A 114,915-nucleotide genomic window follows, 5' to 3' on the forward strand; every position below is an offset into this window, starting at 1 on the left:
CCTGTTTCCTTCCCTGTTCTGTCAAAGGTGAATCGACTGGCTGGCCATCAGCACTTGCATGGCGTACAAGATAAATGGTTTTCAAAATATCCACTCCTCTGATCAGTCATTTCGATAGGGAACTGAAATCTCCATAAAATCTTCTGAAATGGCGGTATTGGAGAAGACTGTTTTTGCCTCAGCCTCAAGTACGTTCCAGTCATTGCGGTCATATCTTGAGCTGATATGGGTAAGACACAATCTCTCCACGCCTGCATTTGAAGCTGTTTCTGCTGCCTGGAGGGTCGTCGAATGATAATATTCAAATGCCAGCTCCCCTTCATTTGCTGAGAAAGTGGCCTCATGGATCAGCAGGTCTGCTCCTTCGGCAAGCAACCTGGCATTGTCACAAACCCTCGTATCTCCAAGGATCGTTACTATTCTTCCTCTTTGCGGCGGACCGACAAATTCAGCCGGGTCGAGAATGATGCCGTCTTCAAGAGTGACTTTTTCGCCGTTTTTGATTCTCCGATAATCAGGACCTGGTTTTACTCCTGCTGCCTGAAGCTTGTCGGCGAGCAATGTCCCAGGACGATCCTTCTCTATAACTCTATACCCATATGAGGGGATTCCATGCTCTAAAGCCCTCGCTTCAACAGCGAACTGTTCGTCCTCAAAGACCGTCCCTTCTTCGATTTCAATGATTTCAATCGGATATTTCAGGTATGATTTGCTGATTTTCAATGAGACCTCGATGTACTCCTTGATCCCTGCTGGCCCGTACACCGTTACAAGCGAATCTCCTCCCTGGAAGGAACGGCTGGAAAGAAGCCCAGGAAGTCCGTAGATGTGGTCTCCGTGTAAATGAGTGATAAAAATTTTTTCGATCCTCCGCGGTTTGATGCTTGTATGTAAAATTTGATGCTGGGTTGCTTCTCCACAATCAAACAGCCAAATGGATCCCCGTTCCTCCAGCAGCTTCAATGCAATCGAGGTAACATTTCTAAGCTTGGCTGGCACCCCCGCACCCGTTCCTAGAAAAAATACATCCATATTCAATACATCCTCTCTCAAAAAAACGCCTGCATCAGTACAGGCTAGTTCTTTCTTCTTCTGCATCTATCATAAGGGATAGAGAGCCTGTTCGCCAAACTCCGAACCAGGAAAGCATAGTTCCAGTCAATTGGAAGAAAACTAATTATGGTTCAAACAGTTGCTTATTGTTCCTTAAACCGATAAAATTTTGTATTTGTAAAGTGTTTTTTCTACATATGAATTAAATTCACATAAAGAGAGGTTCTATATTGTGGCAATCACCGAAAAACCAACAGCACTAATCATGATCTTCGGGGCTACGGGAGACCTGGCGAACCGTAAATTATTTCCTTCCCTCTATAATCTGTTTGAAAAAGGACAGCTTGACAAATTCGCGGTCATTGGTGTCGGCAGACGCTCTCTTTCAAATGAAGAATTCCAGTTGAAGGTCCAGCAATCAGTAAAGAAAAATGGGGAATCAGAAGCAAACACCGCTGATTTCATTTCAAAATTTTTCTACCATTCCCATGATGTTGCTGACTCCAGTTCCTATGTTTCACTAAGAAAGCTGGCGGAAGACCTGGACAGCCACTATGGACTTAATGGCAATCGCTTATTCTATCTGGCGATGGCACCAGAATTCTTCGGCACAATCGCCGACCACTTAAAGAAAGATAAGCTTACGGATGTATCCGGGTTCAAACGGCTGGTCATTGAAAAACCATTCGGTCACGATCTTGAATCCGCCAAGGTTCTGAACAAGCAAATCCGGACTGCTTTTTCCGAGGATGAGATTTACCGTATCGACCACTATCTCGGAAAAGAGATGGTCCAGAACATCGAAGTCATCCGTTTTGCGAATGCGATGTTCGAACCGCTATGGAATAACCGGTACATCTCGAACATCCAGGTAACATCAAGTGAAACTCTCGGAGTGGAAGAGCGCGGACGCTATTATGAGAAGAGTGGTGCCCTGCGGGATATGGTCCAAAACCATATGCTCCAAATGGTTTCACTGCTTGCCATGGAACCGCCAATCAAATTGACGACGGATGAAATCCGTTCGGAAAAAGTAAGAGTGTTCCGTGCCCTGCGACCGATTGAAGGCGATGAAGTCAATGAATACTTTGTCAGGGGCCAATACGATAAAGGCAACATGGACGGCACAGAAGTACCGGCATACCGCCACGAAGAGATGGTCGACCCTGATTCGAATACTGAAACGTTCGTCGCCGGCAAGCTGATGATTGATAACTTCCGCTGGGCTGGAGTACCCTTTTACATCCGTACAGGCAAGAGGATGAAAGCAAAGTCTACGAAAATCGTGATTCAATTTAAAGATATCCCAATGGATTTGTACTATCGGCCGGAGAAAACCGTCAACCCGAACCTATTGGTCATCCATATCCAGCCTGAGGAAGGAATCACCCTTCACCTGAACGCCAAGAAATCAGGACAGGGTACCGATGCAACTCCGGTAAAACTGAACTATGCCAACAAAGGTATTGATGGAATAAACACGCCTGAAGCTTATGAAAAGCTCTTATTCGATTCCTTGCGCGGCGATGCGACGAACTTCACTCACTGGGATGAGGTCGCCCTGTCATGGAGCTTCGTGGACAATATTTCAGCTGTATGGGAAAACACGAAAGAACCAAGCTTCCCTAACTACACATCTGGCTCAATGGGCCCTGATGCCGCAGACAAGCTGCTTGAGAAAGATGGCTTTTTCTGGTGGCCAATCACCGAGATTGATGTAGAAAAATGCTAAAGCAAAATGCTTAAGCGCCTTGGTTAGTCTCCACAGGCACGAACCTCCAGGAGGCAGTTCCTCAGCCACCACAGCCGGGCGGCTTATGGTCCGGGGGCTAGGCACTGAAGCTGGATAACAAAAAATCCCGTCCTGAACAGGTGTTCAGACGGGATTTTTTTGGCTCAGCCTCCAAAGAAGAAATCAAGGATATTTGATCCTGCTGAGGCTTCTTTATTATAGAACTCCGAATAGCCGCATTTCCTGCAAAACACAACCGTGAATTGATTGTTCTGGATATCAAACATCTTCGATAATCCCGTACCTGTCATCGCAACATCTTTTTGGCCTGCATCTGTACTCCCACACTTCATACAGCCTTTTCCATTCATCTCTGCCCATCTCCCTTTTGAAAATTATAAGTAATATACGGCCTTGGTAATAAATGGTTTCATTTTCCACCATATTCGTTGCCGTATAAAAAATTCTCCTTGAGGACAACTTATGATTGTTCTATTTTCATAACCGAGGTGGGCATCATGGAATGGTTCGGCCATGGCAACAAGGGTATTGAATTCACTATTTTTTCTGGAAGCCACATAGGCATCCTGACAATCTTTCTTTTGATCAATGCTGTGCTCTTCCTTTTCAGAAAGAAATGGAGAGAGAACCAGTGGAGAAGTGCCGAAATTGGAGTGTGCCTTTCGCTGATCATGATAGAGGTCTTGAATCATGTTTGGATGTATAAGCACGGAGTCTGGAAATTAGGCCGTTCTATGCCTTTGGAGCTGTGTAATATCGGTGTTCTCCTGACCATCGCTCTGCTGGTGACAAGGAAAAAAGTTCTCTATGAATTGTTATTTTTCATTGCGATTCTCGGAGCGACGCAAGCCATTGTAACACCAGCTTTAACGTACGACTTCCCCCATTTCCGCTTTTTTCATTTTTTCTATGCCCATATGATGATTGTATGGGTAACCCTTTATTTCACATGGATAAAAGGCTATTACCCTACGTTCCAATCCGTATTAAAGGCAGTTACATTTATCAATCTGCTCCTGCCTGTCATCCTGGTTATTAACAAAAGAGCAGACGGGAACTACTGGTTCCTGCGCCACAAGCCGCAGAGCCCAAGCTTCATGGATTTACTGGGTCCCTATCCATGGTATATTTTTTCATTGGAAAGTTTACTCATCTTATTCAGCCTGATTGCCTGGCGCCTGCTGCGCAACCGGGACGGGAACCGGAAGGAATCTTCCTTCAATGAGACATAAGAGAAAATGCATAGGCAGACGAAAGGGGTTCAGTTGTTTGATGGCTGAATCCTTTTTTTATTGCAGACTAAAAAGAACAGCGAACACAAGGTTCGCTGTTCGTATATTATTCCATCCACTCAGTGTGGAAGATTCCCTCTTTATCGATACGCTGATAGGTGTGGGCTCCGAAATAATCGCGCTGGGCCTGGATCAGGTTGGCCGGCAGTGTTTCGGTTCTGTAGCTGTCGAAGTAAGACAGGGCAGCTGAGTAGCTTGGTACCGGGATTCCGTTCATGACGGCTGCCGAAATCACTTCACGCAAGGATTGCTGGTAGTTGTCGGCAATATCCTTGAAATAAGGATCGAGCAGCAGGTTTTTCAGTTCCGGATTTCGGTCGTATGCTTCTTTGATTTTCTGCAGGAACTGGGCTCTGATGATGCAGCCTCCGCGGAAAATCATCGCGATTTCTCCATAGTTCAGATCCCAATTGTATTCATCCGATGCAGCTCTCATTTGCGCAAAGCCCTGCGCGTATGAGCAAATTTTGCTCAAGTAAAGTGCTTTTCTGATGGATTCAATGAATGCCTTGCGGTCTCCGTCAAAAGGCTTCACTTCAGGTCCGCTCAGAACCTTGCTCGCTTCTGCACGCTCCGGCTTCATCGCGGAGATAAATCGGGCAAATACGGATTCAGTGATAATAGGAAGCGGTACTCCCAAATCCAGCGCGCTCTGGCTTGTCCATTTGCCAGTACCCTTTTGTCCGGCAGTATCAAGAATGACATCCACAAGCGGTTTTCCTGTCTCACCGTCCTTTTTCGTAAAGATGTCTGCGGTGATTTCAATCAAATAGCTGTCCAGCTCACCCTTGTTCCAATCAGCAAAAACTTCATGCAGCTCTTCTGCGCTGAGGCCAAGGATATGCTTCAACATAAAGTATGATTCAGCAATAAGCTGCATATCGCCGTATTCGATGCCGTTATGAACCATTTTCACATAATGGCCGGCTCCATCAGGACCAATATAGGTGGTACATGCTTCCCCATTTACTTTTGCAGAGATGTCCTGGAAAATCGGTGCAACTAAATCGTAAGCTTCCTTTTGCCCTCCAGGCATGATGGACGGGCCATGGAGCGCACCTTCTTCTCCGCCTGATACGCCTGTACCGATAAAGTGAAACCCTAATTCACTCAATTCCTTGTTGCGGCGCTGAGTATCAGCAAAATATGTATTTCCGCCATCAATGATGATGTCACCTTTTTCGAGATAAGGCTTCAATTGTTCAATGGTCGCATCCGTGGCAGCCCCGGCCTTGACCATAAGCAGAATTTTCCTCGGCATTTCGAGCGACTGTACAAACTCTTCAATTGAAAATGTTCCAACGATTTTCTTCCCTTTTGTTTCCTCAAGCATTTCATCCGTTTTTTCTCTTGAACGGTTATAAACGGATACAGAATACCCCCTGCTCTCAATATTCATGGCAAGATTCTTCCCCATTACAGCCAGGCCGATGACTCCAATTTGCTGTTTTGACATATTCCCAACGTCCTTTCCACTTTTAACTTGTTTTAAGTTCATACAATCTAATGTAGCAATGATATGTTATGGATTCAAATAATCCGGTCCATCCCTTTTTATTTTGACTGTTCGTCACCAGGATAAACACATTATTCATTTTATATGTCCCCTTCATCTCTACGCTTGCGATCCTGCAGAAAATCTTTATTGAAGCTTGTCCCGCTGCCTGTGCTGTCCGTTTTTTTCATCTGGTAACCAGCACTTTCAATGATTGCCTTCCCATATTTCTCTCGCAGCTGGCTCATTGTATTGATCAGCGGTTCTTTTTTGGCATCCTGTTCGTATGAGAAGAGATCCAGTTGTTTGACAGCTTGATCCGCTTCCATCAAGTCCGTCCCTGTAATTCCGAGCAGCCTGACAGCATCCCCATTCCAATGCTTAAGGAAAAGCGATTTGGCAGCTGTTGCAATCTCATCTTTTTTCGAAACGGGATTTTGCAGCTTTTGGCTCCGGGTAATCGTTTTCCGGTCCTTGAATCGGATCATCACACTTAAACTGGTCGCAACGGCTTCCTTCCGCTTCATTCTTGCTGCAACCTGTTCGGCAAGCCGATCCAAAACCTTAAGGAGTTCATGCTGATTCGATAGATCCCTGGGCAACGTCGTTGAATTGCCTATGCTTTTAAAATCATACACGGAATCGGGGTCGACAGCGCGGCTATCGAGGCCGTTCGCTCTTTCTTTCAACTTAATGCCATTAATGCCCAGAAGCCCTTTTAACTGGATTTCATTTGCTGCTGCCAGTCCGCCAATCGTCTCAATTCCGATACTTTTTAGTTTATCCGCTGTTTTCGTTCCTACTCCGTGCATTTCCCCAACCTCAAGTGGCCAAAGTACGGTTGGAATGTCCCGTTTTCTTAAAACAGTGATTCCCAGCGGCTTTTTCATATCCGAAGCCGTTTTGGCCAGGAATTTATTCGGGGCCACCCCGATGCTACAGGGTAAATCCAGCTGTTCAAGTATCCTTTTTTGGATACTTTCAGCGATTTCCAAGGGGGAACCCATATCGGAGCATCCTGTTATATCCATATACCCTTCATCAATCGAAACCGGCTCTACCAATTCTGTGTATTGCCGCAATAAATCGAACATCGCCGCCGATGCAGCACGGTACCGATCGAAGTTTGGTTTTCTGATAATCAATTCCGGGCAAAGCTTCTTCGCCTCCCATAACGGCATCGTCGTACGCACCCCGAATTTCCTCGCTTCATAACTGCAGGTAACAATGATTCCCCTCCGCTCTTCAGGGTTACCAGCAATCGCCAGTGGTTTTCCTTTCAACTCGGAATCGTATGCCATCTCTACAGATGCATAGAAACTGTTCATATCGACATGCAAAATGACTCTGCCCTTTTTTGGATACATTTCTTTCATTACGGCCACTTCCCAAATATATGTTCTCTTTTAGTTTATCAAAAAAGTCGTTAAGTTACCCTTCAATAGATTTTAGTTTCCGAAGTAAACATGACAGGCTTTGTGAATTTTATGTGAAGTTGCCAGCAAAAACGTTAAAGTTCGATTCCCTGCAGCCGATAAATAGTTATATAGTTAAAAAGTAACATATCAGAATACGGGGGAAGATTTTATGCAGCATTGGTCTATTGGAAAGAAGTATGCAAGCGTTTTCGCATTCATAATGGTCATTTTTCTCGGAAGTTTTATTTACCTGTCCGCAGTATTAAATAATCTTCAGGGAGCAATCGACCTGGCCGAGAAAAAGAGTGACTATGCGATCATGATCAGCGAAATGGGGTCGACTTTCCGGCAGAAATACATCATCATCACCGACTACATAACTGAACCAAAACCTGAGCTTCTGACACTCTACAAAGAAGAATCGGAACATTTCAATGCTTCAGCAGAAAAATTAAAAGCAAGCGTGAAAACTGGTGAAGAAAAAACTTTATTTGATGCGATTGTCAATACAGACAAGCATATGGATAAAGTCTGGGAAAGTGATATTTTAAAAACTGTTGACCAATTCAAGAAAAATGGAGAACAGGTTGATATTTTCACCCAGATCAGCCTGGCCAACAAAGCGGAAACCATTCGCGATATGAATATCGACAAGCTAAACGGATTAAGAAATTTACTCCTTGAGGACCGCAGCAAAATCATGAAGGAAACATATTCATCAATTGCATCCATGGTCAGGAATACATTCATCATTATAGTTGTCGCTTTTATCATCTCTTCTGTCGCGATTTATTTTGTATCTCGGAACATTAGTAAAGATCTAAAAAATGTCGTTGCCTATTGTAAAAGGCTCGCTGCAGGAGAATTAAACGTAAAAGCATTAGATGTGAAGAGCAAGGATGAAGTCGGCCAGATCATCGCCGCTATGAACCAGTTGTCGGGAAATCTGAAGGCCTCGATTTCAAGCATTCTGTCATCTTCTGACCACGTACGGCAGATGTCGAACAATTTAAGGCTGAATGCCGAAGCCACAACAGAGGCCAACAATGAGATTACGACATCAATCATGCAGGTCGCAACTGCTTCGGATGAACAAGTGAAAATCTCAGAACGTACGAATGAAGCTGTCGAAAATGTGTCTTCCCAATTGCTTGAGGTGAATGACTCGCTGAAAGAAACATTACAGAAGACATCCAGCACGAAAGATAAAATTGAACAAGGCAAACATTACGCCTTCAGTGTGACCGAACAGATGGATCAGATCAATGAAAAGGTTACAGAACTGTCGAAAGTGATCCATTCTTTGAAGAACAACTCTCAAGAGATTCACCGCATCATTGAAATCATAACGGATATCTCCAACCAGACGAATTTGCTGGCCCTGAACGCAGCCATCGAAGCAGCACGTGCCGGTGAGCATGGAAAAGGCTTTGGTGTCGTTGCACAGGAAGTTCGCAAGCTGGCGGAACAGTCTGCCGGTGCTGCAGAAAGTATCCGTGATATCCTTCAGCAGACAGAAAAAGAAACGATCCTTGCTGTCAGCATGATGGATGAAAGCCAAAACACTGTACATAAAGGCAATGAATTGGTAGAAAAAGTAGCGACAACATTCGCTGAAATTGCGCAATCGATAGAGGAAGTCAGCAGAAACGGAAACAATGTCAGCGGTGCAGTCGAGAACGCAAACGAAAAAATGGAGTTCATGGCCCAGTCAGCGAACGAAGTCATCACAGCTTCCACACGTTCAGCACAATTCCTTGAACAAGTGGCCGCAACGACAGAAGAACAGAATGCCACGATGCAGGAGCTTTTAGAATCATCCGGCAAACTTTCAAGCATGTCCGACGATTTGAGAAAATCAATCTCAAGCTTCAAGCTGTAAAAAATAAGCTGATCCGATAATGGATCAGCTTATTTTTATTCGGAAATAAATCTGTAAGGTTACTTATGTAATTCCTGCTTCTGGTTTTTCATATACTCCTTGATTTCTTTGATTCCTTCAAGTGATTGGATCAATGTTTCCGGGTCGATGACCATGATCATCCGTTTATCAAAATTAGCAATTCCTGTGATGAATTTCGTCTTCTGGTAGGCAATTAGCCCAGGCTGTTTCAGATTTTCTGCAGGGATCTCCAAAATCTCCTTTGCATCCCTCACAAGAACCCCCAGTGAAATCTCCTCCGTCTGCAATACGACCAGTCTTGTTTTCTCATCTGCCTGGATATCTCGTTGATACAGGACTTTCTCTAAATCTATGACGGGAATCAAATCGCCTCTTACCTTCGTGAGTCCAGTGACGTAATCAGGCATATGCGGGATCGCTGTCATCCCCTCCAGCTTCTCAATCGAAATGACATAGAGGATTGGAAAAGCATACTCCTCATTCCCAGCCTGGAAAACTACTGTTTTATTGCTCTCAGCCATTAGGTTCACACCCTTAATAAAATTTCTGATACCTTTTCTTCATTAAATGTATTCATCTTCTTTTATATCGGTCTTTTGACTCACAATTTTTAGGACTTTTAAAAACCTGCTTGTCAATGGAAAGTGAAGCACTCTTGCTGTGATGGAAAAATAAAAGGGCTTCCTCAAATGGAAGCCCTTCTCATCTTATTGTGCAGATACTTCTTCGATCAATGCAATGACCATCTCGGCGAGCTTTTCAAGCTCTTCGATTGGCATTCTCTCATTTGTTGTGTGAATTTCTTCATATCCTACTGCGAGGTTGACGGTCGGTACGCCAAAGCCTGCAATGACATTTGCATCGCTTCCGCCGCCGCTATGAAGCAATTCACTGCCTCTGCCGATCTTCGCAGCAGCTTTCTTGGCCAATTCAACGACCAGGTCGCCATCACCGAACTTGAATCCTGGATACATGACCTGAATCTCAACCTCTGCCTTGCCGCCCATTTCTGCTGCGGCAGATTCAAAGGCTTCCTTCATTTTCGCCACTTGTGCTTCCATTTTTTCTGGGATTAGTGAACGAGCTTCCGCCAGGATTTCCACACGGTCGCAAACGATATTTGTCTGTGTACCGCCCTGGAAACGGCCGATGTTCGCGGTTGTTTCTTCATCAATGCGGCCTAACGGCATTCTGGCCACTGCTTTTGCTGCAATCGTGATAGCAGAAACACCTTTCTCAGGTGCAACTCCAGCGTGAGCTGTTTTCCCATGGATGACAGCAGCAACTTTTGCTTGAGTCGGAGCGGCAACCACGATATTTCCAACTTTTCCATCGCTGTCAAGCGCATAACCGTATTTTGCTTTTACCAATGATGGATCCAATGCCTTTGCTCCAACAAGGCCTGATTCTTCTCCAACCGTAATGATGAATTGGATCGTTCCATGCGGAATGGATTGTTCCTTCAGCACACGAATTGTTTCAAGCATGACTGCAAGACCTGTTTTGTCATCCGCTCCAAGGATCGTTGTTCCGTCTGTCACTACATAACCATCTTTAATGGAGGGCTTCACTCCTCTTGCAGGAACAACAGTATCCATATGGGAAGTGAAGTAAATGGTATCGACGCCTTCTTTTGTACCATTCAACGTACAAATCAGGTTTCCTGCTCCGTGCCCGGTTTGTGCAGTCGTGTCATCTTCAATAACTTCTACGCCAAGGTCCTCGAATTTTTGCTTAAGGACGCGGGCAATTTCCGTTTCATACTTTGTTTCAGAGTCGATTTGGACAAGCTCCAAGAACTCATTTAATAAACGCTCGTTATTAATCATCCTAGCAAACCTCCAATTATGTATATACCATTTGAGTATAACGCTAAATGAATAACAACACCAAATACAAAATTTTAGAGCGGGATGTTTCCGTGTTTTTTGCCTGGTCTATCTTCTTTCTTGTTACGTAGCATTTCAAGTGCCTGAATCAGCTTGATTCTAGTATCGCGAGGGTCGATGACATCATCAACCATTCCCTGGCTTGCCGCTACATATGGGTTGGCGAACTTTTCACGATATTCATCGATTTTTTGCTGCCTTGTCAGCTCTGGGTTGTCGCTGTTCTGGATTTCTTTTGCAAAGATGATATTGGCTGCTCCCTGTGGACCCATCACCGCAATTTCTGCATTCGGCCATGCATAAACAAGATCTGCACCGATTGATTTACTGTTCAAGGCAACATAGGCTCCGCCGTAGGCTTTTCGTAAAATCACCGTAAGCTTAGGGACAGTTGCTTCTGAATAAGCGTAAAGGATCTTGGCGCCATGCCTGATGATTCCCCCATGCTCCTGTTTAATGCCAGGGAAGAAACCAGTGACATCTTCGAACGTAATAATCGGGATATTAAATGAGTCACAGAATCGGATGAAACGTGAAGCTTTATCAGATGAGTCGATATCCAGGCCGCCTGCCATTACCTTTGGCTGGTTGCAGACAAGACCGACAACTTCACCTTTGATCCTAGCAAGCCCGATCACGATATTCTTGGCAAAATCCTTCTGAACCTCTAGGAAAGAATCTGTATCGACTACCTGCTCGATCACCTTCCGTACATCATAAGGACGGACTGCATCGAATGGAATCACATCAGTCAGGTCAGGCCTGTAGTCATCCTTATCATCCGCTTCAAGGCGAGGCGGTTTTTCTTCATAGTTTTGAGGCAAATAGCTCAACAGCAGCCTTACCTGCTGAAGTGTCTCCTCTTCGGATTGGCCATGGAAATGCGCATTTCCGCTGATCGTGTTATGTACAATTGCACCGCCAAGATCCTCCGCAGAGATTTTTTCCCCGGTAACGGTCTCGATTACTTTAGGCCCGGTAATGAACATTTGACTCGTCTTTTCAACCATGAAAACAAAGTCAGTGATGGCTGGTGAATACACAGCACCTCCCGCACATGGACCCATGATCACGGATATTTGCGGAATCACACCTGAGTAAATGGAATTGCGATAGAAAATATGTCCATATCCATCAAGAGAAACAACCCCTTCCTGGATTCGCGCGCCGCCTGAATCGTTCAAACCGACAAATGGAGCACCATTTTTAGCGGCAAGATCCATGACATTGGCAATTTTCTTTGCATGCATTTCACCCAAGGCTCCACCAAACACAGTGAAATCCTGTGAAAACAGATAGATTGGCCGGCCATTCACTTTTCCGTAACCGGTTACAACTCCATCGCCTGGACCCTTTTGGTTTTCCAGACCGAAGTCTTTGCTGCGATGCTGGATGAATGGATTCAATTCCACGAAACTGCCCGGGTCAACTAGCAATTCAATGCGCTCACGTGCTGTAAGCTTTCCTTTTTCATGCTGTTTTTCTATCCGTTCATCACCGCCGCCCAGTTCAATCTCCCGTCGGCGGTCATATAGTTCATTAATTTTTTCATAGATGTCTGGCATTTTATTCAGCCTCCTTGTTTTTCTCGCAAAGTTCATATAAAATGCTTCCTGTTGATTTTGGATGCATGAATGCTACCAGTGCCCCCCCCTGCCCCTTTCTTAGGTACATCCTGAATCATTTTAATGCCATTTTCCTTCATATCATTGATCCGATCCTGGATAGACTCCACACCGAGGGCAACATGGTGAATTCCTTCGCCTCTCTTTTCAATATAACGGGCAATCGCACTCTCTTCGGAGGTTGGTTCAAGAAGCTCCAGCTTCGTTTCCCCTGCTTTCAGGAAAGCCACCTTCACATTCTCGCTCTCTACTTCCTCAATTCCCAGCAATGGCAATTTCAGCACATCTGTATAAAATGGGAGGGCATGCTCAAGAGATTTGACAGCAATGCCGATATGGTCGACCTTTTTAATCATGTGATTCCCTCCAAATACTATTTAAATATATTTAATCATTTATCTATTCGATACAACTGTCATAAATCCTTCTTAATTTATCTATTGATTTTGAGCTGTTTCGATCATCCTCGACAGCATTCTTTTAGACCAGATCCTATAAAGCCCATGGGGTGAGCATAGGTTCTTCTAAAGGGTAACATAGAACCTTTCTATGAGTCCGATTTAAGGCTATGGTGCGCAAAAGGGCGTAAAGAACCAATTCTATCAGCCTGAAAACAGGTAAAAGACTGCTAAGGGCTTTATTCTGTAAGTCTAAATACCAGTTAAAATTCAAAAAGGTCGCATAGAGAAGAGAGGCCACAAAAAGGTCATAACTTAAGTCGCGTTTGCCGATAGGGGTTGTCCATTTCTTGAAGTGCATGTAAAATAATAAAGGTAGACTGCTATTGCTCTGGAAGGGGGAAATGAAATGCGTAAGCCGAATATCAGGAAGGTCGTCGTTTACATCATGCTTTTTACCATGCTTGCTTCAACCCTTCTAATGGGATTATCAACTTTCCTATAATTTCATAGTAAAAATATCAAAGGGCTGTCATCTGACAGCCCTTTTCTCATTCACTTATTGCCCCATGTTCCTTCCCCAGCTCGATGAAGCTTTTGGATGTGGAAGTAACGAGGATTTTCGTTCCCAGTGGTATGTACTCATATAGTGACTCGACTGCTTCATTCTGCAGCCTGATGCACCCTTGTGAAATCTTCTTGCCAATGCTGGCAGGATCATTCGTTCCATGGATTCCATATGTCCGTCCATCTGTACCCTCGGCATCAAACCCGATCCATCTGGTGCCAAGCGGATTGTTCGGGTCCCCTCCTGGAATATCCTTCTTTCGATAATATGGATTCGGTGCTTTCACTGTAACAGAGAACAGGCCTTCCGGGGTTAAATCTTCTGATTTCCCCGTTGCAGCACTGACAACTGTCTGCACTCTGTTCTCATTGATCAATGCTACCTCATTCGTCTGTTTATTCACAATGACAAATGGGTCTCCAGGCAGCGGATTTGGTCCAAGAGGCCATACAGGTGAAAAAATAAACGCTGAAAGAAGCAAAGAAATAAACACTGGCATACTATTACCTCCGTTGTTTATTTCTATTAGCTTGCCCCGACCGCACCTCTTTTATCCTCGCTGGTTCTCAAGCCTTTGAAAGAACGCTTCAGCAACAAGAACTGTTCCATTTCGTTCACAAAATGAAGCAGGGATGCTCGTGCCTCGAATTCCTCCCGTGACTTAGGAAGTTCCATATTTTCAAACTCCGCTTTCATTCGCATCAGCTTTTCCAGATAGAATAATACTGTATTGCCTGGATGGATCCCCTTTGCGAGAACTTCCACAAATTCTGCTACCATGGTAGACTGCTCCACATGCTGCGGAATGGAAGTGATCGATGGCAAAACTCTCTCAATGATTTCAAACTGTTTTTCTCTTATTTTAAAGTATTGATAGTAAAGGTTTTCATCTCGTAAAAAATGATTTTCAACATCCTGTATCGCAAGCGCTTTAGCCTTCTCAATCAGGGCAGCCGTCTCCGTCAATTCCCGGCCATCCCAGCTTGTATCGTGATTTTTAAGGTATTTGGCAATTTCGATAAAAATCTTCTTGAATTGCGCTTCAATTTCCCTTTGGAACTGCTCGAGCTTATTATCAACACTTGGCATATACAGGTTCATGATCAGAGCTACACCGATTCCGATCGTGATGATACCGAGTTCGTTCAGAAGCAGATCAGCAGTAACCTTCCCTGCAGAATAGATATGCATGATGATTACACTGCTTGAAACAATTCCTTCCTTTGCCCTGACCATTACTGCCGTTGGAATGAAAAAGAGCAATAATAGTCCAATGACAAACGGATGGTACAGGATGCCCTCAAAAAAGATGGCTGAAAAGGCCATCGCGATTAAACAGGCAAGGAATCGATGCCAAGAGGCCTGGAGAGAACGCTTCTTTGTTACCTGGATACAAAGGATCGTCAAGATCCCAGCCGAAACGAAATTATCAAAGCCAAGGTACTGGGCAATGATGATGGAAAGTGCAGTACCAAGAGCCGTTTTTAAAGTCCGATACCCTATTCTGAATTTCAATTTGGATTCTCCTATCATGAAAGCCATGAATGCTGCTGATTTAATCCCTGGAACGGAAATCAACAGCCAAATATAACAGAAACAGAAACAAAAAAGATGACCAAATAGATGGTCATCCCTTAGTTTATCAGATGCAGGATGCTTTACAAAAGCGCGGTGCTGTTTTAAAGCATTTTTTCTAAAAACGCTTTTGCTCTGCTGCTTTTCGGGCTGCTGAAAAAATTCTGCTGGAGGGGCATCTTCCACAAGGACTCCTCCGTCGAGAAATAATACTCTGTCCGCTACTTCACGGGCAAAGCCCATTTCGTGGGTGACGATGGCCATTGTCATCCCAGTGTGTGCGAGGGATTTCATGACCTCGAGCACTTCTTTGACCATTTCAGGATCAAGGGCAGATGTCGGTTCATCGAAGAGCATGACTTCCGGGTCCATCGCCAGTGCACGTGCAATGGCAACACGCTGCTTCTGACCGCCTGAAAGCCTGTTTGGGTATTCGTTCGCTTTTTCTGAGAGGCCTACCTTCTTCAAAAGTTCAAGCCCTTTCTTTTCAGCCTCTCCTTTCGCCAATCCTTTTACCTTAATTGGTGCATAGGTGACGTTCTGCAGGACCGTCATATGCGGAAACAGGTGAAAGTGCTGGAATACCATTCCGACATTTTCGCGCACTTTCATAATGTTCGTTTTCTTGTCGGTGATGTCCTCGCCACCTATTAAAATTTGCCCGCTTGATGGTTGCTCCAATAGATTCATGCAGCGAAGGAAGGTTGACTTTCCTGAGCCGGAAGGACCGACAATTGCTACAACTTCTCCATTTTCGATCGTGGTCGAAATCCCTTTCAACACTTCAAGCTTCCCGAATGATTTATGAAGGTCATGAATTTTAATCACTTTGTCTCAACTTCCTTTCAACTGCCTTGCCAACCATGGTTAAGGTGATGACCATTACATAATAAATTAGCCCCGCAAGAATCAGCGGTTCGAAAAATCTGTACTGATCACCGCCAACGATATACGCTCTGCGCATGATATCATCGACAGCAATCACCGTCACGATCGCCGATTCTTTTGTAAGGGTGATGAATTCATTCATCAACGCAGGGAGGATATTTTTCATGGCCTGAGGCAGGATGATGTCCGACATCATTCGTTTTCCAGGTACACCGAGAGCCATGGCAGCCTCTTTCTGTCCTTTATCGACGGCTAAGATGCCTGCTCTGATAATTTCAGAAATATAAGCCGCGGAGTTCAAGGAAAAAGAAGCAACCGCAGCAGTATAGTTGTCGATTTCAAATCCAAGAACCTGCGGCAGGCCATAGTAGATGATCATTAACTGAAGAATCAAAGGTGTTCCGCGGAATATGGAGGTATAGGCATCCGCGAACCAGTTGAGCGCCTTGGATTTGCTGATTTTAAATATCGCAAGAACGATTCCAAAAGCAAAGCCAAGAAGCCCTGCTACAAAAACAATCTTGAGTGTGATGCCGATTCCCTTCAATATATATGGCATCGAAGGAAGAATGGCGGTAAAATCCAGATTCATAGTTTCAACAGCCCTCTCTGTATATCATGAAGGAGAAAGGCGTCCAGAAGGCAAAGCATTCTGAACGCCCGTTTTCAACTTACTTTTCTCCGCCAAACCATTTAACGATAAGTTTATCTACTTCGCCGTTTTCCATTTTTTCTTTTAATACTCTGTTGAATTCTTCCGTCAGTTCGCTTCCTTTTGGGAATGCGATTGCTGATCCTGCTTCTTCTTCGTTTCCATCTTCAATTGTAAAACCAGCGAGATCAGGATTGTTTTTGAAATAGCCCTCTGCTACTGTATCTTCAATGATTGCTGCAGCAATACGGCCAGCTTTGATTTCCTGTACCAATTCAGGGATTTTTGTGCGTTTTTCAATTTTGATTCCCACTGTCTCAGCGATTTTTTCCGCTTCTTCTTCCTGGATGGAAGACAGCTGAACTCCGACTTTCTTTCCTTCTAGGTCTTCGATTGACTTGATATCACTGTCCTTAGATGACACGATCATATGCTTTGCTGTGTAGTAAACATCCGTAAAGTCTACGCTTTTCTTACGCTCATCAGTCGGTGTCATACCCGCCATGACAAAATCAACACGGTTCGCCTGGATGGCGCCAATCAAGCCATTGAAATCCATATCCGTAATCTTAACTTCATATCCTAATTCATTTGCAATCAGATTCGCCAAATCAACATCAAAGCCGATAATTTCGTCACTCTTTGCTGTGTCTACATATTCAAATGGAGGATAATCTGCTGAAGTCCCCATGGTCAGGACTTTCTTTTTCTCTTCCCCACTGCCTGAAGTTTTTTCTGAGCTTGTACCACAAGCCGCCAAAACTCCCATTAATAAAATGCTGACTAATAAAACAGATAATGCCTTCTTCACTTTGTTTTCCCCCTATAACAACATTTTGATTTTTTATGCAAAATTATTAATATATCAGCCTCTTAAACTAATATTTATTAACTAAAATGTATTTTAACACATACTCATAAATATGCAATAATATTTTTAAATATTAATTCGTTTTTTTTCAGAAGCTGGCCTTTTGTCCAAAAACAGATAGGCAAAAGAAATTTGAGGTCAGGTAAAAAAGCTGAATTGGTCGATATAATCAGAAATTCGCTGATATATTGAAAATGTGGTTGATAAGATTTTTACGGGAAGAATTTAGAGGAGCAACGAGGAGAACTTGCACTTTTACTATAAAAAAACCCAGCAGGCGCTGGGTTTTTTTTCGAATTAGATTTCTTCGCAGTATTCTTCGAATGCATTTTGCAGTTTATTCACTACCTGCATTGGATCGTGGCCTTCAATCTCGTGGCGCTCGATCATTGTGGAAAGTTTGCCATCCTTCAGCAAAGCAAAAGATGGGGATGATGGCGGATAGCCAGTAAAATAGCTGCGCGCTTTTTCGGTAGCTTCTTTATCCTGGCCTGCAAAGACCGTCACAAGATGATCTGGACGCTTATCATAGTGAAGGGCATGTGCTGCTGCTGGGCGTGCGATTCCGCCTGCACATCCGCAAACTGAGTTTATCATGACAAGGGTAGTCCCTTCTTTAGATAGTGCGTTTTCTACCTCTTCTGTTGTCGTTAATTCTGTATATCCTGCTGCCACAATTTCCTGTCGCGCCTGGCGGACTACATCATTCATGAAAAAATTGAAATCCATGCTCATTGATCGATCTCTCCTCTGCTGGAAAATAACTAGTGCATAAATATATGATACCAATTAAAATAAATTTTTCAAAGTATGTTTAACTGCCAGGAATTTCGGGAAAGGTATCAATACAGCTAGATCCATACCCCTAAACTCCCTAGATGAAGGACAACGGCATATTTCCGTTGTCCGCTTTTTTTTCATCATGGAACCAGCAAATAAGCTGCCCGGCATTGGGACAGCTTATTTTTTTGCCTCGAAATAGGCTTTGAATAATTCCTCTACAGCTGAAGCGACTGGCCTGTTTCCTGAGATGACTTCATTTTCAATCTTCGGCAAAAGGTTTTTGATGGCCGGATCATAGAAAAAATTCACCTGAAGCTGGTCGATGATCATATCATTCAGCCATTCTTTCGTCTGAGATCTTCTTCTTTCGGAAAAGACACCGCTTTTCTTGGTATTGTTTTCAAACGAATTGATGGTGGTCCAAATCTCCTCAATTCCTTTGTGCTTCAGGGCTGAGCTTGTCAACGCAACGGTTTGCCAGCCTTTGGTTGCTGGCTGGAGGAAATGAAGGATTCGGTTATACTCTTCTTTCGTTTTTTTCGCATTGGGCTCATTCGGACCATCGGCTTTATTGACTATGACGGCATCTGCCAGCTCCATGATTCCTTTTTTCATGCCTTGAAGTTCATCCCCGGCCCCAGTCAGGACAAGGAGCATGAAGAAATCGACCATGTCCCTGACAATCACTTCGCTCTGTCCAACTCCTACCGTTTCAACAAGAATGACATCAAAACCCGCCGCTTCACAAACCAGCATCGTTTCCCGCGTTTTCCGGTTAACACCCCCAAGCTTTCCTCCAGATGGAGATGGGCGGATGAAAGCCCTCGGATTTCTCGCGAGGCTCTCCATCCTCGTTTTATCTCCGAGGATACTGCCTCCGGTCAAGCTTGAGGTAGGGTCAACTGCCAGGACCGCGACCTTGTGTCCACATTCGCACAAGTAACTGCCGAAGCTTTCAATGAAGGTGCTTTTGCCAGCTCCTGGCACACCAGTGATCCCTATCCTGATTGATTTCCCTGAGTCGGGAAGCAAGTTCTGCAGGAGAGCCTGTGCTGATTGAAAATCATGCTCAGCATTGCTTTCAATCAAGGTGATCCCTTTCGCCAGCGCTGTCCGGTTCCCAGACTTGATCCCTTCAGCTAGCTCGAGTGGATCAAGTTTACGGGTATTATTTTTTTTGACGAACCGCCCTGCTTTTAAGGGCCTATCATCTGTTAGTTTATTTCCCTCACATACTCCTGGCTTCACTACACTTGAGAAATAATCAGCCTTTTCGGGATCATGCCATTCGGGCTTTTTCTCGTCTGCCATCAGCTCGACACTTCCTCATAGCCCAGCCGTTCGTAAATTGCCCGCAATACCTTTTGTGCAGCAACCGGGATGACTGTCCCCGGACCGAATATTGCACTTGCTCCATTTTCATATAAGAACTGATAGTCTTGTGCAGGAATGACACCGCCAACGATCACAACGATATCCTCACGTCCCAGCTTTTTCAGTTCATCCACAAGCAAAGGCAAAAGTGTTTTATGGCCGGCAGCCAGTGAGCTGATGCCAATAGCATGGACATCATTTTCGACCGCCTGGATCGCTGTTTCTTCAGGTGTCTGGAAAAGCGGACCGATATCAACGTCAAAGCCAAGGTCGGCGAACGCCGTCGCAATAACCTTAGCACCGCGGTCATGTCCGTCCTGACCCATTTTCGCAATCATGATCCGCGGTCTGCGTCCTTCATTTTCAAGAAATTCTTCTGTCATCTGCTGGATCTCGGCAATTTCCTCCTCATTGGTAAAGGCAGAACTATAGACTCCGCTAATCGAACGGATGACTGCTTTATGCCTTCCAGCCGCTTTTTCTACCGCATCTGAAATTTCTCCAAGAGTGGCGCGTGCCCTGGCTGCCCTTACAGCGAATTCGAGAAGGTTTCCTTCACCTGTTTCTGCTGCCCTGGCGAGGTCATTCAAAGCTGCTTCAACTTTTTCATTGTCACGTTTTTCTTTCAGCTGATTCAGCCTTTCGATTTGTTTCGCCCTAACCGCAGTATTATCAATATCCAGTATATCGAGAGGATCCTCTTGCTCAAGCTTATACTTATTTACGCCAATGATGGTTTCCCTGGCAGAATCGATTTGTGCCTGGCGCCTTGCCGCCGCTTCTTCGATTCGCATTTTTGGGAGCCCTGTTTCGATTGCTTTTGCCATTCCGCCTAGGCTTTCGATTTCCTCGATATGCTCCCAGGCTCGTTCGATCAACGACTTAGTCAGACTCTCTACGTAATAGCTGCCTGCCCAAGGATCGATGACTTTCGTGATGTCTGTTTCTTCTTGAAGGTATAGCTGTGTATTTCGGGCAATTCGCGCTGAGAAATCAGTAGGCAGCGCAATCGCTTCATCAAGAGCATTTGTGTGCAGGGACTGTGTATGGCCCATTGCCGCTGCATGTGCTTCGATCAGGGTACGGATGACGTTATTGTAAGGATCCTGTTCAGTCAAACTCCAACCGGACGTTTGCGAATGTGTTCTTAATGCCATCGATTTTTCATTTTTCGGATTGAAAGTATTGATCATTTTTGCCCAGATATAGCGGGCCGCTCTCATTTTTGCGACTTCCATGAAATAATTCATGCCAATCGCCCAGAAAAACGACAGCCTAGGAGCGAAGGAATCGATATCGATGCCCGCTTTCAGCCCGGTCCTTACATATTCAAGGCCATCAGCCAGTGTGTAAGCCAATTCAATATCAGCAGGTGCACCTGCTTCCTGCATGTGATAGCCGGAGATACTGATTGAATTGAATTTAGGCATGTATTTTGAGGTGTACTCAAAAATATCGGCAATGATTTTCATCGACATTTCCGGTGGATAGATATAGGTGTTGCGGACCATATACTCCTTTAGGATGTCATTTTGAATCGTTCCCGATAATTGATCCTGTGTCACGCCCTGCTCTTCAGCAGTCACAATGAAAAATGCCATGATGGGAAGGACTGCGCCATTCATTGTCATGGATACGGACATCTGGTCGAGCGGGATTCCATCGAAAAGGATTTTCATATCCAAAATTGAATCGATGGCCACACCTGCTTTTCCAACGTCGCCTTCTACACGCGGATGGTCGGAATCATAGCCACGATGTGTTGCAAGATCGAATGCAACGGACAATCCCTTCTGGCCCATCGCAAGGTTCCTCCTGTAAAAAGCATTGCTCTCTTCCGCAGTCGAAAAACCCGCATACTGCCTGACTGTCCATGGACGGTTTACGTACATTGCCGGATATGGACCCCTTGTAAAAGGCGGGAGACCAGGCACCCCATCAAGATGGCCTGCTGATGCCCCGTCCTCCCTGGTATACAACGCCTTCACCTTGATTTGTTCATTTGTCTCGAATAATAGCTCATCCAGCTTCTGTTTGATTTGGTCATCCAATAGTCCTGTATTGGTCTCTTTTTCAGTTTCGAATAGCTTGACCTTTGAGAAATCAGGCTTTTTCATCTGTGCGCACCTCCATATCATGAAGCAAGGCTGTCAGGATTTGATAAGCATCACTTCTTACATGCATGAATTCCTGAATACCGGCCATCCGCCAACCTGATTCATCCTCGTCAGGCCTGCCAGCCATGAATAGTTTAGTTTCAGAATGCTCCTTAATAAGCTCCTTTGCAAACTGCACACCAAAGGAAGCGTAATCGGCGTTATCTCCGCATAAGACAAAATGCTGAACATGGCTGGATGCAATAAAATCAGCTGCTTCTGAAAGTTGATTTATTTCCCCGCTCCTGACTGCATCAATGCCTCCTGCAGCAAGAAGCCCGGAAATGAAATCCGCCCTGGCTTTATGCTTCTTCAGCTCACCCAGGCAAATCAAGCCGACTGATGGCTGTACACCAGCTTCTTCTAAACGTTTTGCTCTCAATCTTAATGCTTCAAATGGTTGTGCCAGCCTTTTCGGCTGCAAAGCCTGAAAGCGTGAGTTTAATTCTTGGACACCATTTTCAACAGGGAACTCCTTAAGATCGATAAGTTCCGCCAGTGTCCCTGCAATAAATCCACTAGATTTTTCTTTGACGACTTGCTCACTAATTTTTTCCGAAAGATTTGCATACACATTCGTTCCGATGATGCTCTTTTTACGTTTAAAAATATCTTGTTTCCTTGCTTCAGCTGTCGTGTTGATTTGTTCCTGGAGCCAGCCTGATTTCAGAGTCTCACAGATTCCGCCTTGCTTATCCATTTCAAGGAACATCTCCCAGGCTTTTTCGGCCAGCTCCCTGGTCAAGGACTCCACATACCACGAACCGCCTGCAGGGTCCGTCACTTTTTCAAGGTGAGCCTCAGATTGAAGAACCAGCTGCGTATTTCGGGCAACCCGTTCAGAGAATGCACTTGCCCTGCCTGCAGCTTCTTCAAAGGTTCCGGTATGAAGGAATTGAATGCCCCCCAGGATAGCTGCAAAGGCTTCGTTTCCTGTCCTTAGCAGATTCACATAAGGATCAAAGACTGTCTTTGTAAATCTGGATGTTTCAGCGGAAATTTTCATTTTCCTTTCTTCAGCGTGTGCTCCGAAAGCCTCCGCTGCCTTACTCCAAAGAAGACGTGCTGCTCTCAGCTTGGCTGTCTCCATGAAGAAATTCGAGCCGATCGCAAAATGGAAGATCATCTTTGATAACGCTTTCTTTATTTCCCAGCCGTTTTCGCTTAATCTTTCCAATAAGTAAACCCCTGTGCTGATTGCAGCTGCAAGCTCTTGTACCGCATTTGCCCCGCTGTTATGGTATGGCGTAGTATCGACCAGGACGGTTTTCACTTCCGGCAGCTCCTCGTGTGCATCTGACAGCAGTTTAGACCACGATGCAAAATATTCTTTCTCATCGTTAGAGAGGCCGCCAGTCAAGCTCGCTTGTGCAACAGGATCTGCTCCAGCAAAACCAGAAAGCCTTTCCTCCATTCCTTCTTCCTTGCTGGCCATTGTCAAAGCAGCAAGCAAAGGTGCCTGAAAATTGCCGGCATTCAAACTAATAGGATATTTATTTTTATAGCTTGCAAGGAATGAAACCAATTCACTCTTATTGGTGAAGAGCTCTTGTTTCACTTCAAATGATATCGCCGTTTGTCCCCTCGTCAGGGCCGAATCTAGATTTCCTTTCAGTTCTGCCACACTTGAATACTCTATTCTGTTGGCAATGTGCCAGGTCTGGGACTGATAGCCCAACGTCTCTATGCCCCTTCTGAAATCAGGTTGACCAGGAATTTCTCCTGATAAATCCTCCGGGAGGTCATCCTCTGTATAAAGAGGTTTGAGAATAATGTTCTCATATGTATTGGTATACAAGCTTTCGATTGGCTTGCCTTTTAAAGACGCTGCCGCTTTCTCCTGCCAATCTTCAAATCCCGCTTTTTTGAATGAGGTAGCTTTAAACTTTTCGATTGTCATACAACTACTGTCCAAAATCAGACAGCCTTCCCCCCTTCACATCGTTTAAAATTGTGATAAAATTCTAATTTTTATACTCTACTATATTTTAGTATACGATTTCTATTCTAGCAATGAAGGACATTTAAAGTTGTTCCTGAAATAGATAAACGCCCAGACTGACAATCTGGACGTTTTGTTTATGCAGCATATTAATAAATTGAAGTAGTCTCTTTAGACGTTTTCTCGAGGATTTCTTTTACCCTTGCAAGGAAACGTCCGCATACTAGTCCATCAAGCACACGATGGTCCAATGATAGACACAGGTTGACCATATCTCTGACAGCAATCATGCCATTGTTCATGACGACTGGTCGCTTAACGATCGATTCGACCTGCAGGATTGCAGCCTGCGGGTAGTTGATGATGCCCATGGATTGGACAGACCCGAATGATCCTGTATTGTTTACAGTGAAGGTACCGCCCTGCATATCTTCGGAACGAAGCTTGCCAGCACGTACTTTCTGTGCCATTTCTGTGATTTCGCGGGCGATGCCTTTGATTGTTTTTTCGTCTGCATTTTTAATGACAGGTACGAATAAAGCATCATCAGTCGCTACCGCTATTGAAATATTGATATCTTTCTTCTGGATGATTTTTTCGCCAGCCCACATGGAATTGATTTGCGGGAATTCCTTCAGTGCCTGTGCGACTGCTTTTACAAAGAACGCAAAGAACGTTAAATTGAAGCCTTCTTTTTTCTTGAAATCATCCTTAAGGCTGTTTCGGTATTCTACCAGGTTTGTCACATCGACTTCTACCATGGTCCAGGCATGCGGTGCTTCATGTTTGCTGCGAAGCATGTTCGCTGCGATTGCCTTGCGCACTCCCGTAACAGGGATTTCGATGTCCCCGGCAGCAACTGGTACTGACGGAGCCGCGGCTTGAGCAGCTGATGGCTGTGATGGTGCAGCCGGCTGAACTGGAGCTGCAGTCTCAGCAGCAGCAGGTTGAGCCTTCGGTGCTTCTGCAGCTGGCTGAGGAATATTTCCGGATTGAATGATCTTTTGAAGATCCTTACGGGTGATTCTTCCGCCTGCTCCCGTTCCCTTAACATGGGTTAAGTCGATATTATTTTCCTGGGCCAGCTTCAATACTGCCGGCGAATATCTAGCTTTGCTGCCTTCGTTTGCAGCGGGTGCTGTATTTTCTGCAGGTGCTGTTTCAGAAGCTGGTGCAGTGGCAGCAGGTGCCTCTGCGCCATTTCCGCCTTCCACTTCAATCGTACAGATGAATTCACCTACAGCCAGTGTATCCCCTTCATTCGCAATCAATTCCTTGATTGTACCTGTAAAAGAAGATGGTACTTCAGCATTTACCTTATCGGTCATGACTTCTGCAAGTGGATCGTACTTATTTACTTTATCGCCAACAGAGACCAGCCATTTGCTGATGGTTCCCTCGGTGACACTCTCGCCTAACTGAGGCATCTTAATTTGTTCAATTGCCACAGGTTCATCCTCCTTCTCCATTCACTCTATTTCCAATATGAATATGTTAAAATTCAGCAAGTTCTCTCATTGCTTTTTCAACTTTATCCGGATTGATCATGAAATACTTTTCCATTGTCGGAGCATATGGCATTGCCGGTACGTCTGGTCCTGCAAGACGCTTGATCGGGGCATCCAATTCGAACAGGCAGTGTTCTGCAATGATGGCTGCCACTTCACTCATAATGCTTCCTTCTTTGTTGTCTTCCGTCACAAGAAGGACCTTGCCTGTTTTGGAAGCTGCTTCAATGATCGCTTCCTTGTCTAATGGATAAACCGTACGGAGGTCAAGGATATGCGCCGAGATGCCATCCTTCGCCAGTCTTTCTGCTGCCTGCAATGCAAAGTGTACTGCCAGGCCGTAGGTAATGACCGTAATGTCCTCCCCTTCGCGCTTCACGTCCGCTTTTCCGATTGGCAGGACATAATCATCTTCAGGAACTTCACCTTTGATCAGTCTGTAAGCACGCTTGTGCTCAAAGAACAATACTGGGTCCTCATCCCTGATCGCTGCTTTCAATAATCCTTTTACATCATAAGGAGTTGAAGGCATAACAATTTTCAGGCCAGGCTGATTGGCAAATACCGCTTCAACCGACTGGGAATGGTAAAGCGCACCGTGGACACCGCCGCCATAAGGGGCACGGATGACCATCGGACAGCTCCAGTCGTTGTTAGAACGGTATCGGATTCTTGCTGCTTCAGATATGATCTGGTTAACAGCAGGCATGATGAAATCTGCGAATTGCATTTCGGCGATTGGGCGCATACCGTACATTGCCGCACCGATTCCAACCCCTGCGATCGCGGATTCTGCAAGAGGTGCATCAAGGACGCGGTCCTCGCCAAACTGCTCGTAAAGACCCTGAGTCGCTTTGAAAACCCCGCCTTTTTTACCAACGTCTTCTCCGAGGACAAAAACTCTCGGATCTCTTTCCATCTCTTCCTTGATTGCTAAAGTCACTGCATCTATATAAGAAATTACCGCCATCTTTGCTCCCCCTTACTCTTCAGCATATACGTATTTTAATGCATGTTCCGGCTCAGCGTACGGCGCGTTTTCCGCATAATCCGTCGCTTCGTTCACAAGCTTCATGATTTTATCATTAATCGCTTTTTCGCTCTCATCATTCATGATGCCGTTTTCCTTCAGATACGCACCGAAGGTAATGATCGGATCCTTCGTCTTCGCTTTGGCAACTTCATCGGGTGCGCGGTAGCTTCTGTCATCATCATCAGAAGAGTGTGGAGTCAGACGGTAAGAAACTGCTTCAATCAGACTCGGGCCCTTACCACTTCGTCCGCGGTCTGCAGCTTCCTTGACTGCTTTATACACTTCGATTGGGTCATTTCCATCTACTGTTACTCCCGGCATACCGTATCCAATTGCGCGGTCAGAAACTTTTTCAGCCGCAACCTGCTTTTCATATGGAATCGAAATGGCATATTTATTGTTTTCAACCATGAATATGACCGGAAGCTTATGTACTCCCGCAAAGTTTGCTCCTTCATGGAAATCCCCCTGGTTGGAAGAGCCTTCACCAAACGTTACGAAAGTAACGAGATCCTTCTTTTCCATTTTTCCTGCAAGCGCGATTCCGACAGCATGCGGAACCTGAGTGGTAACGGGTGATGATCCTGTTACGATCCTGTTTTTCTTCTGTCCGAAGTGCCCTGGCATCTGGCGTCCGCCGGAGTTCGGGTCTTCCGCTTTGGCAAAACCAGAAAGCATCAACTCTTTTGCAGTCATGCCAAAAGTTAAGACCACTCCCATATCCCTGTAGTAAGGAAGAACATAGTCCTTTTCCCGATCAAGTGCAAAAGCTGCTCCTACCTGTGCCGCTTCCTGTCCCTGGCAGGAGATTACAAACGGAATTTTCCCAGCACGGTTCAAAAGCCACATCCGCTCATCCAGGCGGCGGGCCAACAGCATTGTTTCATACATTTCCAAAACTTTTTCATCACTTAAGCCAAGTGCAGCGTGACGGTTTTCTGCCATCTTTATACCTCCCAATTGTTCGTATAAGGCTCTTTTCCGAAGAAAAGAGCTCTTATTCCCTTTACTTTTTAAGAGTGGATTGCCTTCCCATCCACTGCCAGTGCAGCTTCCCCAATTGCCTCGGATAAAGTTGGGTGAGGATGGATGGTGTGGGCTACCTCCCATGGTGTAGCGTCTAATACTTTTGCGAGTCCCGCTTCTGAGATCATGTCAGTCACATGAGGACCAATCATATGGACACCAAGAATATCATTGGTTTCCTTGTCAGCAACAATTTTGACAAAACCATCAGATTCACCGTATACAAGTGCTTTTCCGATTGCCTTGAAGGAGAATTTGCCTGTCTTCACATCGTGGCCTTTTTCTTTTGCTTCGTCTTCTGTCAGGCCAACGCTGGCAGCCTCCGGAGAGCTGTAAATACATTTAGATACCAGTGTATAATCGATTGGATGCGGATCTTGTCCCGCGATATGCTCAACTGCGACAAGTCCTTCATGTGAAGCCACATGCGCCAGCTGTAAGCCGCCAATGACATCACCAATTGCATAGATGTGAGATTCCTTCGTCTGGAAGAATTCGTTTGTTTGAATGAACCCTCTCTCCAGTTGGATCTCAGTGTTTTCAAGACCGATTCCTTCCACATTTGCCTGGCGACCAACTGAAACCAGCAATTTCTCAGCAGAAAATTCTTTCGTTTCCCCTTTAACCTCTGCACTAATCTTAATGCCATCAGCTTTTTCCAAAGTTTCAGGAAGGACCTTAGCGCTTGTGATCACCTTAACGCCTTTTTTCTTCATTGCGCGCTGCATTTCCCTGGATACTTCCTTGTCTTCTGTCGGGACAATACGGTCCGCGTACTCAATGACGGTTACCTGTGAACCAAAGTCAGCAAGCATCGAAGCCCATTCGATTCCGATTACACCGCCGCCAACGATGACGATTGACTTTGGCAGATCTTCCATAACAAGCGCTTCATCAGATGTCATGACATATTGGCCATCCGCTTCAAGACCTGGCAAAGTCCTTGGTCTTGACCCAGTCGCAACGATGACATTCTTCGGAATCAGCATTTCATTTTCTTCGCCATTGTTCATTTCAACGGAAATGGTTCCTGGCATCGGAGAGAAAATGGATGGCCCCAGAATTCTGCCTAAGCCTTCATATACATCGATTTTCCCTTGCTTCATCAGATGCTGAACCCCACGGTGCAGCTGCTCAACGATTTTTTCTTTTCGTTCCTGGACCTTAGTGAAGTTGACACCGACTTCTCCCGTCGTTACCCCGAAATCCTCACTTTTCTTTGCAGTTGCAAATACTTCGGCACTGCGAAGCAATGCTTTACTCGGAATACATCCCTTATGCAGGCATGTTCCTCCAAGCTTACCCTTTTCAACGATGGCAGTCTTCAAACCAAGCTGTGATGCCCTGATCGCTGCTACGTAACCGCCTGTACCGCCTCCGAGAATGACTAAATCATATTCTTGCGCCATCTGAATCCCTCCTCCATCTTCGGTAAAAAAATTAATATTTAAAATGCAGTGTTAAATCCTCTTATTTCCCCGGATATTCCTTGAAATCTTCTTCTCCGCGGAGTACTCGAAGCGCACCCTCTGCGAGAGCCTGGAGTTCATTTTCACCTGGATGGACGATTACGTCTGCAATCCAGTTGATCCTCTCAGAAATCTCCTGGACGAAATCCTTTCCGTAAGCAAGACCTCCAGTAAGGATAATCGCATCTACTTTTCCTGCAAGCACGGCACTGGCCGATCCGATTTCTTTTGCCACCTGGTAGGCCATCGCACCGTACACAAGCTTGGCTTTTTCGTTGCCCTGGCTGATCATTTTTTCGACCTTTACCGCATCGTTTGTTCCAAGATAACCAACAAGACCACCCTGTCCCACAAGCTTTTTCATGACCTCTTCACGGTAAAAATCACCGGAAAAACATAATTCCACGAGGTCCCCTGCTGGTACTGTACCGGCACGTTCCGGACTGAAAGGGCCATCACCATGTAATCCATTGTTGACATCGACTACCCTTCCAAGTTTATGGGCACCAACAGTGATCCCCCCGCCCAGGTGGGTGACGATCAGGTTCAGCTCTTCATATTTCCTGCCAAGTTCCTTTGCAACCCGCCTTGCGACTGCTTTCTGGTTTAAGGCATGGAAGATGCTTTTCCGCTCAATAAGTGAAAATCCGGAAACACGCGCTACAGGATCCAGTTCATCGACTACAACGGGATCGACAATGAATGATGGAATATTCAAGCCAGAAGCAATTTCATAGGCAAGAATCCCGCCTAAGTTTGAAGCATGCTGGCCGGAATAACCCGCACGCAGATCTTCAAGCATTTGATTGTTTACTGCATATGTTCCGCCTTCAATTGGCCTTAAAAGGCCGCCGCGCCCACAAACAGCACTCAATTTTGAAATATTGATTCCTTCAGTATCAAGCGTTTCGAGTATCGTATTCTTCCTGAATTCGTATTGGTCGATGATGGTTTCATAGGAGTTAATGACAGATGAGTCATGACGGATCGTTTTTTCAAAAACAGAAACCTCATTGTCAAATACTCCTATTTTCGTTGATGTAGATCCTGGATTGATGACGAGAATCCGATGTTCTGTTTGTTGCACAGTTAAACCTCCAATTTGCATGCGGAAAACTATATCCGCAATACGTCAGTAGCATTAAGGAAACAGCAGAGGCGCCGAAATCATAGTCAGCGCTCTCTGCAGAAACCGTTTGAATAGTCTTTTTTCGCGTGATCAATCGTACTCACTTCTCAGTATGCTCATCGGTCAGGGTCAAAATTTGCTTCCCCTGATCTCCTGCATGTAAAAGAATGCACTGATTTCACGAAAAAAGTCTTTTTAACGGCGGCTTAGGATATGATGGCCGTTTTGCAGGAATTGGCTGCGTGAATTGCGCATTCTTTCAATTCTTTCTTCTGCCATACGGTCAGCCGCTTTATAGGTAGGAATTCCATCCCTCTTGGCGATTTCAATTACTTTTTCAATATTGTTGTAGATTGTTTCCACTTTTTTCATTGCTCTTTCCGCATTATATCCGTACAGTTCATCAGCGACATTGATGACTCCGCCTGCATTGATGACATAGTCAGGTGCGTATACAATGCCCATTTCATGGATGATATCACCATGTTTTGTATCTTTAAGCTGGTTATTAGCCGCTCCTGCAATAACCTTCGCCTTAACCTGAGGAATTGTCTCATCGTTGATGACCGCTCCCAAAGCACATGGTGCGTAAATATCACATTCAACTCCATAGATTTCATCAGGATCAACCGCTTTTGCCCCGAATTCTTCGACTGCTCTTTGGACGGCTTCTTTATTGATATCAGTTACAATCAGCTGAGCTCCCTCTTCATGCAGGTGGCGGCATAGGTTGTAAGCAACATTTCCCACACCCTGCACAGCGATTGTCTTGCCTTCAAGCGAATCAGTGCCAAACGCTTCCTTGGCAGCAGCCTTCATCCCTCTGTATACACCATAAGCTGTTACTGGTGAAGGGTTTCCTGATGAACCGAATGCAGGTGAGATTCCAGTTACATAATCTGTTTCCTCGTGGATCAGATCCATATCCGCTACTGTTGTTCCAACATCTTCTGCAGTAATGTATCGGCCATTCAAGCCCTGGATGTATCGGCCGAATGCGCGGAACATTTCTTCATTCTTATCCTTGCGAGGGTCGCCGATGATGACCGTCTTGCCTCCCCCAAGATTGAGCCCTGCAGCAGCATTTTTATATGTCATTCCTTTGGCAAGTCGAAGTGCATCCTCGATCGCCGCTTCTTCTGATGCATAAGTCCACATGCGCGTTCCGCCCAATGCCGGTCCGAGTGTCGTGTCATGGATCGCGATGATTGCTTTTAATCCTGACTGTTTATCCTGACAAAATACAACCTGCTCATAATCGTACTGTTCTAGATACTTAAAGATTTCCATTTCTAGTTCCTCCCCTGGGTTTATGTAGGTTATTTAGAAGCAGAGCACAATGCCAGTGCAAGTGAGTACAGCTTGCTCTCAGCAGTGTCAGCCCTGGATGTTAATACTATTGGAGCTTTTGCTCCGGCAATGACTGCGCCAACCTTAGCATTGGCAAAGTAAATCAATGACTTATACAGGACATTCCCTACTTCAATCGCAGGGACCATTAAAATATCAGCCTTGCCAGCAACGTCACTGTTAATTCCTTTGTGCTCAGCTGCCAGCTGGGACACAGCGTTATCCAGTGCAAGCGGTCCATCTACGATGCAGCCAGTAATTTGGCCGCGTTTGTTCATTACTGTCAAAGCGGCAGCATCCAATGTAGCCTGCATAGCCGGATTGACGACTTCCACTGCAGCAATCGGAGCAACCTTAGGGATGTCAATTCCGATTGAATGTGCAACCTGAACAGCGTTTTTGATGATCTGCGCTTTTTGCTCAAGATCGGGTGCGATGTTCATCGCCGCATCGGTTACGAGAGTAAAGCGGTCGTATCCCGGAATTTCAAAAACCGCAACATGCGAAAGGGCCGCGCCAGTCCTGAGGCCATATTCCTTATTCAGGACAGCCTTCAAGATAGCCGCTGTAGGGATATTCCCTTTCATCACGACGCTTGCTTCGTTTGCTCTGACCGCTTTCACAGCCATTTCGGCTGCAATACTATTATTTGAGGCGGATATGATTTTTACACTTTCACTGGCCGCTAACTCCGAGTGCTGTGTGGTAATGAGCTTTTCTATTTTCTCCTTGTCTCCATAAAGAAGGAAATCAGCCAGCTTCATTTTCACAGCTTCTGCCACTGCCTCGAGCACCTCGGCATCTTCTGCCGCTGCAACCGCGACAGTTTTGCGTCCATGTTGGGATGCCATGCTGATTAGTGAGTCTAATTTCATTTCTGGTTTCAACCCTTTCTTTGGTGGCCCATCACCCGGTATATTATAATGCAAGAAGCGTGCCAACTTTATTTTCTTGAAAACGCTTTACTTTTCCTAAAAAATATTATGCAATAAATTGCAGGGTATGAAAATTATTGCATGCTGTTTATTTCAATCCCATATTTCTCTAGCTTGTAATACAAATTCCTCACCGATACCCCCAGAGCCTTTGCAGCTGCCGTTTTATTGCCGTTTACAGCCTGCAGCATATCTCGGATTACCTTTGCTTCATACTTTTCCAGCTGCACAGAAAGTGGTTCTGCCTGAATTGGCTGCCTGTCATGATCAGCTTTTAAATTTTGTTCCTGGCTGCTCTGAAGTTCCGGGAGGTGTTTGCTCTCAATGACCGTCTCATTGTAATTCAAGAAGATGATAGCCCGTCCAAGAACATTCTCAAGCTCCCTTACATTTCCCGGCCATTCATATTCCATTAATTCATTGATTGCTTCCTCAGAAATACCTTCTACATTCCGACCGTAATCCTGATTGATCTTCCTGATCAGCCTTTCGCCAAGAAGAGGTATATCTTCTTTCCTTCTTCTTAGTGGCGGAATATGGATTGGCATCCTGTTCAAACGATAGTATAAGTCTTCTCTAAAACTTCCGTTCGCAATCGCTTTTTCCAGATTCATATTCGTTGCCGCAATAACCCTGACATTGATGGGGATCGGCTTTGTGCCACCCACACGGACAATCTCCTTTTCCTGCAGCACTCGCAACAATTTCGCCTGTGTATTCGCCGGGATTTCTCCTATCTCATCGAGGAAGATGCTTCCATTATTCGCTTCTTCAAAAAAGCCCCGTTTGCCTCCTCTTTTAGCGCCTGAAAAAGCTCCTTCTTCATATCCAAAAAGCTCACTTTCCAGCAGTGATTCGGAAATAGCAGCACAGTTGACTCTAATGAATTTATTGAACTTCCTGTCACTTGCATTATGGATGGCATGGGCGAACAGTTCCTTCCCTGTCCCTGATTCTCCTCGTAGCAGAACCGTTGCCGGGGTTTTCGCCCCCAATTTCGCTTGTTCAATCGGGATCATCATTTCCTCTGATTGTCCGATGATATCCTCAAAGGAATATTTCGCTTCCAAAGTCCTGATAATCTGCCTCGCCCGGGTCAATTCCCTGTTCAAGTTCTGGATTTCGGACATATCGTGAATGACACCGACACTGCCCTTCAGTTTTCCATCAACGATGATCGGAGCGACATTGACAACTACTTCCTTTTTGTTCGGCCCAACCCTCATGGCAGTTCCGCGGACAGGCCTCCTTGTCTTGAGCACCTTCATATGCATGCTCTCTCCTTCGGAAATATCCGCTGTAGCAGGCTGCCCGATCACTTCTTCCTCTTTTAGGCCAGTGATCCTAGTATAGGCAGGATTGATCATGATTCCCCTTCCGTCTTCATCGACTACTGAAATCGCTTCATCACTGGAATGGATAATTGCCTGGAGCATCGTTTGAATTTCTTTTAGATTCGTAATTTCCTCTGCCAGGTTCACCACTTCTGTAATATCTTTAAAAACGGAAAAAGCACCGATTAATTGGTCATTCTCATCAATGATCGGAATTCGTGTCGTAATGATTTTTGATCCATTTGGCAGCACAAGCTCCCGGTTGGACTCAACTTTCCTTGTATTCAGCACCCTCGGAAGCTTGCTGGAAGGTATGATATCCAAAACATGCTTACCTTCCGCCTGAATCCTCCTGGTGCCAATGATTTTTTCCGCGCTTTTGTTAAACAGAGTAATGACCCCTTCCGTATTGATGACAACCATGCCATCCCCGGAAGAGTTGAAGATTAAATCATGTTCATATGTAACTTTCCTTAGAGTTTTAATGAGGCCTTCCTTTTCTTCCAATAGAGAAGCAAGCAAAAATGCAACACTTCCTGGAATCAGGACGGTAGTTTTGCCACGGGCATCCCTCAATTCCCGGAAGACTTCCTCATCCCCTGTTACTTCGATTACAATATCAAGATCGTTTGACATGTATTCACGCCAGTCCGTTCCAGTCTGTATACCGGCACTTCGGGCAACTGCAAGACCAGCTGCTTCAGGATTGATATCGATGACAGCCAGCACTTCTGCTGTTTCTTTGAAAATATCCAGAATCGCTGTACCGCCTTTTCCAGCCCCGACTATCATTATTTTTTGCATAATAACCACCACATATCTGGAAAAATATTTCACAGACAACATTTGCAGTCTGCAAGATTCTTCAAGTTTATTGTAATTGTTTTTGAAGGCGCTGACAAACTTCTTATTATTCTAAACATTCTGGAGAAAGATTAGTGACAGCATCTTGCATTGCGCAAAAACTCAGTGTTCAGTATACTTTTAGATAGAAGATCTAAAAAAGGGACTTCATCGAAAGAAGACAGATTAAGAGGGGAAACTACATGATCAGAATCATAGCGCTCATCATCATGGTGATACCAGGCCTCATCGCTGCATTAGGCATAAAACTGATGCGCGATATGGTATTTGGCGTTTTGCATACACCTTTTCCATATTTATGGCTCCAATTCCTTGCGGGATTTATTTTTTTCCTGGCAGGTCTGGGGTTCATTGCAGGATTCATCCTTCATCGAGACCGTAAACGAAATAAAGTCCAGGCCATCTTCCGGATTCCTGACAGCAGCAAAAAACAAAACAGGCCTTAGGCCTGTTTTGTTTTTTCTCTGATCAATCTTGCGTTTACCGGATCATCCGTAATCACTGCACTGCAGTTCACTCGGAAAAACCGTTCCAATTCATTATCCTTGTTGACAGTATACGGTCTTACTTCAACCCCGCTGTCCAATGAGGATATAACGATTTCATCCTGGGCAGCGCGCCAGTGTGGGTGGAAGCCCTTAGCTCTGATGGATTGTGCATAAATCCATGGCATGTAGAGACCATCTGAAAGTAAAGGTGCAATTTCAATTTCCGGAGCCAGCATATAGCTTTTAACAATGCTGTAATGATTGAAGGAAGAAATGATGATCCGATCGGTCAGCCGGAACTCCCTTACCATCTCAATCACCTTTTCTTCCATCCCCTCATACATGAACAATGTATTTTTCAATTCAATATTACAAATCAAGTCTGTACCTGCCAGCCACTCCAGCACCTCTTTCAGGAGCGGGATTGGTTCACGATTGGGCAAAGAGGCAAACTTGAACCGTGCATCCAATTTCAGCAGGTCTTTTAGTTGATAATCCTTTACGAATCCAGTACCATCTGTTGTCCTGTCTACCTTTTCATCATGGATGACAACTAGTTCCCCATCCTTGGTCATTTGGACGTCCAGTTCCAATCCGTCGGCCCCTGCTTTTGCAGCTTCCCTAAAAGCCAGCATTGTGTTTTCTGGATATTCTGCTGAATATCCACGATGTGCTAAAATAAGAGTCATACACCATCACACCTATCATTTCAATATTTGGAGGTAAATCCATGAGACCATTACAAATCTCCCCAGAAACAGCAATCAAACTTTCAGAAAAACTTGGAGTACCCATTGAGCAAATCATTCACATGCCACAGCATATACTTATGCAGAAATTGGCTGAACTCGAAACGGAAACGAAAAAGGAACAATAAGATCTTAAACGCCACCCAGGCGTTTTCTTTTTTTAGTTTTAAATTCTGTTCGCTTTGGATCAGCAGGCCGCTTTTACCGTTTGGCCATAAGAATCATATTCGCAGGTTATACAGACTGCCTGCTATTACCTTTAGAATCATGGCAATCCCTATATACATAATAATCATTGAATACCTTTATTCCAAAACATAAAAACATCTTTCCTTATATCGCGGAAAGCGATACAAAGAAAGATGCCGGATGATAATGTATGAAAAATAGCTTATTTTGGGTCTAACCCTTTCAAGATGCCTTATGCTCCAGGCGAAGCTTGTCAGCCACCATTGCGATGAATTCGGAATTGGTCGGCTTTGCTTTAGACATGGAGACTGTATAGCCAAACAATGAAGAAATAGAATCAATATTCCCTCTGCTCCATGCTACCTCGATTGCATGGCGGATGGCGCGTTCTACACGACTGGCTGTTGTATTGAATTTCTTCGCGATATCTGGATAGAGGACTTTTGTGATCGAGCCAAGAAGTTCAATATCGTTATAGACCATGGAAATAGCTTCACGCAGGTACATGTAACCTTTGATATGCGCAGGCACACCGATTTCGTGGATGATGCTTGTAATGCTTGCATCAAGGTTTTTAGGCTTCTGTTCAGCGCTGGTTCTGCCATAATTAATGGCTCCTGAAGGTTTTCTTGCCACGGTCTTTGCTTTGCCGCTGACCTGGCGGATATGGCCTGCCAGATGATCCATATCGAATGGCTTGAGTATGAAGTAAGAAGCTCCCAATTCCACAGCCTTTTTCGTTACATCCTCCTGGCCAAAGGCAGTCAGCATAATTACATTCGGGATGATGCCCTTGTTCATTTCACGCAGTCTCTCAAGCACTGCCAGGCCGTCAAGGTGAGGCATGATGATATCCAATAATAATACATCTGGATCTGAATCTTCCAGCATCTCTAAACATTCCTGGCCATTATGGGCAACTCCGATTATTTCCATATCATCCTGCGAAGAAATATATTCTTCAAGAAGACCGACTAATTCCCTGTTGTCATCTACAACGAAAACTTTAATTTTGTTCACTACTTGGTTCCTCCTCAATCCAATTATGATCACAAGTTTTTTATCTTCTCTAAATTCTATTCTAAATGACTAATTCGACAATGCAACAGAAATTCCTCTTATTTTTAATTTTTTCTTAAAAAAGTAATATTTTCTTATAAATGCTTCAATTTCCTTTGTTTTTCGACTTATTTCGATAGTTGACAAAAAAGCCACTTGGATTTTGTCGAATAATCTTGATTTCAGTTACTTTAAATATAGTCCATAATGCTCTGATTGTAAAACTGCGTCTGTCCGCCATTTCATCCAACAAAAAAAGGCGGCTGCTGCCGCCGAATTTTCGTTTGTCAACTTGCCTGTTCCCTCGGTTTTTCATATATATCGATTCCCGCTTCATTCAGCATCCATTCAATATGGACACCATACCCGCTTGTCGGGTCATTCACGAATACATGTGTGACAGCTCCAACCAGCTTGTTGTCCTGGATAATCGGGCTGCCGCTCATCCCCTGGACGATGCCGCCGGTTTTTTCCAGCAATTCAGGATCCGTCACTTTAATGACCATTCCTTTTGTTGCCGGGAATTTCTGCGGAATTGTGCTGACAATTTCTATATCAAAAAGATTTACTTCGTCATTATTGACAACCGTAAGGATTTTAGCCGGCCCCTCTTTCACCTGGTGGGAAAGGGCAATCGGCAGTGGTTTATCAAAAACACCATTATCAATGTTCTTGCTTAGTTCCCCAAATATCCCAAATGGACTGTTTCTTTTAATGTTTCCGATGACTTCACGATCTGATGAAAAGCGCGCCAGCTTCTCTCCTGGATTCCCTTTTCCGCCTTTCTCGATAGAGGTAACAGTAGATCTGACAATTTGTCCGTCTTCAACGACAATCGGCTTTTTTGTATCCATGTCAGATATCACATGGCCCAGTGCCCCATATTTTTTTGACTGAGGATGATAAAACGTCATCGTTCCAATTCCGGCTGCCGAATCCCGGATATACAATCCGAGTTTATACGTGTTCTCATTCACGTCTTTCATTGGCTGAAGATGAGTTTTGATTTTCTCATTTTCTCGTTTGATCACCAAGTCCAACGGCTTGCCTTCTTCTCCAGCCTGCTTTACAAATGGACCGACATCCGCCATTTTTTCAATTTCTTTCCCATTGATCTCCGTGATGATATCGCCTTTCTTTATCCCTGCCTGTTCACCTGGCGATACCCTGCCTTCTTCCGCCTGTACCTGATGATGTCCGACCACAAGAACACCGACCGTATTAAGTTTTACGCCAATTGACTGGCCGCCTGGCCTGACTTTGAAATCTTTAAGAACATTCACATCGACTTTCTTTACCGGGAAACCCGCCAGTTCTAGAACCATTTCATCCTTGCCATGTCTTTTTGCTTCTAATGAAACGGTTTCGCCCTGCTGGTCCACCGTAATACTTGATTGATCCAAGGGTGCAGTAACCTGTACAGCTTTAGCCGAAAGGTCAAGCTTTTGTCCCTCGAATAACGTTATATCTCCTGGAATAGATAAATATTCGTGTACTGGTTTTGCAAAACCTAAAGCAATTAATGAAACAAGGAGAATTCCACCAATAAATTTTCTGAGAAAATCTTTTTTCAATCCATTCACTCTCCTCGCTTCTAGTCCACACACATTCGAAAATGGCTACATCTTTAATTTTGCCTCGACACGGCGCATTTATAACCAGTATAAAAATAAAAAAGCTACCCTTTATGGATAGCTTTTCATGTTGCAGCCTTCATATTCTGAGCCAGCTGCAGCAGTTCTTCCGCATGCTGTTTCGTCAGGTCCGTCACTTCGACACCTGAGATCATCCTGACGATTTCTTTGACCTTCTCAGAGGAGGATAACGGTGTGACGGATGTTTTTGTCCTTCCATTTTTGATGACCTTTGCGATATAAAGGTGCGTATCGGCCATCGCGGCAACCTGAGGAAGATGGGATATACAGAGGACCTGTGACCCCGTTGATACATTGTAGATCTTTTCTGCGATCGATTGAGCCACCCTGCCGCTGACACCTGTATCGACTTCATCAAATATGATGGAGGTGACACCCTGGTGTTTGGAGAAGATACTCTTCAGTGCGAGCATGATCCGGGAAAGTTCTCCTCCGGAAGCAATCTTTGATAAAGGTTTCAATGGTTCACCCGGATTTGTTGAAATATAAAATTCAACCCGATCTGCACCGTTTTTATGGAAATGATCAGGTTCAGAGTCGATTCTGACTTCAAATACCGTCTTTTCCATATACAATTCCTTTAGTTCTTTATGGATCAGCTTAGTCAGTTTTTTCGCCCATTTCCTGCGAGTCTGAGTCAGGTTATTAGCCTCGAGCCGCAAATCCTTCTTAAGAGAAGCAAGTTCCTTCTCCATCTGGCCAATATGGACTTCTTTATTTTGCAGCCTCTCTATTTCTTCTTCGATTTTAGAGGAATATTCCAGAATTTCTTCGATTGTTTTCCCGTATTTACGCTTCAGTTGATTGATTTCATTCAGCCTGTCTTCAATTTCATTCAGGCGCTTAGGATCATATTCGAGTGAATCAAGTTCATTCCTGATGGTTCTCGCTGCGTCTTCCAGCATATAAAAGCTGTTCGCCACATTCTCAGCAATATTTTTATATTCTGGATCCAAATCAGCTACTGTCTGAAGATTATCCATAACCAGGCCAATCCAGTCAAGGCCCTTTTGTTCGCCCTGCAATGCCGAATAGCTTGTCTGTATGCTTTCAAAAATCCGTTCAAAATTGCCCAGTTTTCGCCTCTCTTCGAAAAGTTCCTCGTCCTCATTGATCTTAAGTTCTGCAGAGAGAATTTCATCATGCTGGAACTGGATCAAATCGAGCCGATGGGCCATTTGCTGTTCATTTTCACTCAGGCTTTTCAGCTTCTTCTGGGTTTGCTCATATGATCGGTAGACCTGTTGGTATTCCTGAAGAGCAGGGAGGATTTCCTCTGCACCGAATTGATCAAGCAAATTGATATGTTTAGTATCATCCATCAATTCCTGGTGCTCGTGCTGCCCGTGGATATCAATCAAGCTGGATCCTACTTCACGCAAGACTGCGATTGTAACCAGCTTGCCGTTGATGCGGCAGACACTTTTACCACTCGCAGAAATATCCCTTCTCAAAACGATCATGGCATCTTCAATTTCGATGCCAAATTCAACCGCTTTCGCATAGCTTGGATGATGTTCACCCTCAAGATAAAACAATCCTTCAATTTCAGCTTTATCTTCACCATGGCGGACAAACTCCGCTGAGCCCCTTCCGCCCACGAGCAGGTGGATGGCATCAATGATAATGGATTTCCCCGCTCCTGTTTCCCCAGTAAGCACTGTAAGACCTTTATTAAAAGAAACGGATAACGATTCTATGATTGCGAAGTTTCGTATCGATAATTCATTTAGCAAGCAACGTCACCTCATTTACAGCATTTCAAGGAAACGATTTGTGACCAGCTCGGTATCCTCGGGAGTACGGCAGATAATCAAGATGGTGTCGTCCCCGCAAATCGTGCCCAAGATATCTTCCCAATCCAAATTGTCTATTAGTGCGCCGATCGCATTCGCGTTGCCAGGCAATGTCTTCATCACCAATAGATGACCAGCCTGATCGATGCGGACAAACGCGTCCATTAAGGATCTTTTAAGCTTTTGCAATGGATTGAAGCGCTGGTCTGCTGGCAGGCTGTATTTGTACCTTCCATCAATCAAAGGTACTTTAACGAGATGAAGCTCTTTGATATCACGGGAAACGGTCGCCTGTGTAACATTGAAGCCCGCAGCCTTCAAAAGGTCGACAAGGTCATCCTGCGTTTCGATATCCTTGCTCGCGATTAATTCGCGGATTTTAATATGTCGCTGTCCTTTATTCATTCATATCACCCCTGGATAAATCCGAAACATTTATATACTCATATGTTAGCCGATTTCAACAGATTGTACAATCATTCGTGGTTTTTCTCCAAAATCATTTATTAAGACACTTTTCTTTTTTTAGCCAATAAAAAAGAACAGACTGTGGTAATTCAGCCTATTCTTCCTCATCTATTTGCTTTGATTTTAATTCATTATGCGCTTCTGTGACGACTGCCTCTGCAGAAGTTTTTAACTTGAGCTGCCCGCTCTCTCCATCAGGGTTATTCCATTGCAGATGAAGGAGGAATTCAATATTGCCGTCTCCGCCTGTGATTGGCGAGAAGCTTAAGTCCATTACATCATAGCCTTCGGCAATGGAGAAGTTTATGATTCTATCCACCACTTGTTCATGAACCTTCCTGTCACGAACAATCCCTTTTTTTCCAACCTGTTCACGTCCTGCTTCAAACTGAGGCTTAACGAGAGCGACAATATCGCTCCCCGGCACCAGAAGGGTTTTCAGCACAGGCAGGATCAAGCGAAGAGAGATAAAGGAAACATCGATGCTCGCAAAATCAGGAAGCCCTTTGATCAGGTCTTCCGGTTTCACGTAACGAAAATTGGTTCTCTCCATCACGACAACCCGCTCATCCTGGCGGAGCTTCCATGCTAGCTGATTGTAGCCTACATCCAATGCATAAGACATTTCTGCACCATTTTGAAGAGCGCAGTCTGTAAATCCGCCAGTAGAAGCTCCAATGTCCAGCAGTATTTTCCCTTTGATATTAAGATTGAATATTTTTAGGGCTTTTTCGAGTTTCAGCCCGCCCCGACTCACATATGGCAGCACATTCCCTTTTACCGTCAGCGGAATGTCACTGCTCACTTTTTCACCTGGTTTGTCCAGTCTATTTTCATTTGAGTAGACGAGTCCTGCCATGATTGTCCGTTTCGCTTTCTCCCTTGTTTCGGCAAGTCCGCGTTCAACTAGCAGGACATCTAATCGTTCTTTTTTGATTTTCATTTGCTACGCCCTTTTTTGTTTCTGTCGTGCCAATTTCTGAATTCGCAGGACGACATCTTCGGTTGTCATGCCAATTTCCTCTAGCAGTTTCTCTACACTTCCATGTTCGATGAATTGATCAGGAATACCCATCCGGTCAACTTCAGCCTGTTGATAGCCCAAGTCGTGGACAGTTTCGAGAACAAAGCTTCCAAAGCCGCCCTGCAGGACCGCTTCCTCGATCGTCAAGATTGGCATGTCTTGTTTCAGGATGCCGACAAGCATTTGTTCATCCAGCGGTTTGATGAAGCGGGAATTGACGACCTTGACCGAGATCCCCTGGTTCTGGAGAATCTCAGCAGCTTCCAACGCCATCGGAATCGTCGTTCCAAACGTCAGGATTGCTGCATCTTCTCCTTCACGCAATACTTCCCATGTACCGATTGGTATTTCCTTCAAGTCCTCATCCATTGGTACTCCAAGACCGTTTCCACGAGGATAGCGCATTGCAATCGGACCGTCGTCATACTTGATTGCCGTATTTACCATATGCTGCCCTTCATTTTCATCCTTTGGCATCATCAGGACCATATTTGGCAAGTGCCTCAAGAATGCGATGTCAAATACACCCTGATGAGTTTCTCCATCTGCTCCTACCAGTCCTGAGCGGTCAATTCCAATGAACACATTCAGGTTCTGCCGGCAAATATCATGGACTACCTGGTCGTAAGCACGCTGCAGGAATGTTGAGTAGATCGCAAGGAAAGGTTTCATCTTCTGTGTTGCAAGACCGGCAGCAAATGTAGCCGCATGCTGCTCCGCAATGCCGACATCGATCATCCTGTCAGGGAACTCACTGGCAAACCCCTCGAGCTTCGAGCCAACCGGCATCGCTGGCGTGATAGCCACAATCCGTTCATCTGTTCTCGCAAGCTTCCTAACCGTCTCACTGACAAGCTTGCTCCAGGCCGGCGGGGAGAATTCAGGTTTAACGAAATCGCCTGTTTCCATTTTGTATGGGCCGGTCCCGTGCCATGTGCCGATTTTATCATTTTCAGCAGGATTGTACCCTTTGCCTTTTTTGGTGATGACATGCAAAAGGACAGGTCCATCCTGTTTTTTCGCATAAGCGAGATTTTCAAAGAGGTCTTCATAGTTGTGGCCGTCGACAGGTCCCAGATAGGTGAACCCCAACTCCTCAAAAAAGATGCCTGATACAAACAAGTATTTGAGACTGTCTTTAATTCGTTCTGCAGTAGCTGCAAGCTGTCCGCCAATTGCTGGTACTTTCTTAAGCAGGTATTCAAGCTCATCTTTTACCCAGTGGTATTTTCCTGCTGTCCTCAAGCGTCCAAGGACATTATGCAATGCTCCAACATTCGGTGCTATCGACATCTCATTATCATTCAAGATGACGATCAGTTTCTTTTTCTCATGGCCGATGTGATTGAGTGCCTCCAGCGCCATCCCGCCTGTCAGTGCACCATCCCCAATGATTGGGACGATATGCGAATTCTCGCCCTTCAGGTCCCTGGCTATCGCCATCCCCATCGCAGCAGAGAGCGAAGTAGAACTATGGCCTGTTTCCCAGACATCGTGCTCGCTTTCCACCATTTTCGGAAAGCCGCACAGTCCTTTATGCTGGCGAAGAGTATCAAATTGGCAAGCTCTTCCCGTAAGGATTTTATGTACGTACGACTGATGTCCGACATCCCAAAGAAACTTATCTTTCGGACTGTCAAAGCACTTGTGCAGGGCAATCGTCAATTCGACGACACCAAGGTTAGGCCCGATGTGACCTCCTGTGACTGATAGCTTTTCAATTAAAAACTGCCGAATCTCCCTGCTTACCTCTTCCAATTCCTTATTTGAAAGATTTTTCAGGAAGGAAGGGTCTTTTATTGATAAAAGATCCATTTCGGACCACTCACTTTCATTTCTGACTTATTATTCCGCGTTCATTTCTGCATTCCAAAATAGTTGTTAGTAATAACATATATTAAGTAAAGAAAGGTTTTCAAGCTATAGCATGAAATGACCAGGTAAATTTTCACAAAAACTGCTCATTTAAAGCCGATATGTATGCCTATTACGCAATTCAGCGAATCGCTTCTTTTATATAAAAAAGCTGTCAACACTACCGTGCTAACAGCCAATTATAGCACATGATTTACGCATTCACAATCACACCCGGGCATCAGTTCTTGCGTAAACCGATCAAATCAGTAATTTGTGAAAGGATCGTCACTTCTATACCCATTGATGCAAGGGAATCCTTTGCACTCCGTATGTGATAATCCAGTGCTTCCTTGGCACCATCCAGACCAAGAAGCGCTGGATACGTGCTTTTTTCATTTTCTGTATCGCTGCCAACAGGCTTTCCGATCATTTCTTCCGTTCCTTCTAAATCAAGGATATCATCCCTGATCTGGAATGCCAGTCCAATATGATAGGCGAATTTGGACAAGATCTCTTTCTGCTCCTGGGTTGCTCCGGCGATTTCTGCTCCCGCAAGAATACTGTACTCAAGCAGCTTCCCTGTTTTGTTCACATGGATGTATTCGAGCTGCTCCAGCGTCAGCTGCCTGCTCTCCCCTTCCATATCGGCCACCTGGCCTCCAACCATGCCGGTAGCACCAGCTGCATAAGACAAGCCTTTAATCAAAGCCAATTTAACTTGAGATGGAGCAGTTTCTTCTGACATTCCAGCCAGCATTTGAAAGCTTAATGTCAACAAAGCGTCACCTGCAAGGATGGCCGTGGCCTCCCCGAACACTTTATGGTTTGTCGGCTTTCCCCTTCTCAGATCATCATCATCCATACTTGGCAGGTCATCATGGATCAGCGAATAGGTATGCACCATCTCAATCGCTGCTGCTGCATCCAATCCTTGCTCAGGATCCTTCCCAAATGAATTGACAACCGCCAGCAGCAAAAGCGGACGGATCCTTTTCCCGCCTGCCTCCAGCGAATACAGCATGGATTTGGCCAGGTTTTCAGGGGTGTCAAGACTTCCAACAGCTTCCCTCAGCCGGTTTTCTATAAGCACTTTATATTTCTTCGTGAAATCTTCCAGTGAAACAGGATGCAAAACTATTCCTCCTCATTAATGGAGAAACCTTCAGTCCGTCCATCTTCTGTAATGATCTGGGCAAGTTGTTCTTCAACATTCTTAAGTTTATCATGGCAAAGCTTGGATAATTCCATTCCTTCTTTATAAAATGAGATCGCTTCTTCGAGCGGTACATCGCCTTCTTCAAGCTTCTCCACAATGCTCTCCAATTGCTCCATTGCCTGTTCAAAACTTAATTTCTTGTCATCTGCCATCTTTTCCACTCTCCTCAATCTCGGTTACCACACACTTGATGCTCCCATCTGAAAGCTTTACATATATTTTACGCTCCGGTTTCACCTGGGCTACTTTTTTAATCAGCTTTCCCTCATCCGTATATGCAAGGCTATAACCCCTGTCCATTATTTTCAGCGGGCTCAGAGCTTCCAGCGTTGAAAGGATACCATTGAATTCTTTCCTTTTCTCCGATACCACTGCAGCCATTACTCTGTTCAGAGCTCTCGCTGCCCTTTGATGGCGTTCTGCGGAGATTTTTTTCAGCTCTTCCGGATGGCTCCGCTTCAGCCTCCGCTTCAGTTGAATCAATGCATCACTTTTGGAAATATAAAGTTTTTCCGCTCCTCGAGTGAGCGATTCCGTCAATTTGTCTACCTGTTCCAGCTTTTGTTCATATAGCTTCCTGGGGTAACGGAAGGCATATGAGCGGATCAGGCGCTGATATCGTTCCTGCTGGAAGAATACTTTTTCCCTCATCGCCCGAAGAAGCCTTTGTTCACGGTTCATCACCCGTTCCAGCAGTTCCTGGATATGCGGGACTGCCAGCTCGGCGGCACCAGTCGGCGTTGGAGCCCTCATGTCTGCGACAAAATCTGCTATCGTGAAGTCCGTTTCATGGCCGACAGCAGATATAATCGGGATCTTTGAAGCGAAAATCGCACGGGCAACTGTTTCTTCGTTGAAGTTCCACAATTCTTCGATGGAACCTCCTCCACGGCCGATGATCAGGACATCTACATCTCCTCGTTCATTGGCCTTCTGGATTGCTTTTACAATCAATGGACCGCCCTGTTCACCTTGAACAAGGGCAGGAAAAATCAAGACCTTTGTAATGGGGTATCTTCTTTTGATTGTTGTCAGAATATCTCGGATAGCTGCACCCGTGGGAGATGTCACAATACCAACTGCTTTGGGGTACTTCGGTATGTGTTTCTTATACCTGGGAGAAAATAGCCCCTCTTCCTCGAGCTTTTTCTTCAACTGCTCATAGGCAACGAAAAGATCCCCTACGCCATCCGTCTTCATTTCCTTTATGTAAACCTGATACTGGCCGCTTCCTTCATAAACAGAAATGTCTCCCCTAACCAGGACCTTCATTCCATTTTCAGGCTTGAACTTCATGGATCGGGCAGCACCTGCGAACATTACAGCCAGGATTCTCGCCTTCTCATCTTTGAGGGTAAAGTACATATGGCCGCTGGAATGCCTTTTGAAGTTGGAAATTTCGCCTTTTATATACACTCCCTGCAGATGGGGATCGGCATCGAATTTTCGTTTTATGTATTTGGTTAACGCGTTGACGGTTAGATAACGCTGATTATCCATTGGTAAACTCCTTTGGTGAAACAAGTTATTTCCGGCAGTTATGATTGTAAAAAAACTGTCCATACCTATTATAAATTTAGAATACCGATTCGTCACTTCACATAAGTGATGTTCAGTTTCTAACTATAACAGGTATGGACAGAATCATTCCTTATAGGTTTGAGTTTTGCAGCCGATTCATGTGGTTTTTTGCAGATTTCATTGTGTTGTACATTAACATCGCAATGGTCATCGGACCGACTCCGCCTGGCACAGGCGTGATATAACCTGCCTTCTCCTTGACTTCATCGTAGGCAACGTCTCCGCAAAGCTTTCCTTGATCATCACGATTCATCCCCACATCAATCACAATCGCACCTGGCTTAATATGATCCGCTGTGATCAGGCCTGCCTTCCCTACCGCGGCCACAACGACATCAGCTTGCTGTGTATGTACTTTCAGATCTTTTGTCCTGGAGTGGCAATAGGTGACTGTCGCGTTCTCATTCAAGAATAATTGCCCTGCCGGCTTGCCGACAATATTGCTGCGGCCGACGACAACAACGTGCTTTCCTGAAAGGTCCATACCAATTTCATCCATCATGACCATGACACCGTATGGAGTACATGGCAAGAATGCGTCCTGCCCTGTCATCATCCGTCCGATATTGATTGGATGGAAACCGTCCACATCCTTTTCTGGAGAAATGGCTTCAATCAGATTTTTTTCATCGATATGGTCTGGAAGCGGAAGCTGGACCAAAATCCCGTGAATATCATCATCGTTGTTCAATTCATCGATTTTGGCCAACAGTTCCTGTTCCGTAATGGTCGAAGGGTATTCAATCAGCACATTGTGCATCCCCAGCTCCCGGGCTGTCTTTTGCTTGCTGTTGACGTAGGTTCTTGATGCCTGGTTATCGCCGACGAGGATTACAGCCAAACCAGGCGTAAATCCTTGTTGTTTCAAACCCTGGACTTGATCGACGATCTCGAGTTTCTTCTTTTTCGCGATTTCTTTTCCATCAATAATAATAGCAGCCATACTTTCTCCCCCTATGTGATCAAGGAAGTTCCAACCTGCCAGCATCAACGGTTCAGGAAATACTCTGTTTTACCTTTGAGAGAACTCCATTAATAAATCGGCTCGATTGGTCATCCCCATATAATTTAGCAATTTCAATTGCTTCATCAAGAACGACATTCATAGGTACATCTTCATTGCAGTATTTCAATTCATATACAGCAAGTCGAAGGAGATTCCGGTCAACAGCAGCAAGCCTGTCGAGAGACCACTTTTCCAGGTACACCTTGATTTCCTCATCAATCTCAGGCATATGCTGGACAGTTCCGTACACAAGCTTGTTCAAATAATCATCGCCAGCTTCTTCTTCGAGTACATGCTCAATTGCATCAGATGGTTCTACTTTGCTTATATCAATCTGGAATAAGGCCTGAAGGGCCTTTTCTCTAGCTGTTCTTCTTTTCATTGAATTCTTTAGCTCCTTTATGGCTTGTCTGATTCTAACAAAATAATAGCATAACATATCTCTTTACGCATGGTTTCCTATTATTTTTCACTTTTTAGAAAAAAGTTAATCAAAACAAGCCATAATTTTATAAATAGAAGCTATGAGTTTACGGCCGATTCTTACTTAGCAACAAAGTTTACGAAAAGATCTTTTCGTAAAAAGCAAAATACGAAAAAACCACAAAAAAAACCAAAGGCACACCTAAACATGCCTTTGGTCATTTTATTAAACTTCCTGTTCGACTTCTGGTTCTACTTTCTGGTTCTCGAATTGGACTCCGACTACATGGATATTGACTTCTGTAGCGTCAAGCGCTGTCATGTTCAATAGTGCCTGGCGGATGTTGTCCTGAATTTTTTGGGCAACTGAAGGGATGGACACACCAAACTTCATCACGCAGTATACGTCAACCTTGATTCCTTCTTCTGCAAGCTCGACTTTTACACCTTTGCCGTGATTTTTCTTGCCAAGTCGCTCAACTACACCTGCAGCAAAGCTTCCGCGCATTTGCATGACACCCTCAACTTCGGATGCAGCGATGCTCGCAATGACTTCAATCACTTCTGGTGCGATTTCGACTTTCCCCAAGCCGTTTTCATCATGGCTCATTTCAAGTAAATGTTGCTGTTCACTCATGGCTAGACCTCCTTTATTCTTCTTTCATCACTTCATACATTTCCAAGAATTTCGTATTGAACTGCCCTTCCACGAATTTCTCATGGCTCAGCAGCTTGAGATGGAACGGTATGGTCGTATGGATTCCTTCAATCACAAACTCACCAAGCGCCCTCTTCATGCGGTCAATCGCTTCTTCCCTAGTGCTGCCATAAGTAATGACCTTGGCAATCATCGAATCATAGTATGGCGGGATTGTATAACCAGGATATGCCGCTGAGTCTATTCTAACACCAAAACCGCCTGGAGGGAGATACATTTTGATTTTCCCTGCTGAAGGCATGAAATTTTTCGCAGGATTTTCAGCATTGATCCGGCATTCGATTGCCCAGCCATTAAACTGGACATCCTCTTGCTTGAGTGTAAGCTTTTCGCCGGAAGCGATTTTGATTTGCTCCTTAATCAAATCGACGCCTGTTACCATTTCAGTTACAGGATGTTCAACCTGGATGCGTGTATTCATTTCCATGAAATAAAATTTGCGATTGCGATAATCATAGATAAATTCTACCGTGCCGGCACCCGTATAATCAACTGCTTTCGCCGCTTTGACAGCCGCTTCACCCATTTCGGCCCTCGTTTCGCCGTCAAGTGCAGGTGATGGTGTTTCCTCAAGCAGCTTTTGCAGACGCCGCTGGATTGAACAATCACGCTCTCCAAGATGAATCGTATGTCCATAACTGTCTGCAAGTACTTGAATCTCTACATGGCGGAAATCCTCGATATATTTCTCAATATATACACCCGGATTTCCAAATGCAGTCATGGCTTCCTGCTGGGTAATATTGATTCCCTTGATCAGTTCCTGTTCCGTTCTTGCAACACGGATTCCTTTGCCGCCACCGCCAGCTGTTGCTTTGATGATGACAGGATAACCGATTTCATTTGCAAGACTGACAGCGTCCTCTATGCTCTCCACGATTCCCTGTGAGCCAGGAACAATCGGAACGTTGGCCTCTTTCATCGTTTCACGCGCGACATCCTTCGTACCCATCTTTTGAATTGCTTCTGGAGAAGGTCCGACAAATGTGATATTACACTCCCTGCACAGCTCAGCAAAATCAGCATTCTCAGCAAGGAAACCGTAACCCGGATGGATTGCGTCACAACCGGTCAACTTCGCTACACTGATAATATTCGTAAAGTTCAAATAGCTGTCCTTGGAAAGCTTAGGGCCGATACAGTAGGCTTCATCCGCAAGCTGTACATGCAGTGATTCCTTGTCCGCTTCGGAATATACCGCTACTGATTCTATTCCCAATTCTCTGCTGGCACGGATGACCCGTACTGCAATTTCTCCTCTGTTGGCTACCAGTAATTTTTTTATCATCAATATCGCTCCTTATTCGGGCTTGACCAGGAATAAAGGCTGGCCGTACTCCACCAGCTGGCCGTCTTTAACAAGAATTTCAACGATTTCCCCGTTTACTTCTGCTTCAATTTCGTTGAAAAGCTTCATTGCTTCTACGATGCACACGATAGAATCCTTGCTCACCTTGGATCCAGCTTTCACATAAGCATCCGCTTCTGGAGAGGAAGACTGATAGAATGTACCAACCATTGGAGAGACAATTTTATGTAAATTGGAAGTGTCCTGTGCTTCCTCCTGTTTGGTCTCCTGTACTGCTGCTGCCTCAACTCTCGGCTCAGGCTTTGGTGCTTCCTGTACCACTGGGACTGTCTGTGGTGCTGGTGCTGCCGTAACAGGCTGAGTTTGTTCAACCACTGTCTTCACAGCTCCATGCTTCTTCATCTTGATTTTTGATCCTTCATATTCGTATGAAAACTCGTCAATGCTTGAATGGTCCACTAACTTGATTAATTCTCTGATTTCTTGAACTTTTAACATCTTTAGGCACCCCTTGTCCATTTCATAATTAAGACTAGATACTAATACTATACGATAATACCATGTACAAATTCAATATGTTACGATAATTCTCGTCTTTCTCCTCTATTTTAATATTTTCTGAAAAAAAAGTGAATTCTTTCGACAGGAATCCTGAAAGTTCTAGCGAATATACTCATTAATTTAGCAAAAGAGGAGCAGACACTTAATGAAAAATATCCAAGAAATAAAAAAACAGGATTTGGAGAGAAAAAATTCCCTGATCGTAAAAGCAACTCTGGTTTCTGTCATACTGGCAGCTGTCGTGGACATTGCCATGAAAAAAGAACTTGCTGTGATTCTTTCCATCGTCGTCGGGGGCGGAGTGGGCGTTGGAATAGTCGCCTCCCTGCATTATTCAAAGAAATTAGTGCGATTCATCCCTTATCTCTCCATTGTCATTGTTTCGGCTGTGTTGTTCATCATTATGGAGAACAGCGTATCACCTACCGCCTACATCCTGCTGTATTTTATACTTGCCGCCGCCGCAATCTACATGGACAGAAAGCTTTTGATGCTGGCATCAGGTCTCGGATTTATGCTGATCACGATCTTTACCATGATGCATCAACATGAACTGCCTTTGGAAACAAAAAATTTCGTAACAATCTACCTTCTTTATATGCTGGTTACCGTCATGCTCGGTTTTCAATTCTCATTATCCAAAAAGATGGAGGAAACAATCGTTGCCGCCCAGCAGGAAACAGAAAGCCTCTTAACGAAGGACATGGAAACAAAGACTGTGATCAAAGAGAACACAAAGAGCATAGCAGACCTTATAACCGAAGTAAAATTCAAGAGTAAGGAGAACTATGAATCCTCCATGGAGATGACCCAGTCTGTCACCGAGATTTCGGCAGGCATCACGATCCAGTCAGATTCAGTCGTGGACATAACCCAGACTCTTGAAAACACGAACCAGGTCATCTCGAAAACCTCAGCACTTGTAGAAAAACTGCATCATGATGCCATGACTGCTGAAAAGGTATCTGATAAGGGTGATGAACTAATGTCAAAGCTGATTTCGGAATTGACAGCATCCTACGAGAATATGAACGATGTAAATAACCATATCCATTCACTTTCAGCACTAATAAAGGAAACAGCAAACTTTGCTTCAAGTATCCAGGGAATTGCCTCGCAGACGAACCTGCTTGCATTAAATGCATCAATCGAGGCTGCGAGAGCCGGGGACAGCGGCAGAGGCTTTGCCGTCGTCGCAGAAGAAGTCAGGAAGCTGGCCGATAATACCAGCACCACGGCTACACAAATCACTGAAAACCTCAACAGTGTCATGAGTGATACCACTAAGACAAAGGAAGGCGTAAACCTGACAGCTGAGAAGCTCACACATAATCTAGAACTGGCAGCAGAAACGATGGAAGCTTTCAGGATGATTCATCAAACATTCCTTAATTTAAAGAATGATATCTCAGAGCAGGATGAACTGACCAAAACCATTTTGGATTCTTCGATTGCAATCGAAAGCTCGATAGCTGGTTTCAGTTCAGTGATCCAGCAGGCCAGCGCGGCACTGGAGGAGATTTCATCTGCCGCCATTTCACAAAGCGAACATCATGAACAGCTATTCAAGTCCGTCGAAGCCGCACACCAGTCATTGGATAACCTGGTTAAGCTCCAGCAAAAATAAAGGGAAGGCATCCGCCTTCCCTTTTCCATTTATTTTACAGGTTCAAATTGTACGGCAACTGGCTGGAATGAGCCAAGCTCTGTACGCACCATCTGGATGATCTCGTTCGCGTCAGCTGCAGAGTGTTCTTTCGCTTTTACTGTAATAACAACTTTCTCACCATCTGCACGAACAAGTGCATCATCATAACCCATCGATGTAATTAATGTTTCTAGTAAATCTTCTTTCACAGAAATTTCATCTAATTTATCCATTTCATCGTAAGCTTTGCTTCTATCTTCAGCAGGAAGGTCTGTAGAGGCTGCGCGAACCTGCAACTCTTCTTTCTTTTTTGCGCGCTGTTCGTCCAGCTTGATGCGCAATGCCTCAAACTTTTCATCGCTGGCAACACCGGAAATCACTGTTTTGCCGTCTTTGGATTCCGTTGCTGCTGTTTCTTTATCCTCAGCTTTCTTTTCCTCCACACCGGCAAGATCCGCCTTTTGCTGCTCTGGAGAAGTAATGTAATACACCGATAATACGACCACAAGGCTTAACATTGTCAATAACCATACTGTTTGTTTTTTCAATAACATCTATTATTCCCCCTAAGATTTTTTAGGCATGACTGCCACGCGGTGATTCGGGACATCCAATGCCCTGGTAACGGCTTCGATTATCCACTTCTTCACCTGTATATTTTCAGCACCCTTCGCAACTACGAGGACACCTCTTATTTCCGGTTTTTTAGTCTCAAGGACGATTGGCACTTCTTTTTCGCCATTGCGGATGATGACCAGCTGCTCATCCTTCGACGCGTCTTCTACCTTGCGTTTTCCGCCTTCTCGATCCGTTTCATCCGTAGTCTGAGATTGGATTGACGTGTTTTTCTCGAGCACCTTTCGATCGGTAGCATCGACATTCACAAAAACTGTTACTTCTCCGACGCCATTGATTCTCTCGAGTATCTCCTTCAGCTGGGCCTCATAAGCCTCTTCATAATCGGAAATGACGTCATTTCCTGCTGATTTTTTCTGTCCAAACACCTCAGCATCCTCCACAGCTTCAGCTTCTTTCATTGCCGGAACAGCAGTGTCAGAACCTTGTTCCCCAAGAATATTGCCTACAAGCATGATGGCGGCTCCAAACAGAACGACAATCATTAAGTATTGGTATTTGCCTGTTTTCTTTTCAGGCGGCCCATCTTTGCTGCTCAATTGTTTTTTGAGCCAGCTCAAAGGACCTTTCTCATTCTCCATGCTCGTCACTCCCCCCTTCTATCATTATTTGAATAGACTTTTCAGGAACATTCCATTTTTCTGACAGAAGAGAAGATATTTGATCTGTATTCTGAGAGGTTCGTTTTGATGGAAGGGGTGCGTTCGTATCAATTTCTACTTCTCTTACTACTGCCACAGCCTCCTCCTCGTCCTGGGCTTTCTTCACCGTGACGATTACCGAATCAAGATTCTCCGGAAAAGACCGCTGATCCTGTTCATTTACTTCAAGCTCGATATTGGCAATCTCCATTCCTTGCTGTTCCATCAACTCCTCCTCTGCGGCTGTTTTCAATTGGACAGCCATTGTTTGTAAAATATATGCATGCTGGGATGCTTGTATTTCTTTTTTCTTAAATTCTATTGAATTTTTTACATTTTCATCTTCCTGACTAGTAAACTGGGACATAGATGCGATCGCTGTTTCAAAATCCGAAGTGAAGAGTTTCATGACCGGCGAGAGGATGATCGCGATTAAGATCAATCCGGTAACGATTTTCGTATACTTCTGGAAACTTGAATTCGGCAGCAGCATATCGAGAACCGTTGCCAGGAGGATGAAAATGATAATATTCGTAATCCACTCTTTAATGAAATCCATTTTATACTCCCCCCTACCTAACCATCATCGTTAAATTCCCAGCGGCTATAATGACCGTGATCGTCAGGAAAAACATCAGCGATACGATTCCAAGCGCAGCAAATACGTATATGATGCTTTTGCTGATGATGTCCAGGCACGTGATAACCGGGCCGCCACCCAGAGGCTGCAGGATCGCTGCGGCGAATTTATATATAAATGCTACCATCAGGATCTTTACTGCCGGAAAAGCAGCGATGACAAGCAAGATAGCCACACCTGCCAGACCGACCGTATTTTTGAGGAGCATTGACGCGCTGATGACTGTATCGGTTGCATCCGTGAAAACGCGCCCGATGACCGGAACAAAATTTCCTGTGATAAATTTAGCTGTTTTTACTGTGACCCCATCCGTCACTGCGGCAGAAGCGCCCTGAACGGAAATGACACCCAGAAAAACAGTCAATAAGATTCCAAGCAGACCTACACTCCAGTTCCGGAGCATGCTGGCGAGCTGGGTGACCTTGTATTGTTCAGATAGAATGCTGACGATACTCAGGAGTGTTGAAAGAAACAGTAACGGAAGCACGACATACTGGATGAACATCCCGCTCGTGTTCATCATGAAGAGGATGACCGGATGGAAGAAAGCTGCCGAAATGAGCCCGCCCGATGTAGCCATCAGGGCCAGCAGCAGCGGAATCAAAGCAAGGATAAATTGGATCATCGTCCCGATAGCGTCATTCGTATAATCCACCACAACATGGAAGCTGTTTAGGGCGATGATGATCAGGACCATGAATACAATTGAATAAGCAACCTTGCTGATCGTGCTTTTCTCAAAAGAATTCTGCATTGCCTGGAGGAACATGCTGAACACCGTCAGAAGAATCAAGGAGCCAAGCAGTTTTCCATTGACGATGAATTCGTGGAAGGCAAAATTCAGGATTCCTTTGAACCATTGCTTCAGCGAAAATTTCTTTTCACCGCTGATGAAATCATACAAACTTCCTTTCTGGCTTTCTGGCAAATATCCATCATACTTGTTGATGATGTCCTCCCAAAAGCCCTTCAGCTCATCGATATTCAGGTTTTCAAGCTGAGCCTTGGCGATTTCATCAGGGTTGATCAAAGAATTGGCTTCTTGTTCGTCACCAGCAGCTTGTACTACTGGAATGAAAAAAAATAACTGTAGCAATACAATGGCGAGAATCAACTGCATACGCTGCTTCAACTAATTTCACCTCTTTTGTCTAAAGGCCCTCAGCCCGGGATCAAGCGAATGATTGTTTCGATCATGACCGTCAGGATCGGAATTGCCATGGCCAGGATAAGGATTTTTCCGCCTAATTCAATTTTCGAGGCAATGGCCCCTTGCCCCGCGTCTTTCGTAATCTGAGCCGCGAATTCAGCAATATAGGCAATACCAATGATTTTCAGGATTGTTTCAACATACACAAGGTTGACCTGGGCGTTTGCCGCAAGCTTCTGGATCATCGAGATGATTTGATAGATTTGGTCGACAAGGAACAGGAAGATAGCCGAGCCTGTAAACACAATCAATAAAAAAGCAAAGTTAGGCTTTTGTTCTTTGACGATCAGTGCCAGAAAGGTAGCAATCAGTGCAACCCCTGTTATTTGAAGGATTTCAATGGCAAAGCCCTCCCTTACCCTTGAAATAGGAATACTGATTTGATTTTTTGAAAGAGGTCATCGACAATCGATGCAACCATGAACAGAATATAGATGAATCCAAACAATGTTACCCACTGTGCATATTCCTTTTTTCCAACCTGATCAAGAATCGTGTGCAGAAATGCGACGACGATGCCTACACCTGCGATTTTAAAAATAATATCGACTTCAAGACCCATCTTGTCCTCCTCCTAAACGCTACATCAGTAAGATAATTAATAATAAGCCCGATAAAAATCCGACGCTTTTCACCATTTTTTCGTATTTCATTTGTTTTTCGCAGGCATCCGCCTCTTCTCTTTCCAGATGGGAAATGGTCAGCAGTATTTGTTTTTGCTGTGAGTGACGGTCATGCCTTCCCAGGGTTTCCCCGAATTGCTTCATGATTTCGAATTCACCCTGTTTGAAAGCCGTCAGCTTCCAAACTTCTTTTAGACTTTCTTCCCAGGCTGATTTCACTGTTGTTTCTGTTTCAGTCAGTTTTTTTGAGAAAGCTTCAAAAAACCACGATAACGGCTTCGAAAGCTGTTCAGCCAGCTTTCTGGAGGCTTCATGCAATGGGGTATGCCCGTACATGATTTCTGCCTCCAATGACTGCAATGCCGATTTCAAAAGCCGAAGCTGCCTTGGCCGCTCACTCAGGTGCCTCGAGGCTTCAAAACCTGTCCAGGTTGTGGCCAGGATAATCAAAATTGCGCCAATTATTTTTATCATTTATGTCACTCTCACTTTTTGGAGAATTTCTTTTCCGCTCGCTTCCCTGATTGAAGTAATGGTTCCCGGACCAGAACCTCTTCCAAGTTCCACAAAACGATCAAAAATCCCCATTTCAAGAATTGGTTTCAATGTAGGGCGTTTCCGGATATCCTCAAGGGAATCTCCATGCGTCGTCATGATTAATTTGATACCTGCATTAACCGCTTCGAGTATTGCTTCTCCATCTTCTTTCCGGCCGACCTCATCGACCACAAGGACATCTGGGCTCATCGACCGGATCATCATCATCATTCCTTCTGCTTTTGGGCAAGCGTCAAGAATGTCGACCCTTGGTCCGAAGGTAAGCTGCGGTACACCTTTGACGCAGCCGGCAATTTCCGATCTTTCATCCACAATGCCGGCTTTTAAAGGCGGAATTTTTTTTTCGGGCACTCCGCTCGAAATCATCCTCGCAATGTCCCTTAGCAATGTGGTCTTTCCTGTTTGCGGAGGGCCAATAATCATCGTATGCTGCCAGCCATTTTGAAATAAATAAGGCAGCAGCGGCTCCGCGATTCCGATTTTTTCCCTGGCTATCCTTACATTAAAGGATGCTATGTCCCTGATTGCTTTTACAAAACCATTTTCGAGGATGACTTTGCCTGCAAGCCCGACACGATGGCCTCCCGCAATGGTGATATAGCCGCGTTTCAGCTCCTCTTCCAATGTATACATAGAAAAATGCCCAAGTTTATTCAACAGCTGGACAGCATCCTCGGGCGGAATGATATACGGCAAAAATTGAGGTTTTCCTCTTACCGTTATTTCTAGCGGACGGTTGATTCTGATCCGCAATTCTTCCATTCCCTCTTTGTCATTAGGAGGCACTGCTTCCAGCAATTCGGCAATTCGTTTCGGCAAAAAAGATAAGATATCGTCCATTATTGATCCTCCTGACATACGCTTACTTAATGTGTATGCCTGCTTGGCCACATTATGACCAGGAGATTCGTGTATAGCCGACTGGCTGGCTATGGGTTGTGCGTGAAGCTGTATTTTTTCAAGGAAGGCATTGTACAGTTCGGCAAAAAGCAAAATAATATGGCTTTTTAACGAAAAGAATAGTAGGGAAAGGAGTTGATAACTATGAATGAAGATCACGAAAAATTCCAGAAGGTCCAGAAAGACGATCGGGCATCTTACCTCGGTGGTGCAAGAAGTCCAAAAGATTCACCGATGACTGACACAAAATATAACAATAAGAATGATACGGATAAGGCACCAGGGGCAGGTATGTAACTCCCATCCATCTTTCACTCTTCACTGCTTTTTCTTGAGCTTGTTATTTGTGTATCGCTGTCGACATAGACATAGGTAATAGAGAAAAAGTGGTGGAGGGATGACAGGATGGAAAACGGATTATATAGGGGCAACCGGAGCAATGATAATGGCAAAAATAAAAAAATCACGGTAAGCGGGGAAGGCACCGTTATGGCGGCACCAAACCGTGCAACTGCTACAATCGGTGTCCGGACGGAAAGCCCAAACCTCCAGGACGCACAGGCTGACAATGCGCAAAAGTCAAACGCGATGCTGGCATCATTACTGAATTTAGGCGTCACCAGGGACGATATAAAAACAGCCGATTTTCGAATTGATCCAATTTATACGTATGAAGATGGCAAGCAATTTTTCCAGGGATACCGGGTCACCCATCTCTTCACAGTTACAATCAGGAATCTGGACCAGGCAGGACTCATCATCGATACAGCAGTTGAGAATGGCGCGAACGAAGTCATGAACATCCAATTTTCTGTAGCCGATCCTCAAGCTTATTACAATCAAGCTCTTTCGATTGCCGTAGTTGATTCCTACAACAAAGCACAAATAGTAGCACGCACGCTTGGAATCCAAACTCCCATCAGCCCCCTTTCAATTACCGAAGAAACCCAAAAAGGAGCACCAGGACCTTTCCTCGTCGCCTCACTGGATACCAGCGCTGCCAGCGGAACCCCGATCGAACCAGGAAAACTTGAAATAAAGGCAACCGTTACCGGCACGTATGTCAGTTTGTGATAGTGCGTAAAAAGCCAGGCTATTGCCTGGTTTTTTCTTTAGAGAATCTATTCTTTTGAGGGTTCAATAACCCCTAAATTAAATCGTAATCCACTATAATAAAGTTATACTGACACAATTTGTCTATACCCACTTTCGCAGTTTTGAGTTAAAATACCTCTATATGTATTTTAAGGAGAGAGAACAATGAAGAAGGTTTTCATAGCATTTATGTTTTTGTCATTGATTACTGGCTGTTCAGGCGGTTCTTATACAGATGTATCCGTTGATGAGGCAAAAGAATTGATCGACAGCGGAGAAGTCGAAGTCCTGGATGTCCGCACTCCTGAAGAGTTCGCGGAAGGCCATATCCCCGGGGCTAAGCTAGTGCCCTTGCAGGTCATCGACAGCATGCTTTCAGAGCTTGACAAGAACCAGAAATATCTAGTCGTCTGCCGCAGCGGCAACCGCTCGACTCAGGCAAGCGGCATCCTCGTGGAAAATGGCTTCAAGAATATTTACAATATGACCGGCGGAATGAATGAGTGGAAATTTGAAATGGAGCAATAAGACAAGAAGCATCTCGTGGGCGCGAGATGCTTTTTCCATATAAAAAAACCTGCTTTGCAGCAGGTTTTTCCCCTTGAATTATGCGCGTGATACGTAAGACGCATCTGTTGTGTTGATGATTAGTCTGTCTCCCTGGTTTACGAAGAAAGGAACCTGTACAGTCAGGCCAGTTTCCAATGTAGCAGGCTTAGTTCCGCCGGAAGCAGTATCACCTTTGATTCCTGGCTCTGTGTCCGTTACTTCCAACTCAACTGTGTTCGGAAGTTCAACTCCGAGTGTTTCATGACCAAATTGCATGATGTATACTTCCATGTTCTCTTTAAGGAATTTCAATTCATATTCAATAGATGATCCTGGAAGTTCAATTTGCTCATAAGACTCGTTGTCCATGAATACATGCTGATCGCCGCTTGCATACAAGTATTGCATCTTGCGGTTTTCGATTTGTGCTTTCGCTACTTTTTCACCCGCACGGAAGGTTTTTTCCTGGATTGCTCCTGTACGAAGGTTACGAAGCTTTGAACGGACGAACGCCGCGCCTTTTCCCGGCTTTACGTGTTGGAAATCAAGAACACGCCAAATTCCATTGTCCACTTCAATTGTTAAACCTGTACGGAAATCGTTTACTGAAATCATTGTTTGTATATCCTCCTAATGTCGACTTATAGAATGATGAGTTCTTTAGTAGAATGTGTCAGTGACTCATTATGGTCAAGGGTAATGACAGTATCGTCTTCAATCCTTACCCCGCCAAGTCCAGCAATGTAAATCCCCGGCTCTACAGTCACAACCATGCCTGGTTCAAGGACGGTATCAGACCTGAATGAAAGCCCCGGTCCTTCGTGGACTTCCAGGCCAATTCCATGACCTGTGGAGTGGCCAAAGTACTCGCCATATCCTTTTTCCGTAATGAAATTGCGTGTCAGCGCATCCGCTTCCTTGCCTGTCATGCCAGGTTTGATGCCTGCCATTCCACGAAGCTGGGCTTCAAGCACAATATCATAGATTTCCTTCAGCTTATCTGAAGGCTTGCCCATTGCAACTGTACGAGTAATATCAGATACATACCCTTTATAATATGCACCATAATCAAGGGTTACAAAATCGCCTGCTTCAATCACTTTGTCACTAGCTACTCCGTGAGGAAGGGCGGAACGAAAGCCAGAAGCTACAATGATATCAAATGAAGAAGATGTTGCTCCCTGTTTCCTCATGAAGAATTCCAGTTCATTCGATACCTCGAGCTCTGTCCTTCCTGGACGGATAAACTCAAGTATATGTGTAAACGCAGCATCTGCAATGGCTGCTGCTTCCTTTAATATCTTAATCTCTGAATCAGTCTTAATCAAGCGTAACTTTTCAATTTCACCTGATACAGGCACCAATTCAGCTTCTATGCCTTTATCGAAGGTTTTATATGCTGAGTATGTAACATGATTTTCTTCAAAGCCGAGCTTCTTGACGCCCAGGTTCTTCGCCTGTACAGCTACCTCGTCCTGGATGAGTCCCTTGTGGAGAACAACGTCGTAGCCTTCACATTGCTTTGCTGCTTGCTCTGTGTACCTGAAATCCGTGATGAATAAAGCTTTGTCTGCACTGATCAGCACCATGCCGGCTGAACCGGTGAAACCTGTCATATATCTGCGGTTGAAATCACTGGTGACGAGCATTCCATCAATTCCTAGCTTTGCGAAGCTTTCGCGCAATTTTTGTATCTTATCCATAAACCTATTCCTCCCCTTTTCCTCTTTTGAACGCTTCAAGCGCCAATTCATACCCAAGCAGGCCTAAGCCTGCAATCTGTCCCTTTGCAACAGGAGCAATGACAGATTTGTGCCTGAATTCTTCTCTCTGATAAACATTGGAAATATGTACTTCGATAACAGGACAGCCAATTCCTGCTATTGCATCCCTGATGGCATAACTATAATGCGTGAACGCTCCAGGATTGAAAATGATGCCGTCTACTCCCGTGTCTTCCGCCTCATGGAGTTTGTCAATCAATTCCCCTTCATGATTGGATTGAAAGCAGATGATTTCGATTTGGCTATCAACCCCAAGCTGAACCATCCGTTCTTCCAAATCTTCCAGCGTGCTGACACCGTAAATACCTGGCTCCCGTTTTCCCAATCTGTTTAAGTTCGGACCATTAAGCAGAAGAATTTTTTTCATAAAAAGGCTCCCGTAAAAAAAGAATGTTCAATAAGAACATTCTATCATAACTGTTTTCATGAAAACTACCAGGAGACGCTCAGGAGGTCACTTCTTGCTTATTTTTCTCCCGATTGCGATTTTCATTTTCTTCATATGAAATAGAATAACCAACAAAAACACCATACAGAACATAAAAGCAAATCGATGTGATGATGGTGTCCTTAGATAAATCCCAGAAAGGCTTGATTCCAGGGAATAAAGGATTCAGGACGTAAAATACCAGAAAAAACAGTGCAAGCCCGAATGCTGCTCCGGCCCAGATGCTTTGGATTTTTCTCAGAGCTGCATAGTAAATCAGGGCAGCACCTGCTGAAACGAGGCCAATTGCGATAATGGAAATGACCGTACCAAGCCACTGCTTTTTCCAGGCTCCGAGTGCCCATGGCTCTAGGATGACATTCGGGCGGATGTCGGTGAAGTTGAATATGTAAGCCAAATAGGCCAGCGAACTCCAAAATATTCCGCCAAACAATCCTGTGATGATCGTCATGGTAAGGAAAGACATCGGTTTTTCGCGCTGATTTTGTTCAAGGTTCTCGTGATTTTCTGCCATTGTTGCACCTCCATTTCCTAGTATGTCCCGGACCAGCCAATGAATTGCATGCGCTGGAAAATTTGTTGCACAGACTGTCCTGCCTGTAGAGCTTTGTGTTATTTTTTAGTAAAATAAAGTTAACACTACAACGACTAAAAAGGTGAAAAGCTCGCCTTACTTTCTTGATGGATTTGGAAATCTTTCGTTTAAATAAGTTTTAAAAAGGAAAAAGAAGCAGGAGAAGCGTATAAAATCGAAGAATTTGTATAAAGTAATCGTTGGCGAGTTTAAAAGTGGATAAAATTGCTCATGATGCTTGTAGGGAGGTGGCTTTCTTTGAAGAATCGAACTTCTATGTATATTGTTTCCGGACTGATTGTCCTTGCTATCTTTGGCTTTGCTTATCAACTGTTTACTGATCCATTAAGTATCCTTACAATGCTTGCAATTATTGCAGTGGTCGGTGCAGTCATTTATTTCCTTGTTACCCGTTTGACAGGTTCTAGTACTGGAAGGGAGCAGCAGCGCGCATTCCAAAAGGCTGCCAAACGATCAAAAAAGCGGTTCCAGTCAAAAGAAGCAAATGCTTCCTCAAAACGTTCAAAAATAAGATCCCTTGCATCGGCACGGAAAAAGAAAGATGCTTCACATTTAACTGTCATTGACGGCAAAAAGAGCAAGAAAAAAAATCGGGCTTCATTCTAGAGCTCGATTTTTTTGTTTTCTGATATTGGTCGTGGAAAGAAACGAGAAAATTATTGATCAGTAACACCATGACTTGAAAAACTTCTCGGCATTCTTTTTGCCTAGCTCGATTAGTTCTAGTTTCTTTTCATCAGACAGCTGGAATTCTGTCGTCAAATGGCCCTCTGTCGGAATAAAAATGATATTTCTCTCATGTTTTCTCGATATATACCTGGAGTCGTGGGCATCCTTCATCGTTTCAAATAATGCTTCAAACATATTCAGTGCATTCTTAATCTTGTTGGTTGGCTGCTGTGTCAGGTGATGGCTGAGCTTTACGCCTAAAACAGGCCTGACTTTTTTTACATTTTCTTTATCAAACAACCACATCGGAAAATTGCTCAATACTCCGCCATCCACCACGATATTGGTGCCAACCCGGTCACGCAATTTTACGGGTTCAAAGAAAAATGGAAGGCTGCAGCTCATTCTTATGGCTCTGGCCACTGGAAATGTCCGCGGATCCACCCCATATTTTAGAAGATCATCCGGCAGGATCAACAGCCTTCCGTTGGTCAGGTCAGAGGCAATGATTCTCAACGCATCCGGCGCCAGATCTCCAAAGGTCCTTAACCCTCTTGCAGCAAGCTTATCAGCGATCCAGCATTCGAGTTCATCCCCTTTATAAAGGCCAAGACGCCAGTACACAAAAAGCCATTTTGTAAGGGCTGATGGAAAGAACGTTTTCCTTGAATCCAGAAATTTTTTCAGGTCCAGGTCATCTAAAATGGCAGCCATCTCACTGCTTGTATAGCCCGCTGCAAGCAACCCGGCAATCAAGGAACCCGCACTCGTCCCGGCGACCCTTTTAAAACGGAATCCTCTTTCCTCTACCGCAGCACGGGCGCCTATCAATGCCAATCCTTTAATTCCTCCGCCAGAAAAAACGCCGTCTATATACATTAGAGCCACTCCCGTCGATGTAGTTCCATCTTTACATCTTTAAGCGCTCCATTTGCAAAATAGTACGGCGTACAAGGTTAAAAATTATGTTTTATGTGAAATACTGAATTTCTGCTTGAGGGAAAAAGGAGTGGATATATCCGCGGATCGTTTCCTCCAGGTCTTTCGCCTCATCCGTTTGGTAAACATATTTACCGATCCCATAGCGTCCCCATTTATATTTCCGCTTTTCTTCATCCATTTCAAGCTTTGATTTAGGATATCTTTTTTGAATGACATTTTTTGCAGGCTTGGTGAAGCGGTGCTGTATGAGCTCAAAGCTCAAACCTCTTAGGTTCACACCTTCCAGAGAGTGGCTTAATCTCTCGAACAGCTCATAATAGCCCTCTTTCCAGCCTTCATGGATATAGATCGGTGCAACGATGAACCCAAGCGGATACCCTGCTCCCGCAACCTTCCTTGCTGCTTCAAGGCGTTCATCGAAGGAGGAGGTGCCAGGCTCGAAGTTTTTGATGACATATCTGGCATTGACGCTGAAGCGGAATCTTGTTCGCCCATTGTGTTTGGCATCAAGCAGATGATCAACATGATGGTATTTAGTCACAAAACGCAATTGCCCGAAGTCAGACTCCCCGAAGAATTCAATCGTCTTCTTCAATGCATGTGTCAGGTGATCGATCCCTACAATGTCCGATGTACATGCCGCTTCAAACCGGGTGATTTCAGGCTTACGTTCATCCATATATTTTTGCGCCTGCTCGAAGATTTCATCGAGGTTGACATAGGTGCGGATATACGGCTTGCTTCCCAATGTGGTTTGAAGATAACAGTAATGGCAATGCCCCATACATCCTGTGGCGAGCGGAATGGCGTACTCAGCGGAAGGTTTTGATGTATCGAACTTCAGTGTCCTTCTCACACCGACGACAAGAGTGGATTTCGCATTCCGGTATTGCTGCAATTCATTCTCGCCAGGAATTCCGCGAACCTGATTATGTGAAGTGGTCTCCCTGATTTCAAGCCCCATCTTCTCGAATTTGTCCTTCAATTCACGTCCAAGCGGGTACTCCAGTGCCTGGGGTTCAATGTAGACCAGCTGTGGTTCAAAAGCTTTCATAGTCATACCTCATTTCTATCCATAAATCGATATTGTTATTATGGACAGAAATATGAAAAGAGGATGGAAAAAATATTTCCATCCTCAAGCAAAAATTATAGGCCGCACTTTAATTGTGCATTACAGTTTGTACAAGTATTGCATCCGCCGATTTCCTTGACTTCGCCTTTTCGGCAGACTGGGCATGTGTTTCCGACTCCGGAGCCGATTGTGACGTTCGTTGAACGCAATTCGTTGATTGTATCGACGAGAACAACATGCTGTTTTTGCTTTTCTTTCTTATCGATTTCTTCTTCCATCGTGTTCTCTTCGGCTTTAAGAGTCAATACTTGAGAATCACGTGAACCGTCGACATAAACGGTGCCGCCCTTCGCTCCGCCTTTGTACAGTCGCTCATATACTTTTTCAACCTGTTCGACGCTGTAACCCTTCGGTGCGTTGACGGTCTTACTGATCGAACTGTCAATCCAGCGCTGGATGACGCATTGTACATCCGCATGCGCTTCAGGAGCCAGTTCCATTGCAGATACGAACCAGTTTGGCAGGTTTTCAGGATCTGCATCCGGATTGCGGTCAAGATATTCCTGAACGATATCAGCCTTCACTTCGATGAACTTGCCAAGACGGCCGCTTCGGAAGTAAGAGAAGGAGAAATAAGGTTCAAGGCCAGTTGAGACGCCAACCATTGTTCCAGTAGATCCTGTTGGAGCAACCGTTAGCAAGTGTGAGTTGCGAATCCCATTTTCAAGGATCGATTCGCGGATATCTTCAGGCATTTTCTTCATGAAGCCTGTGTTCATGAATGCCTTGCGAAGCCTGTTGGTTTCTTCATCTGTTCCACCTTGGAGGAACGGGAAGCTTCCTTTTTCCTTCGCCAGTTCAACAGAGGCGCGGTATGCGGAAGTGGCAATGGTTTCGAAAACCTTATCGACAAGCTGGTTTCCTTCTTCAGAACCGTACTCAGTTTCACAGTAGATCAGCAAATCATGAAGTCCCATTACCCCAAGACCGACACGGCGCTCGCCAAGGGCTTGTCTCTTATTATCTTCAAGGAAATATGGTGTCGCATCGATAACATTGTCCTGCATGCGGACGCCAACTTCAACCGTACGTTTTAGTTTTTCAAAGTTCACGGTCTTTGTTTCTTTGTCCGCCATCTCAGCAAGGTTAACCGCCGCGAGGTTGCAGACAGAATTGGGTGCGAGAGGTTGTTCCCCACACGGATTCGTCGCTACAACCTTCTGTCCATATGCCTGTGCGTTTGTCATGTCATTGGCATTATCGATAAAGAAGATGCCTGGTTCTGCTGAGTATGTCGCACAGATGTTGATTAGGTTCCATAATTCTTTCGCCTTGATTTTTCTATAGGTACGCACTTTATATCCGAGCTTTTCCCACTCGCGGACGTCCCCGATCTTATGCCATTCTTCGTTGTAAACCTTCATTGTCTCAGCATCATAGGTCTCAACATCCGGGAAGCGAAGTTCATAATCTGCATCGTTTTCGACTGCGTCCATGAAATCCTTTGTCAGAGTGACTGAAATATTTGCGCCTGTGAGGAATTCTGAGTTATGAACAGTATAAGTTCCGCCTGTTGCAAGTTTTTCTTCAGCCGCTTTGATTATATCAGCGCTGAATCCACCATAACCCGGGATGCTCTTATAGTTAACGATTCCCTGGTACATTGCTTCTTCCTGCAATGTAAGTGGTGTGAATTTTAATTTTTCCTTCGCCATTTTCTTGATTGACTCATCATTTGTGTTTTCAATCAGGAAGCGAAGAATCCTTGGATTTTGCATTTTAGAAATGATGAATTCGACAATGTCAGGATGCCAGTCCGAAAGCATGATCATTTGTGCACCACGTCTTGACCCGCCTTGCTCAACCAGATGGGTAAGCTTGGCGATGTCATCCAGCCATGAGACCGAACCAGATGATTTTCCGTTTACGCCCCTTGCCAATGTGTTGCGAGGTCTTAGCGTAGAACCATTCGTTCCTACCCCGCCTCCGCGGCTCATGATTTCCATGACCTGCTTGCGGTGTTCTGAAATGCCTTCGCGTGAGTCTTTAACGAATGGCATGACATAGCAATTGAAATAAGTAACATCTGTTTCCGCACCAGCTCCATACAGTACACGGCCGGCAGGAATGAAGTTCAGTGAAACGAGTTCATGGTAAAACTTCTCGAACCATTCCTGGCGCTTTTCTTCTGTTTTTTCCACTGCTGCCAGACCTGTCGCATTCCTCTTGGCGATTTGCTCGTAGAATACTTCAAGCGGCTTTTCAATTACATCAAGGGACCTTCTGATCACTCCGGTAGCCGATTCTTCCGGATCATCCAAAACGCCGCGGAATTCTTCGTCCACCAGTACCTTTGCCGTTTTGCTCTCCCAATCAATATCTTGTATGAACCCAAGGCCGCGGGCTGGGAACTTTGGATCCTCTTTGATGGTAAGTACGACGAAATCCCCATTTGATAGAGTGATTTTTTCAGTGTCTTTAAACGTATAGCGATCCAGCATGACCAATCGTGAAACGCCTTTGTGTGTAAGTTTCATATCAGGTGTAATAGGGTAAACCTGCGGGAACAGCTTAATATCCTTGTTCAGGCTCTCTACATTCAGGCTCATTTTTTGTCTAAAAGTAACAGACATTTCTACAACTCCTTCAAAGGTTTTAATTCTATATTTGTGTAATGACTAGAAGTATGTAATTCTAGCTGCTTTTCTTGAATTACCCTTACGTTATCATAACGAAACACCAAAAATCAATATATAGTGTAGTTTAAATTTTCGACAACACTATATATGGTGTTTAGGTCAAATGACAAGCATTTTGTCAAACATGAAATCTATCAAAAAAGAGAGATAAAAAGAGAGAAAGTCAGAATTCCCCCAGTAAATGATAAAAATCAACAAATTTCGAGGGTTGCACTTTTTAAAATCTGTCCGACTCCTAGAAAATACTGGATAAAAGCAAAAAAAGCGGTTTTCCGCTTTTTTTATCTTTTAAAATTCCACTCATCCGATTCGTATTTATCCTTTGCCAGTTTATTGACATAGTCAAGCTCTTCAGGACTTAATGAATAAGGCTCCAAAATAATTCCTAATCCATTTTCAAAGCCAGATCTGAAAGCTTCCTTCGCTTCATCAAGGCTAATCGTCCGGCTGCTGATTTCGTTGATCGCAACAGCTTTTGTCTTGAAAGCTTTTTGCATCCGTTCCTTAACACGATCATTTGGATATTTAAACAAGCTGAAAAGTTTGTCCTCATCCAAATCCAGGAGGATTGAACCGTGCTGGAGGATGACCCCTTTTTGCCTTGTCTGGGCACTGCCGGCGACTTTGCGACCCTCTACTACCAGCTCGTACCAGCTGGGGGCATCAAAACAAACAGCAGATCGCGGGTGCTTAAGCGCCTCTTTTTCGGCAGAGGTTTTTGGCACAGCGAAATAAGCCTCCAGCCCAAGTTTCTGGAATCCTTGTAAAATCCCCTCTGAGATGACACGATACGCTTCAGTAACTGTTTTTGGCATATCAGGATGTTCTTCGGTTACAATGACACTGTATGTAAGCTCATGTTCATGCAGGACACCCCTGCCTCCAGTCGGCCTTCGAACAAAACCAAGACCATATTGGCTGACTGCCTCCATGTCAATCTCGCGCTCGATATTTTGGAAGTATCCGACGGACAGTGATGGCGGGTTCCAACCGTAAAAGCGGATTACCGGAGGAATTTTGCCTTCACCATGCCATTCCAGCAGGGCTTCATCCAGCGCCATATTGAAAGATGGTGAGTTCTCTCCGGAATCAATGAATCTCCATACCTCTTTTTCCATACCATTACCCCATTTTAAATAGTTTGCAGTGAAGATTTTTTTAGTCTAACAAAATATGTTTCAAAAGCAAAGCAGCTTGTTTCGAAAGAAATTTGATAAATTCCTTTGCTCTCAGGTGAGAAGGCTTATATAATTATAAGTGGCTCAGCTAAGCTTGAAAGGAGAAATATGTTTTGGATACACTTATTTTTTTAATTGTACTTACGGCGGCAATCCTTCTCTACTCCGTCTACCAGTATTTCCGTCAGAAGAAAATCGTCAAGACGTTAACGGAGGAAGAGTTTAAAAGCGGATACCGTAAAGCACAGCTGATTGATGTGCGCGAACCGAACGAATTTGCCGGCGGACACATCCTTGGCGCAAGAAACATCCCGCTTACCCAGCTTAAGGCACGCTTGAAGGAAATCAGACCGGACAAGCCCGTCTACCTCTATTGCCAAAGCGGCTCCCGCAGCGGCCGTGCTGCACAGATGCTTTACAAGAAGGGCTATAAGGATCTTTCCCACCTGCAAGGCGGTTTCAAAAAATGGGGCGGCAAAATCAAAGCGAAATAAACGATATTTCCATAAAATCACCCCTCAGCGGTAAAGCTGGGGGGTTTAACAATGTTTCCGATTTCTATAGAGATTCTTCTTCATCAGCTGCAGATCTCCTCGCAGAGAAAATAGCACTTCCCCATACTGTAATTCCTGACAGGAACACCATTAAATATATGTTGAAGAAGATGGTGTTTGTATACTGATTCAACCATGGAAAACGATAGATCCTGGATTCTGGCTCATCTGGTCCTCCTCCCAGCATTGAAATAAGTTCAGAGCTATCAGACCAGATCCTGGAAAGCGAATAAAGGATGATAAGGGGCAATATAAGAGAAACCAGCAGCTTCACTCTGCCATTCATCACATCCTTGAAAAAGAAAAATAATGCAGTCAAATAGATGGTGAGAACCATGAAAAAAGGGATAATCAGAAGGAGCGCCGGGTTCCCGTTCCCTGATACGACATGAGGTTCAATTGTCAGAAGATCAATTCCTGCAATCAATACCAGACATAATAATGCCAGACCGACCAAAGCTGCCAGTTTTTTAGCTGTAATGACTTCCTTACTCATAAAAAAAGACAATAGATAGCGAAACGGCTTAATGAGTACAAAAAAAATAAGGACAATGAGAAACACGAGTAAAAAATCCATTTTCGTTCCTCCTATAGCATCATAAAAAAACTCTATCCCTACTATTCTCTCTATAAATTTCCGTTTCCTTCTTCATTTTGCCTCCTGCTGTTATTTTTTTCTTCCACCAGAGTTTTTGTATTTAGACGGGACAGACCATTTTGAACAAAAAACCCTGCCTATATCGGCAGGGCTAATAAAAAATCTATTCAGCTTTTTGGTAACGCAGGATTGGCTTTCTTGCCGCTGTAGTTTCATCCAGACGGCCAACCACTGTGGAGTGCGGCGCTTCCTGGACGACTTCCGGATTTTCTTCCGCTTCTTTTGCGATTTGGATCATGACGTCGATGAAAGCATCAAGCGTTTCCTTGGATTCTGTTTCTGTTGGTTCAATCATGATCGCTTCTTCTACATTCAATGGGAAGTAGATAGTTGGCGGATGATAACCGAAATCCAGCAGGCGCTTTGCGATATCCAATGTACGGACACCAAGCTTCTTCTGACGCTTGCCGCTAAGGACGAATTCATGCTTACAGTGCCTGTTGAATGGCAGGTCATAATACTCGGCAAGCCTTCTCATCATGTAGTTAGCGTTTAATACTGCATATTCCGTAACAGCCTTCAGGCCATCTGGACCCATTGTACGGATATACGTGTACGCACGGACATTGATCCCAAAGTTGCCATAGAAGGGCTTAACCCTCCCGATGGACTGCGGGCGGTCATAATCGAACTTATACACACCATCCTGTTTTGTCACGATTGGCTTAGGCAGGAACGGAATCAAGTCCGCTTTCACACCGACAGGACCCGAACCAGGGCCGCCGCCGCCGTGAGGGCCTGTGAATGTCTTATGAAGGTTCAAGTGAACCACGTCAAAGCCCATATCTCCCGGACGAGCCTTTGACATAACAGCGTTAAGGTTCGCTCCATCATAATAAAGCTTTCCGCCTGCACCATGGACGATTTCAGCCATTTCAAGGATGTTTTCCTCGAATAGTCCAAGAGTATTCGGGTTGGTCAGCATCAAGGCTGCCGTATCTTCACCGACTACCTTTTTAAGGTCTTTCAGATCCACAAGACCATTTTCATCCGATTTTACCGTGATCGTTTCGAAACCAGCAACCGTGGCAGATGCCGGGTTTGTTCCATGCGCTGAGTCCGGTACGATAACCTTCGTACGATTATGATCGCCATTTGCTTCGTGGAAGGCACGGATCATCATCAGACCAGTCCATTCACCGTGTGCACCGGCTGCCGGCTGAAGAGTCACTTCGTCCATTCCTGTAATCTCGATTAAATGCTCCTGCAGGTCGTACATTAATTCAAGTGCGCCCTGAACTGAGCTTTCGTCCTGCAGCGGGTGCAAATGAGCGAACCCGTTGAAGCGCGCGACATTTTCATTCATCTTCGGATTATATTTCATCGTACATGAACCTAGGGGGTAGAAACCTGAGTCTACACCGTGGTTACGCTTGGACAATGCTGTGTAATGGCGCATGATATCAAGCTCGGAAGCTTCAGGAAGTTCTGGCTCCTCTTCACGCAGGAAGCCTTCTGGCAGTAGTTCAGATAAATCCGTTTCAGAAACATCCATTTCAGGCAGGCTGTATCCGACACGGCCTGGTGTGCTTAATTCAAAAATGAGTGGCTGATCTTCCTTATGCATTGATATCCCCCATTTCTTTTACAAACGTATCGATTTCTTCCTTCGTTCTCAGTTCAGTTACCGCAACAAGCATGTGGTTCACAAGTGCGGAATCATCACGGCCAAGATCGTAACCCCCGATGATGCCTTTTTCAAGAAGCTTCTGGTTCACTTCTTTAACCGGCTTGTTAAGCTTGACGACGAATTCATTAAAGGATGGACCTTCAAACGCGATATCGAAGCCATTTTCCTTGAAAGCTTTCTTTGCATAATGTGCTTTCTGGATATTGGCCACAGCCATTTCACGGACACCTTTCTTGCCAAGAGCCGTCATGGCAACAGAGGCAGCAAGGGCATTCAATGCCTGGTTGGAGCAAATATTGGATGTCGCTTTGTCGCGGCGAATATGCTGTTCCCTCGCCTGTAGTGTCAGCACGAATCCACGGCGGCCCTGATCATCCTTTGTCTGGCCGACAAGTCTGCCCGGAACTTTTCTCATCAACTTGCCACTAACAGCGAAATAACCGCAGTGCGGTCCTCCAAAAGCAGTCGGAATTCCAAACGGCTGGGCATCCCCTGCCACAATATCGGCACCGAATTTTCCTGGAGGCGTCAATGCTCCCAGTGCAAGCGGATTGCTGGAAACTACAAACAAGGATTTGTTTTCATGTGCGATTTCCTCGATTTCCTTCATCGATTCGATACGTCCAAAGAAGTTCGGATATTGGACGATGACAGCAGCTACTTCATCATTCGTCTGCTCCTTCAATGCCTCAAGGTCAGTCACTCCGTCTTTGTGAGGAACCTCTACCACATCAATGTATTGCCCTTTCGCGTATGATCGGACAACATCCTTGTATTCTGGATGAACTGCACTGGAAATCAGGATCTTTTTGCGTCTTGTATGCCCGGCGCTCAGCATCGCAGCCTCAGCTAAGGCCGTTCCGCCATCATACATGGAAGAGTTGGCGACTTCCATCCCGGTCAATTCACAGATCATCGTCTGGAATTCAAAGATCGCCTGCAGCTCGCCTTGGGAGATTTCAGGCTGGTATGGTGTGTATGCCGTATAAAATTCTGAACGTGACAGAACATGGTCGACAATTACCGGAATGTAGTGATCGTAGACCCCAGCACCGATAAAAGAAGAATTCATTTTCAGGTCAGCGTTTTTGGCAGCCATTTGAGCCAGTTCTTTCATTAGAGCAGTCTCAGGCTTTGCGGGCTTGATCTTGTATTCTCCGGCAAATCGGACCTTTTCAGGTATATCGCTGAACAGTTCATCTATCGTCGATACGCCGATGCTTTCCAACATTGCATTTTTATCACTTTCGGTCAGCGGTAAATAGCGATGCTTCATAACTTTTTCCCCTCTCTGGTTTTACTTTTTGTCTCTTTTATAAAAAGGTGTGCCTGAAACAACAGCTTTCAAGCGCTTGCCGCGGATCTCAACTTCCACTTCATTGCCAAGCTCGGTTTCCTTAGTATTAATAAGTGCTAAACCTATATTTTTCTTAAGGGTTGGAGATTGCGTCCCGGTTGTTACTTCACCGATTTTCTCATCTCCTTTATATACAGCATAGCCATGGCGCGGAATTCCGCGATCGACCATTTCGATGCCGACAATCTTCCTTGGCAGGCCATTTTCCTTTTGCTGTTTAAGGGCTTCTTTGCCGATGAAATCTTCTTCCTTATTCAACTTCACCGCGAAACCGATTCCTGCTTCAAGCGGGCTGATTTCTGGTGAAAGCTCCTGGCCGTACAATGCAAGGTTCGCCTCAAAGCGAAGTGTATCCCTCGCACCAAGACCGCACGGAACGACACCTTCCTCTTTTCCGGCTTCAAGGATTTCCTCCCAGAGGCTCACTGCATCTTCCGATTTGCAATAAATCTCGAATCCATCCTCGCCCGTATAACCTGTTCTTGAGATCAGGGCTTTCTTGCCGTTTACATCAACCTCTTCATTGAACTTGAAGAATCCTATTGTGCTTAAGTCGTGGTCCTTCAACAGCTTTTGAAGGACCGCTTCAGCAGCAGGCCCTTGCAGCGCCAGCTGCCCCATGCCTTCAGAAAGGTTTTCAATCTGGACATCCCCCTCTAGGTGGCTCTCCATCCAGTCAAAATCCTTCTCGATATTGGACGCGTTTACTACCAGAAGATAATGGTCATCTTCCAGCTTATAGATTAATAAATCATCGACAGTGCCGCCAGTTTCATAGCACATGGCTGTGTATTGCGCACCGCCGTTCTTAAGCTTTGAAACATCATTTGTCATCATTTTCTGTAAATACTTCAGACTATCGGGGCCTTTCACCTCGATTTCTCCCATATGGGAAACATCGAATAATCCGGCTTTTGTTCTTACTGCTTCGTGTTCTTCCTTAATGCTGGAAAACTGGACAGGAAGCTCCCAGCCTCCAAAATCAATCGTCTTGCCGCCGTATTCCTTATACACGTCGAATAACGGTGTGCGTTTCAATTCAGTCATTATGTATCCCCCTTCGTCTTTCGCCTTAACGACCAGATTGCAGTTTTTTCATAAGCCAGCAAAAAAGGACAGAGCACCCCCTCTGAAACTGAGAAGGTCTCTGTCCTTTCACCTGAAAGTTTACCTGTAAAGGCTTTCCCCTTTGGTGGCTCCCCTTTAAGAAAGCGCTCTCCAGAGATGCGTCAAACAAGAGTTCTTTTGCCTGAGAGATTCACAAAGAATGCTTGCTCCTTCGGCGCTACAGATGTAGTCTCTCCCCTTGTTGTCATCCGCATTTATATAATTTTCCAAATTGGGCATGATAAACCTTATTACGCATTTCTGCAAACTGTCGATTTAAGACTATAAAGTGACAAATTTCAAAACATTCAAAAGCTACCTTCATCCTACCATTAGACACTCAGGTTCGGCAATATTTTTATACATTAAGCTTTGTTCTATTTGATGTTGATTTCCGTTCCAGGCGCTTCGCTTTCCGCGGGACTGTCGCTGGAGTCTGCGCACCTTCTACTACAATCAACAAGGTTTAATATCACCAGTTCGCTATAACAAAGCTAAACATTAAAAGAGGTGGATAAAATGACCGTGCAAATAAATTTTGATTCTTCCTGGCAGGACGAAATGGCTGTGCGAATCGAGAATGACGGGCCCTGGGGAAACTGGGAGCTCTACAAACTTGCGATTGAAATAGAAAAACACACGATCATCCCCGAATTCGAAGGGCTTCAGGCCCCGGTCCATCTGCCTGAACTGACCCCATTGCCACACCAGCTGGAGGTGGCGAAACAAGTTGTCGAAAATATGAATGGGAAAGCGATTCTTGCCGACGAAGTGGGTCTGGGCAAAACGATAGAAGCCGGGTTGATCCTTAAAGAATACATGATCAGGGGACTGGTCAAAAAGGTACTGATCCTTGTCCCTGCCTCCCTGGTGTCCCAGTGGGCAATGGAGTTGAACACAAAGTTCCATATCCCTGCAATCGCCCAGAAGAAGAGCTATGTATGGGAACAGTGTGATGTTGTCGTTTCTTCCATTGATACAGCAAAGCGCGCTCCCCACCGGGATATCATCAATAATTTAAATTATGACCTTATCATCATTGATGAAGCTCATAAGCTGAAAAATAACAAAACAAAAAACTATGAATTTGTCCAAAATCTTAAAAAGAGATTTTGCCTGCTGCTGACGGCCACGCCTATCCAAAACAGGATTGAAGAAATCTTCAATCTTGTCTCTTTATTGAAGCCCGGCCACCTGGGAAGCGAGTCAGCATTTTTCGATAAATACAAAAAAGACTCCAGGTCCGTAAATGATGATGAACATCTGAGAGAACTAGTCAATAAAGTGATGATCCGCAACAGGCGTTCTGACACAGGGATTGAGTGGACAAAACGGCAGGTAGAAACCCTTCCAATCGAGTTTTCAAAAGAAGAACGTGCCTTGTATGATTCCATCCAGGCTTTAAGAAGCTCAGAAAGCGGGCTTGCTTCAAGCCAATTCTCGTTGATGACTCTGCAGCGTGAGGCGTGCAGCAGTCGGGAAGCAGTTTTCTATACGCTGAGAAATATGCTCCAGCGCCAGGAAAATCCATCAGTCGGCTTTCAAAATACCATCGCACAGCTGATTAAGCGGGTGGAAGCTGTGACAAAAAACTCCAAAGCAGAGAAAGCACTTGAATTGATCAAGCAGATAAACGATAAAGTCATCATTTTCACCGAATACAGAGCGACTCAATTGTATCTTCAATGGTTCCTGAAGCAAAACGGGATCACTTCTGTTCCGTTTCGCGGCGGGTTTAAACGCGGGAAAAAAGATTGGATGAGAGAGCTTTTCCAAAAAAATGTCCAGGTGCTGATCGCCACCGAAGCTGGAGGCGAAGGAATCAACCTGCAGTTCTGCAGTCACATCATCAATTTTGACCTGCCATGGAATCCGATGCGGCTTGAACAAAGAATTGGGCGGATCCATCGTCTAGGTCAGGAAAAAGATGTGAAGATCTATAATTTCGCCACAAAAGGTACGGTTGAAGAGCATGTATTGAAACTGCTATATGAAAAAATCAACCTGTTTGAAAAAGTGATCGGTGAACTCGATGATATCCTGACAAAATTGGAATTCGGTAATATTGAAGATCATCTCGTCGATATTTTCGGAAAGTCTTCATCGGAGGGTGAAATGAAGATCAAAATGGAAAACCTTACCTCAATGATCCAATTCGCCGAAGAAATGAAGGAGGATAAACCACGTGCAGCAACAGGAAATCCATAATTTTCTCGAACGGTATTTTACAGCCAATAATTGTGATGTCATTGAGAACAACAAAGGATATATGACGGTTCAACTGACAGTTGAGCTGGACAAAGAGCTGATGAACCGGCCGTTTTACTGGCATTATCTCGAGAAGACGGGCGGCGTCCCTAATCCAATGAAGCTGACCTTCATTACGAATAAACAGCAAGCTCCTGACAATGTAAAAGGAGAGGTCATCCATTTTGGGTCACCAAGGCTGCATCAGATCTTTCAATCAACGAAGAACCTGGCTGGGTTTATCCGGTTATATGAAAATAATCAATTCAGGACACAAACTCCCCTGATTCCATGGATTGGACTGAATATAAAAATATCTTATCAATGTGACCGGAAGCGTGATGTGTTCCAGTCAATTGGCCTTCAGCTGATCAACGGAAGGATGGTAGAGGATTTCCACGATAAACTGTTGAGGCTTCCATTGAAATCGAACATCCCGGATTATGCCTATACCCTCTCGCCCTTGATAAAACCAAAAAGCGGTGTGAACAGGATTCAGTCATTTCTGACAGCGGGGATTGAACAGGAAGACCAGGCGTGGGCTGAAGAGGCTAGAAAACGCTGGAAGAAGGACCTTGACTTGCTTCATCACTTCTATGAGGACGAAGAGGAGAAGTCTGAAAGCTTCGAGACCGAAAAAAAAGCGTTACAGGAACAATACGAGCCAAAAATAAATATTACCATTATTAACGGCGGGGTTTTCTACCTTACCGAAGGTGCATTATAACAGCACAAAAGCCCGGCATAGCACAGCCGGGCTTCTTTCATTCACTTTTTCCTTTTCAAACTGGACATCAGCATGAAGGGAAGGATTCCGAACCACTTGAACAAAAAAGTGGCTTCCGCTTCTTTTTTTGCCTGTTTAATCTTACGGCGTTCCTCTTTTGGCTGATCGATATATTTCACAACAGTCTGGGTCAGGTATTTTACATAGTCATTCGTTTTCATGGCCACACCTTCCTTCACTCGTTATCCAGTATAACCATGTCTTATCATTTCATACGGTGGAGGATTTCTTCAGTGATGGCACCAATCGATTTGCCTGTCGTATCGATTTCAAGATCCGATATATCACGATAGAGTAGAAGCCTGCTGTTATATAAGGATTCAGCTGCCTTTCGTTTTTCCTGCCGCAATAAAGGCCGTGTATCGTCACCCTCCAGCCTTTGTAAAATCTCATCTAAGCCCGCATACAGGAACACGACGGTTCCCTTGTCCCTGAGGCATTTACGGTTAGCATCAGCCATAATGATCCCGCCACCTGTAGCGACCACTGCATCTTTATCGGGCATGCTTTGTAAGACCTCTGACTCTATTATGCGGAATGCTTCCTCACCATCCATTGCGAATATCTCGTTTATCGCCTTACCCCTGGTTTTTACGACTTCCTCATCTGTGTCATAAACAGGCACGGATAATCTTTTACCAAGTTCCTGTGAAACCGTTGATTTCCCCGACCCCATAAATCCAATCAAGTAAATGGCTTCCATCTTCTTAATCCCCTGTCATTTCTTTTCTACCCATTTTACCATTGCCCGCTTTTCCTTGTCATATCGAGCCATTCCAATGGTCTTCTCGCCACTGTCCAAATTTAGAGTGAATGTTACTTCGTCAAGAGTTGCTGAAATGCTCTTTTTTTGATAGGAGATTGTTCCATCGGTGTAAGTGAATGTGCCAGCAAGGGGAAGGGTGTCCTCCCGTAACAGGGATTCTGCCTGTTTTACACCACAAAGCAAGTAATACTCTTGCACACGAATCGTGTTCGTTTCCCTGGCAAATCTTTTCTCTCCAATATATTGCTCTGTCAAAATCAGCAAAAACACTGACATCAACAGCAAAAAAATCATCGTCAATGGATAGATAAATCCTTTTTCAGTTATAATTCCGCACTCCCTGTCTGATAAAATTGATGAACCCTTACAGACCTTGTCTTCCCATTCAAATCAACAGCCGTGATCTCCACACCATCAATGATATTCTGAAAACTGCAGGTTAAAATACTTTGTACAAGGATTTCATGCCCCTGATAATTGACCCGCCTCCGAATGCCTGAACCGTATTTTTCATAAAGAACGGTTTGTCCATTAACCGTAAGGAGCAATTTATCAGGTTGGACCATAATCTGTTCAGCTGTACGAATCTCTTTTTTCACCTGGCTGCTGAAGACTTCCCATTCCATTTGGCGGATTCCTAATTCGGCGGCAGAATTATTTAGCAACAAGCTGAAACCTATTGGCAGCATGGACACGATAATCATGAAAAACGCCAAGGATATAACCATCTCCAGCATTGTAAATCCTCGTTCATTCCGTGTTTGCACATCTTTTGGCTTGTAAATGACCATTTTCATACTGGACACAAACCTCCCGGGATGATTCTCCATCTTCATTGGATTTTGATATAACGATTTGATATACGGTGCCATTTAGGTATACATCACCCTTGCCTGTAGCCACACCCGTGATTTTCAGGTGCATCAGTTCATCAAATAAAATATGGCTGGCTTCGGATACCTTCCTTGTCTGCGCCATCTGGTCTTTGACATGAATGGCAAGTGGAAGCAAGATAGACACCGCCATTACAAAGGCCGCAAGCGAAAGGATCATTTCAGCAAGAAAGTATCCATCATTCTTCCGTAACATAAAAACGGCCCTTCCCAATCAAAATCATCATCTTATACGTGCGGCTGCCGACTTTTACAAGTATGGACCCAAAACTGTCGGTGTTGCCATCCGGCATGTAATGGAACAATAGATTCATTGTGCCCTTCCTCACTTCAATCCCTTTTGGGAACGATCTCTTAATCAAATGCGGCGCTTTATAGTCCCCTCCTCGGATATAATAATAGTTTTCTTCCGGCACGATATGGACAGTGATTTGCTCCTGATGGGATATCGCATATTGCTGGCCATAAAGGAGATCGGTCTCAAATTGTGAAAAAAAGAGCTGCTTTTGGAGATTTTCATCGTGAGGAGAAAAAAGGAATGCAGAGGTTAGAGAAAGCATCAAGAAGGCAGAAAGGACGATGAGCATTTCAACCATCGTAAAGCCCGCTGAATGGTTCATCGTTAATTTCCAGTCTCTGAAACTGTGACTGCACCTTTGATATCGATTGATAAAACTCTGCCGTCAGGACATTTTCCATCTGAACTTTTTAGATAACCTGCTCCCTTAAGATCTGCCAATGAAGTAGGAGGTGTTTCTTTATCCATCTTGTATGCCTGAACCTGGGCCTCGACAAGCTTTACATATGCCTCGCATCCCTTTGAATTGATATTAGAGCTGTGTGAAGATATATTCGGCACCGTGATAATCAGCAACACTGAAATGACCAATAACACGATCATCATCTCGATTAACGTAAATCCTTTTTGATTTTTCATTGAAAAATCTCCTTTCGTTGTTAAATTCCTTTCATCATCTGGAACATCGGGAGCAGGATGGCAAGATACAATGAAACAACCAGAAGCCCGATAAAACTGTATAAAACAGGCTGGACTGTCTTCAATAATTTTTCGGTTTTCTCTTCAAGCTCTTTCAAACAATACCGGCTGTAAAAATAAAGTTCCTGATCAAGCTTCCCGTTCTTTTGTCCATGACTGATGATTCTCGTCAGTTCTTCTTCAAAAAACGGGTATCCTTCCACCACCCTGTCAAAATCCATCCCCGCTGCAAGCTTAAAAATCATGTCCGAGCCAAGTTCCCTTGAAAAAGGGTCATGCCGGTTATGTTCGAATACTTTCAATGCATCAAGCACTGAAAGTCCTCCGGAAAATAAATAGCTTAGCTGTATCGAAAAATAATGGGAGTGAAGGAGCTTGAACAGCTTGCCTGCAAAAGGCAGTTTCACCAGCTTCTTTTTTTGCTCAAGTTGGGGCAGGTTCCTGAATCGGAACATGTAATCGAGGAATAGTAAACTCACTAAGCCAAGCAGGAAGTAGAGCAGGAATGGAAAAATGAGCGATGCTGCATGGATCGTTTGCATGAAGAAGGTGGGTGCAAGGTTCATGTCAGTAAAAAGTGAGGTGAACTTCGGAAGCAGAATCTTGTTGACGAAGAAAAATAAGATAAAGGTAAGCAGCATCAGGAAAATTGGATAGGATGCAATTTTCCTCAGTCTCTGGTAATCCGCTTCCCTCTTCAGGACCATTTCGCTTCCCTCGGAAACAGCATGGGCGAGTCCGCCATGCTGTTCGGCAAAATAAACATAACTCACCAGATCTTTGTTGAATCTGAGTTCGGCAAGGATTTTATAAAGAGGAAATCCTTCCCGAAGGCTTTCAAGGCTGCGCCGGATATCTTGTTTCCTTTTCTTATCAAGATAAAAAGTCATTGATTCAATCGCTTCAGCCAAAGAATATCCGCGGGTCAATAATTCCCCGGTCCTTTTCAGGAATCGTGCCTGTTCGGCGACAGGCCACCTACTTTCCATCATTGAGGACCCACCTCTGATATTCAGATTCCTTGATGTATCCAAGTGCAATCCCTTTTTTTATTGCATCTTTAAGCGTCTTATAATGATAGCTTTGACTTTCCCCCCTTGCTTCCTTCAACACGGAGGAAAGGTCTTTTCCAGTAAGAATTTCAAACACATTTCCCCGTTTGCCGCTGCCAGAAGAATAGCAAAATGGCGAGCAGGCTCCTTCGCAATAAGGACAATTCAATTCAACCAGCCTCTGGGCTGTTACGGCAATGAGCGTCTGTTCGATTTCCAGCCAATTGATCCCGAATTCAATCAGTCTGTAAATCGCTCCCCTCGCATCCCTTGTATGCATCGTCGTAAGCACAAGATGTCCTGTCAGAGCTGCCCTTATGGCGGTCTCCGCTGTTTCCTTATCCCTGATTTCCCCTACCATGATAATATCCGGATCATGCCTGAGAATGGCCTTCAAACCTGCTGAGTAAGAGATTCCGGCCCGTTCATTGACCTGTACCTGCAGCACAGCATCGCTCGGTTTTTCGATTGGATCTTCAAGGGTAATGACATTCCGGTTGACCATTTCGGAGGTTTCCGAGAGCATGGAATATAGGGTGGTCGTCTTGCCGCTGCCTGTCGGACCTGTAAAAATGATTAATCCATGCGCATGCTTTAAAAGGGAGATCAGTTTTTTAGATGTGGAGGGAAATAAGGAAATCTGATAAGAAGGAATCTTGCTTTGTTCGGGTAGGAGACGTATGACCATGCTTTCACTTTGGTATGAAGGAAGTGTAGAGATCCTCAAGCCAATTTTCATTCTGTCATATTCATAGGTGAAGGCACCGCTCTGCGGCCTTCTTTTTTCTCCAATATCCATTGAGGCCGTAAACTTAAAGTGAGAAATAAGCCGTTCACAATCTGCCTGTTCCAGTGTATATCGGGGGATGAGCTGGTTTCCAAGTCTGAATTTTATGAGTGTGTCTTTTTCGCGCGGAATGATATGGACATCAGACGCGGCGCTTTGTAAAGCGTCTTTCAATACACGATCTGCCAGTTGTTCAATTGATTTTACAATAGGGATGCACCACCTTTTTATTTTCAAGACTTACTTTCTCAAAAAAAGCCTTGTTAAAGAAAGAAAATTCGCCATCCTCCTCCAGTTTCCTGCGGAATTTTTGTTTTAAATGTGTATAAAAAGTGACAATTCTAATCATAATAACTACCGTAACGTCAGCCAGTAATTTTTTTGGGCTATAGCCAAGCGGTAAGGCAACGGACTTTGACTCCGTCATGCGTTGGTTCGAATCCAGCTAGCCCAGTAATAGAAGGAAAATCATAGAAAAACGGAAGCGCTCACACGCTTCCGTTTTTCGCTATTTTGCCATACCTTTTAAAGCGTCAGGGTTAAACCCAATTACCAGCTTCTTCCCATCCGTTAAGATTGGACGCCTTAAGAGCTTCGGTTCATTGATCATAAGTGTGACTACTTCTGAGAGCGGCAGCTCCCCGACATCCACCCCAAGGCTTTTAAATGTTTCTCCACGGGTTGCTAGCAGCTCATCGAGACCATCAGTGGTAAGTGTTAATATTTCCATTAGTTCTTTTTTTGTTGGAGTATCCTTGAACAAATGACGTTCTTTGAATTTCACGCTGTTCGTAACGAGCCATTTTTTTGTTTTTCGGCATGATGTACAGCTTGGATATGAATAAAACGTCAATTCTTCCATCTTTGTTACCTCCTGGCAGACATTTAATATCTATATATCCATTGTATAACTTTTGTATAACTTTTGTACAGTGTTTTGTCATCATTTCGCCATTTAGTTGTGAACATTTTCTAAACATATAGTGTAAACAGTGTAAACCTTATTTTCCTCTGTATTATAATGGAGGCAAATTAGTGGGCTGAGGTGAACTAAGGTGGAGCAAACATTAAAAATCACAAGCGTATTGTCTGACCCAACTCGTTATTACATTTATCAATACATTACAAAAAGGCATAAAGACGTCACCGTCCAAGAAATCGCAGACAATTTCGATATTCATCCGAATGTCGCGAGATTGCATCTGTCCAAACTTGAAGATGTGAACATGCTGATATCAGAAACGAAAAAAACTGGCAAGGGCGGCCGCCCAAGCAGGCTTTACCGTTTATCAGATGATGTCATTCAGTTGCACTTCCCATTCCGTGATTATCAGCTTCTCTCCAAAATCGCGATGACAACGATGATGACTCTTGGGGAAGCAGGAAAAAAAGCATTGTATATGACGGGCAAGCGATTTGGCGAAGAGTTGATCGACCAGGAGATGGCACGTCATCCTCACCTAAGCGAGGAAATGACTTTCGACCACAAACTGAATGCAATCAAGAATGCTGCGACACTGGCTGGGTTTTATCCTGAATTTGAACCGAACAGCGAGAAAACAAAAATATACTTCCAGATATTTAACTGTCCCTTCAAGGAAGTCGCAATGGAACATACCGAAACAGTTTGCAACATGCACTATGAATTCCTGCGCGGAATGTTCGAATCCCTATTCGGAGATATCGAATTAATTGAAAAGGAGAATATGTTCTCAGGCTGTGATTCCTGTGCATACCAGGCTGTTATTGCACAATAATCAATCCTTGTTTACTTTTCACTCCACTTTACTTTATAATATGATAGTGATGGACTTGTAGGGTAAAGGAGGGATATCTTTGGATCGTATGTACAGAGTTTTGGGATTCTGGACGGGAATCTTTGCTGTCATGTTTTTCTTGGGTGACATGTATACAACGTCCTTGATTTTCTTTGGTCAAACCGGATTTTTCTTGCTTTTAAGTTACTTGAAACTGTCCGAGCGTATGTATATTTACGTATTCGGCGCATACTTAACGATTTTCTTTGTAGGCTTTACTTACTGGACAACTTTCATGATGCCATTAGGCGGCGGAGCTGGACATTAATCAGGCCAATAAAAAAAGCGATGGATCCCATCGCTTTTTTTATTTTGGCTGATCTTGGGTCATCGAACTCTTAAACTGGGAATGACCAATTTCAAAATAATTTACTGTCAGGCAAGCTCAGCCCCTTACCCTGAATGACAACGTGGAAGGACTGGCTGATGCCTCCCGGAAGAATCAGGCTGCGGATTGCCCGATTGCGCTTGCTTGTCTCAGAGAAAGGATTAGGGTCATGATGTTCTGCCAGCTCGTCGAGTATGCCTAATAACATCAAGTACTCATCCTGCCGCATTTTTTGCAGGAATCCCAGGCCATGCTTTTCCCCAAGTGTGATAAGGGCGTCGAAATGAACATGGCTGGTGATGTCCATTTCGCCAGGATGCTGCAGGACATCATGATGCATTTGATGCTGATAATACCCTCTCAAACTCCCCAGCCTTCTTGAGGGGTGTTTCCATTCTTCTTTTGTATATCCATAATCGACAGTCACAATGATTCCTTTGGCCAAATGTTCAGAAATGGACTGGATGAACGGCTCCATTGCCAGCGGAATTTCCATCCTTTGCCCTTCCGCTACCTCAAGCTCCTGTTCATTTAAAAACGAAATGATTTTTTCATTCTCCAACGGGACCATGATTTCTTTAAATTGTTCATTTTCACAACCTATAAAAACTTCATGAATGATCCCCTGCTTTTTCTCAATCACATGAACTGGAAACGCATCAAACAATTCATTTGAAAAAACAAGCCCTTCCGCCATCTCTGTTTCCGTGAACGCATTTGCGTGAACGAACTTTACATTTTTCAGTTCCTCTAATTCCTGCCCCTGAAGGGTTCTATGATATGGACTAGTTTCAACAATGCAATAAGTTAATAGAGCAGCATCAATTTCATTCCATCCCTGCACAAATGCTCGTGCAAAACGACCATTTCCCGCACCGACCTCACAGATGGCCGGCTCAAGCCCTAGGGTTTGGTAGTTCTTCGCATACCATTTACCGATTAATTTGCCATAAACGTCGGACACATTGCTCGTTGTATAAAAATCTCCCTCTTTGCCAATCTTCTGTTTTTCCCTTATGTAATACCCGTGCTCTGGATGATAAAGAGCAAGCTCCATGAACTCTGCATATGAGATCATTTGATTCGTTGATTCGTTAATATACTTGCTGATTATTTCTTTCATCATGACTCCTCGAAAACTGTTTTCACTATTGACATAGTGTTTTCTTTATTATATTGTTTTAATAGTAGCTTAACTATATCCCCTCCCATGATATGAATAGAACATCCCCCAGAAAAGCCCTTCTCATTGAGAAGGGCTTTTCTAGTTTCCCAGGGGGTCTATTACCACACATGAGAGAGTTAAAAACCGTTCAGGAAAGGATTCGAGTCCATTTCATGTCCAATTGTCGTCACCGGTCCATGTCCAGGCAATACTTCGGTTTCTTCCGGCAATACCAGGAGTTTGTCATGAATGCTTCTGATTAATTGATTGTGATTCCCCCCAGGCAGATCTGTCCTTCCAATGCTGCCATTAAAAAGGGCATCACCAGCCAGGACAAAATGCGACTCCGGGAAATGGATGGAGATGCTACCCGGAGAGTGTCCAGGAGTCTCGAATACCTCAAATGCAAAGCTTCCAATCGTCATTTTCCCTTCTTCGCTGATCAGATGGTCTGCTGGACGAGCTTTTATCGGTTCATTCAGCATGAAATGCCTTGAGCCATTCAATGCCGGGTCTGTCAGCCAATCCTTTTCTTTTTCATGGATATATACCTTGATGCCATATTTATCCCTGATTTTGTCCACCGCACCGATATGGTCAAAATGGGCATGGGTCAGGACAATTGCTTCTGGTTTTAAACCCAGCTCCTCTATGACTGATGACAGTTTCTTCGCGTTATCACCTGGATCCACAATCAGGCATGAATTGCTTTCATCATAAACAATGTAGCAATTTGTCTGCAAGGGACCCAGCGGCACCTGTTTCCATTTCATTCGAATATCCTCCAGCTTCTATTGGTATTATTCATATAATTATTCTACACTATAATCAGGCAAGAATTAAGGATTATACAAAGGGGACAGGATCGTGCAATACGTCATCGGAATTGAAGCGAAACCTTTACTGTTGGAACTGGACGACTTCAGGATTTTTTTGCTTACCATCGCCCCACCACAACTGGTTCACGGTAATCTTTATATCTATGAAGAGGTGAAAGATGCTGAGGAAGCTGCTGAATTGTTGTCAGACGCAGACTTAATGGAGGAAAAGCATCAGTTGGCAAGAACAGACGGCACCCGGGGAGAAGAATTTTATGATTATGGATTTCATGCAGCTGGAGTTTTCTTTTTTGTATCTTAATGAACTTTCTGCTTTTAAGATAGTTGAAGGGGATACGTTACAAAGAGAAATGGCTCTGATCCAGCTGGGCGAACATCTTGTTTTTACTTCAACAGAAGGTATTTATTTTACAATCAGCCATTATCATGACCTCATTTTGGGTATAGTAAAAGCATACAACGTGAAAGTTGAGTTTTTAGACCTCGACAAATGATGTAAAAAAATATAAAATAAAAAACGAGTGTATGCTTGTCATTACATAATAACAGGCTGCCGCCTAATTTTTCATCAAACAGGCTGATTGTCTGCCTAATATTTATAAGGGGGCTATATCATGGGTTTTGCTATTATCTGCGCTTTAATCACTATTCTTGCCGGTTACGCGACTTTTTCGGCACTTAAAAACAAAAACATCCTGGGCATCGTATTTGGCGGAGGTACGTTCCTTGTTATTGGCTGGTTTACAGTCATGACACTTCTAAACTCCGGTTTCCCGGTAGCACATTAATATGAAGCCGTAAAAAGACCACCTTTCGAGGTGGTCTTTTTGTACTCTTGCTATTTCAGAAGCTCGTTCACCCTGTTCACCTTATCCTGCATTTTCCGTTTTACATCCCGCCTGTCATCGATACGGATGTTCGTGGCAACTCGCTTGATTCCGGCATTGAATGGCGACTCGTGGATTGCCTGGATCACTTCGAACAACACAGGCAGTTCCCCTTCGATCAATGTGTTCATGGGAGTCAGCTGATACTGTATTTTCCCTTGTTCTTCATATTCCTTAAGTATTCTTTGAATGTCCGCGACGTAGGAGCTGACACTCGAGGTTTCCGTTCCTATTGGGATGACTGTAACATCAACAATTGCCATTCATATCTCTCCTATTCTGCAAGTTCAATGATTTCCTTTGTCTTCATATTCATTACTTTATCCAACTGAAAGCCATACAGACACATCATTCCAGATGGTGAACAGGAGATTGGTTCATTCGCTAAACCGGAAAAGACCATTTCCTCTTTTTCCGACTCAAGGTTAAAACGAATCAAATCAAATCCATCTTGATAAAGATCAGCTTCTCCCTCCTGGACAGCACGCAAGTAGATAAAGTTGTTGCCTTTATCCATTAAATCATAAAATGGCACCACCCATCCAGAATAAGAGGTCAGCATCGGAGCTGTGAAACTCGCGACTGGTTCTGTCCCTTCCTGCAGGAATTGATATAAGCCGATTTCTGGTGCTTCATCTTCATTTACTTTTACAGCAAGCAAATACTTTCCTATCGTGTCAAATTGATAGACGTTATCCACCAATTTGGTTGACTTCAGCTCTTGAAGAGAAGTGGAATACAAAGGTGCCTGCAATTCGACTCCATCTTCTTCCCATCCCTGATAAACAAGTTCATCCTCGGAAATCCAGCGTACAAAAGGTTCCGGAAGGTCAAGTTCTTCCAGGTTAGCCTTCCGTAAATCCAGTAAATAAGTACTGAAATCCCAGTCCTCTGTAAAAGCGGAAATAACCAATATTTCGTCATTGAATGGGTTCCATTCAAAGGTTATTTCATAGGATTCAATACTGCTGGAGTAAAGCTCCTCCCCTGATAAATCAATGATTGTTAAGATTCCCTTGTCATTGGCTGCGTTATGCACTAAAACCTTATCCTTATTCGGACTTGCCTCTGCCGTTATGATGGGAAGGTCACTCCTGAACAATAATTTGGATGTTCCTGAAGCAAGATTATAAGCATACAACAAGGATCTTTCGCCTTTATTTCGGATATAGAGGATTTCTGTATCGGATAACCAGCCGGCTGCCTTGTAAAAATCCCCGTCTCCCTCTGCCTTAATAGGGATGATCTCGGTTCCCAAAAACTTGGTTCCCGGGGCATCCTTCTCCTCATTCCCATCATGCTCCGCCTCTTCATGCGGAGTGCTTTCAAGCTTCTGGGAACAGCTTGTGAGAACAAGTGAAGAAGTGAAAATAAGAAGCAGCGACCATAAAACATATGTCATTCGGTATGTATTCTCCCTATTGCCAATCACCTCTTCACCCCCTTTTATACACTGTATATATCTGTACGTTGTAACCGTCTAAATGTTTCAATGAATTTAGAAAAATCGATTTATTAATTTAATGCGGCAGATGATTTCCATTCATGTCGCTACAATTAGCAGAGGTCAATGTTGGTTTATCAAATCAGGTTATAACAAAGTCATCGATTAAAATTTATGATTTTCTGGCCGGACATTGATACGATACACCTATAAAAACAAAATTTCAACATAAATTCTTGGGCCAATAATACTTAATTACCCGAATCGTACAGAGTTTTAAGCGTTGTTTCCCCCTTTAACCAAAAAAACCTGTGCCGAATCGGCACAGGTTTTCAAGTTGGTTTACTACTCTCCGGTTTTCTGAAAGGATTCTTTGCTGTCATTGGACTCACCATAAAACCTTAGCAGGTCTCCATAGATGATTTTATCTGAGAATTCAAGTTCGTTCTTTGCATTCTCGAAGTACGGTTCACAAGCAGCTCGATCAGTTGGTTCACCTGTTGCTTTATCATAGCAAGTTTCCCGCGTGAAAACATGATCCTTGGTAATAAAGCTGCCATCACGGAGAACAGCAAAGTCGAGTCTGTTCTTGGAGAATAAATCGGATCCAAAGTCGATGTTATTCTTCGTATCCATTCCTAAAAGATGAAGAATCGTCGGTTTCAGGTCAATTTGACCGCTCACTGTCGAAATCGTTTTGCCCTTCTGTCCAGGGACATGGATAATCAAAGGAACCCGCTGAAGCTGAGTGCTCTCGAAGGGTGTGATTTCCTTGCCAAGATATTCACCCATTGCTTTGTTGTGGTTTTCAGAGATACCGTAATGGTCACCGTAAATGATGATGATTGAATCATCATAAAGACCTTCGTCTTTTAATTTTTGGACAAACAGCTTAAGCGCCTCATCTGTATAGCGGACAGTAGGAAAATAATTGTTGAGTGTTTTGCTGTTTGAAGTATATGGTTCAATAAAGCTGTCTTCCTCTCCGAGTTCAAACGGGAAATGGTTCGTCAACGTTATGAACTTCGCGTAGAACGGCTTTGGCATGGCCTTCAGGTGCTCTACAGATTGCTGGAAAAAGTCTACATCCTTCATCCCCCAGCCAACTGAGTTCTCTTCATTCACATCATAATCCGGAAGCGAATAGAAGCGCTGGTATCCCAATGATTGATACATGATATCACGGTTCCAGAAGCTCTTATTATTGGCATGAAGGGAAGCGGTGAAATATCCTTTATCATTCAGGATTTCCGGTGTTGCTGTATACTCATTGCCAGAGTGAGTAAAGAAAACAGCACCTCGGCTCAGAGGATATAAAGAGTTTTCAACCAGGAATTCAGAATCAGATGTTTTCCCCTGTCCGGTCTGGTGATAGAAGTTGTCAAAATAATAGCTGTCCTTAATGAAGTCGTTCAGGAACGGAGTGATTTCCTGACCGTTTACTGTCTGGTTGATCACGAAGCTTTGAGTCGATTCCATTGAAATCAAGATGACATTCTTGCCTTTGGCAACTCCAAACATATCCTCATTTGGCGGCAAGTAATTTGCACGGACATAGTTATCAATATCCGCTAATTCGCTGCCATCAGCCATCGCCCGCTGCGCGGAAGATTTGGACTGTAAAAAAGCATCATAGAGGTGGTAATTATATGTTCCGATGTTCTTTACCAGCATTTCCCTGTCAAATGTTCTTGTCAGCAACTGAGGGCGTTCTGTTTCAGCCATACCAAGGTTGAAGAAAGCAATCGCAATCGCAACCAGGAAAAACGCTCTGCGATCCACCTTGCTGTATTCACGGTAACCCATGAATGCAGGTTTAACTTTTATCAGAACGGCTAAAATGATGAAATCAACAAAGTAAAGCAGGTCGCTGAAGTTGATCAATTCCGTAACACTGCTTCCCAAATCACTCATGTTGCTCGTCTGGAACAAAACTGGAATCGTCAGGAAGTCATTGAAGAAGCGGTAGAACACTACATTCGCGAACAAGATAGCCGAAACTATGAAACTTGTAATCAAAATGTAGCGTTTTTGTGATTTCTCCTTGAGGAACAGACTGATTCCCAATATGAACATCAGGAAACTCAACGGATTTATGAACAGGATGATTTCCTGTCTCCAGTTTTCAATTTTGATGTCAAAGCTAGTTTTATAAGCAATATACGTTTTCAGCCAAAGCAGTATGATTGCAATTGCAACAATGGATGCTTTTGACCATTTCTGGGTATTCATTCGATCGCTACCTCCCTGTTATGATTAACAGATATGGAAATTTCAGGTGGAAAAATCACCCTTTTAAAGAATCAAAGATAATCTTAATACTTTTCATGCGAAAAAGCAAACATGATCAAGGTTCAAAAAGGATAGACCAATCACTGTGATTTTCCACCATTATAGACGATTTAAACCTCTAAAAGTTTCAAATCTGTCCAAATTCAGAAAATTGGAACTTTCGGAGTAAATAAAATAGGGAGTTTTCTCCCAGAAGAAAACTCCCTATCCATTCTATTATGCTTGGCCTATTTTATTCTTGACGAGCCATGCAGCGCCAATTACGCCTGCATCATTTCCCAATGTCGCGATGCTGATTTCAGTTGACTGGGCGACCCGAGGGAATGAGTTGCGCAAGAATTGCTCTTTAACTGGCTTGAGCAGGACCTCTCCCGCTCTCGACACTCCGCCCCCAAGGACGATTTTTTCCGGGTTGAGCGTATTGGCGATATTTGCAAGAGCAATACCCAGGTACAGCGCAACCGTATTGATTACTCCCATCGCCATGTCGTCATCACGTCTTGCCGAATCAAAAACGTCCTTTGCTGTCACCAATCCCGTTTCTTTGAAAACTGCAGCCAGTTCCCCTTTGGAATCATCAGTTTGCAACACTTCAGCCGCAATCCTGACAATACCAGTAGCAGAAGCAATCGTTTCTAAGCAGCCCGTTTTCCCACAATTGCAGGGAGCTCCCCCTTCTGCCATGGAAGTGATATGGCCAATCTCACCAGCAGCACCGCTAGCGCCATGGACAATATCCCCATTCGTGATGACTCCGCCGCCAACCCCAGTACCAAGTGTTACACATACGAGGTCCTTCGCTCCGTTTCCAGCACCCTTCCACATTTCACCGAGTGCTGCACAGTTCGCATCATTATCAATCACAGCCGGCAGCGACGTTTCTACTTCAAGAAGATCCTTCAGCGGGTATGGTTCACGCCAGCCAAGGTTCACCGCTTCGAATATAACGCCTGTTGCAAGGTCAACAGGGCCAGGGGCCCCCATCCCGATTCCGACAATGTCGCTTTTCGAGTGTCCTAACTCCTCAAGCTTGGCATCAATTGCCTTAGCAATATTGACCGTAATATTTTTGCCTTCATTTGAAACATCTGTCGGGATTTCCCACTTGTGAAGAATTTCTCCGTATAAACTAATGAATGCGAGTTTGGTTGTGGTTCCACCCAAATCTACACCAACGAGCCATTTTTCAGTCATCATGCGTCACCTTTTCTTATTTGCGTTTTTTTCTCTTTCCATTCTGATCTCTTGTCTTATAAGGAGAATGGCAGACTGATAATCTTTTGTTTCAATCAATTGGGAATTGTACAGTTCCTTCAATTCGGCTTCCATGAGCTCTAAATCAGCCACCCTGTCACCGATGTATATAAAAGTCCCGAATTTTTTCAGGAACTGCTGGATGTCATAAATCGTTTTCAACTTAATCTCCTCAATGTTTGTGAAAATAAGAGCATGTATACATTACTTAAGTATAATGGATACTTGATACCTCCTCAAGAGTACAGGATAAGTTTTTAATGAAAAAGGAAGCGTTTTAACGGAGTATTGTTGATTGTACAAAAAACTGCAGACAAGCTCGATTTCCATCGGGTTTGCCTGCAGTCTGCATTCAGCACACTTGCTGCTTTTTAATTAGCGGTCGGGATCCTGTGGTTTCAAAATCCTCGGTCTCCGGTTTTTTAACGGAATTGGGGAACGTACGAGTACATCCCGGAATGCTCTCATATTGAACGGGATAAATGGCCATAAATATGGCACTCCAAAGGAATTCATTCTTGCAAGCATGATTATGAACAAGGTTATGCCAATCAGGAACCCATATAGATGGAAGGATGCTGTAAGTACGAGAAGGAATATCCTTACCAGCCTGTTCGCAAGACTCATTTCATAGCTTGGAGTAGCGAATGTGCCAATCGCGGCAATCGCAAGATAAAGGATGACCTCGTTTGTCAACAACCCGACCTCGACTGCCACCTGTCCGATCATCAAGGCTGCCACAAGTCCAAGCGCGGTTGCCAATGATGTCGGAGTGTGGATGGCTGCCATCCTTAAGACATCTATTCCCACCTCTATGATAAGAAACTGAAGAAACAGCGGGACCTGTCCCGGATCGTTGGGTCCAATATAGGAAAGTTTATCTGGAAGCAGTTCGGGCTTCACAGCAAATAAATACCACAACGGAAGCAGGAAGAGAGAGGTCCAGACTGCAAGGAAACGGACCATCCGAAGGTAAGCACCTACGAGGGGTTTATTCCTGTATTCCTCGGCATGCTGCAAGTGATGCCAGAAAGTGGTCGGCGTAATCATGACGCTTGGTGATCCATCGACAATGATGCACACATGTCCCTCATACAAATGAGTTGCCGCAGTGTCCGGCCGTTCTGTGTACCTTACTGTCGGAAATGGATTCCAATGACGTCCGCAAATAAATTCCTCGATCGTCTTTTCTCCCATCGGAAGGCCATCGGTATCGATTTTACTGATTGAATCCTTTATTTTCTTAACCATTTCCGGATCCGCAATGTCCTCTATATAACAGACGACGATATCTGTCTGCGATCTTCTTCCTGCCTGCATGTATTCCATTCTTAATGTACGGTCGCGGATTCTCCTTCTTGTTAAGGCTGTATTGAAGACCAATGTTTCTACAAATCCGTCTCTCGATCCCCTTACAACCCTCTCCGTATCTGGTTCCTCCGGGCCGCGTACAGGGTAAGTCCTCGCGTCAATCAGGATGACTTCGGAAATCCCATCGACCACAAGGGCAGTTGGGCCGGCGAGAACCATATCAACCACTTTGTCCAGGTCGTCCGTCGTTTCTACCTCAACATACGGAATATATCTCTTGACCATTTTTTTCAGTGTATCGGCATCAAGTGTTCCAGGCTCGAGCTTAGCGAGTAATTGCATGATATAGAGCATGATATCATCCTTCGCAAAACCATCAACAAGGAACAAGGCCATGTCCCGGCCTGCATACTGAACATCCATCTGAATGACATCGAAGCTTATTTCGGTTCCGAGCTCTCTTTTTAAAAACTCGACATTATCTTTCAGGTTCTCCTGTACGGGATGTTTCGTTCTATCTGTCATATTCTATTCAAACACCTTTCATTACAGCACTACCCATTATTTTCCTTTCTCCATCATAGCCAAATAAACAGAAAAACATACTGGGAGGCATGGACAAAGGACAAGAGTCATATAGTGGTTATATCGACTAACCATTTGAAAGTAAAAAGGATGAGCTGAATGAAGAAGTATTTATTTTTGAGCATCAGTGCCCTTGCAATAGCTGTTTCGGCATTATTAATCCAACTTCAAGTTGTCATGCCCTCTGAGGAAACCATTACCTTTTTCCCCTTGAATGATGCTGTTCAGTATAAGAGCGCGAGCACCACCTTGACGCTGGAGAAAAACAAGCATAATAACCTTCACAGTGTCGATTGGAAAGCCAGTTCCATCCTTGACAGAGAAGCATACTTAAGACAGGATATGGGGCTTTTATATGTAAATGGGATTTTGAAAGGAAAGGTTGGGAAATGGGAACAGGACACAGCGGATTTAGCACAGGAAGAAGTCATTTCAACCCGGGAAAGCGCCAGGTACGATGCCATTACCTTCCATTACTCTGAACTGCATGGTAACGGAGACAAAATTACAAGCGCCCAAAGAATGTCAGATGATCTGCTGTATGTCATTGACTCACGATTCAGTCCATTGCAATCGTTCAGGGTTGCAAAAAGCAACCTGGAGAGGGACTGGAAGCAGGTTTTGGATAAGGCAACTGGCAACAGGATTGCTAAAAGCCTCAGCAAAGCAGAAAAGAATTATGGAATCAACGCGGCCAATTATATTGCCATTCGCCTGAGTGAGGTCAGAAAATACGAAGATCAGCCTCTCCCCGGGTTTTCCCAGCAAGAAACGGACAATATCCTGGGTAGACTTTGGGAAGGTTTGTATAAGAACTATTATCTGGGCATAAAAAAAAGCAATGGCACTGTCACAGATCCGCTGGACAGTACCATACCATTGATTTTGATTGCGAAGGACAAGAGCCATCTGCTGGTAGTTACGGAGACAAAGGATGGCGAAAGTATCGTCCTTAAGCAGCTTCTTCCAGGTAATACCTGATCTGCTCGAGGGTCTTTTGATAGCTGTCCTGCCCGGGTTCAAGTTCGACGGCTTTCTCAGCATAGACTATCGCTTCGCTAAAGTTCTTTTCCTCAAAATAGATTAACGCAAGATTATAATAGGCTTCATGGAAACCCGGCTCCTTCTCGATGACACTATGAAGATGTTTTTTTGCATCACCAAGGCGGCCCAGCTTTATTTCGGTGTAGGATAGCAGGAATAACGTCTCGGCAGAAGGGTCTGCTCCTTCTGAATAGCCAGCCAGAACGTCATATGCCTGGTTAAACTCCTCCGCTTTTATATGCTGCTGGGCAAGAACCAAAACGGATCTTTCATCAACAAGTTCGGCCTTACCGCTGAACCCATATTGAAGGGAAAGAAAAATCACCGCAGCGGAGACAGCAAGAAAGGTCAATTGCAGCAGAGGCTTCTTCTTTTTTGGGAGATGCAATATCCCTGCTGCCGCAAAGCCTCCAATCAGTCCGCCAATATGTCCGGCATTGTCAATTCCAGGGATGGTAAAACCGAACGCCAGGTTAATGCCCAGTACGATGAGGATATTAAGCCCGAGTGTTCTCCAAAACAGCCTTGGATTCGTGACGCCGAAATAAAGCAATGCCCCGAAGCAGCCGAAGATTGCCCCGCTCGCTCCTGCAGACAGATTCGGGCTTAAGATGAAACTCGCCAGCACTCCGCTGAATCCTGCAACGATATAAATAAATAGAAATCTAAAATTGCCATACAACCGTTCAACCATTGTACCTAAATAAAACAATGCCAGCGTATTCATGAACAGATGCAGCAAACCGATATGAATGAAGATCGGCGTAAAAAACCGCCACCATTCCCCTTCAAGAATAAGCGGGTTGAACTTCGCTCCAAACTTGATCAAGGTTGAAGTTTCTGTGCTCCCCCCTGCAGCTTCAAGAACCAGAAAAACAAGAACCTGAATGGCAATGAAAATATATGTGAAAAATGGCTTACCATACTGAAAGACTGATTGCTCCGCCTTTGCCCTTTCCGCTGCTGTATCCATTGCATTTTTCTTTACCAGCTCGATTTCTTCGTAAGAATAGTCATCCGCCGATTCCATCTCTATTGGCTCACCAAATTTGGTTCCCAGATCACGTATCGCTTCAACAGCATTGGAACGGTAAACTAATAGTGAGTCAACGATTACTTTGCCATTATCGGTCTGTAATGGTTCAGCGAACCTGAACTCATAATCATCCACAGGGGGATAGGCACTAAAGTATATGTTTAAAACCCTGAAGTCCCCTTTGGCAAGTTTTTTCCTGATACGCTCCCCGTTTTCTCCAGTCCTTTCAATGTCCCGCTGAAGCCAGTTGCTCCAGTCAAGATTATAATGAAGCAGACGAATCACCTGCGCATTTTTGTTTTCCGTTTTCTCAAGCCATAACTCTCCCTGATCCCTGGAAAGCTGCAGGATACGGTATTCCTTTTTTTCGATAAGGAACTCCGCGACCTTCCAAAACAAATACTCTTCCAAAAAAGCCAACTTCTCCCCTACTTTCTTTCCTGATTCGGGCTTATCATCTATCCTTATTTTTTCCTCTATAAAAATATTATAAACTATAAGACCTTGCCCAAGACATTCAGAGCTCTCAAAAACAGAAAAAGACCTGTACAGGTCTTTTTACTGGAATTCAGAAGGTCCAGAGAACACAGATTGCATCATCCTGCTTCTTATGCCGGGAAGTCCCATGATCGACCCCACAGCTACACGGCGGAAAAACCTGTTGCCCAGAAGCATGTTCATAAGCCGATACCTGTTTTCAAAAACAAAATAACTTGCAAGCCCAAGCATGAAGATAGAAATTATTTTCCTGACCATATACATCCCTCCACTTCTATTTTGAGAAAAAGGACATATTTTTATCCATTGCCGTAAAAAAAATCCACTCGTAAAAACGCATATATAATAGAAGAAAGCGGTTTCATTCGCTAGCCAAAAAGAGGAGCTGCCATTAGAGCAGCTCCAGTCTATTAACCCCTCAATACCGGTTCCATTACTTTCCTTAAGACTTCTACTGAATGATCGAATTTCTTTTGTTCTTCTTCATCCAGAGAAAGCTCCACGATTTCCCTGATGCCGCTGCGGTTGACCACTGCTGGTACGCCAATATAAATATCTTCATGGCCGTATTCCCCGTTCAGATGCGCGGATACAGTAAGAATGGAATTTTCATCTTGCAGGATCGCTTTTGTTAACCTGACAAGACCCATCGCAATACCATAGTACGTAGCGCCCTTTCGCTGGATGATATGATAAGCCGCGTCACGGACATTTGTAAAAATATCTTCCAAGTCATCGTTCTTATAATCTTCTCGGTCCTTCATCATCTTGGCAATTGGCTTTCCGCCAATATCAGCATGACTCCAGACAGGAAGTTCAGTGTCTCCATGTTCGCCAATAATATACGCGTGGACATTCCGTGTATCCACTTTGAAATAGTCTCCCAATAGGAAACGGAATCTTGCTGTATCCAGAATTGTCCCTGAGCCAATGACACGCTCTTTAGGCAGGCCTGAGAATTTCCATACTGCATATGTCAGGATGTCGACAGGGTTTGTTGCGACAAGGAAAATCCCGTCAAAACCGCTGGCCATGACTTCATCGACAATGCTTTTAAAGATCTTAGTGTTTTTCTCAACAAGATCCAGTCTTGTTTCTCCTGGTTTTTGATTGGCACCGGCACAAAGCACGACCAAATCTGCATCCTGGCAATCCGCATAAGAACCAAACCATATTTTCGTCTGCGAAGGCGCAAATGCCATTCCGTGATTCAAGTCCATTGCGTCGCCTTCAGATTTTTCCTTATTCAAATCAACAAGTACGAGTTCTTCAGCGACTCCCTGATTGACCATTGCAAAAGCATAACTTGATCCTACGAAGCCTGTTCCTACCAATACCACACGATTCACACGATTTTTCATCTCGCAAACCCCCTTTAATGATTTCCACAATTAGATTGTACATTAATTCACAAACTTTATGTATTACTTTTAAAAGCAGAAAACGTTATCATTCTAAACATTTTGTTACAAAGCCATTCTACAGGACCATATATACAATCATTCCCAAGATCGCGGCTGTAAAACATGATAGGAAATTTACTGCATCATTATTGATGACTGCATACCCGGATACTTTCTCAGTGATTTTTGCACAATGGACTGTTTTTTCAGTATGCAACCCGCATTCAGCACATTTGAATCCCGCCTGGAAGTAGGCACCCATCAATGTATCAAGCGCCGTTCCCGCCATTCCCCCAAAAAAGATTCCAAAAACCCAGGCCGGCTCGATTTCGAATAAAGAATAAGCAGACGTCGCAATCAACAGAGAAGCAGCGACAGAGGCAAGCGTGCCGAAGCCTGAGACTGCACCTGAGGTCCCGCGCGGCACTCTTTTAAATGCTTTTACCGACATAGGCTGCTTCTTGCTTAAAACCCCAAGTTCAGAGGCCCAAGTGTCCGCATTGGCGCTTGCAAGCGCAATCGCAAACATAATCAGCCAAATGAAGTTTGGTTCGATGAAGTTCGCCAGGCCGGCGATCGCACCTGTTCCTCCATTGGCTGCTACCTGCACCCAGTCTCTGGCGGAACCTTTTTCATGAATCTCCCCAAGTTCCTCTTTCTTCTTTCGTTTATATCGTGAAAGCAAACTGGAGGTCAGAAAGAATATCCCCATCAACAACAAGCCGTTAATTCCGAAACCAATCCATACAAGGAGTCCTGTTACAAATGCGGCAAAAGCCCCCGATGTTTTTAAAAGCTTGAAATATACAGAGGCAGCTGCAATCAACGCGATAAAGGCAACTGCTAAAAGCTGATCAGTCTCCAATAAGGATGACCCCTTCACTGCTAATAATTTTGCTTACGGGAATATCATGGCTTTCGATGGGAATGTCGGGCAAAAGCTGTTCCTTAAAGGCCAGGGATACAGTATTCCCTTGATAGTTTGCCAGAAATCGGTCATAGTATCCTCCGCCAAACCCAAGTCTAAAACCATTTTTTGAAAAAGCCAGTCCAGGGACAATTACAAGGTCTATATCTTCCGGCTTTATCTGATGGGTTTCTGAGACAATCGGCTCGTATAAACCATAATAGACAGATTCCAGCTGTGAAAACCGCTTCAGCTCCCTGAAATCCAGCCCCCGTGACTTCGGTTCACATTTAGGAACGACCATCCTCTTTCCTTGCTCCCAGCCTTTCCTGATGATTTGAAGTGTGTCTACTTCCGGAGCTTTGGAAACAGTCACCGCAATCGTGGAAGCCTTCTGCCAATCCTCATCCTGAAATAACTGCTGGGCAACCTGATAAGAGAAATCCTCATATAAAGGCAGGCTTAATTCAGATAATTTGGCTTTTACCGAATTACGCAGCTCTTTTTTCGCATCCATCCTCTATCCCCCAAACTTTAATAAATATATGTTATGTATCAACAATACCATTCCTGGTTAAAACTGAAAAACTTTTCAGGGAAGAAACATCGCTGCCTTCTCCATGCAAGGGCAAAAAACAGGTTTTTTCCAACAAAAAAAGCAGCTGGGAAAGCCCCGCTGCTTATTTTGTTTCACGATGTAAAGTTGAGCGCTTTTCTCTTGAGCAGTATTTCTTTAGCTCAAGACGGTCTGGGTTGTTACGCTTATTTTTTTTAGAAATATAGTTGCGCTCTCCGCATTCTGTGCAAGCTAATGTAATGTTTACACGCATGTATTTTCCCTCCAAACTATTCTAGCTAGTTTCGTGCATACGACTTTTCTATAATATCATTTTTTGTCGGGAATTGCTAGTGTGTTTTTCAAAAGCATTGAATTCAAATTCACAACTGTACTTTTTTCTGTTCCTTCTATCATCCAGCAGCTGCTTTTTTGCGTTTCACGAGGGCCCATTTTCAAATCCAGTGAAAACAGGCTGGCGGCTGCTCCCTTCGCCATGGGCTGATAATTAAGCCTCCCTGAATCCCGGCAATTCCACAGGCGTTCCGTGCTGACATTCCAGATTGGCTGCACAGTGCATTGCTTCATTCTGCCGTTGTTATTCATTCCATTTACGAGATAAATCTTTTTGTCTGCGAAATGGAAGATGACATCTTCATTTGGCGATACAAAGCTGAATTGATCTTTTGCAGTTTCAGCATGCCGCTGCATCAGGATCAATTTTGCTTCCTTCTCTTCCTGGGAATGGTTAGTAACATAGAGATCGAAAAACTCCACCTTTGAATGTACATTTGCCTGTTTAATTTTTATCGATAGATCCTCACGCGGTAAAAGCTTTTCTGTCGTATTGCCCAGCCAATATATTTTTCCATCGATCCAAATCCCGGGGCTGAAGATCAATGGTTTCATTCCAGGTTCGAAATCCCCTTCATTGTCTACATGGAGATAAGCATTTGTCTTCATCTAATACCCTCCTTTTGGGCAAATGTTGTGATTGACCTACTATATAATGTATCAGTTGCCTTTGCATTGTGTTCCCAGCTGAATTTTTCCGTGATTCCTTTTTGGCCTGACTTGGCCATATGATGAGCCAACGAATGGTTTTGCTGAATCCACAATATCTTTTGTGCCAGATCTTTTTCATCCCCGGGTTCCATGTGAAAACCAGTCTTTCCATCCTCGATCAATCCCTGCATTCCGCCTGTTCTTGATAAAATCGTTGGGACACCTGCCGCCAGAGCCTCTGCAGCCGCAAGCCCAAATGGCTCATAACCACTTGCGAACACCGCGATATCCGCTCTTTTTAATAATGCTTGCCGAACTTCCTCACTTATGAAACCGATAAACTGGACAGAATCCTGAAGGCCCATTTCCCAGACTTTTCTCCTGTAGGTTTCCAGCAGCGGGCCATTTCCTGCAATGACGAAGCTTAATTCCGGTGCTTCTTGTTTTAAGAGATTGGCTGCCTCAATAATCGTCGCAAATCCTTTTTCTTTCACCATTCTTCCAATGGAGAAAACCACTTTTCGATCTTTCAAGAATGGAAATAGTTCTTCTATTACAAGTTTAGAGATATTCACTTCCTCAATTGCAGTCCCATTTGCTATGACCGATACCCTATCACTGGTCACATCCAGTAACCTCAAAACCTCATCCTTCATAAAATCGCTGCAAACGATGATTTCCTCAGCAGATCGGCATAACTCTTTTTCCTTTGAAAATACAAACTGCTGGAGATTTGTAAAAACCCCTTTATTCCGTCCGAATTCGGTCCCATGGATGGTTGCAATCAACGGTATGCCGAGCATTTTGCTCAAAAATCCACCAGCAGGCCCCGTCAACCAATCATGAGTGTGCACCACATCGAAAGAAATGTGTCTGGAAATGGAAAGAGATTCTTCGATAATAGCTAAATTCAGGCCTCCAATCCATGCAAGAAAATCCGGATCCTCCTCATTAAGAGGAGCCACTCTATGAATATGGATTCCCTCCTGTTTTTCATAGTCGCTGGAATTTGACGGTTTTGCTGTCACGACATGGATTTCATTGTCTAACTTGCTAAGTTCAAGCGACAGCGCATGAACGTGTCTTGCAAGCCCGCCGACAATATGCGGCGGATACTCCCAGGAGAGCATCAGGATGTTTTTTGTATGCGCAATCATTTCCTGCTGCTCCCTTCAAGGTCCTCATAATAGGTATAGGTGCTTACCTTTCCCACCCATCCAGGAACTCCCTGCGGTCCAGAAGCAATGTGAGCTGACCCGGGATTTTGCATAATGGGATTTGACCTTAACAGCGGAAAAAATTGATTTCCGGCGCGATACATCCCCAGTTCAACCAGGAAATTGCAATCTGGTTTTATTCCCTTAAACAGCCAGCTTTTGACCTCCGGACGGATAAACACTTCCTGGAGCAACTTATTGGAGGTGCGATCATAAAGGCGCAAGATCAATCCAGGCTGCTCGTCTTCCAGATTGAAATAATGGCTCACGAAACGGATTTTATCGTCAAGGAGCTGCCAGTAGACATAAAGTTTCCCAGGTGAAAGAATTTTGGCAACCAAATGATCCTTAATCTTCTTCGTATTAAAGCTTCCTTTCGTCACACTGCACCCCCAAACCAATCATTATATGAATGAAATCGTTTATCTATTCTATAAATTTATGTTAGCATGTTACTTTGCTGGCCACAATGAACGCAAATTGTCGTAATTTGCATCTTGCGGAACCTGCTGAATGAAAACGTTCAATTAATTTTCCATAGTCTTTTTGAGCTACAAAAATGGAGGCTTTTCGACAAGGTTTACAGTGAATGGAAATCATAATAAGACAAATCTATCATTTTTTTTCAGAAAAAAAATATGAATCGAATTTTCGACAACTGAATGGTAAACTAGTTCTATGTGTTCTAATTACAGCTCGGGAGGAAATATCATATGGGCTCTATAATCATTAGCCTGGTAGTCCTGGCAGCAATCCTGTTAATACTTTCTTTTTTCCTGAAAGACCCATATAAGGAATTGCGTGAGGAAATCGACCAAGTGACCATCCAACAAATTCAGGACTTATACCAGATCAAGAAAAAGCTGAAGGTGTTGGAGGAAGAATTGCTTGTTAATGATTCCATGCTGGAAAGGCAATCTACTTTCAATTCAGGCAAAAAGCAAATCCATGACATCATCAAGAACCAAGTATGGTCCCTTGCTCAACAGGGAATGGATATCAACCAAATCGCAAAGCAATCATCTCTTACTACCCAGGAAGTTCAAGAAATCATTAACGAATTTGTTGATAAAGGACAGATTGTATGAATAAACGAACAGCACAAGCATTCGCATTAGGACTATTGTTTTCAGCCGTTCTCCTATGGGCCGGCAGCAGCGTCATCGCGGAAAAAGAGCCGAAAAAAGAAGCACCTCAGGAAATTGCTGTATCCGACGCAAAAAAAGTTCTTGAAGGTAAAGGCTTCCAGGTATTGAACAGCACTGAGTTTTCCGAGCTAAATGAGAAAGCCGAAGCTGCTGTGAAGGAAGAAAAACCAAAAGAAGAAGCGCCGGCTGAAAAGGCAGAAGAAAAAGAAGAAGTAAAAGAAGAGAAAAAGTTCACGCTTGTAATCGCTGGCGGCATGTCACCAGGTGACGTAGCCATCATGCTGAAGAGCCAGGGAATCATCGACGATAATAAGAAATTTGAACGATTCCTGATTGACAAAGGCTACCACACAAAAGTGCAAATCGGACAATACGAACTCACCACAGGCCTCGATTATCACCAGATCGCTAAGATTATTACTAAAAACAGATAATGTTGTTCCCTGGCCCCTCTTTGTGAGGGTCTTTTTTTATCCGGGACTGATTCCAGGTATACTCTTCGGGACTTTTCTGGGAACTATAAGCTGTGGGGAAGAAATGTCTACTGCTTTGGACAAAATACAAAGCTAATACAGAAAATGGTCCGAACATCGTTTCCACAGAAATAAACAAAGGCTGTCCCATGAGATTCACTCTTGGGACAGCCTTTTTCAAATACCTTTATTGATTAAGATCGTATCTTTTCCCTTTTACAAGGTAGAAGACGTTTTCAGCGATGTTTGTAACATGGTCGGCTGCTCTTTCCAGGTAGCGGCTGATGAAGGACAGCTGTGTGATTTGGGCCAGCTGCTCTGGCTTGGATTGTGCCAGGCTTAGTAGTTCTTTGATCGTCTGCCCATAGAGGTCATCCACCTGATCGTCCATCTGTGCTACCTGCTTCGCCTTGTTCAAGTCCTCTTCATTGTATGCTTCCAGTGATAGCTTGAGCATTTCAACGGAAAGCTTGTGCATTTGCTTGATATGCTCGATTGGTTTGACCAGTGGTTCTTGCCCGATTCTGATTGTTGATTTAGCAATGTTAACAGCAAAATCAGCCATTCTTTCAATATCTGTTGCAATCTTGATCGCTACGATCAGCCTGCGCAAGTCTACAGCAACTGGCTGTTGTTTCGCAATCAATAGGATCGCAAAGTCATTGATTTCTTCCTCCATGATGTTTGCGTCCGCGTCATCCTCGAGGATTTTCAATGCCAGTTCAATATCTTTATTTTCAAGGGCTTCCAGGGATTGATCCAGTGCTTGCACCGCAAAGTTCCCAAGCTCCAGTAATTTTTCGTGCAATGTTTTCAGGTCTTCCTCAAACTTCCCTCTGACTACCATTCATCCTCATCCTTCCAATGAAATTCTTCGAAAAATCACCCGAAACGGCCGGTAATATAATCTTCTGTCCTTTTGTCCGAAGGGTTTGAGAAGATCTTATCAGTCTCAGCAAACTCGATGACTTCCCCATTCAGGAAGAATGCCGTCTTGTCAGAAATACGGGCAGCCTGCTGCATGTTGTGCGTTACGATGATGATGCTGAAATCCTTCTTCAATTCCTGAACAAGTTCCTCGACTTTCAGCGTTGAAATCGGATCGAGGGCAGATGTCGGTTCGTCCATCAGGATGACATCTGGTTCGATTGCCAGGGCACGCGCGATGCAGATACGCTGCTGCTGTCCGCCTGAAAGTCCGTAGGCATTCTGGTTCAAACGGTCTTTTACCTCATCCCAGATTGCCGCTCCCCTTAAGCTCTTCTCAACGATTTCATCGAGGATTTTTTTATCGCGGATCCCATGGATTTTAGGGCCGTATGCGATATTCTCATAGATCGACTTTGGGAATGGATTTGGCTTTTGGAACACCATTCCGACACTTGTCCGCAAATCTTCAACCTGGTATCCTTTTTCAAGGATGTTGCGTCCCCTGTACAGGATCTCACCTGAGATTTTCACACTTGGAACCAGCTCGACCATTCGGTTCAACGTCTTAATATAGGTCGATTTTCCGCAACCCGATGGCCCGATGATTGCTGTTACTTCATTCTCATTGATGGCCAGATTGATATTTTTCAAAGCATGGCCTTCTCCATACCAGAGGTTAAGGTCCTTCGTATCATAGACCACCTTCTTGGCATTTTCCTGGTTACCGGCTTTCATACTTAGATTTTCAGTTGTATGTTTTTTATCAGTCATTACAGTCATCTGTTAAAAACCTCCCAGACTAATATCTCTTTTGGAATTTATTACGAATCAAAATGGCAATTGAATTCATTACAAACAAAACTAGTAACAAGATCACAATCGTTGCGGCAGCCAGGTTGGCGTATTCAGCAACGAGCGCCGAGTCGATTGTCCAGTAGTAGATTTGTACTGGCAAAATCGTGAACTTATCAAAGATTCCGTCTGGAATAGGTATTAACAATGCAGGAATACCGATTACAACAAGTGGCGCCGTTTCCCCAATTGCACGGGACAAAGCTAGTATGACTCCTGTCAGGATACCAGGAATTGCAGCTGGCAAGACGACATTCTTGATTGTCTGCCATTTTGTGGCCCCCATACCGTAGGATGCTTCACGGAGGAATTGCGGAACAGCCCGGATTGCTTCCTGGCTAGCCACTACGACGACCGGCAATACAAGCAGGGCCATTGTCAGTCCGCCTGCTAATACGACTGAGCCTAAATCGAGAGCTCTTGCGAACACAGTCAAGCCCAGGATTCCGAAAACCACTGACGGGACACCCGCCAGGTTAGATATATTCGTTTTGATAAAAGAAGACACACGGCCCTTCTTAGCGTATTCTTCAAGGTAAATCGCTGTTCCAATGCCAAGTATCATGGTTACAGGTGCCACTACGAGCATCAGCCAGAAGGTTCCCATGATCGCTCCCCAAATGCCCGCTCTTCCTGGATCAGTTGATAATCGGTTCGTGAGGAAATCCATGTTGATCCATGGAAGTCCATCCTTCAGCACCCGGTAAATCAAGACGATCAACACAACCAGACCGAAAAGGGTTGCCAGTAAAAACAGGGTTTTCGCAAGAGTATTGGCGATCAAACGCGTGCCCATCTTCTTATGGACTTGAGTCGAATCAATATATTTCATTTTAATATTCCTCCCTGAACCTTCGAGAAATATACTGGGCGATCAGGTTCATAATCAATGTGAAGACAAACAAAGTCATTGCCACCGCATACAGGCTGTAATATAAAGTTGTGCCTGCAGCAGCCTCTCCTCCTGTTACTTCGACAATATAAGCCGTCATTGTCTGCATTGACTGTGTTACATCGAAGGTGAAGTTCTTTGAGCTACCGCTGGCAATCGCTACGATCATCGTTTCGCCAATCGCTCTGGAGATTCCGAGTACGAAGGAAGCGATGATTCCAGAGATAGCAGCCGGGATGACTACTTTCCAGGTAACTTCGAGTTTTGTCGCCCCAAGGGCCAATGCACCTTCTCTCATTGCATTGGGAACAGAGCTCATTGCATCTTCAGACAGGGAAGCTACCATTGGGATGATCATGATTCCCATCACAATCCCAGGACTCAATATATTCGTCGGTTCAAGTCCAGGAATGAACGATCTCAGCAAAGGTGTTACAAAGGTGAAGGCAAAGAAACCATAGACGATTGTCGGGATTCCCGCCAGTACTTCCAGAATTGGCTTCAACAATCTCCGTGTCTTTTCAGAAGCATACTCACTCAGGAATACAGCTGTCATCAAGCCGACCGGGATGGCAACCAGCATAGCAATTCCTGTAGAAATCAGGGTGCCGGTCAATAGCGGCAAAACACCGAATACCGCATTCTCACCCAATGGCTTCAATTTAGTGCCAGTAAAGAAATCTATGAAAGGAACGTCTCTAAAAAAGGCGATGGTTTCAGTTAATAATGTTAAAACAATTCCGATTGTCGTAAACACTGAAATGGCAGCTATCCCAAATAATATCTTCGGAATCAGCTTTTCAGTTGTGTTATTGATGCTTTTCGTCTTTTTCTTTTCTTGAATGATTTCACGCACATTCAACTTTTTGCCGCTGTCGTGAACAACGCTCTTTGCCACTTAAAAAAACCCCTTTCATCCTGCAAACCAAGGAAAACTTTCCCCTTAACGTACCCCATAGAACAATGATTCATTAAATTTGAACAGGCAAGGAGATGAGAAGGCTATACCTCTCATCTCCTCTTACTAAGGTCCTACTCCTTCATGCCATTCAGTTTGTCAAGAGTAGCTTGAACATCTTCGTCGGATAATGGTGCAAAACCAGTTCCTTTTGCTACTTCCTGAGCATTATTCATAGTGTAGATTGCAAAATCCAATACCTGTCCCTTTTCCTTCGCATTGTTCACATTCAAATAAGTGAAGACAGGACGCGTGAATGGTGCATAATCTCCATCTTCTTTAATCGTATCCAGTGATGGTTCCACTGGTCCGTTGCCGAAGTCAACCTTTACAGCCGAAAGCTTGTCTTTATTGCTTTCATAGTAACCATAGCCAAAGAACCCAATTGCATTTTTATCTTTTGAAACAAGATCCACTAGAGTAGAGTAGTCCTGCTGCAAATTAATGTTACCAGGCAGATCCTGTTCTTCCAGAATCGTTTCAAACATGAATTCATACGTTCCATGATTTTCATTAGGGCCATATGTCTTGATTTCTTCATCCGGGAAGTCAGGTCGTACATCGGACCATTTCTTCTTTCCTGCGCTTGCAAGGAAGATGTCTTTCACTTCCTGCTCAGTCAGTTCAGCAGCCCAGTCATTGTCTTTATTGATCACGATGGTAATTCCATCAAGTGCAACTTTCATTTCTTCTACTTCGATGCCAAGCTCTTCAGCTTTTGCTTTTTCTTCATCCTTTATCTGACGGGATGCATCGTTAAAATCTGTTCCGTCTTTCGCGAGGAATTTCTTGAATCCTGCTGAAGTTCCAGAGCGGCTGACTTCGACAGAAACATTTTCCTGTTCACCCATGTAATCCTCAGCCATGCGTGCCATGAATGGATATACTGTACCAGAACCATCTATAACAACGCTGCCTTCAAGTTCGTCACCGTTTCCACCAGCATTGTCTCCTCCACCACACGCTGCAGCGAACACCATGACAGCTGCCAGCATTAAAAACATGCTCATCTTCTTAAGACTCTTCATTAATTGATTCCCCCTACGAGATGTGGTTGTTTTGTCCTACAGACCAAGAATAAGGCTTTTCTTTTAAGGCGGTTTTAAGCGAATGTAAAGGTTTTGTAAATTCATTTGGATTTTGTGTAAATCAGGGTATAGTCTCCGGCTGCTCTTAGTATGTCCAAGCAAAAAAAAAACTGCCCAAAAATGGACAGTTTTATCTACTTCTATTGTTCAATTTCATCAGCAATCTCTTCAAGAAGTTCTTCGCCTGCTTCCTTTTCCTCAACTTCCTGTACTGGCTCCTCAGGGTTCATATTCCCTTCAGCACGTTTCTTCTTCAATTCGAAATACGTATCAAGAACCCTGCGGCCGATGTCATTGTTTGCATGATGCCCCTGGTTCCCTTCGTATGCCCAAGGAACCATGACTGCCATCGCAACCTCTGGGTTCTCATGCGGCGCATACGCAACCAGACTCAGGTTCATAACTTCCGGAGGCAAATCATATTTGCTTCTTTGTGGACCATCATAAAATGCCTGAGCAGTTCCTGTTTTTCCAGCTGGTTTGTAACTGGCCGTATAGAACGCGCCATAAGCTGTACCGCCTCTTTCCTGCATGACTCTCCTGAACCCTTCCTGAATCCTGTCAAACCACTCAGGTTTTGCATCCACTCTATTTAGAATGACTGGCTCTAATTCATTTAAAACAGGGCCCACTTCATTATTCTTCATTACAGGCTCACGGATTTCTTTCACAATCCTTGGCTGGAGCCTATTCCCGCCGTTAGCGATGGTTGATACGTATTGAGCAAGCTGCAAAGGCGTATACGTATCATACTGGCCAATTGCGAAATCCAGCAGTAGACCTGGTTTCCTTTCTGTACCTTTAAAACCGATCATTTCATTAGGCAAGTCAATTCCAGTCCTTGCTCCAAGACCAAATTGGCTGAAGTAATTCCTCATTGTATCAAATGCCTGCGGCTCCAGGTACAGTGGCTGGTCATACTTATAGTTGCCCTTCCCAATATTGATGGCCGTCCTGAACATATAGACGTTCGAAGAAACCTTCAGGGCATTGCGGTCGTCCAATGTACCAAGTCCAGCCTTCCATGATTTCTTAGGGTTGGTGCCTTTAATTTTAACCGGTGTATCATAGAATTGAGTCCCAGGAGTGATCGCCCCTGTTTGAAAGCCAGTCAAAATCGTGGCACCTTTTACAGCTGAACCAACGTTGTATGACGTTGTAAAGTTTCCGCTGGCGAAATCCTGCATAACGTTTTTACCCGTCTCTTCATCCTTGACGATTTGTTTCCCAGCGAGCGTCAGGATTTCTCCGGTGTTCGGATCCATCAGGACAACGAAAGCCCGATCCAGCAAGCCGGTTCTCGGCTGTTGTTTTGCCTTGCTTAGTTCTTCCTCAATGATTTTCTCAACTGCAAGCTGCAGGTCCATATCTATAGTAAGAACGAGGTCCTTTCCACGCTGCCCTTCTGAGATGATTTTCGTATCGAGGACATTTCCGCCTTTATCAGTTATATTTTTCACCTTTGCCTTTTGTCCATGCAAAACATCTTCGTATTGCTGCTCAATATAGCTTAAACCAACTCTGTCATTGCGACTGTATCCGCGCGACAGATAGTATTCCAGCTTTTCTTTAGGCAGACCCTTTTCGGAATCACTTACCTTTCCCAAAATGGTCTTTAAGGTTTTATCAAAAGCGTAGTGCCTCTCCCAGTCGGTGGTTGTATCCACACCTGGCAGCATTTCAAGGTTTTCACTGACAATCGCGAATTCTTCAGGAGTCACATCTTTCTTCACAACCTGTGGTGACAAAGCATAACCACTGATCATTTCACGGAAGATCGCCAGGATTTCCATATCATCATTCGTTAATTCTGCCAGCTCTTTTTCCGTAATCCGTTCAAGCTGCAGATTATAAAGCTCTTTATCATCCAGCTTTTTTTCATCGTAAAGGGTCCATTCTTTTTCTTTAATCTTTTCTCTGGCACGCTCTTCATTACGTAAAATCCAATAATCCTTCTTGTCTCTCTCACGGACTTTCTTAAGATCCTCTTCTGAATCCTTCGAAATCAGTTTAGCCAGACGCTCGGCTATCATCAGCATTTCCTTGCTATCCGTACTCTGGCTCTTTGTATAAGTGATCGCCTTGCTAGGCGTATTATCGACAATCGTCTTCATGTTACGGTCATACATTTTCCCTCTTGGTACCGGATTGTTGACGGTGACGTCCTCCGTCCGTTCAATTTCCCGTTTGAAATCTTCACCATATACAATCTGGACAATCCCAAGCCTCAAAATCAACATTGAAAATAACACAAATACGGCAAAAAACAACATATTCAGCCTGAATGGCACATGCGTCTTCTTCTTTTTCTTGTTCAAGCCTCTCCCACCTCTTCAGTCTGTATGTCCATGGCTATGCACTAACAATTATTTTACCGAAAAATGAGGATTATTTCTAGCAATAAACAATAGCAGAATATTTTTCCAGTTATAGCCTTCATGCAAAAAACCGGGAATCTTCCCGGTTATGCTGGCACTTTTAATTGGATTTGCCTGATGAATAAATAGATGAGGGTATGGCCGCTGCCAAGGATGACGAGAAGGACAGGAATGATTCGCTCTTCGTTAAAAACCGTGATTGCCCCGAGGAATAATAAGATTGAGAAAATACGTCCCAGATTCAAAAAAAGTTCCCTGACTACAATATATTCGATTCTCATTTCAGCTGCTTTCCAGCCCCTCCCAATTACATCGTAGGTCATCGATGAATAAGGGACAAGGAGCAATGGATAAGCGATTGCAATCAGAGCTGCATATAGCAAAAGGCGGAAATAGCTTAATTCGAAAACGAGCAGGAAAATTGCCAGGAAGAGAATGATTCCTCCGACCAGTATTGCCTTTTTCCGGTATTCTTTCTTCAGCATCCTCGAAACGAAATAATAGGCAAGGAAGGAGATTCCTGAATTGATCAGCCCGTATGTACCCAGTGCCATTTCACTGTCTGTCGCGATAAAAACAAATACAGACACGATGAAAACAAACACTCCTTCCCGTAATCCTTGAAAGAAATGGGCATTGGTGACCATACGCCAATTTTTATCATGTTTCCTCTCCGTTATGATTCGCTGAAACCAGTACTTTCCATGAGCAGGCCTGCGCTTCAGGAAAAAGCTCAGAAACACGGCAATCGAAAATAATCCAAGCGACAAACCGAATACGACGGTATACCCTGTGAATTTCTCCAGCTGGGAAATGATGAAACCAGCAGCAACAGGTCCAATCATCCCTCCTACCGATCCAAGAATGCCAAGAAATCCATTGAAGAAATCTCGTGTTTCCGGCTCGGTAATCTCAAAGGTCAGAACGTTATAGGCAAGCCAGTAAAAACCATAGCCAATACCGAGGAGCGCTCCTAATAGGAGCAGGTAACTTGAAGCATTGGTTCCAACTAACAAAACTGTTACATAAAACAGCGCCAGAGCAATGACTCCGATCCGCAGAACGATGACCCTGTCCACTTTCTTTGCCCATCTGCCCGCAAGGATGAATGTCAGCGGCTGGGCAATTACCACGGCTAGATTATACAATCCCAAATCGGCTAGCTCACCGGATTGCTTCCATAAATAAATATTTACAAAAGTATTAGAAAGGGCAATGCTCAATGAGTATAATCCCCCAATAACTAATAGGAGTGTTAAATCCTTTGTCAGTTCGATGTCTCCTAATAATTTCTTTACTGTGCTCATGATCGACTCCCCTTTTCTCTTGGGTAGTTTCTAACAAAGTAAAAGGGGTTATACAAGTTTTCGCATGGTCTTTTGGGGTCCGAAGAATACAAAACAAAAAGAGGCTGCCTAAGACAGCAGCCTCTTTGGTTAAAGCGGATTATTTTGCGGAATTGTAACGGTTGTTAACTTCTTCCCAGTTAACAACGTTCCAGAATGCACCAATGTATTCAGGTCTTCTGTTCTGGTAGTTCAAGTAGTAAGCGTGCTCCCAAACGTCAAGTCCAAGAAGTGGAGTCTTGCCTTCCATTAATGGAGAATCCTGGTTTGGAGTGCTGGTAACTTCTAGTTCACCGTTGTTCACAACAAGCCAAGCCCAACCTGAACCAAAACGAGTAGTTGCAGCTTTTGAGAATTCTTCCTTGAAACCTTCGAAGCCGCCAAACTTAGAGTTGATCGCTTCTGCAAGCTCCCCAGTCGGCTCGCCGCCTCCGTTTGGAGATAGGATTTGCCAGAATAGAGTGTGGTTAGCATGTCCTCCGCCATTGTTGCGAACTGCAGTGCGCGCAGCTTCAGGAACAGCGTCAAGATTTGAAATGACTTCCTCTACTGATTTGGAAAGCAGTTCTTCGTTTCCTTCCAAAGCATTGTTAAGGTTTGTCACATAAGTATTGTGGTGCTTCGTGTGGTGAATATTCATTGTTTCCTTGTCGATGTGTGGCTCTAATGCATCATATGCATAAGGTAATTGCGGTAATTCAAATGCCATTTTAACATCCTCCTATGTATCGTGTTTCATTTTCAGAACATATCTAATTATTCAGATATTAGAATCGTTCTAAAAATGCTTCAAGATTAGATTACCAAAGAACGGTAACCGATTCAAATAAAATGCCTCATTCAACGAATATAAAATTTCCTTATTCCAGTTTTTTTATTCACTAAAATCAGAATGAAAAACCAGGTTCTTTCGTCATTCTACCGTCTTGGTCCTATCAGCATGAAGTTTCGAAAAATCGACAATATTGCTGAAATGCCCTTCTGTCAACGATTTATGTCGCAGCCCCCCACTATCCAGTTCCATATAATCCCAAAACACCGTTGACATAGTAGCAACAATTCTTTTAAATCAAAAGTGTAGAGAGGCATTATAAGGAGACGATCCTCATGGACAAAAATATTTCATTATACAGTTTACTGCTGCAAAATTTCATCGATAAGGAAACAATCCAGAAAATCAAGCCAGACACGCTCCTGTTCCAGGAAGAGGAAAATGTTCAAAATATATATATCATCCTCAGTGGAAGTGTGTCCGTTGGGCGTGTCCATATGAAAGGAAAAGAATTTATCCTTAAGATTCTTAATGGCGAGGAAATGATCGTCGAATATGAATTGTTCAGGCATTCTCCCCGTTATCATTTTTCAGCAAAGACTCTTACAGAGTGTGAAATTCTCATGATTAAAAAAGAGCAGTTCGAGGAATTTGTTTTAGATGATCAAACGGCCATGAATGCGCTGGTAAGATGGCTTAGCACGAGATATCTCAAAGCGCAGATGAAGTGCCAGGACTTGATCATGAACGGTAAAAAAGGCGGCCTTTACTCGATCCTCATTCGTCTTTGCAACAGCTACGGCGTAATGACAGACGACGGCATTCTGATCGATTTGCCGCTCACACACCAGGAGCTTGCCAACCTCACATACGGCACTCGTGAGGTTGTCCAGAGAATGCTGAAGGAATTGCGTGAAAAAGACATCATTGCTTATGACCAGCTGAAATTCACTGTTAAAAATCTCGCCTATTTGAAAAGAGAAGTTGATTGCCAGAACTGTTCCTTTGAGATTTGCGGGCTTAATTGATGGTCAAAAAAAATCGTGCAGAAATGCACGATTTTTTTCTTAGATAAGAATGTAAAAGTAAATGAGCATGATTGCCATTATAATTCCCTTCGTCACTACACTGCTGACAAAGCCGACAACCGACCCGAAACCAATCTTCACCGCATCATTCAGGTTCTTTTTGTTAACCAGCAACTCGGCAAGCGCTGCTCCAAGGAATGGCCCAATCAGAATTCCAACAATCGGGATGACAAAAGGCCCGACAATCAAACCAATCGTGCTCCCCCACATCCCTGCCTTGCTTCCACCATACCTCTTAACACCTATAATGTTCGCAATGTAATCAGCCCCGAAAAGCAGGATGACGAACAGTCCCTGCACAGTCCAGAAGATCCAATTGAACGGTTCGAATGTGAAAAATATACCGTATAAGATAAAGCCTCCAAACAAGAACAAAACACCTGGCAAAATTGGAATCACAAGGCTGGCAAAAGCACCAACAAAAAGTATCCCGATAATGATCCAATAAACATATTCCATCTTTATCCATCCTTCTTTAACTTGAAATAAAATAAGCAAGGGTTTCCCCTTGCTTATTTTACCACTATTTCTGGTCTCCCAAAACGTATTCGGCGATGTTAACTGCGTGGTCACCGATTCGCTCCAGGTTGCTGACGATGTCAACGAAGACGATTCCTGCCTGTCCGGAACATTGTCCTTCATTCATACGAAGGATGTGCTGCTTTCTAAGCGTACGTTCCATACCGTCAATTTCATTTTCCTTCTTTACAACATCATGTGCAATCTCGATATTTTTCTGATCCAATGCCTGAAGTGCTTCTTCAACTGTACGGACTGTCAGATTGAACATGGTTTCAAGATCATCCATGGCCGTATCGGTCATCTTCACTTTATTCGCCTGCTGGTATTCAATCAATTCGACGATATTTTCGAAGTGGTCACCAATTCTTTCAATATCGCGAACTGTATCCATCAGCATGCCGTGCTCTTCTGATTCATGTGCTGTCAGAGAGCTGGTTGATAACTGTACCAGGTAATCGGTAATTTTCCGGTCAAGGTTATTGATGGCATCTTCCAGCTGTAAAGCATTATTGGAATGCTTTGTATTTTTGGTCTTTAGGAACTCGTTTGTTTCTTCCAGTCCCTTAAGAGCGAACTTACCCATGCGAAGGACTTCCTCTTTTGCCTGTCCAATAGCGATGGATGGTGATTGCTCAATGAATACAGGGTCAAGATGTTGAGCCTTGTACTCCACGATTGAATCCTCACCTGGTATAAGCTTGGTCACAATCAGTGCTAAAATTGCAATGAAAGGCAACTGGATTAGTGTGTTTGTTGTATTGAAAATCCCGTGAGCAAATGCAATGGTCATTTCAGGATTCAGATTTAATTTAACTTTAAGCAGTTCGATCAGGGATGTAAATGGTCCCAGGATAATCAAGAATAACGTCGTACCAATCAAGTTGAAAAGCACGTGAGTAGCTGCTGCTCTTTTTGCTGCAACTGAAGTACCAATCGCTGCCAATACAGCCGTAATTGTAGTTCCGATATTGTCACCGAACAAGATTGGCAACGCACCTTTAAGGTTGATCATGGATTCAGCATGCAAGCTCTGCAGAATACCAATCGTCGCACTTGAACTCTGTACGATTACTGTAAACACAGTACCTACAACTACCCCTAGAATTGGGTTTGAACTCATCTGTACAGTCAAATCATGAAAAGCTTCAAGGCTTCTTAAAGGCTTCATACCGCCACTCATCAATTCGAGACCAAAGAATAGCGCCCCGAAACCAAAGACGATTTGACCAAAGTTGTGAACCTTTTTACTTTTAAAGAAGAATAGCATGATAGAACCAACTGCAATGATTGGCAATGCATATTCACCGATATCAATACCGATGATGAATGCAGTTACAGTAGTACCGATATTCGCACCCATGATGACCCCGATTGCCTGTCTGAGTGTCATGAACCCGGCACTTACAAGACCTACTGTGATAACCGTCGTTCCACTGCTTGTTTGCAGGAGGACTGTTACAAAAATACCTGCTAGCACGCCCATTAACGGATTTGTGGTGAAGCGGTCCAGAATATCGCGAAGTCGATCTCCTGCTGATTTTTGCAGGCCATCACCCATGAATTTAATGCCGTATAAGAAGATTCCAAGGCCGCCAAAGAACTCAAACAGCATTTCTTGTAAATTCATTTCCATTTTTTCAACCCCTAGATTAATTTCGACAAAGATTTACAAACCTCTACTATTATGTAGGAAGTGTGAATTAAAAGTAAACTGTTTTATCTTCAAATTTACAATACCTTAACATTCCGATGTAATGTTACAATAATGTTACA

Annotated in this window: 119 protein-coding genes, 1 tRNA gene, 2 pseudogenes and 1 riboswitch (1 of these 123 cut by a window edge); of the genes and pseudogenes, 24 read left to right on the forward strand and 98 right to left on the reverse strand. The window is 44.1% G+C overall.

Annotation, left to right across the window (positions count from 1 at the left end; translation table 11 throughout):
• On the reverse strand, positions 1-85 hold the 5' portion of the coding sequence (locus tag EJA10_RS09715) for a histidine phosphatase family protein (RefSeq protein ID WP_125479807.1). 464 nt of this gene lie to the left of the window's left edge; only the first 85 of its 549 coding nucleotides appear in the window; its start codon is at positions 83-85; the stop codon falls past the left edge of the window.
• 17 nt (positions 86-102) lie between these two features.
• Positions 103-1,032, reverse strand: a complete 930-nt coding sequence (gene rnz, locus EJA10_RS09720; RefSeq protein WP_125479808.1) for a ribonuclease Z — start codon at positions 1,030-1,032, stop codon at positions 103-105.
• A gap of 286 nt (positions 1,033-1,318) precedes the next feature.
• Between rnz and zwf the strand changes: the two genes are divergently transcribed.
• On the forward strand, positions 1,319-2,785 hold the full coding sequence (zwf, locus tag EJA10_RS09725) for a glucose-6-phosphate dehydrogenase (RefSeq protein ID WP_246017749.1): 1,467 nt from the start codon (positions 1,319-1,321) through the stop codon (positions 2,783-2,785).
• Positions 2,786-2,949: 164 nt separating this feature from the next.
• On the opposite strand, the gene EJA10_RS09730 is transcribed toward zwf, so the two are convergent.
• Positions 2,950-3,156, reverse strand: a complete 207-nt coding sequence (locus tag EJA10_RS09730) for a zinc ribbon domain-containing protein (protein ID WP_125479810.1) — start codon at positions 3,154-3,156, stop codon at positions 2,950-2,952.
• A 147-nt stretch (positions 3,157-3,303) separates the two neighbouring features.
• Here EJA10_RS09730 and EJA10_RS09735 point away from each other — a divergent pair, with 147 nt between their 5' ends.
• Positions 3,304-4,038, forward strand: coding sequence for a YwaF family protein (locus EJA10_RS09735; RefSeq protein ID WP_125479811.1), 735 nt, complete (start codon positions 3,304-3,306; stop codon positions 4,036-4,038).
• Between the two features lie 106 nt (positions 4,039-4,144).
• Here the strand turns inward: EJA10_RS09735 and gndA are convergent, their stop codons facing one another.
• Both gndA and EJA10_RS09745 read right to left on the reverse strand, forming a co-directional pair.
• Entirely contained in the window at positions 4,145-5,554 is a 1,410-nt protein-coding gene (gene gndA / locus EJA10_RS09740) for an NADP-dependent phosphogluconate dehydrogenase (protein WP_125479812.1), read from the reverse strand.
• Between the two features lie 140 nt (positions 5,555-5,694).
• Positions 5,695-6,969 carry a DNA polymerase IV gene (locus tag EJA10_RS09745; RefSeq protein WP_125479813.1) on the reverse strand — a complete coding sequence of 425 codons (1,275 nt, stop codon included), beginning with the start codon at positions 6,967-6,969 and terminating at the stop codon, positions 5,695-5,697.
• A gap of 211 nt (positions 6,970-7,180) precedes the next feature.
• Between EJA10_RS09745 and EJA10_RS09750 the strand changes: the two genes are divergently transcribed.
• On the forward strand, positions 7,181-8,893 hold the full coding sequence (locus tag EJA10_RS09750) for a methyl-accepting chemotaxis protein (RefSeq protein ID WP_125479814.1): 1,713 nt from the start codon (positions 7,181-7,183) through the stop codon (positions 8,891-8,893).
• A 59-nt stretch (positions 8,894-8,952) separates the two neighbouring features.
• Here the strand turns inward: EJA10_RS09750 and EJA10_RS09755 are convergent, their stop codons facing one another.
• The 4 genes and pseudogenes from EJA10_RS09755 to mce all read right to left on the reverse strand — a co-directional run bounded on the left by EJA10_RS09755 (position 8,953) and on the right by mce (position 12,784).
• On the reverse strand, positions 8,953-9,435 hold the full coding sequence (locus tag EJA10_RS09755; protein WP_125479815.1) for a chemotaxis protein CheW: 483 nt from the start codon (positions 9,433-9,435) through the stop codon (positions 8,953-8,955).
• Between the two features lie 186 nt (positions 9,436-9,621).
• Positions 9,622-10,743 (reverse strand): tripeptidase T, encoded by a 1,122-nt coding sequence (locus EJA10_RS09760; protein WP_125479816.1) that lies wholly within the window; start codon positions 10,741-10,743, stop codon positions 9,622-9,624.
• Positions 10,744-10,817: 74 nt separating this feature from the next.
• Positions 10,818-12,368, reverse strand: a complete 1,551-nt coding sequence (locus tag EJA10_RS09765; protein ID WP_125479817.1) for an acyl-CoA carboxylase subunit beta — start codon at positions 12,366-12,368, stop codon at positions 10,818-10,820.
• Position 12,369: 1 nt separating this feature from the next.
• Positions 12,370-12,784: pseudogene (gene mce / locus EJA10_RS09770) on the reverse strand (methylmalonyl-CoA epimerase).
• A gap of 451 nt (positions 12,785-13,235) precedes the next feature.
• Here mce and prli42 point away from each other — a divergent pair.
• On the forward strand, positions 13,236-13,331 hold the full coding sequence (prli42, locus tag EJA10_RS23330; RefSeq protein ID WP_023627413.1) for a stressosome-associated protein Prli42: 96 nt from the start codon (positions 13,236-13,238) through the stop codon (positions 13,329-13,331).
• A 46-nt stretch (positions 13,332-13,377) separates the two neighbouring features.
• Here prli42 and EJA10_RS09775 read toward each other — a convergent pair whose 3' ends face one another.
• From EJA10_RS09775 to EJA10_RS09855, 17 genes and pseudogenes are all read right to left on the reverse strand, one after another.
• A complete protein-coding gene (locus EJA10_RS09775; protein ID WP_125479818.1) occupies positions 13,378-13,893 on the reverse strand; it encodes a L,D-transpeptidase in 516 nt (171 codons plus the stop codon).
• A gap of 26 nt (positions 13,894-13,919) precedes the next feature.
• Positions 13,920-14,927, reverse strand: a complete 1,008-nt coding sequence (locus tag EJA10_RS09780) for an aromatic acid exporter family protein (protein WP_170169107.1) — start codon at positions 14,925-14,927, stop codon at positions 13,920-13,922.
• A 146-nt stretch (positions 14,928-15,073) separates the two neighbouring features.
• Positions 15,074-15,797 (reverse strand): annotated as a pseudogene (locus EJA10_RS09785) (amino acid ABC transporter ATP-binding protein).
• On the reverse strand, positions 15,790-16,449 hold the full coding sequence (locus EJA10_RS09790; protein WP_125479819.1) for an amino acid ABC transporter permease: 660 nt from the start codon (positions 16,447-16,449) through the stop codon (positions 15,790-15,792). Before EJA10_RS09790 ends, EJA10_RS09785 begins: the two are co-directional and overlap by 8 nt.
• Positions 16,450-16,528: 79 nt before the next feature.
• A complete protein-coding gene (locus tag EJA10_RS09795; RefSeq protein ID WP_125479820.1) occupies positions 16,529-17,320 on the reverse strand; it encodes a transporter substrate-binding domain-containing protein in 792 nt (263 codons plus the stop codon).
• Positions 17,321-17,677: 357 nt separating this feature from the next.
• Positions 17,678-18,115, reverse strand: coding sequence for a BrxA/BrxB family bacilliredoxin (locus EJA10_RS09800; protein WP_125479821.1), 438 nt, complete (start codon positions 18,113-18,115; stop codon positions 17,678-17,680).
• A gap of 225 nt (positions 18,116-18,340) precedes the next feature.
• The gene (meaB, locus tag EJA10_RS09805) at positions 18,341-19,474 is read right to left on the reverse strand and encodes a methylmalonyl Co-A mutase-associated GTPase MeaB (protein WP_125479822.1); all 1,134 of its coding nucleotides are present in this window, start codon (positions 19,472-19,474) and stop codon (positions 18,341-18,343) included.
• Positions 19,474-21,654 carry a methylmalonyl-CoA mutase gene (gene scpA, locus EJA10_RS09810; RefSeq protein ID WP_125479823.1) on the reverse strand — a complete coding sequence of 727 codons (2,181 nt, stop codon included), beginning with the start codon at positions 21,652-21,654 and terminating at the stop codon, positions 19,474-19,476. Before scpA ends, meaB begins: the two co-directional genes overlap by 1 nt.
• Entirely contained in the window at positions 21,641-23,593 is a 1,953-nt protein-coding gene (locus tag EJA10_RS09815; protein WP_125479824.1) for a methylmalonyl-CoA mutase family protein, read from the reverse strand. The genes scpA and EJA10_RS09815 overlap by 14 nt, the downstream gene beginning before the upstream one ends.
• Positions 23,594-23,784: 191 nt before the next feature.
• A complete protein-coding gene (locus tag EJA10_RS09820) occupies positions 23,785-25,083 on the reverse strand; it encodes a dihydrolipoamide acetyltransferase family protein (protein WP_125479825.1) in 1,299 nt (432 codons plus the stop codon).
• 46 nt (positions 25,084-25,129) lie between these two features.
• Positions 25,130-26,113 (reverse strand): alpha-ketoacid dehydrogenase subunit beta, encoded by a 984-nt coding sequence (locus EJA10_RS09825; protein WP_125479826.1) that lies wholly within the window; start codon positions 26,111-26,113, stop codon positions 25,130-25,132.
• Between the two features lie 12 nt (positions 26,114-26,125).
• Positions 26,126-27,121, reverse strand: a complete 996-nt coding sequence (locus EJA10_RS09830) for a thiamine pyrophosphate-dependent dehydrogenase E1 component subunit alpha (RefSeq protein ID WP_125479827.1) — start codon at positions 27,119-27,121, stop codon at positions 26,126-26,128.
• A 68-nt stretch (positions 27,122-27,189) separates the two neighbouring features.
• Positions 27,190-28,611 (reverse strand): dihydrolipoyl dehydrogenase, encoded by a 1,422-nt coding sequence (gene lpdA / locus EJA10_RS09835; protein ID WP_125479828.1) that lies wholly within the window; start codon positions 28,609-28,611, stop codon positions 27,190-27,192.
• A gap of 61 nt (positions 28,612-28,672) precedes the next feature.
• The gene (buk, locus tag EJA10_RS09840; RefSeq protein ID WP_425462085.1) at positions 28,673-29,779 is read right to left on the reverse strand and encodes a butyrate kinase; all 1,107 of its coding nucleotides are present in this window, start codon (positions 29,777-29,779) and stop codon (positions 28,673-28,675) included.
• A 216-nt stretch (positions 29,780-29,995) separates the two neighbouring features.
• Positions 29,996-31,090 (reverse strand): branched-chain amino acid dehydrogenase, encoded by a 1,095-nt coding sequence (gene bcd / locus EJA10_RS09845; RefSeq protein WP_125479830.1) that lies wholly within the window; start codon positions 31,088-31,090, stop codon positions 29,996-29,998.
• 29 nt (positions 31,091-31,119) lie between these two features.
• Complete coding sequence (yqiS, locus tag EJA10_RS09850; RefSeq protein WP_246017743.1) at positions 31,120-32,025, reverse strand: phosphate butyryltransferase; 906 nt, start codon at positions 32,023-32,025, stop codon at positions 31,120-31,122.
• Positions 32,026-32,159: 134 nt separating this feature from the next.
• On the reverse strand, positions 32,160-34,223 hold the full coding sequence (locus tag EJA10_RS09855; RefSeq protein WP_125479832.1) for a sigma-54 interaction domain-containing protein: 2,064 nt from the start codon (positions 34,221-34,223) through the stop codon (positions 32,160-32,162).
• 242 nt (positions 34,224-34,465) lie between these two features.
• Between EJA10_RS09855 and EJA10_RS09860 the strand changes: the two genes are divergently transcribed.
• Positions 34,466-34,729: a DUF2627 domain-containing protein gene (locus tag EJA10_RS09860; protein WP_125479833.1), complete on the forward strand. Its 264-nt coding sequence runs from the start codon at positions 34,466-34,468 to the stop codon at positions 34,727-34,729.
• On the opposite strand, the gene EJA10_RS09865 is transcribed toward EJA10_RS09860, so the two are convergent.
• Positions 34,726-35,460, reverse strand: a complete 735-nt coding sequence (locus EJA10_RS09865; RefSeq protein WP_125479834.1) for a glycerophosphodiester phosphodiesterase — start codon at positions 35,458-35,460, stop codon at positions 34,726-34,728. The genes EJA10_RS09860 and EJA10_RS09865 overlap by 4 nt on opposite strands.
• 41 nt (positions 35,461-35,501) lie before the next feature.
• Here EJA10_RS09865 and EJA10_RS09870 point away from each other — a divergent pair, with 41 nt between their 5' ends.
• Positions 35,502-35,648: a YycC family protein gene (locus EJA10_RS09870; RefSeq protein WP_125479835.1), complete on the forward strand. Its 147-nt coding sequence runs from the start codon at positions 35,502-35,504 to the stop codon at positions 35,646-35,648.
• Between the two features lie 283 nt (positions 35,649-35,931).
• Here EJA10_RS09870 and spo0A read toward each other — a convergent pair whose 3' ends face one another.
• The 14 genes from spo0A to accB form a co-directional block, all read right to left on the reverse strand.
• A complete protein-coding gene (spo0A, locus tag EJA10_RS09875) occupies positions 35,932-36,729 on the reverse strand; it encodes a sporulation transcription factor Spo0A (protein ID WP_125479836.1) in 798 nt (265 codons plus the stop codon).
• A gap of 326 nt (positions 36,730-37,055) precedes the next feature.
• Positions 37,056-38,342 (reverse strand): SpoIVB peptidase, encoded by a 1,287-nt coding sequence (gene spoIVB, locus EJA10_RS09880; RefSeq protein WP_125479837.1) that lies wholly within the window; start codon positions 38,340-38,342, stop codon positions 37,056-37,058.
• A gap of 125 nt (positions 38,343-38,467) precedes the next feature.
• Positions 38,468-40,159, reverse strand: coding sequence for a DNA repair protein RecN (recN, locus tag EJA10_RS09885; protein ID WP_125479838.1), 1,692 nt, complete (start codon positions 40,157-40,159; stop codon positions 38,468-38,470).
• A gap of 15 nt (positions 40,160-40,174) precedes the next feature.
• The gene (ahrC, locus tag EJA10_RS09890) at positions 40,175-40,624 is read right to left on the reverse strand and encodes a transcriptional regulator AhrC/ArgR (protein ID WP_125479839.1); all 450 of its coding nucleotides are present in this window, start codon (positions 40,622-40,624) and stop codon (positions 40,175-40,177) included.
• Between the two features lie 157 nt (positions 40,625-40,781).
• Positions 40,782-41,630 (reverse strand): TlyA family RNA methyltransferase, encoded by an 849-nt coding sequence (locus EJA10_RS09895; protein ID WP_125479840.1) that lies wholly within the window; start codon positions 41,628-41,630, stop codon positions 40,782-40,784.
• A gap of 3 nt (positions 41,631-41,633) precedes the next feature.
• Positions 41,634-43,526, reverse strand: coding sequence for a 1-deoxy-D-xylulose-5-phosphate synthase (dxs, locus tag EJA10_RS09900; protein ID WP_125479841.1), 1,893 nt, complete (start codon positions 43,524-43,526; stop codon positions 41,634-41,636).
• Positions 43,527-43,806: 280 nt separating this feature from the next.
• Entirely contained in the window at positions 43,807-44,700 is an 894-nt protein-coding gene (locus EJA10_RS09905) for a polyprenyl synthetase family protein (RefSeq protein ID WP_125479842.1), read from the reverse strand.
• 2 nt (positions 44,701-44,702) lie between these two features.
• Entirely contained in the window at positions 44,703-44,936 is a 234-nt protein-coding gene (locus EJA10_RS09910) for an exodeoxyribonuclease VII small subunit (RefSeq protein ID WP_125479843.1), read from the reverse strand.
• On the reverse strand, positions 44,926-46,284 hold the full coding sequence (gene xseA, locus EJA10_RS09915; protein WP_125479844.1) for an exodeoxyribonuclease VII large subunit: 1,359 nt from the start codon (positions 46,282-46,284) through the stop codon (positions 44,926-44,928). The genes EJA10_RS09910 and xseA overlap by 11 nt, the downstream gene beginning before the upstream one ends.
• Before the next feature lie 151 nt (positions 46,285-46,435).
• Positions 46,436-47,308 (reverse strand): bifunctional methylenetetrahydrofolate dehydrogenase/methenyltetrahydrofolate cyclohydrolase FolD, encoded by an 873-nt coding sequence (gene folD, locus EJA10_RS09920; RefSeq protein WP_125479845.1) that lies wholly within the window; start codon positions 47,306-47,308, stop codon positions 46,436-46,438.
• A gap of 52 nt (positions 47,309-47,360) precedes the next feature.
• Positions 47,361-47,753 (reverse strand): transcription antitermination factor NusB, encoded by a 393-nt coding sequence (nusB, locus tag EJA10_RS09925; RefSeq protein ID WP_125479846.1) that lies wholly within the window; start codon positions 47,751-47,753, stop codon positions 47,361-47,363.
• Between the two features lie 267 nt (positions 47,754-48,020).
• A complete protein-coding gene (locus EJA10_RS09930) occupies positions 48,021-48,431 on the reverse strand; it encodes an Asp23/Gls24 family envelope stress response protein (RefSeq protein ID WP_125479847.1) in 411 nt (136 codons plus the stop codon).
• Positions 48,432-48,444: 13 nt separating this feature from the next.
• Positions 48,445-49,800: an acetyl-CoA carboxylase biotin carboxylase subunit gene (accC, locus tag EJA10_RS09935; protein WP_125479848.1), complete on the reverse strand. Its 1,356-nt coding sequence runs from the start codon at positions 49,798-49,800 to the stop codon at positions 48,445-48,447.
• A gap of 12 nt (positions 49,801-49,812) precedes the next feature.
• Complete coding sequence (gene accB / locus EJA10_RS09940; protein ID WP_125479849.1) at positions 49,813-50,319, reverse strand: acetyl-CoA carboxylase biotin carboxyl carrier protein; 507 nt, start codon at positions 50,317-50,319, stop codon at positions 49,813-49,815.
• Between the two features lie 208 nt (positions 50,320-50,527).
• On the opposite strand from accB, the gene EJA10_RS09945 reads away from it, so the two are divergent.
• Positions 50,528-52,009 (forward strand): methyl-accepting chemotaxis protein, encoded by a 1,482-nt coding sequence (locus EJA10_RS09945; RefSeq protein WP_125479850.1) that lies wholly within the window; start codon positions 50,528-50,530, stop codon positions 52,007-52,009.
• A gap of 29 nt (positions 52,010-52,038) precedes the next feature.
• Here EJA10_RS09945 and EJA10_RS09950 read toward each other — a convergent pair whose 3' ends face one another.
• Genes EJA10_RS09950 through spoIIIAA form a run of 8 tightly spaced genes read right to left on the reverse strand, consistent with a single transcriptional unit; the run spans position 52,039 to position 57,178 of the window.
• Complete coding sequence (locus EJA10_RS09950) at positions 52,039-52,584, reverse strand: SpoIIIAH-like family protein (protein WP_125479851.1); 546 nt, start codon at positions 52,582-52,584, stop codon at positions 52,039-52,041.
• Positions 52,585-52,596: 12 nt separating this feature from the next.
• Positions 52,597-53,247, reverse strand: a complete 651-nt coding sequence (gene spoIIIAG, locus EJA10_RS09955; protein WP_125479852.1) for a stage III sporulation protein AG — start codon at positions 53,245-53,247, stop codon at positions 52,597-52,599.
• Positions 53,237-53,866 carry a stage III sporulation protein AF gene (gene spoIIIAF, locus EJA10_RS09960; RefSeq protein WP_125479853.1) on the reverse strand — a complete coding sequence of 210 codons (630 nt, stop codon included), beginning with the start codon at positions 53,864-53,866 and terminating at the stop codon, positions 53,237-53,239. Before spoIIIAF ends, spoIIIAG begins: the two co-directional genes overlap by 11 nt.
• 13 nt (positions 53,867-53,879) lie before the next feature.
• The gene (gene spoIIIAE, locus EJA10_RS09965) at positions 53,880-55,067 is read right to left on the reverse strand and encodes a stage III sporulation protein AE (RefSeq protein ID WP_125479936.1); all 1,188 of its coding nucleotides are present in this window, start codon (positions 55,065-55,067) and stop codon (positions 53,880-53,882) included.
• 41 nt (positions 55,068-55,108) lie between these two features.
• Positions 55,109-55,498, reverse strand: a complete 390-nt coding sequence (gene spoIIIAD, locus EJA10_RS09970) for a stage III sporulation protein AD (RefSeq protein ID WP_211340551.1) — start codon at positions 55,496-55,498, stop codon at positions 55,109-55,111.
• Positions 55,499-55,512: 14 nt separating this feature from the next.
• Positions 55,513-55,719 carry a stage III sporulation protein AC gene (spoIIIAC, locus tag EJA10_RS09975; protein ID WP_009794945.1) on the reverse strand — a complete coding sequence of 69 codons (207 nt, stop codon included), beginning with the start codon at positions 55,717-55,719 and terminating at the stop codon, positions 55,513-55,515.
• 19 nt (positions 55,720-55,738) lie between these two features.
• The gene (gene spoIIIAB, locus EJA10_RS09980) at positions 55,739-56,254 is read right to left on the reverse strand and encodes a stage III sporulation protein SpoIIIAB (protein WP_125479855.1); all 516 of its coding nucleotides are present in this window, start codon (positions 56,252-56,254) and stop codon (positions 55,739-55,741) included.
• A complete protein-coding gene (spoIIIAA, locus tag EJA10_RS09985; protein ID WP_125479856.1) occupies positions 56,255-57,178 on the reverse strand; it encodes a stage III sporulation protein AA in 924 nt (307 codons plus the stop codon).
• Positions 57,179-57,382: 204 nt separating this feature from the next.
• Between spoIIIAA and EJA10_RS23335 the strand changes: the two genes are divergently transcribed.
• The 3 genes from EJA10_RS23335 (at position 57,383) to EJA10_RS09995 (ending at position 58,861) form a co-directional block, all read left to right on the forward strand.
• Positions 57,383-57,535, forward strand: a complete 153-nt coding sequence (locus EJA10_RS23335) for a hypothetical protein (RefSeq protein ID WP_170169103.1) — start codon at positions 57,383-57,385, stop codon at positions 57,533-57,535.
• Between the two features lie 108 nt (positions 57,536-57,643).
• Positions 57,644-58,312 (forward strand): SIMPL domain-containing protein, encoded by a 669-nt coding sequence (locus tag EJA10_RS09990; protein ID WP_125479857.1) that lies wholly within the window; start codon positions 57,644-57,646, stop codon positions 58,310-58,312.
• A 186-nt stretch (positions 58,313-58,498) separates the two neighbouring features.
• Positions 58,499-58,861, forward strand: a complete 363-nt coding sequence (locus tag EJA10_RS09995) for a rhodanese-like domain-containing protein (RefSeq protein WP_125479858.1) — start codon at positions 58,499-58,501, stop codon at positions 58,859-58,861.
• Positions 58,862-58,939: 78 nt separating this feature from the next.
• On the opposite strand, the gene efp is transcribed toward EJA10_RS09995, so the two are convergent.
• From efp to EJA10_RS10015, 4 genes are all read right to left on the reverse strand, one after another.
• Entirely contained in the window at positions 58,940-59,497 is a 558-nt protein-coding gene (efp, locus tag EJA10_RS10000; protein WP_125479859.1) for an elongation factor P, read from the reverse strand.
• Between the two features lie 26 nt (positions 59,498-59,523).
• A complete protein-coding gene (locus EJA10_RS10005; protein WP_125479860.1) occupies positions 59,524-60,585 on the reverse strand; it encodes a M24 family metallopeptidase in 1,062 nt (353 codons plus the stop codon).
• A 4-nt stretch (positions 60,586-60,589) separates the two neighbouring features.
• Positions 60,590-61,033, reverse strand: coding sequence for a type II 3-dehydroquinate dehydratase (gene aroQ / locus EJA10_RS10010; protein ID WP_125479861.1), 444 nt, complete (start codon positions 61,031-61,033; stop codon positions 60,590-60,592).
• Between the two features lie 79 nt (positions 61,034-61,112).
• The gene (locus tag EJA10_RS10015) at positions 61,113-61,628 is read right to left on the reverse strand and encodes a YqhR family membrane protein (RefSeq protein ID WP_125479862.1); all 516 of its coding nucleotides are present in this window, start codon (positions 61,626-61,628) and stop codon (positions 61,113-61,115) included.
• Between the two features lie 318 nt (positions 61,629-61,946).
• Here EJA10_RS10015 and EJA10_RS10020 point away from each other — a divergent pair, with 318 nt between their 5' ends.
• A complete protein-coding gene (locus EJA10_RS10020) occupies positions 61,947-62,315 on the forward strand; it encodes an SA1362 family protein (RefSeq protein WP_125479863.1) in 369 nt (122 codons plus the stop codon).
• Positions 62,316-62,372: 57 nt separating this feature from the next.
• On the opposite strand, the gene EJA10_RS10025 is transcribed toward EJA10_RS10020, so the two are convergent.
• From EJA10_RS10025 to EJA10_RS10040, 4 genes are all read right to left on the reverse strand, one after another.
• Positions 62,373-63,257, reverse strand: coding sequence for a patatin-like phospholipase family protein (locus EJA10_RS10025; protein WP_125479864.1), 885 nt, complete (start codon positions 63,255-63,257; stop codon positions 62,373-62,375).
• A gap of 91 nt (positions 63,258-63,348) precedes the next feature.
• Positions 63,349-64,374, reverse strand: a complete 1,026-nt coding sequence (gene splB, locus EJA10_RS10030; protein WP_125479865.1) for a spore photoproduct lyase — start codon at positions 64,372-64,374, stop codon at positions 63,349-63,351.
• A gap of 95 nt (positions 64,375-64,469) precedes the next feature.
• Entirely contained in the window at positions 64,470-67,028 is a 2,559-nt protein-coding gene (locus EJA10_RS10035) for a vitamin B12-dependent ribonucleotide reductase (RefSeq protein WP_125479866.1), read from the reverse strand.
• A gap of 347 nt (positions 67,029-67,375) precedes the next feature.
• Positions 67,376-68,212, reverse strand: coding sequence for a lipoate--protein ligase family protein (locus tag EJA10_RS10040; protein ID WP_125479867.1), 837 nt, complete (start codon positions 68,210-68,212; stop codon positions 67,376-67,378).
• A 173-nt stretch (positions 68,213-68,385) separates the two neighbouring features.
• Here EJA10_RS10040 and EJA10_RS10045 point away from each other — a divergent pair, with 173 nt between their 5' ends.
• On the forward strand, positions 68,386-68,766 hold the full coding sequence (locus tag EJA10_RS10045; RefSeq protein ID WP_125479868.1) for a rhodanese-like domain-containing protein: 381 nt from the start codon (positions 68,386-68,388) through the stop codon (positions 68,764-68,766).
• Between the two features lie 64 nt (positions 68,767-68,830).
• On the opposite strand, the gene EJA10_RS10050 is transcribed toward EJA10_RS10045, so the two are convergent.
• From EJA10_RS10050 to gcvT, 4 genes are all read right to left on the reverse strand, one after another.
• A complete protein-coding gene (locus tag EJA10_RS10050; RefSeq protein ID WP_125479869.1) occupies positions 68,831-69,403 on the reverse strand; it encodes a hypothetical protein in 573 nt (190 codons plus the stop codon).
• Positions 69,404-69,587: 184 nt separating this feature from the next.
• Positions 69,588-71,051 carry an aminomethyl-transferring glycine dehydrogenase subunit GcvPB gene (gene gcvPB / locus EJA10_RS10055; protein WP_125479870.1) on the reverse strand — a complete coding sequence of 488 codons (1,464 nt, stop codon included), beginning with the start codon at positions 71,049-71,051 and terminating at the stop codon, positions 69,588-69,590.
• On the reverse strand, positions 71,044-72,390 hold the full coding sequence (gene gcvPA, locus EJA10_RS10060; protein WP_125479871.1) for an aminomethyl-transferring glycine dehydrogenase subunit GcvPA: 1,347 nt from the start codon (positions 72,388-72,390) through the stop codon (positions 71,044-71,046). The genes gcvPB and gcvPA overlap by 8 nt, the downstream gene beginning before the upstream one ends.
• A 21-nt stretch (positions 72,391-72,411) precedes the next feature.
• Positions 72,412-73,518, reverse strand: a complete 1,107-nt coding sequence (gcvT, locus tag EJA10_RS10065; protein ID WP_125479872.1) for a glycine cleavage system aminomethyltransferase GcvT — start codon at positions 73,516-73,518, stop codon at positions 72,412-72,414.
• Positions 73,519-73,698: 180 nt separating this feature from the next.
• Positions 73,699-73,787: riboswitch (glycine riboswitch) on the reverse strand.
• Between the two features lie 310 nt (positions 73,788-74,097).
• Between gcvT and EJA10_RS10070 the strand changes: the two genes are divergently transcribed.
• Both EJA10_RS10070 and EJA10_RS10075 read left to right on the forward strand, forming a co-directional pair.
• Positions 74,098-75,786: a DEAD/DEAH box helicase gene (locus tag EJA10_RS10070; protein WP_125479873.1), complete on the forward strand. Its 1,689-nt coding sequence runs from the start codon at positions 74,098-74,100 to the stop codon at positions 75,784-75,786.
• Entirely contained in the window at positions 75,764-76,552 is a 789-nt protein-coding gene (locus EJA10_RS10075; RefSeq protein ID WP_125479874.1) for a YqhG family protein, read from the forward strand. Before EJA10_RS10070 ends, EJA10_RS10075 begins: the two co-directional genes overlap by 23 nt.
• Before the next feature lie 41 nt (positions 76,553-76,593).
• Here EJA10_RS10075 and EJA10_RS10080 read toward each other — a convergent pair whose 3' ends face one another.
• Genes EJA10_RS10080 through comGA form a run of 9 tightly spaced genes read right to left on the reverse strand, consistent with a single transcriptional unit; the run spans position 76,594 to position 81,344 of the window.
• Positions 76,594-76,773 carry a YqzE family protein gene (locus EJA10_RS10080; RefSeq protein WP_125479875.1) on the reverse strand — a complete coding sequence of 60 codons (180 nt, stop codon included), beginning with the start codon at positions 76,771-76,773 and terminating at the stop codon, positions 76,594-76,596.
• Between the two features lie 44 nt (positions 76,774-76,817).
• On the reverse strand, positions 76,818-77,315 hold the full coding sequence (locus EJA10_RS10085; protein WP_125479876.1) for a shikimate kinase: 498 nt from the start codon (positions 77,313-77,315) through the stop codon (positions 76,818-76,820).
• 15 nt (positions 77,316-77,330) lie between these two features.
• Complete coding sequence (comGG, locus tag EJA10_RS10090) at positions 77,331-77,672, reverse strand: competence type IV pilus minor pilin ComGG (protein WP_142999659.1); 342 nt, start codon at positions 77,670-77,672, stop codon at positions 77,331-77,333.
• Positions 77,673-77,701: 29 nt separating this feature from the next.
• Positions 77,702-78,175, reverse strand: a complete 474-nt coding sequence (gene comGF / locus EJA10_RS10095; RefSeq protein ID WP_246017744.1) for a competence type IV pilus minor pilin ComGF — start codon at positions 78,173-78,175, stop codon at positions 77,702-77,704.
• Positions 78,129-78,467, reverse strand: coding sequence for a hypothetical protein (locus EJA10_RS10100; RefSeq protein WP_125479878.1), 339 nt, complete (start codon positions 78,465-78,467; stop codon positions 78,129-78,131). Before EJA10_RS10100 ends, comGF begins: the two co-directional genes overlap by 47 nt.
• A complete protein-coding gene (gene comGD, locus EJA10_RS10105) occupies positions 78,451-78,891 on the reverse strand; it encodes a competence type IV pilus minor pilin ComGD (protein ID WP_125479879.1) in 441 nt (146 codons plus the stop codon). The genes EJA10_RS10100 and comGD overlap by 17 nt, the downstream gene beginning before the upstream one ends.
• Positions 78,892-78,893: 2 nt before the next feature.
• A complete protein-coding gene (gene comGC / locus EJA10_RS10110) occupies positions 78,894-79,208 on the reverse strand; it encodes a competence type IV pilus major pilin ComGC (protein WP_125479880.1) in 315 nt (104 codons plus the stop codon).
• 20 nt (positions 79,209-79,228) lie between these two features.
• Positions 79,229-80,260, reverse strand: a complete 1,032-nt coding sequence (gene comGB / locus EJA10_RS10115; protein WP_125479881.1) for a competence type IV pilus assembly protein ComGB — start codon at positions 80,258-80,260, stop codon at positions 79,229-79,231.
• Entirely contained in the window at positions 80,247-81,344 is a 1,098-nt protein-coding gene (gene comGA, locus EJA10_RS10120; protein WP_281274486.1) for a competence type IV pilus ATPase ComGA, read from the reverse strand. Before comGA ends, comGB begins: the two co-directional genes overlap by 14 nt.
• Positions 81,345-81,489: 145 nt before the next feature.
• Between comGA and EJA10_RS10125 the strand changes: the two genes are divergently transcribed.
• Positions 81,490-81,561, forward strand: a tRNA-Gln gene (locus tag EJA10_RS10125).
• Between the two features lie 54 nt (positions 81,562-81,615).
• Here EJA10_RS10125 and EJA10_RS10130 read toward each other — a convergent pair.
• Positions 81,616-81,969: a Spx/MgsR family RNA polymerase-binding regulatory protein gene (locus EJA10_RS10130; protein ID WP_125479882.1), complete on the reverse strand. Its 354-nt coding sequence runs from the start codon at positions 81,967-81,969 to the stop codon at positions 81,616-81,618.
• Positions 81,970-82,162: 193 nt separating this feature from the next.
• Here EJA10_RS10130 and EJA10_RS10135 point away from each other — a divergent pair, with 193 nt between their 5' ends.
• Together EJA10_RS10135 and EJA10_RS10140 are read left to right on the forward strand one after the other, a co-directional pair.
• Positions 82,163-82,864, forward strand: a complete 702-nt coding sequence (locus tag EJA10_RS10135) for a helix-turn-helix transcriptional regulator (protein ID WP_125479883.1) — start codon at positions 82,163-82,165, stop codon at positions 82,862-82,864.
• 79 nt (positions 82,865-82,943) lie between these two features.
• A complete protein-coding gene (locus tag EJA10_RS10140) occupies positions 82,944-83,192 on the forward strand; it encodes a DUF2626 domain-containing protein (RefSeq protein ID WP_125479884.1) in 249 nt (82 codons plus the stop codon).
• A 91-nt stretch (positions 83,193-83,283) separates the two neighbouring features.
• Here EJA10_RS10140 and EJA10_RS10145 read toward each other — a convergent pair whose 3' ends face one another.
• Both EJA10_RS10145 and EJA10_RS10150 read right to left on the reverse strand, forming a co-directional pair.
• Entirely contained in the window at positions 83,284-84,378 is a 1,095-nt protein-coding gene (locus EJA10_RS10145; RefSeq protein ID WP_342773902.1) for a class I SAM-dependent methyltransferase, read from the reverse strand.
• Between the two features lie 176 nt (positions 84,379-84,554).
• Positions 84,555-85,190: an MBL fold metallo-hydrolase gene (locus tag EJA10_RS10150; protein WP_125479885.1), complete on the reverse strand. Its 636-nt coding sequence runs from the start codon at positions 85,188-85,190 to the stop codon at positions 84,555-84,557.
• Between the two features lie 94 nt (positions 85,191-85,284).
• Here EJA10_RS10150 and EJA10_RS10155 point away from each other — a divergent pair, with 94 nt between their 5' ends.
• The 3 genes from EJA10_RS10155 (at position 85,285) to EJA10_RS10165 (ending at position 86,044) form a co-directional block, all read left to right on the forward strand.
• Positions 85,285-85,557: a hypothetical protein gene (locus tag EJA10_RS10155; RefSeq protein WP_125479886.1), complete on the forward strand. Its 273-nt coding sequence runs from the start codon at positions 85,285-85,287 to the stop codon at positions 85,555-85,557.
• Positions 85,547-85,750 (forward strand): hypothetical protein, encoded by a 204-nt coding sequence (locus EJA10_RS10160; protein WP_125479887.1) that lies wholly within the window; start codon positions 85,547-85,549, stop codon positions 85,748-85,750. The genes EJA10_RS10155 and EJA10_RS10160 overlap by 11 nt, the downstream gene beginning before the upstream one ends.
• Positions 85,751-85,870: 120 nt before the next feature.
• Positions 85,871-86,044: a DUF2759 domain-containing protein gene (locus EJA10_RS10165; protein ID WP_125479888.1), complete on the forward strand. Its 174-nt coding sequence runs from the start codon at positions 85,871-85,873 to the stop codon at positions 86,042-86,044.
• Positions 86,045-86,094: 50 nt separating this feature from the next.
• Here EJA10_RS10165 and EJA10_RS10170 read toward each other — a convergent pair whose 3' ends face one another.
• From EJA10_RS10170 to EJA10_RS10195, 6 genes are all read right to left on the reverse strand, one after another.
• Entirely contained in the window at positions 86,095-86,406 is a 312-nt protein-coding gene (locus EJA10_RS10170) for an MTH1187 family thiamine-binding protein (RefSeq protein WP_125479889.1), read from the reverse strand.
• 11 nt (positions 86,407-86,417) lie between these two features.
• Positions 86,418-87,575, reverse strand: coding sequence for a YqgU-like beta propeller domain-containing protein (locus tag EJA10_RS10175; protein ID WP_125479890.1), 1,158 nt, complete (start codon positions 87,573-87,575; stop codon positions 86,418-86,420).
• A 357-nt stretch (positions 87,576-87,932) separates the two neighbouring features.
• Entirely contained in the window at positions 87,933-89,819 is a 1,887-nt protein-coding gene (locus tag EJA10_RS10180) for an LTA synthase family protein (protein ID WP_125479891.1), read from the reverse strand.
• Positions 89,820-90,095: 276 nt separating this feature from the next.
• Positions 90,096-91,073, reverse strand: coding sequence for an ROK family glucokinase (locus EJA10_RS10185; RefSeq protein WP_125479940.1), 978 nt, complete (start codon positions 91,071-91,073; stop codon positions 90,096-90,098).
• A gap of 6 nt (positions 91,074-91,079) precedes the next feature.
• Positions 91,080-91,295: a YqgQ family protein gene (locus EJA10_RS10190; RefSeq protein WP_125479892.1), complete on the reverse strand. Its 216-nt coding sequence runs from the start codon at positions 91,293-91,295 to the stop codon at positions 91,080-91,082.
• Positions 91,296-91,508: 213 nt separating this feature from the next.
• Positions 91,509-92,969: a spore germination protein gene (locus EJA10_RS10195; RefSeq protein WP_125479893.1), complete on the reverse strand. Its 1,461-nt coding sequence runs from the start codon at positions 92,967-92,969 to the stop codon at positions 91,509-91,511.
• Positions 92,970-93,128: 159 nt separating this feature from the next.
• Between EJA10_RS10195 and EJA10_RS10200 the strand changes: the two genes are divergently transcribed.
• Positions 93,129-94,010 carry a hypothetical protein gene (locus EJA10_RS10200; RefSeq protein ID WP_125479894.1) on the forward strand — a complete coding sequence of 294 codons (882 nt, stop codon included), beginning with the start codon at positions 93,129-93,131 and terminating at the stop codon, positions 94,008-94,010.
• On the opposite strand, the gene EJA10_RS10205 is transcribed toward EJA10_RS10200, so the two are convergent.
• The 9 genes from EJA10_RS10205 to EJA10_RS10245 form a co-directional block, all read right to left on the reverse strand.
• Positions 93,982-95,520: a rhomboid family intramembrane serine protease gene (locus EJA10_RS10205; RefSeq protein ID WP_342773904.1), complete on the reverse strand. Its 1,539-nt coding sequence runs from the start codon at positions 95,518-95,520 to the stop codon at positions 93,982-93,984. The genes EJA10_RS10200 and EJA10_RS10205 overlap by 29 nt on opposite strands.
• A 147-nt stretch (positions 95,521-95,667) precedes the next feature.
• The gene (locus tag EJA10_RS10210) at positions 95,668-95,865 is read right to left on the reverse strand and encodes a hypothetical protein (RefSeq protein WP_125479896.1); all 198 of its coding nucleotides are present in this window, start codon (positions 95,863-95,865) and stop codon (positions 95,668-95,670) included.
• Positions 95,866-96,017: 152 nt separating this feature from the next.
• Complete coding sequence (locus tag EJA10_RS10215; protein ID WP_125479897.1) at positions 96,018-96,968, reverse strand: L-lactate dehydrogenase; 951 nt, start codon at positions 96,966-96,968, stop codon at positions 96,018-96,020.
• A 118-nt stretch (positions 96,969-97,086) separates the two neighbouring features.
• Complete coding sequence (locus tag EJA10_RS10220) at positions 97,087-97,875, reverse strand: DUF92 domain-containing protein (protein WP_170169104.1); 789 nt, start codon at positions 97,873-97,875, stop codon at positions 97,087-97,089.
• On the reverse strand, positions 97,865-98,434 hold the full coding sequence (locus tag EJA10_RS10225) for a 5-formyltetrahydrofolate cyclo-ligase (protein ID WP_125479899.1): 570 nt from the start codon (positions 98,432-98,434) through the stop codon (positions 97,865-97,867). Before EJA10_RS10225 ends, EJA10_RS10220 begins: the two co-directional genes overlap by 11 nt.
• A 163-nt stretch (positions 98,435-98,597) precedes the next feature.
• Positions 98,598-98,747 (reverse strand): 50S ribosomal protein L33, encoded by a 150-nt coding sequence (gene rpmG, locus EJA10_RS10230; RefSeq protein WP_125479900.1) that lies wholly within the window; start codon positions 98,745-98,747, stop codon positions 98,598-98,600.
• A gap of 56 nt (positions 98,748-98,803) precedes the next feature.
• Positions 98,804-99,436 (reverse strand): hypothetical protein, encoded by a 633-nt coding sequence (locus tag EJA10_RS10235; RefSeq protein WP_125479901.1) that lies wholly within the window; start codon positions 99,434-99,436, stop codon positions 98,804-98,806.
• Positions 99,433-100,635 carry a glycosyltransferase family 4 protein gene (locus EJA10_RS10240; RefSeq protein ID WP_125479902.1) on the reverse strand — a complete coding sequence of 401 codons (1,203 nt, stop codon included), beginning with the start codon at positions 100,633-100,635 and terminating at the stop codon, positions 99,433-99,435. The genes EJA10_RS10235 and EJA10_RS10240 overlap by 4 nt, the downstream gene beginning before the upstream one ends.
• Complete coding sequence (locus EJA10_RS10245; protein ID WP_170169105.1) at positions 100,632-101,078, reverse strand: DUF4912 domain-containing protein; 447 nt, start codon at positions 101,076-101,078, stop codon at positions 100,632-100,634. Before EJA10_RS10245 ends, EJA10_RS10240 begins: the two co-directional genes overlap by 4 nt.
• 330 nt (positions 101,079-101,408) lie before the next feature.
• On the opposite strand from EJA10_RS10245, the gene EJA10_RS10250 reads away from it, so the two are divergent.
• Together EJA10_RS10250 and EJA10_RS10255 are read left to right on the forward strand one after the other, a co-directional pair.
• The gene (locus tag EJA10_RS10250) at positions 101,409-101,783 is read left to right on the forward strand and encodes a hypothetical protein (RefSeq protein WP_125479904.1); all 375 of its coding nucleotides are present in this window, start codon (positions 101,409-101,411) and stop codon (positions 101,781-101,783) included.
• Complete coding sequence (locus EJA10_RS10255) at positions 101,780-102,277, forward strand: hypothetical protein (protein WP_125479905.1); 498 nt, start codon at positions 101,780-101,782, stop codon at positions 102,275-102,277. Before EJA10_RS10250 ends, EJA10_RS10255 begins: the two co-directional genes overlap by 4 nt.
• A gap of 226 nt (positions 102,278-102,503) precedes the next feature.
• On the opposite strand, the gene phoU is transcribed toward EJA10_RS10255, so the two are convergent.
• The 8 genes from phoU to EJA10_RS10295 all read right to left on the reverse strand — a co-directional run bounded on the left by phoU (position 102,504) and on the right by EJA10_RS10295 (position 111,469).
• Positions 102,504-103,163 carry a phosphate signaling complex protein PhoU gene (gene phoU, locus EJA10_RS10260; protein WP_125479906.1) on the reverse strand — a complete coding sequence of 220 codons (660 nt, stop codon included), beginning with the start codon at positions 103,161-103,163 and terminating at the stop codon, positions 102,504-102,506.
• 35 nt (positions 103,164-103,198) lie between these two features.
• Entirely contained in the window at positions 103,199-103,981 is a 783-nt protein-coding gene (pstB, locus tag EJA10_RS10265; RefSeq protein ID WP_246017752.1) for a phosphate ABC transporter ATP-binding protein PstB, read from the reverse strand.
• Positions 103,982-104,045: 64 nt separating this feature from the next.
• A complete protein-coding gene (pstA, locus tag EJA10_RS10270; RefSeq protein WP_125479908.1) occupies positions 104,046-104,930 on the reverse strand; it encodes a phosphate ABC transporter permease PstA in 885 nt (294 codons plus the stop codon).
• Position 104,931: 1 nt separating this feature from the next.
• Positions 104,932-105,888: a phosphate ABC transporter permease subunit PstC gene (gene pstC, locus EJA10_RS10275; protein WP_125479909.1), complete on the reverse strand. Its 957-nt coding sequence runs from the start codon at positions 105,886-105,888 to the stop codon at positions 104,932-104,934.
• 134 nt (positions 105,889-106,022) lie between these two features.
• Positions 106,023-106,976, reverse strand: a complete 954-nt coding sequence (locus EJA10_RS10280; protein ID WP_125479910.1) for a PstS family phosphate ABC transporter substrate-binding protein — start codon at positions 106,974-106,976, stop codon at positions 106,023-106,025.
• A gap of 200 nt (positions 106,977-107,176) precedes the next feature.
• Positions 107,177-109,309, reverse strand: a complete 2,133-nt coding sequence (locus tag EJA10_RS10285; protein WP_425462086.1) for a peptidoglycan D,D-transpeptidase FtsI family protein — start codon at positions 109,307-109,309, stop codon at positions 107,177-107,179.
• 191 nt (positions 109,310-109,500) lie between these two features.
• Entirely contained in the window at positions 109,501-110,721 is a 1,221-nt protein-coding gene (locus EJA10_RS10290) for an MFS transporter (RefSeq protein ID WP_125479912.1), read from the reverse strand.
• 139 nt (positions 110,722-110,860) lie between these two features.
• Positions 110,861-111,469, reverse strand: coding sequence for a superoxide dismutase (locus tag EJA10_RS10295; RefSeq protein ID WP_125479913.1), 609 nt, complete (start codon positions 111,467-111,469; stop codon positions 110,861-110,863).
• Positions 111,470-111,867: 398 nt separating this feature from the next.
• Between EJA10_RS10295 and EJA10_RS10300 the strand changes: the two genes are divergently transcribed.
• Positions 111,868-112,560: a Crp/Fnr family transcriptional regulator gene (locus EJA10_RS10300; protein ID WP_125479914.1), complete on the forward strand. Its 693-nt coding sequence runs from the start codon at positions 111,868-111,870 to the stop codon at positions 112,558-112,560.
• Positions 112,561-112,599: 39 nt separating this feature from the next.
• Here EJA10_RS10300 and EJA10_RS10305 read toward each other — a convergent pair whose 3' ends face one another.
• Both EJA10_RS10305 and EJA10_RS10310 read right to left on the reverse strand, forming a co-directional pair.
• Positions 112,600-113,079, reverse strand: a complete 480-nt coding sequence (locus tag EJA10_RS10305) for a DUF456 domain-containing protein (protein WP_125479915.1) — start codon at positions 113,077-113,079, stop codon at positions 112,600-112,602.
• Positions 113,080-113,143: 64 nt separating this feature from the next.
• Positions 113,144-114,775 carry a Na/Pi cotransporter family protein gene (locus tag EJA10_RS10310; protein WP_125479916.1) on the reverse strand — a complete coding sequence of 544 codons (1,632 nt, stop codon included), beginning with the start codon at positions 114,773-114,775 and terminating at the stop codon, positions 113,144-113,146.
• Positions 114,776-114,915: the final 140 nt, after the last annotated feature.

It is taken from the genome of Mesobacillus subterraneus, assembly GCF_003937825.1.
GTDB classification, from domain to species: Bacteria; Bacillota; Bacilli; order Bacillales; family Cytobacillaceae; genus Mesobacillus; species Mesobacillus subterraneus.

What these genes read in the sequence shown, in the direction of transcription:
- EJA10_RS10240 (WP_125479902.1), bottom strand. Translation starts at nt 100,635, where the DNA reads ATGATTGCGCATACAAAAAACATCCTGATGCTCTCCTGGGAGTATCCG.
- comGF (WP_246017744.1), bottom strand. Translation starts at nt 78,175, where the DNA reads ATGAAAATGGTCATTTACAAGCCAAAAGATGTGCAAACACGGAATGAA.
- EJA10_RS10005 (WP_125479860.1), bottom strand. Translation starts at nt 60,585, where the DNA reads ATGGATAAGATACAAAAATTGCGCGAAAGCTTCGCAAAGCTAGGAATT.
- EJA10_RS09830 (WP_125479827.1), bottom strand. Translation starts at nt 27,121, where the DNA reads ATGGCAGAAAACCGTCACGCTGCACTTGGCTTAAGTGATGAAAAAGTT.
- EJA10_RS09760 (WP_125479816.1), bottom strand. Translation starts at nt 10,743, where the DNA reads ATGATTAATAACGAGCGTTTATTAAATGAGTTCTTGGAGCTTGTCCAA.
- pstB (WP_246017752.1), bottom strand. Translation starts at nt 103,981, where the DNA reads ATGAAAGCCGGTAACCAGGAAAATGCCAAGAAGGTGGTCTATGATACG.
- EJA10_RS10080 (WP_125479875.1), bottom strand. Translation starts at nt 76,773, where the DNA reads ATGAAAACGAATGACTATGTAAAATACCTGACCCAGACTGTTGTGAAA.
- EJA10_RS10200 (WP_125479894.1), top strand. Translation starts at nt 93,129, where the DNA reads ATGAAGAAGTATTTATTTTTGAGCATCAGTGCCCTTGCAATAGCTGTT.
- EJA10_RS10085 (WP_125479876.1), bottom strand. Translation starts at nt 77,315, where the DNA reads ATGGAAGCCATTTACTTGATTGGATTTATGGGGTCGGGGAAATCAACG.
- EJA10_RS10070 (WP_125479873.1), top strand. Translation starts at nt 74,098, where the DNA reads ATGACCGTGCAAATAAATTTTGATTCTTCCTGGCAGGACGAAATGGCT.
- comGD (WP_125479879.1), bottom strand. Translation starts at nt 78,891, where the DNA reads ATGAACCATTCAGCGGGCTTTACGATGGTTGAAATGCTCATCGTCCTT.
- prli42 (WP_023627413.1), top strand. Translation starts at nt 13,236, where the DNA reads ATGCGTAAGCCGAATATCAGGAAGGTCGTCGTTTACATCATGCTTTTT.
- comGB (WP_125479881.1), bottom strand. Translation starts at nt 80,260, where the DNA reads ATGATGGAAAGTAGGTGGCCTGTCGCCGAACAGGCACGATTCCTGAAA.
- EJA10_RS09860 (WP_125479833.1), top strand. Translation starts at nt 34,466, where the DNA reads ATGATCAGAATCATAGCGCTCATCATCATGGTGATACCAGGCCTCATC.
- EJA10_RS09780 (WP_170169107.1), bottom strand. Translation starts at nt 14,927, where the DNA reads ATGATAGGAGAATCCAAATTGAAATTCAGAATAGGGTATCGGACTTTA.
- EJA10_RS09825 (WP_125479826.1), bottom strand. Translation starts at nt 26,113, where the DNA reads ATGGCGGTAATTTCTTATATAGATGCAGTGACTTTAGCAATCAAGGAA.
- EJA10_RS23335 (WP_170169103.1), top strand. Translation starts at nt 57,383, where the DNA reads ATGAATGAAGATCACGAAAAATTCCAGAAGGTCCAGAAAGACGATCGG.
- EJA10_RS10185 (WP_125479940.1), bottom strand. Translation starts at nt 91,073, where the DNA reads ATGACTGAAAAATGGCTCGTTGGTGTAGATTTGGGTGGAACCACAACC.
- buk (WP_425462085.1), bottom strand. Translation starts at nt 29,779, where the DNA reads ATGCAAATTGGAGGTTTAACTGTGCAACAAACAGAACATCGGATTCTC.
- EJA10_RS09910 (WP_125479843.1), bottom strand. Translation starts at nt 44,936, where the DNA reads ATGGCAGATGACAAGAAATTAAGTTTTGAACAGGCAATGGAGCAATTG.
- EJA10_RS10195 (WP_125479893.1), bottom strand. Translation starts at nt 92,969, where the DNA reads ATGACAGATAGAACGAAACATCCCGTACAGGAGAACCTGAAAGATAAT.
- EJA10_RS09855 (WP_125479832.1), bottom strand. Translation starts at nt 34,223, where the DNA reads ATGCAAAAAATAATGATAGTCGGGGCTGGAAAAGGCGGTACAGCGATT.
- EJA10_RS09765 (WP_125479817.1), bottom strand. Translation starts at nt 12,368, where the DNA reads ATGCCAGACATCTATGAAAAAATTAATGAACTATATGACCGCCGACGG.
- EJA10_RS10150 (WP_125479885.1), bottom strand. Translation starts at nt 85,190, where the DNA reads ATGAAATGGAAACAGGTGCCGCTGGGTCCCTTGCAGACAAATTGCTAC.
- splB (WP_125479865.1), bottom strand. Translation starts at nt 64,374, where the DNA reads ATGAAAGCTTTTGAACCACAGCTGGTCTACATTGAACCCCAGGCACTG.
- lpdA (WP_125479828.1), bottom strand. Translation starts at nt 28,611, where the DNA reads ATGGCGCAAGAATATGATTTAGTCATTCTCGGAGGCGGTACAGGCGGT.
- EJA10_RS10170 (WP_125479889.1), bottom strand. Translation starts at nt 86,406, where the DNA reads ATGGCAATTGTTGATGTTACAGTCATCCCAATAGGAACGGAAACCTCG.
- spoIIIAB (WP_125479855.1), bottom strand. Translation starts at nt 56,254, where the DNA reads ATGATAAAAATAATTGGCGCAATTTTGATTATCCTGGCCACAACCTGG.
- EJA10_RS09990 (WP_125479857.1), top strand. Translation starts at nt 57,644, where the DNA reads ATGGAAAACGGATTATATAGGGGCAACCGGAGCAATGATAATGGCAAA.
- nusB (WP_125479846.1), bottom strand. Translation starts at nt 47,753, where the DNA reads ATGAAAAGAAGAACAGCTAGAGAAAAGGCCCTTCAGGCCTTATTCCAG.
- rnz (WP_125479808.1), bottom strand. Translation starts at nt 1,032, where the DNA reads ATGGATGTATTTTTTCTAGGAACGGGTGCGGGGGTGCCAGCCAAGCTT.
- EJA10_RS10285 (WP_425462086.1), bottom strand. Translation starts at nt 109,309, where the DNA reads ATGTTGTTTTTTGCCGTATTTGTGTTATTTTCAATGTTGATTTTGAGG.
- EJA10_RS10210 (WP_125479896.1), bottom strand. Translation starts at nt 95,865, where the DNA reads ATGGTCAGGAAAATAATTTCTATCTTCATGCTTGGGCTTGCAAGTTAT.
- spoIIIAA (WP_125479856.1), bottom strand. Translation starts at nt 57,178, where the DNA reads ATGGACGATATCTTATCTTTTTTGCCGAAACGAATTGCCGAATTGCTG.
- ahrC (WP_125479839.1), bottom strand. Translation starts at nt 40,624, where the DNA reads ATGAATAAAGGACAGCGACATATTAAAATCCGCGAATTAATCGCGAGC.
- EJA10_RS10300 (WP_125479914.1), top strand. Translation starts at nt 111,868, where the DNA reads ATGGACAAAAATATTTCATTATACAGTTTACTGCTGCAAAATTTCATC.
- EJA10_RS10180 (WP_125479891.1), bottom strand. Translation starts at nt 89,819, where the DNA reads ATGAATACCCAGAAATGGTCAAAAGCATCCATTGTTGCAATTGCAATC.
- EJA10_RS10040 (WP_125479867.1), bottom strand. Translation starts at nt 68,212, where the DNA reads ATGGAAAAAGAGGTATGGAGATTCATTGATTCCGGAGAGAACTCACCA.
- gcvT (WP_125479872.1), bottom strand. Translation starts at nt 73,518, where the DNA reads ATGACTGAATTGAAACGCACACCGTTATTCGACGTGTATAAGGAATAC.
- EJA10_RS09945 (WP_125479850.1), top strand. Translation starts at nt 50,528, where the DNA reads ATGAAAAATATCCAAGAAATAAAAAAACAGGATTTGGAGAGAAAAAAT.
- spoIIIAC (WP_009794945.1), bottom strand. Translation starts at nt 55,719, where the DNA reads ATGGGTCTTGAAGTCGATATTATTTTTAAAATCGCAGGTGTAGGCATC.
- EJA10_RS10225 (WP_125479899.1), bottom strand. Translation starts at nt 98,434, where the DNA reads ATGGATGCGAAAAAAGAGCTGCGTAATTCGGTAAAAGCCAAATTATCT.
- EJA10_RS09745 (WP_125479813.1), bottom strand. Translation starts at nt 6,969, where the DNA reads ATGAAAGAAATGTATCCAAAAAAGGGCAGAGTCATTTTGCATGTCGAT.
- folD (WP_125479845.1), bottom strand. Translation starts at nt 47,308, where the DNA reads ATGGCTGCTATTATTATTGATGGAAAAGAAATCGCGAAAAAGAAGAAA.
- spoIIIAG (WP_125479852.1), bottom strand. Translation starts at nt 53,247, where the DNA reads ATGGAGAATGAGAAAGGTCCTTTGAGCTGGCTCAAAAAACAATTGAGC.
- EJA10_RS10290 (WP_125479912.1), bottom strand. Translation starts at nt 110,721, where the DNA reads ATGAGCACAGTAAAGAAATTATTAGGAGACATCGAACTGACAAAGGAT.
- EJA10_RS10295 (WP_125479913.1), bottom strand. Translation starts at nt 111,469, where the DNA reads ATGGCATTTGAATTACCGCAATTACCTTATGCATATGATGCATTAGAG.
- gndA (WP_125479812.1), bottom strand. Translation starts at nt 5,554, where the DNA reads ATGTCAAAACAGCAAATTGGAGTCATCGGCCTGGCTGTAATGGGGAAG.
- EJA10_RS09735 (WP_125479811.1), top strand. Translation starts at nt 3,304, where the DNA reads ATGGAATGGTTCGGCCATGGCAACAAGGGTATTGAATTCACTATTTTT.
- zwf (WP_246017749.1), top strand. Translation starts at nt 1,319, where the DNA reads ATGATCTTCGGGGCTACGGGAGACCTGGCGAACCGTAAATTATTTCCT.
- EJA10_RS10235 (WP_125479901.1), bottom strand. Translation starts at nt 99,436, where the DNA reads ATGAAGACAAATGCTTATCTCCATGTAGACAATGAAGGGGATTTCGAA.
- EJA10_RS10015 (WP_125479862.1), bottom strand. Translation starts at nt 61,628, where the DNA reads ATGGCAGAAAATCACGAGAACCTTGAACAAAATCAGCGCGAAAAACCG.
- accC (WP_125479848.1), bottom strand. Translation starts at nt 49,800, where the DNA reads ATGATAAAAAAATTACTGGTAGCCAACAGAGGAGAAATTGCAGTACGG.
- comGG (WP_142999659.1), bottom strand. Translation starts at nt 77,672, where the DNA reads ATGATTTTTTTGCTGTTGATGTCAGTGTTTTTGCTGATTTTGACAGAG.
- EJA10_RS09775 (WP_125479818.1), bottom strand. Translation starts at nt 13,893, where the DNA reads ATGCCAGTGTTTATTTCTTTGCTTCTTTCAGCGTTTATTTTTTCACCT.
- EJA10_RS10050 (WP_125479869.1), bottom strand. Translation starts at nt 69,403, where the DNA reads ATGGATTTTTTACTCGTGTTTCTCATTGTCCTTATTTTTTTTGTACTC.
- EJA10_RS09755 (WP_125479815.1), bottom strand. Translation starts at nt 9,435, where the DNA reads ATGGCTGAGAGCAATAAAACAGTAGTTTTCCAGGCTGGGAATGAGGAG.
- EJA10_RS09930 (WP_125479847.1), bottom strand. Translation starts at nt 48,431, where the DNA reads ATGAGTGAACAGCAACATTTACTTGAAATGAGCCATGATGAAAACGGC.
- phoU (WP_125479906.1), bottom strand. Translation starts at nt 103,163, where the DNA reads ATGGTAGTCAGAGGGAAGTTTGAGGAAGACCTGAAAACATTGCACGAA.
- EJA10_RS09730 (WP_125479810.1), bottom strand. Translation starts at nt 3,156, where the DNA reads ATGAATGGAAAAGGCTGTATGAAGTGTGGGAGTACAGATGCAGGCCAA.
- EJA10_RS10145 (WP_342773902.1), bottom strand. Translation starts at nt 84,378, where the DNA reads ATGATGAAAGAAATAATCAGCAAGTATATTAACGAATCAACGAATCAA.
- gcvPA (WP_125479871.1), bottom strand. Translation starts at nt 72,390, where the DNA reads ATGAAGCATCGCTATTTACCGCTGACCGAAAGTGATAAAAATGCAATG.
- EJA10_RS10130 (WP_125479882.1), bottom strand. Translation starts at nt 81,969, where the DNA reads ATGGAAGAATTGACGTTTTATTCATATCCAAGCTGTACATCATGCCGA.
- EJA10_RS09800 (WP_125479821.1), bottom strand. Translation starts at nt 18,115, where the DNA reads ATGAGCATGGATTTCAATTTTTTCATGAATGATGTAGTCCGCCAGGCG.
- dxs (WP_125479841.1), bottom strand. Translation starts at nt 43,526, where the DNA reads ATGGATCTTTTATCAATAAAAGACCCTTCCTTCCTGAAAAATCTTTCA.
- aroQ (WP_125479861.1), bottom strand. Translation starts at nt 61,033, where the DNA reads ATGAAAAAAATTCTTCTGCTTAATGGTCCGAACTTAAACAGATTGGGA.
- EJA10_RS09790 (WP_125479819.1), bottom strand. Translation starts at nt 16,449, where the DNA reads ATGAATCTGGATTTTACCGCCATTCTTCCTTCGATGCCATATATATTG.
- comGC (WP_125479880.1), bottom strand. Translation starts at nt 79,208, where the DNA reads ATGAAAAATCAAAAAGGATTTACGTTAATCGAGATGATGATCGTGTTA.
- EJA10_RS10025 (WP_125479864.1), bottom strand. Translation starts at nt 63,257, where the DNA reads ATGTATATAGACGGCGTTTTTTCTGGCGGAGGAATTAAAGGATTGGCA.
- accB (WP_125479849.1), bottom strand. Translation starts at nt 50,319, where the DNA reads ATGTTAAAAGTTCAAGAAATCAGAGAATTAATCAAGTTAGTGGACCAT.
- EJA10_RS10250 (WP_125479904.1), top strand. Translation starts at nt 101,409, where the DNA reads ATGGGCTCTATAATCATTAGCCTGGTAGTCCTGGCAGCAATCCTGTTA.
- EJA10_RS10310 (WP_125479916.1), bottom strand. Translation starts at nt 114,775, where the DNA reads ATGGAAATGAATTTACAAGAAATGCTGTTTGAGTTCTTTGGCGGCCTT.
- efp (WP_125479859.1), bottom strand. Translation starts at nt 59,497, where the DNA reads ATGATTTCAGTAAACGATTTCCGTACAGGTTTAACAATTGAAGTGGAC.
- yqiS (WP_246017743.1), bottom strand. Translation starts at nt 32,025, where the DNA reads ATGAAATTAGACTCACTAATCAGCATGGCATCCCAACATGGACGCAAA.
- gcvPB (WP_125479870.1), bottom strand. Translation starts at nt 71,051, where the DNA reads ATGCATAAGGAAGATCAGCCACTCATTTTTGAATTAAGCACACCAGGC.
- EJA10_RS10215 (WP_125479897.1), bottom strand. Translation starts at nt 96,968, where the DNA reads ATGAAAAATCGTGTGAATCGTGTGGTATTGGTAGGAACAGGCTTCGTA.
- scpA (WP_125479823.1), bottom strand. Translation starts at nt 21,654, where the DNA reads ATGAAAAAGCCTGATTTCTCAAAGGTCAAGCTATTCGAAACTGAAAAA.
- EJA10_RS09815 (WP_125479824.1), bottom strand. Translation starts at nt 23,593, where the DNA reads ATGACAATCGAAAAGTTTAAAGCTACCTCATTCAAAAAAGCGGGATTT.
- pstA (WP_125479908.1), bottom strand. Translation starts at nt 104,930, where the DNA reads ATGAAATATATTGATTCGACTCAAGTCCATAAGAAGATGGGCACGCGT.
- EJA10_RS10280 (WP_125479910.1), bottom strand. Translation starts at nt 106,976, where the DNA reads ATGAAGAGTCTTAAGAAGATGAGCATGTTTTTAATGCTGGCAGCTGTC.
- EJA10_RS10305 (WP_125479915.1), bottom strand. Translation starts at nt 113,079, where the DNA reads ATGGAATATGTTTATTGGATCATTATCGGGATACTTTTTGTTGGTGCT.
- EJA10_RS09950 (WP_125479851.1), bottom strand. Translation starts at nt 52,584, where the DNA reads ATGTTATTGAAAAAACAAACAGTATGGTTATTGACAATGTTAAGCCTT.
- rpmG (WP_125479900.1), bottom strand. Translation starts at nt 98,747, where the DNA reads ATGCGTGTAAACATTACATTAGCTTGCACAGAATGCGGAGAGCGCAAC.
- EJA10_RS09865 (WP_125479834.1), bottom strand. Translation starts at nt 35,460, where the DNA reads ATGACTCTTATTTTAGCACATCGTGGATATTCAGCAGAATATCCAGAA.
- spoIIIAE (WP_125479936.1), bottom strand. Translation starts at nt 55,067, where the DNA reads ATGCAGTTGATTCTCGCCATTGTATTGCTACAGTTATTTTTTTTCATT.
- EJA10_RS09995 (WP_125479858.1), top strand. Translation starts at nt 58,499, where the DNA reads ATGAAGAAGGTTTTCATAGCATTTATGTTTTTGTCATTGATTACTGGC.
- EJA10_RS09895 (WP_125479840.1), bottom strand. Translation starts at nt 41,630, where the DNA reads ATGAAAATCAAAAAAGAACGATTAGATGTCCTGCTAGTTGAACGCGGA.
- EJA10_RS09870 (WP_125479835.1), top strand. Translation starts at nt 35,502, where the DNA reads ATGAGACCATTACAAATCTCCCCAGAAACAGCAATCAAACTTTCAGAA.
- EJA10_RS10255 (WP_125479905.1), top strand. Translation starts at nt 101,780, where the DNA reads ATGAATAAACGAACAGCACAAGCATTCGCATTAGGACTATTGTTTTCA.
- EJA10_RS10165 (WP_125479888.1), top strand. Translation starts at nt 85,871, where the DNA reads ATGGGTTTTGCTATTATCTGCGCTTTAATCACTATTCTTGCCGGTTAC.
- bcd (WP_125479830.1), bottom strand. Translation starts at nt 31,090, where the DNA reads ATGGAAATCTTTAAGTATCTAGAACAGTACGATTATGAGCAGGTTGTA.
- meaB (WP_125479822.1), bottom strand. Translation starts at nt 19,474, where the DNA reads ATGGCAGACGAGAAAAAGCCCGAATGGCATGATCCCGAAAAGGCTGAT.
- spoIIIAF (WP_125479853.1), bottom strand. Translation starts at nt 53,866, where the DNA reads ATGGATTTCATTAAAGAGTGGATTACGAATATTATCATTTTCATCCTC.
- EJA10_RS10100 (WP_125479878.1), bottom strand. Translation starts at nt 78,467, where the DNA reads ATGTTACGGAAGAATGATGGATACTTTCTTGCTGAAATGATCCTTTCG.
- xseA (WP_125479844.1), bottom strand. Translation starts at nt 46,284, where the DNA reads ATGGATAATCAGCGTTATCTAACCGTCAACGCGTTAACCAAATACATA.
- EJA10_RS09750 (WP_125479814.1), top strand. Translation starts at nt 7,181, where the DNA reads ATGCAGCATTGGTCTATTGGAAAGAAGTATGCAAGCGTTTTCGCATTC.
- EJA10_RS10035 (WP_125479866.1), bottom strand. Translation starts at nt 67,028, where the DNA reads ATGTCTGTTACTTTTAGACAAAAAATGAGCCTGAATGTAGAGAGCCTG.